This is a genomic window from Nocardia sp. NPDC051052, from assembly GCF_044456045.1.
Lineage (GTDB): Bacteria > Actinomycetota > Actinomycetes > Mycobacteriales > Mycobacteriaceae > Nocardia.
In genome coordinates, this window is record NZ_JBITFL010000012.1 from 1 (window position 1) to 113,101 (window position 113,101).

Consider the following 113,101-nt stretch of genomic DNA (forward strand, 5'->3'; position numbering starts at 1 on the left):
GGGCCCGGCGGGCGCCCCGGGGGGCCCGCGGCCGGCGCCCCCGGGCCCCGCGCCCCCCCCCCCCCCCCCCCCCACACCCGGGGGCCACGAACACGCCGCGCCCGCGCGGCCAATAGATAGGAGTACACACGTGCGCGACATGGTCGAGATCGGCATGGGCCGGACCGCCCGGCGTACCTATGAGCTGGACGATATCGACATCGTCCCCTCGCGCCGGACCCGCTCGTCGAAGCAGGTGTCGCTGTCTTGGCAGCTCGACGCCTATCGCTTCGAGATCCCGTTCCTCACGCACCCGACCGACGCGCTGGTATCGCCGGAGTTCGCCATCGAGCTCGGGCGCCTCGGCGGCCTCGGCGTTATCAACGGCGAGGGTTTGTGGGCCAGGCACGCGGATGTCGCGGCGAAGATCGACCAGCTGCTCGAGCTCGTCGGCAAGGGCGGCTACGAGCGAGCCGTCTCGCTGCTGCAGGAGCTGCATGCCGCGCCGATGCAGCCCGAGCTGCTCGCCGCCGCGGTGGCGCAGGTCAAGGCGGCAGGCGTGACCGTCGCGGTGCGGGTGAGCCCGCAGAACGCCCGCGCGCTGACCCCCGCGCTGGTGCAGGCCGGCGTCGACCTGCTCGTCGTGCACGGCACCATCATCTCCGCCGAGCACGTCGGCGACGGTGAGCCGTTGAACCTCAAGACCTTCATCGCCGAGCTCGACGTGCCCGTGGTGGCCGGTGGCGTGAGCGATCACCGGACCGCGCTGCATCTGATGCGCACCGGCGCGGCGGGCGTCATCGTCGGCTATGGCTCGTTCCAGGGCGCGACCACCACCCGCGAGGTGCTCGGCATCGGCGTGCCGATGGCCACCGCGATCGCCGATGCCGCCGCCGCGCGCCGCGACTACCTCGACGAGACCGGCGGGCGCTACGTGCACGTCATCGCCGATGGCGACGTGGAGACCTCCGGCCAGCTCGCCAAGACGATCGCCTGCGGCGCGGATGCCGCGATGCTCGGCGTGCCGCTCGCGGTGGCCGCCGAGGCGCCCGGTCGCGGCTGGTACTGGCCGTCGGCCGCCGCGCACCCCTCGGTGCCGCGCGGCTCGCTGCTCGGGGTCGAGTGGGAGCTGGACGACGGCACCGGCGACGCCGTGCGCCCCAGCCTCGAGCAGGTGCTGTACGGCCCCTCCGACGACCCGTTCGGCTCGCTGAATCTGGTTGGCGGCCTCCGTCGTTCGATGGCGAAGGCCGGCTACTCCGACCTCAAGGAGTTCCAGAAGGTCGGGCTCAGCGTTCGCGGGTGAGCCTCAGCGCGCGTGCGAGGGGGTGATCCGTTCGCGCAGGAACTGGCGCATGGCGATGTTCACCGGTTCCGGGTGGGTCATGGTGACCGCGAGCCGGGCGCCCGCGATCTCCACGTAGCTGGCGGCGGCGAGTCCCTGGGTCAGCTGCCTGGCCCGGTCGGGCGGAATGCCGCTATCGGTGGCGTGAATTACCAAGGCGGGACAGGTGATTTCGGACAACCGCTCCAGCACCGAGTCCCGGCTGAGCAGGCAACCCGCCGCGACCTCGATGCCGCGGCACTCGCGCAGCAACCAGCGGGTGGTCCAGATCGTGCGGTACCAGTTGTCGTCGCCGATCAGCCAGGAGGCCAGCTGATTGACCGCCTGCTCGCGCGAGCCGTCGTCGTACCACTGCTCCAGGAACTGCCGGGTGGCGTCGGACTGCTCGGCGGTGGGGCCGTTGGCCTCGGTGCTGATCAGGATCAGCGCCGACACCCGTTCCGGCGCGATGAGCGCGGTGCGCAGCGCGGTGAAGCCGCCCTGCGCGGTGCCGCCGACCACCGCGCGTTCGGCGCCGAGGTGGTCGAGCACGGTCAGCGCGTCGCGCGCCGCGGTCCAATAGGTGAACGGCAAACCCTCGTCCCTGGTGCGGCCGTGACCGCGCGCGTCCCACGAGACGATCCGGAATTCCGGTGCCAGCGCGGCCATCTGAGCCGCGAACATCGTCCGGTCCATGAAGAATTCATGTGCTAGCAGCACCACCGGGCCGCTCCCGCCGCTGTCCTCGTAGTGGATGTCGGCGTCGATCGCGCGGGCGAATGGCACGAGCACGAGGATAGCCAGCGGCGCGGGGCGGGTGGTGCGATTTGCTGGCTCGGCTTTTTGCTTGCTGGACCTGGGCTCGGCGACGCTGCTGCGGGCGATGGTTCGACCGAGTTGGCGCGTCACTAAACTGTGCTGGTGGCAGATACACAGAGACCGGTCCTCGTCGTCGACTTCGGCGCGCAATACGCACAGCTGATCGCCCGGCGGGTCCGTGAGTCGAGTGTGTTCTCGGAGGTAATTCCGCACACCACCACGGTGGAGGAGATCGCCGAGCGGCAGCCGCTCGCGGTGATCCTGTCCGGCGGCCCGTCCAGCGTGTATGCCGACGGCGCACCGCAATTGGACGCGCGGCTGTTCGATCTCGACATCCCCGTCTTCGGCATCTGCTACGGCTTCCAGGCGATGGCGCAGGCGCTCGGCGGCACCGTCTCGCACACCGGCACCCGCGAATACGGCCGCACCGAGCTGAGCGTCGACGGTGGCGTGCTGCACGGCGGTCTGCCCACCATGCAGCCGGTCTGGATGAGCCACGGCGACGCGGTCACCGACGCACCGGCCGGCTTCGAGGTCACCGGCACCTCGGCGGGCGCACCGGTTGCCGCGTTCGAGAACCGGGCCCGGCGCCTGGCCGGCGTGCAGTATCACCCGGAGGTCCTGCATTCGCCGCATGGGCAGCAGGTGCTCAGCCGGTTCCTGCACGAGATCGCCGGTATCCGCGCCACCTGGACCCCGGCCAATATCGCCGAATCGCTGATCACCTCGGTGCGCGAGCAGATCGGGGACGGGCACGCGATCTGCGGGCTGTCCGGCGGTGTCGACTCCGCGGTCGCCGCCGCGCTGGTGCAGCGCGCCATCGGTGACCGGCTGACCTGTGTGTTCGTCGACCACGGCCTGTTGCGGGCCGGGGAGCGCGAGCAGGTGCAGCAGGATTTCGTCGCCGCGACCGGTGCCAAGCTGGTGACCGTCGACGCGGTGGACAAGTTCCTCGGTGAGCTGAAGGGCGTCACCGATCCGGAGGAGAAGCGCAAGATCATCGGGCGGGAGTTCATCCGGTCCTTCGAGGACGCGGTCTCCGAGGTGGTCATCGAGCAGGGAAATGAAGCTACGGCTGTTTCCGATGGTCGCTCCGCAGGCTCCGCTCCGAAAGTCGAGTTCCTGGTGCAGGGCACCCTCTACCCCGACGTAGTCGAGTCCGGCGGCGGCAGCGGCACCGCGAACATCAAGAGCCACCACAATGTCGGCGGCCTGCCGGACGACCTGGAATTCGACCTGGTCGAGCCGCTGCGCCTGCTGTTCAAGGACGAGGTGCGTGCCGTCGGCCGCGAGCTCGGCCTGCCCGAGGAGATCGTCGGCCGCCAGCCGTTCCCAGGCCCTGGCCTTGCCATCCGCATCGTCGGCGAGGTCACGCAGGATCGACTGGTCACGCTGCGGCAGGCCGACGCCATCGCGCGCGAGGAGCTCACCGCGGCCGGGCTGGACAAGCAGATCTGGCAGTGCCCCGTGGTGCTGCTCGCGGACGTGCGTAGCGTCGGCGTGCAGGGCGACGGCCGCACCTACGGCCACCCGATCGTGCTGCGCCCGGTCTCCAGCGAGGACGCGATGACCGCCGACTGGACCCGGCTGCCCTACGAGGTGCTGGAGCGGATCTCCACCCGGATCACCAACGAGGTGGCCGAGGTCAACCGGGTCGTCCTCGATGTGACCAGCAAGCCGCCGGGCACCATCGAGTGGGAGTGAATCCCTACTGACACAACAAGAATGGCCCGTCCTTCAAGGACGGGCCATTCTTGTTGTGTCGATCAACGGTGGCGGCGCGGGGACACCACCAGCACGACGCCGATGATGATGGCGGCGAGCACCACGATCCAGCCGATCGGGACCACGCTGGACGCGGGCCACGACTCGGGGCCGACGAAGGCCCACGCGCTCACGCCGAGGGCGAGTATGCCGATGATGAGCAGCGAGGCGGAAGGGCCGCGGCGGGACTCGGTTTCGGTGGACTTGTCAGCCACGGTGTACCTCCGCGTTTCCGGCTCGGACGTTGACATTCAGATCCAGCACGGGGTCGCCCGGTTTGTTCGGTCCGGTGATGCCGTTGTCGCACTTGGCGTTACCCATGGCCGCGGTGCACTTGGCACGCACCGTCATGCCCGCGGGCACCCACATCTGGAAGTCGCCCATCTGCACGTCGACGTCGACGGCGCGGTTCTCGGTCAGGTTCAGCTGCCGCAGATCCAGCGTGCCGGAGCCCATCGTCACCCGGTAGTTCGAGTTGAGCTGACTGACCGAGGTCGGGTGGCCGAAGTCGTGCTGGCCCATCGCGCCGCGGTTGAAGTCGATCGGGCCGATCGCCGAGGCGAGCAGGACGAACCCGGCCAGCGGAGCGGTCAGCACCAGCAGGCCGTAACCGCGCCGCAGGAACGCGCCGAGCACCAGGCCGAGGCCGATCACCGCCAGCGCCACCGCCGCGATCCGGCCCGGCGTCATCCACTGCACGCCCGAGGCGGTCAGTGCGCCCGCACCGGCGGCGGCGAGGATGGCGAGACCGATGACCACCGGGGTCAGCCGGGAGCGCGGACGCTTCGGCGGTGGCGCGACGATGGTGCGGACCGGGGTCGGCTCGGGCAGGTCCCAGGCGAGCGGAGCGACACCGAGCGGGTCCCAGGAGGGCGGGGTGGTGCGGCCGATGGTGGCCGGGGTCGGTGGCTTCAGCGCGGAGGTGCCGCGTGGTGCGGAGTCTTTGCTGAGCGTTGAGGTGCGGCCGTCGGCCGGCGTGCCGGACGTTGTCGAGCCCGACGTGTCGAGCGTGGCGTTGTCGCCTTTGTCGAGCAGAACGGTGGATTCACCTGGCGCGTCGCCCTTTTCGAGTAGCGGCGCGGAATCGGCGCGCTGGTCGCCCTCGGGCAGCAGGGCGGTGTCCGCGTCGGCGCGTCGCGCCTGGTCGGTGCCGCTCGGTCCGGAATCCTGCTGGGACAGCACGGTTTCGGTGTCGCTCGGCGCTTCCGGCGTGTAGGCGTCCGGCAATTTCGTGTACGGCGTGTACACGCTGGTCGGCGGCATATACATATCGCCTGCGGTGCGCTGCGCGCCCTGCGGGAAGACCGCGCCGGGGTAGCCGGTCGCCATGATTCCGCTGTCCGCGACGAGTCCGCTGAACTCGCTGGTGGTCCCTGGTGGCGGCTCGGGATTACGCAGGTGCAGCATCCACCAGCCCGCCAGCATCAAGGCCATGCTGATCAGTCCGGAGCCACCGAGGCCGACGCCGACCGGACCCATCGTGCTCACCGCGATGGCGAGCGCGACGATCAACACGATCGTTTTGGTCTGCGACTGCGAGCTCTGGCCCTTGCCGACCAGCGACTCCGCCGCCGACGACTCGTCACCGGCGGCGCTGAACAGCAGCCAGGCCAGCAGATAGAGCACGACCCCGGATCCACCGAATATCGCGGACACCACGAACGCCACCCGCACCAGCACCGGATCGACGTTGTAGCGCTGCGCGAACCCGGCCGCCACGCCAGCGATCGGCCCCTGCCGAGGCAATCGCACCGGCCGTGTCCGCCAGATCTGCTGGAGCTGATCCCCGAAGCTCGTTTTCGTCATGGTTCCCATCCTGTGCCTGACCAGCACATCCGCACATCGGGGAGAACCCTGAAGATTCTCCTGATCCTTTTGGAGCCGCCCGGTCAAAGCAATCATCCGCCTGATCTCGAAGATCAGGGAGATTCCTGATGGCTAGTCGTCGGCGGGACGTGCCACTATCGAGAGCATGTACCCGTCTGCGCCCTCGTTCGACACCCGAGGGTTCGATGCCGCGCGGGGGTTCGACGCCGGGCGCGGTTTCGGACCCGCGCCGGTGTTGGATCCGGCCCGGCCGCCGCATGCCCGGATGGTGCGGCGCTCGGGCGGGCGGATCGTCGGCGGCGTGGCGGGCGGTATCGCCGATCACCTCGGGATCGACGTATTCAAGGTGCGGATGGCCTTCGTGCTGCTGTCCGCGTTCGGCGCGGGCATCGTCTCCTACGGGTTGCTGTGGATCTTCACACCGGGCGGCTCGGATGTGACGAAGGCGTCCGGCTCCGAACGGCGCCAGGCGATCGGACTGGCAATGCTCGGCATCGGCCTTGCCATCGGGGTGTCGTGGCTGTTCAGCGGGACCGCGGCGAGTGTGATCGCGCCCATCATCGTCGTCGCCATCGGCGCGGCGCTGGTGTGGCGGGAGTACGACGCGGACGGCCCTCGGTCACTGCTCGGCCTGCCCGCCCGGCCCTCGGTGGTGACGTGGGCGCGCATCGTCGCGGGCGGCACGCTGATCGTGGCCGGACTCGGCGTGGTGGTGCTGGCCAGGATCGATCTGAGCTCGCTCGGGTCCGCGTTGATCGCGGTGGCCGTCACGCTGGTCGGGGCCGGGCTGCTGACGGTGCCGCTGTGGTTGCGCATGATGCGGGCGTTGAACGCGGAACGTTCCGCCCGGATCCGCAATGAGGAACGCGAGGAGATCGCCTCGCACCTGCACGATTCGGTGCTGCAGACGCTGGCCCTGATCCAGCGCCAGGCCGAGGACCCGCAGGAGGTGGTGCGGTTGGCCCGCAGCCAGGAGCGGGAACTGCGCAAGTGGTTGTTCGAGGATTCCGGTCCGGCGCAGTCGAGCCTGGCCGCCGCGCTGCGCACCATCGCGGGCGAGGTGGAGGATCAGCACGGTGTGCAGGTCACCCCGGTGACCGTCGGCGATGTGTCGATGGACATCGGCGAGACCGGCGCGGGTTTGCCGAAGGAGCACTTCACCGCGCTGCTCGGCGCCAGCAGGGAGGCGCTGGTCAACGCGGCCAAGCACGCGGGAGTCCCGGAGATCGACCTGTTCGCCGAGACCGAACCACATCAGGTGAGCATCTTCGTGCGCGACCGCGGCACCGGTTTCGACACCACCGCGGTACCGCAGGATCGGCAAGGTCTGGCCAAGTCCATCCGCGGCCGGATCGAGCGCCGCGGCGGCCAAGTGGAGATCTTGTCCACGCCCGGTCGCGGCACCGAGGTACGAATCACCATGCCGCGCACGGATTCCGGCGGTGAGGAGGACCAGGACTCGGACGAGCCCGCGGCGACCATCGACGCCGAACAGGTGCCGGAGTCGGCGCATCCCGGACAGTAGCCGCTTTCTGGTCCGACATGTGGTACCGATGTGGGTGTGGGCGGCCCGTGGGCGGCCTGCGCGCCAGGGTGGGCCGATCCACCGACAGTTTGAGGAGAAGCAGGTGGCCGTGCGGGTCTTTCTGGTTGATGATCACGCAGTGTTCCGGTCGGGTGTGCGGGCGGAGTTGAGTAGGGAAACCGACATGGAAGTCGTCGGCGAAGCCGGTGGCGTGGCGGAGGCGATCGCGGGGATCAAGGCGACGAATCCCGACGTGGTGTTGCTCGATGTGCACATGCCTGACGGTGGCGGCGTCGCGGTGCTCGCCGGTATCGAAGCGGGTCCGGTGTGCCTGGCGCTCAGCGTGTCCGATGCCGCCGAGGACGTCATCGCGGTGATCCGGGCGGGCGCCAGAGGCTATGTGACCAAGACGATTTCGGGTGCCGAACTGGCCGACGGTATTCGCCGGGTGTCCGGCGGTGACGCGGTGTTCAGCCCGCGGCTGGCCGGTTTCGTGCTCGACTCGTTCACCGGGAAATCGCAGGTGCCCGAGCCGCCGCTCGATCCGGAACTGGATTCACTGACCCCGCGCGAACTCGAGGTGTTGCGCCTGCTCGCCCGCGGCTACACCTACCGTGAAATCGCCGAAAACCTGTTCATCTCGGTGAAAACCGTGGAGACTCACGCGTCCAACGTGCTCCGCAAAACCCAGCAGTCCAACCGCAACGCGCTCACCCGCTGGGCGCATCACCGCCGCATCGACTGAACCGTCAGCCGCGTTGGCGGGCAGGGGTTTACATCACCGCGATGATGATCGCGATGATGATGATCAGGCCGATCAGCAGGCCGACGGCGATCGCCAGTGGCGCGTTGCTCGCCTGCGGCGGCTTGGTCCGCTGTGGCGCGGGAACCGCTGCGGCGCCCACCGGGGCGCGGTGCGGCCGGGGCAGCGGGGTCGAGTGCGGACTGCGCAGACCGGACGCCGAATTCCGCGCCGCCCACGCCGGAATCGTGCCATCCTCGGTGCGCACCGGCGCGCCGAGAATGTACGGCCCGGTGCCTGGACCGAAGGCCGCGGTGAGGATTTCGTCCCTGGCCTCGGCCATCGTCGGCCGTCGCTGCGGCGCCGGCTCCAACATGTGCAGCAGCGCCTCGGTGAGCATCCCGCTGCGGGTCGGCGGAATGATCTGCGCCATGGCCGCGCGGTGCACCAGGACATCGCTGTCCTCGTCGAGGCCGAACGGTGGCTGCCCCTCGATCGCGGTGTACAGCGTTGCGCCGAGGGAGAATACGTCGCTGGCCTTGGTCGGCTGTGCGCCGCGCGCCACCTCCGGCGGCAGGTAGGCGGGGGTGCCGGTGATCACGCCGTCGGGTTCGTCGGAGTGCTCGCCCGCGCCGCGCGAGATGCCGAAGTCGCTGAGCTTGGCCATGCCGACGATCGGACCGCGGTCGGCGACAAGGATATTGCCCGGCTTGATGTCGCGGTGCGTGATGCCCGCCGCGTGCGCGGCGGCCAGCGCGTCGGCGACCTGCGCGCCGATCTGCGCCACCTCGATCGGCGGCAGCGTGTCCACCAGCGCGAGCGCCTTGGCCACGTTGCGCGAGGGTAAGTGCTCCATCACCAGCCAGGGCTCGCCGGCCTCCAGCACCACGTCGTACACGGCGATCGCGTGCTCGTGCGAGAGCTTGGCCGCGACCCGGCCCTCGTGCATGATCTGCGCGCGGATCTCGTTGGCCTCTGCTTCGTCGAGCCCGGCCGTCGAGATGACCTGCTTGATGGCGACGTCCCGGTCGAGCAGCCGGTCGTGCGCGAGCCAGACCGCGCCCATGCCACCGCCACCCAGCTTCGACTGCAGCCGGTAGCGGCCTGCGACGAGATAGTCGGGGCCGACAATGGGACGAGCGCGTTCGGTCACGGTGCGAGGGTAGCGGAAAACAGGGTGGGCTACGGGGTTTGCTGACACGAACGGCCGCCGTTTCTATGCCTCGCGTGGTAGTCGATCGGTGGGCGAGGTCGGCGGCGTTCGTCACTGTGACACCCGCTGGACGGCGGGTTGTCCTGCGCGCCGCCGCGGATAACGGCTGAGCAACTGACCGACCAGCGGTTACAACGGCATCGTTGCGAAATCGCGGTGGCGGGGGTGGAGCCTTGACGGAACCCGGGGGTCGGTTTCTACTGAGCAGGTATCGAACGTATATTCGATACGGATCGATAGCTGAATCGGTGCTGACCTCTCGTTCGTGGGGTCGTTCCGTACGCGTCGCCTCGGGTCCATCGTGGGAAGTAGGTGGTAGGGATGGGTTCGGATGCGAAACCGCAGGAGGGGGCACGGCCGCGCGGTGGAGCGCGGGAGAGCCCGCCGACGCTGGCTGAACTGCGCAGCAGAATGGCCGCGATACCCGGTCGCGGCGAGGCGGCGGCCGAGCGCATTCCGCTCGACGCCGAGCTGCGCCGGGAGTCGCTCGCGGTGCCGCCCGCGCTCGCTGAGCTGTTGCCCGGCGGTGGCCTGGCCAAGGGTTCCGTCGTGTCCTACACGGGTGCACGTTCGCTGCTCGCCGGGCTGGTCGCCGCGGTGACCGAGGACGGCGGGCATGCCGCGGTGGTCGGGGTGCCCCGGCTCGGCCTGCTCGCCGCGGTGGAGATGGGCGCTCAGCTGGAGCGGCTGGCCGTGATCCCCGACCCGGGCCCGGACCCGGTGGAGGTGGCCGCCGTGTTGCTCGACGGCCTCGACCTGGTCGTGCTCGGCCTCGGGGGCGGTGCCGTCGCCCCCGCCCGCACCCGGGTGATCGCCGCCCGCGCCCGCAACAAGGGCGCCACCCTCGTGGTCACCGACGGCCGCTGGCCCGGCGCCGCCCTGCACCTCGACGCCCGCATCGCGGGTTACGCGGGCCTCGGTCACGGCCGCGGCCGCCTGCGTTCCCTCGGCCTCGAGGTCGAAGTGCGGGGCAAGGCGGGCCCACCCCGCCGCGGTCGCCTCGATCTCCGCTCGAACTCCGGTCGAGTCGAATGGGCACTGCACGAACCGGTTACGCGTGCGGCCGCGCCGGTCGAGGCCAGAGAGACCGCGTCGTGACGGGTCGCGCGGCATCGTGATGCTGTCCAGCCGGGAGAAGGGCGCGGCCCGGGTATTGGCGCTGTGGTGTCCGGATTGGCCCGCGGTGGCCGCTGCCGCGGTGGCACGGTTGCCCGCGACCCGGCCGGTGGCGGTGCTCTTCGCCAATCGGGTGATCGCGTGTTCGGCGATCGCGCGGGCCGACGGGGTGCGGCGCGGGGCGAAGCGGCGGGAGGCGCAGGCGCGGTGCCCGGATCTGTTTCTCGCACAGGCGGATCCGGATCGGGACGCGCGGTTGTTCGAACCGGTGGTCGCGGCCGTCGACGCGACGGTGCCCGGGGTCGAGGTGCTGCGGCCGGGGCTGCTGGTGCTCGGGGCACGCGGCGCCGCACGGTTTTTCGGTTCCGAGGAGGCGGCGGCCGAGCGGCTCGTCGACGCGGCGGCGGCCACCGGGGTGGAGGCGCAGATCGGCATCGCCGACGAACTGTCCACGGCGGTGATCGCCGCCCGGCGCGGCGCGATCGTGCCCGCCGGGGCCGGCGCGAAATTTCTCGCGCCGATGCCGGTGCGTGAGCTCGCGGTCGAGCCGAGCCTGGCCGCGCCGGAGCGCGCCGACCTGGTGGATCTGTTGCACCGCTTGGGTTTACGCAGGATCGGCGATTTCGCCGCACTGACCCCCGGCGAGGTCGCCTCGCGGTTCGGCGCCGACGCCGTGCTCGCGCATCGCTGCGCGCGGGCACAACCCGAGCGCCCACCTTCCGCGCAGCCGCCACCCAAAGACCTGACGGTGGAGCACCGCTGTGACCCGCCGATCGAGCGGGTCGATGCCGCCGCCTTCGCGGGCCGCATGCTCGCCACCAAGCTGCACGCCGAGCTGTCGAACGCCGGGCTGGCCTGCACCCGATTATCGATCTTCGCGGAAACCGATGCGGGGGAGGAACTTTCCCGCATCTGGCGGTGCGCGGAACCGCTGACCCCGGACGACACCGCGGACCGGGTGCGCTGGCAGTTGGACGGCTGGCTCACCCGGCGCGACCGGCCCACCGCACCGGTCACCCTGCTGCGCCTGGAACCGGTCGAGGTGGTGGCGGCGGGCGCGCTACAACTCGGTCTGTGGGGCGGCGTCGGTGCGCAGGACGAACGGGCCAGGCGCGCGTTGATCCGGGTGCAGGGTCTGCTCGGCGGCGAGGCGGTGCGGGTCGGAGTGCTCAGCGGCGGTCGCGGCCCCGCCGAGCGGATCACCCTGGTCGCGCTCGGCGACGAGCCCGTCCCCGCCGCCGACCCGGCCTTGCCGTGGCCGGGCAGGCTGCCCGAGCCCGCCCCCGCCCTGCTGCTGCTCAACCTCCCGCTGGTCCGCCTGGAAGCCGCGGACGGCGCCCCGATCCAGGTCACCGAACGCGCCATGTTCAACGCCGACCCATCCCGCCTGAGCTGGGGCAGCAGACAGTGGCGGCTGACCGGCTGGGCGGGCCCGTGGCCGGTGGACGAACGCTGGTGGGTGCCGGAAACGGCCGAGAACGACGACACCCCAACCACTTTCACCGCCCGAGCGCAGGTCCAGCTCGACGGCGAACCGTCCGACGTCCGGGTGCTACTGCTCGTCTATCACGACGAGATCTGGCGTGCGGAAGGACTTTACGACTGAGGCCGGGTCCACACCGTCGCCATCGTGAACGGTTGTCCGCGCAGCTCTTGCCATTTCGGCTTGGCCGTGAGCCAGGTGTCGTCGATCAGCGTCTCGGTGAGTTCGGTGAGCACCCAGCCCGCGTCCAGCGCCGCCGTCACGTGCTCGCTGAGCAGGTGCAGGTTGGTGCTGATCGCCACCGGCTCGCCGCCCCGGGGCGTGTAGTGCGTCGGCATCCCGGTCGTCATCATGAATTGCGGGTGGAAGCTGACCAGGACACACCGCGCGCCGGGTGCGGCCAGCCGCCACGCCTCGGCGTAGAACGGTGCCAACTCGGGCAGGTGCTCGTCGATCAACGACGCGATCACCAGGTCGTAGGCGCCGCCCGCCAGCCCGGTGTCCCGCACATCCGCCTGGGTGAGCGTGGTGTGTGCCCCACGCTCCTTCGCCCGCGCCAGCATCCCCGCACTCACATCGACCCCGTCGATATGGGAAATGCCCTGCGTACGCAGCCAAGCCCCGGTCCGTCCGGTCCCGCACCCCAGATCGGCGGCTTTGCGCACCCGCGGCCACTCCGGTCGCCGCAGCCGGTCCAGCAGCGCGAGATCCATCTCGTCCATGACGGTCTGCTCGTACGTCGGCGCCCATCCGTCGTATCCGGTGGCGACATCGACGGTGGGATAGTTTCGGCGGTCGTAGTCCGCGAATGACGGCATGCGCGGAGTATTTCGCGGCGCAAGGGGATTGGCCAGATGTTTTCTTCGGGGCACCCGCGCCGAGACCGGCCGACCAGGAAGTTCGCGCAGGCGGCGAAGCACCGTCCGATGTGGCGCCCGGCTCACGTGATCCGTGCAACAGGTCCCGGGCCGGTAGCTGACAAGCCCAGTACGATCGAAGATCGTGGATCTCACGGTGACCAGACTCGACTTCGGTGACGTGCGGATCGCCTACCGGGATTCGGCGGCGATCGCGGGTTCCGACGTGCCCGTGGTCCTGGTGCACGGCATGGGCGGGGACGGACACACCTGGGACCGATTCGCCCGCGAACTGGTCCAGGCCGGTCGCCGGGTCATCATTCCCGATCTGCGCGGCCACGGCCGTAGCTCGCACACCGATTCCTACCGCTTCGATGAATTCGGCGCCGACGTGCGGAAACTGTGCGACCGGCTGGAACTGTCCACGGTCGATATGGTCGGCCATTCGCTGGGCGGCTACGCGGTCTCCCGCGTCGCGCAGGAGCGGCCGGAGCTGGTGCGCAGGCTCGTCATCGAGGAGTGCCCGCTGCCGTTGCAGTCCGGCGCCGAGGAACTGCGGCTGACCCGCCGCTTCCCGAGCGTGCCGGAACTCTGGCACGCGACGAGCAGCCTGGCCCGGCATCCGCGCGCGGTACTCGCCTTCGACCGGTCCATGACCAGGACCGCGCTGGAACAGTTCCGCAAGCCGAACCCGGAATGGTGGGACCGGCTGCCCGACATCGCCGCGCGGACGCTGGTGCTGCGCGGCGGCCCCGGCGGCATGGTCGACCCGGCCAAGCTGGCGCTCGTGCGCGCCGCCATCCCCGACTGCACGGTCACCGCCTTCTCCGCCGGCCACAGCATCCACCGCGACCGCTACCGCGAGTTCGCGGCCGTCGTGCATCCGTTCCTCGCGACGTGAGGAACACCGGCTTCGAGGGGATGCTCTGTTCGGCCGCCGCGACAGGGACGCCGCTGCCGGGCACCGCTACCCAGGTGACCGGCTGGTTGTGTGTCGAACAACCCGGCGCCTGGGGTCGCGATGTGATCGGCGACGAGGTACTCGGCCCGGAACTCACCCCCGAACTGGCGGCCCGCACCGCCGCCGCGCACGTGCGCCCGACCTTGATCCGCCGCCCCGGCCGCAACGAATTCACCGGTACCCGAACGGTTTTGCTCGCCAGCTCGCGTCCGGAGGGTTCCTGGTGTGAACGCTTCGAGATCACCGACCTGAAGCAACTGCTCGATATCGACCTGCATCTGTTGACCGGCCCGGCACCGGGAATCGGTGTGCCCGTATGTGATCCGCTGGTGCTGGTGTGCGCGCACGGAAAGCGGGACCAGTGCTGTGCGTTGCTCGGCCGCCCCATCGCCGCCGAGCTCGCCACGAAATACCCTGGGCAAGTGTGGGAGTGCTCGCACACCGGCGGCCACCGCTTCGCGCCCGCGTTGGTGTTGTTGCCCTCCGGACTCACCTACGGCCGGCTCGACGCCGCGTCCGCCGAGGAGATGGTCGAGGCCGCCCGCCGCGGCCAGGTCTCGCTGACCGGCCTGCGCGGTCGCAGCTGCTATCCGCCGCTGGAGCAACTCGCGGAAGTCGCCGTGCGCGAACAGGTTTCCGCCACCACCAGCGATCTCACGGTCGCGCCCGACCCCGCCTCGGCCGACGCCGCACTCGTCACCCACCGCGACGGCCGCCGCTGGCGAGTCACCGCCCGCACCATCGGTTTTCCGCCACGGCAGGCCAGCTGCAATGCCGCCGCCAAACCCGTAACCGGGCTGGCGGTCGACGCGGTCCAGCAGCTCGTCGACTGACCGTTACCAGTGGGTGCCGGGAACCCAGCGCGCCGCGCGGCGGATGGCGGTGCTGGTGGCTCGACGGGCCGCCGAGCGCGGCCGCGGTTCGCGCTCGGGCACAACGGGTTCCGCGTTGTCTTCGGTTTCTTCCACCTGTTCGCCCTTGGCGGCGGGGGAGTCCGGCAGCGCGCGGTAGTAGCGATGCAGGATGCGGTCGCGGAACTTGGGGGTGAGCAGGGCGCCGTATTCGGCGAAGGTGCCGATCGGCACGTCGATGCGCTTGGGGCGTTCGGTCAGCGCGCGCACGATCGTCGCGGCCGCCCACTCGGGGGATTCGGCAGGCTGACCCTGATCGCCGCTCGGGGTGATCATCGGGGTACGCACCAGCGGCATGTGGATGGTGGTGAAGGTGACGCCGTCGGCCATGGTCTCCACCGAGGCCACCTCGGCGAACTTGTCCAGCGCCGCCTTGCTGGCCAGGTAGGCGGCGAAGCGTGGCGTCGCCACCTGCACGCCCGCGCTGCTGATATTGACGATGTGGCCGAACTTGCGCTCGCGCATCTGCGGCAGCAGGGCCAGCGTCATGCGCAGCGCGCCGAAGTAGTTGACCGCCATGGTGCGTTCGAAGTCGTGCAGCCGGTCGGTGGAGCGGTGGATGGCGCGGCGGATGGACCGGCCCGCGTTGTTCACCAGCATGTCGACGTGGCCGTGCTCGTCGAGGATGGTCTTCACGGCGTGGTCCACCGAGTCGGAATCGGTGACGTCACACTGGTATCCGTAGGCGCTGCCGCCCTCGGCCCTGATCTCGTCGACCACCGCCGCGAGCTCGTCGGCGCGGCGCGCGAGCAGGAACACGGTGGCGCCCTTGCCCGCAACGGCGATCGCCGCCGCCTTGCCGATGCCGGAGGAAGCGCCGGTGATCAGGACATGCCGCCCGGAGATGTCACGGCTGCGACGGCCGCGCCGGGTCTCGGGCGGGCTGGCATCAGCGGATGCGTCACTCATCGCTGCTCCTTTGCAAGGTTGGTGGCCTGAACTTACTCCGAAGTAAGTTTACTCGCCAAGTGGAACTCGTCACTTTTCGGGGCCGGGGTCGAGGTGGTGAACACGGGTGGAACAACCTCTCGAAATCGATCGAACATATGTGCGATACTCACCGCATGGCGGACGATCGGATGGCGGAAATCTTTGCCGCGGTGCGGCTCGGTGGTGGGGACCAAGCGGCGGCGCGACAGGCGCTGGAAAAGTTGTGGGACGAGATCGGTGAGGGCGGTGATCCCTTGCACCGCTGCGTGATCGCGCATCACCTCGCCGATCTACAGGACACGCCTGCCGACGCGCTGCTCTGGGATCGGCGGGCGCTGGCCGCGGTATTCGGCCCCGGCATCCCCCTGGACGAAGGGCTCCGCAGCTTCCTCCCCTCGCTGTACCTCAACCTGGCCGACAGCCACCGCCGCGTCGGCGACTTCGAAGCCGCCCGGATGCAGCTGGCCATCGCCCGCGGCCACCTCGACGTCCTCGCCAACGACGCCTACGGCGCGCTGATCCGGGCCGGCCTCGACCACGTCGACGCCGCGCTCGCCGAGGGCTCGACGGCACCGCTACCGACCAACTGATCCGTCCGAGGAGGTATCGCGGTGGGCTGGAGCAACGGGCCGCCTACCTGGGCGGAACTGGAGCGGGTGCTGTCGGGACGACCCGGCCGGACCAACCCGGACGCGATGTACCCCGGCGACGGCGGCGACAGCCCGGCCTGGTCCCGCAAGCGCGGCGAGTACCTGGCCGAGCCGGTGCGGCCCGCCGACGGGCCGACGGTGCCGTACGCGGAGCTGCACACGCACTCGGCCTACAGCTTCCTGGACGGCGCGAGCCAGCCGGAGGAACTGGTGGAGGAGGCCGTGCGACTCGGCCTCGAGGCGATCGCGCTCACCGACCACGACGGCTTCTACGGGACCGTGCGCTTCGCGGAGGCGGCCAGGGAATGGGGGATGCCGACGGTCTTCGGCGCCGAGCTGTCGCTGGGCACCCAGCCCGCCGAGGGTGTGCCGGGTGCCAGGCGTGCACGCCGGAGAGCCGAGCAGAACAGTTCGGCAAGAATGGAACCGCTCGCGCTGACAGAGCTTAGTGAGACTCTGAAATCCGCTGAGCAGCTTGGTGATTCGACCGCAAGACGCGGACACGTCGACGCGCCGGATTCCACCCCGCGCACCGGATCGCCGGACCCCGCCGGCCCGCACCTGCTGGTACTCGCCCGCGGTCAAGAGGGCTACCGCCGACTATCCAGGGAGATCGCGGCCGCCCACATGGCGGCGGGGGAGAAGGGCATCCTCCGCTACGACCTCGACGCGCTCGCCGCGGCCGCCGAGGGGCAATGGCAGATCCTCACCGGCTGCCGGAAAGGGCACCTGCGCCAAGCGCTCGCGGCCGATTTACAGTCGGGCAGTACACGTCTCGTACGCTCCGAGGCCGCGCTGCGCGACCTGACGGAACGGTTCGGCGCCGACCGGGTGAGCGTGGAACTCACCCACCACGGCATTCCGGAGGACGACGAACGCAACGCCCACCTCATCGCCCTGGCCGACCGCCTCGGCCTCCCCGTACTCGCCACCACCGGAGCGCATTTCGCCGCGCCGGGCCAGCGCCGCCGCGCCATGGCACTCGCGGCGATCAGGGCCAGGCAGAGCCTGGACGAGATCGCAGGCTGGCTGGCCCCGGCGGGCGGCGCGCACCTGCGTTCCGGCGCGGAAATGGCGCGGCTGTTCGCCGACTGCCCGCAGGCGGTGCGCAACGCGGTCACGCTGGCCCGCGAATGCGCCTTCGACCTGAAGCTGATCGCGCCGAAGCTGCCGCCGTTCGAGGTGCCCGCCGGACATGACGAGAAGTCCTGGCTGCGTGCGCTCACCCTCGCGGGCGCCGCGGCCCGCTACGGCCCGCCGGAGCGAAACCCGCAGGCGTACCGGCAGCTCGAGCACGAGCTCGCGGTGATCGACAAGCTGGAGTTTCCCGGCTACTTCCTGGTGGTGCACGACATCGTCACCTTCTGCAAGAACAACGACATCCTCTGCCAGGGCCGGGGTTCGGCGGCCAACTCGGCCGTCTGCTACGCGATCGGCATCACCAACGTCGACCCGGTCACCAACAACCTGCTGTTCGAGCGCTTCCTCGCGCCGGAGCGCGACGGACCGCCCGATATCGACGTCGACATCGAATCCGACCGCCGCGAGGAGGCCATCCAGCACGTCTACACCAAGTACGGCCGCGCGTACGCCGCTCAGGTGGCCAACGTGATCACCTATCGAGGCAAGTCCGCTGTCCGCGATGCCGCACGCGCACTTGGCTTTTCGCCGGGACAGCAGGACGCGTGGAGTAAACAGGTGAGCCGATGGGCTGGTGTCGGCACTGAGACCGACACCGACATCCCTACCGAGGTGCTTCAGCTGGCATCCGAAATAGAAGGCTTGCCAAGGCATCTCGGCATCCACTCCGGTGGCATGGTGATCTGCGACCGCCCTATCGCCGACGTCTGTCCGGTGGAATGGGCACGGATGCCCGGTCGCAGTGTGTTGCAGTGGGACAAAGACGATTGTGCCGCCATCGATTTGGTGAAGTTCGACCTGCTCGGACTCGGCATGCTCTCCGCGCTGCACTACATGATCGACCTGGTGCGCGAGCACACCGGCGTGATCGTCGAGCTGCACAAGCTCGATCTGCAGGAAGCCGCCGTCTACGAGATGCTCTCGCGCGCCGACTCGGTGGGCGTCTTCCAGGTGGAGTCGCGGGCGCAGATGGCCACGCTGCCCCGGCTGAAGCCGCGAAAGTTCTACGACCTGGTGGTGGAGGTGGCGCTGATCCGGCCCGGCCCGATCCAGGGCGGCTCGGTGCACCCCTACATCCGGCGGCGCAACGGCGCCGAGGAGGTGACCTACGACCATCCGGCACTGGAGAATTCGCTGTCCCGCACGCTCGGCGTCCCGCTGTTCCAGGAGCAGCTCATGCAAATGGCCGTCGACGTCGCGGGTTTCACCGCAGCCGAGGCCGACCAGCTGCGCCGCGCGATGGGCTCCAAACGTTCACCGGAACGCATGGAGGGGCTCAAAGAACGCCTCTACCAGGGCATGCGCGACCTGCACGGCATTACCGGCGAGATCGCCGACCGCATCTACGAGAAGCTCTACGCCTTCGCGAATTTCGGTTTCCCGGAAAGCCATTCGCAGAGCTTCGCCTCGATCGTGTTCTATTCGTCGTGGTTCAAACTGCACCACCCCGCGGCCTTCTGCGCCGGCCTGCTGCGCGCGCAACCGATGGGCTTCTATTCCCCGCAATCCCTGGTCGCCGACGCGCGCAGGCACGGGGTGCTGGTGCACGGCCCCGACATCAACGCCAGCCGCGCCGAACCCACCCTCGAGCACGACGGCACCCAGATTCGCCTCGGCCTGGCCTCGGTCCGGCACATCGGTTCCGACCTCGCCGAAAAGATCGTCGCCGCAAGGGATCACGGGCCGTACACCTCCTTCCTCGACCTGACCGGACGGGTGGAACTCAGCGTCGTCCAAGCGGAATCGCTCGCCACCGCGGGTGCCCTCGGCGGTCTCGGCGGCACCCGCCGCGCCGCGCTGTGGGCCGCGGGCGCCGCCGCCGGGGAACGCTCGGATCGCTTGCCCGGCACCGGCGCCGCCACCACCGCCCCCGTGCTGCCCGGCATGAGCGACCTGGAACTGGCCGCCGCGGACGTCTGGGCCACCGGCGTCTCCCCGGGCAGCTACCCCACCGAATTCCTGCGTCCACAGCTCGATGCTCTCGGCGTGATTCCCGCCGCGGGCCTGCTCGCCATCCGCGACGGGTCGCGCGTGCTGGTGGGCGGCGCGGTGACGCACCGGCAACGCCCTGCCACCGCCGCGGGTGTCACCTTCCTCAATCTGGAAGACGAGACCGGCATGGTGAACGTCGTCTGCTCGGTCGGCTTGTGGGCCCGCTTCCGCCGCCTGGCGCAGAGCGCTCCCGCCCTGCTCATCCGCGGCCGCGTGCAGAACGCCGAGGGCGCGGTCAGCGTCGTCGCCGAACACCTGCAGCGGATGGACCTCCGGGTCGACTCGAAGTCGCGCGACTTCCGCTGAACGGGTCGCATCCGCCGCTGGCCGCACGGATTCGGGAGACACCGCGAAGCTCGGCGAATGACCTGGCCACCCACACTTTTAAGAAAGTGTTAGAAGGGCTCTAGAGAACGGTTATGTCGGGCTGTTCACGCAATCACAGCGGCTACTGTGCGAATTATGCGAAAGCTTGCTGTGCTGTGCATCGGTCTGCTCGGTCTGACGTTGCTCGTCGGCTGCGGCGCTGACAACAACAACGCGAAGAAGGTCCCGCCGCCACCAGGCCGGCCCGACTCCTACGCCACCGTGGAGCCCGCCCCCGCGTCGGCCCCACCGGCGCTGCGGGACCAGGGGCCCGCGCGTAAAGACAACAACGCCGGCGGTGAAACGGTCACGGCGCGTAAGGAAGTGGTCACCGGCAACGTCGAGATGACCGCGGGCAAACCGGTCGAGGCGGCAAGCACGATCGCCGACCGGGTGCGCGAGGTCGGCGGCCGGATCGATAGCAGGACCGAGCAGCCCGGCACCGACGACACCGATCCCAGCGCCACGCTCACCGTCCGGATACCCGCCGACAAGACCGACGCGTTCATCGACGGGCTCGGTGGCATCGGCCGCGTCACCCGGGTGCACACCAACCGCGACGACGTGACGATGCAGTGGGAAGACCTGGACGCCAGGATCAAGGCCTTGCAGGCCTCCGTCGACCGGCTGCGCGGGCTCATCGCGGGCGCCACCAACACCGCCGACCTGATCAACGCCGAGCAGGCGCTGTCCAGCCGTCAGGGCGAACTCGACAGCCTGACCGCGCAGAAGCGGCACCTCGACGACGAGGTCGCGCTGTCCACGCTCACCATCGACCTCACCACCGCGACCACCAAAGCCCAGGAGGACCGCGCCGACAACTTCTGGGAGGGCATCGTCACGGGCTGGCACTCGCTGGTGGATTGGCTGAAGGACGCGGTCGTGTTCACCGGTAAGGCGTTGCCGTGGCTCGGCTTCCTGGTAGTGCTCGCCGCCGTGATCTGGGGCGTTGTACGGACGGTGTTGCGGCGCAAGAAGAGTGGGCCGACACCGAGTGCGGCGGTCGCGAGTGGCTCGGGGGCCGCTGCGGGTGCCGAGAATTCAGCGAGCGCTGGAACTCCGGCCGGAAGTTCCTCGGGCTCAGGGAGTTCGGCAGAATCGGAGTCCTGACACCTGATACTCGGCGTGCCCGGCGATCGAGGGCGGGCACGCCGAGTTTTCGCAGGGGAGTACCGAAGAACGCCGTATCGTGCCGCGCACCCGTTGTCGTGCCGCGCACGATTCCGTTGGCGATTCGGTGCGCCGACCGCGAATTCGTGCGCGGCGATCACACGCCGCCGTCGAAGCCGAGCTGGCGCCAGGCTTCGTACACCGTGACCGCTGCGGCGTTGGACAGGTTCATCGAACGGCGGCCCGGTAGCATGGGGATGCGCAGCTGGCTGGTCACGTGCGGATCATCGAGCACCGCCGCAGGCAACCCCGTCGGTTCGGTGCCGAAGAGCAACACATCACCTTCCCGATAATCCACCTCGGTGTAATGCGTCTTCGCCTGCGTCGTGAACGCGAAAACCCGCTCCGGCCGCACCGCCTCCCACGCCGCTGCCAGATCCTTGTGCACCGTCACCGAAGCCAGATCGTGGTAATCCAACCCGGCCCGCCGCAACTTCGCCTCCGAAAGATCGAACCCCAACGGCTCGACCAAATGCAGCTCACACCCCGTCCCCGCCACCAGCCGAATCGCATTGCCGGTATTCCCAGGGATCGCGGGCTCATGAAACATCAGTCGGAACACAACGCACCAGTCAACCAGGTGGCCTCGGCCGCCCATCGGACGAGTCGGTCAGTCGGGTAGCAGCCGGAGCGGTGCTGGGTGACGCGTTCGCACAGCGCTGAAGTGCCGAAGATCCAGGGTCGCGACCTCATGGACGTCGAGGCGCTCGGCGACCGCAAGGACGGCGGCATCGACGGCTCCCAACGGGAAGGCCGCGTATTTGCGAACCAGTTCGGCCATCCGCAACAGGTCGGCTCGGGTGAGGTCGACGAGTTTGATTTCCTCGTTGGCGATCGACTCGAGGAACGTAGCCTCGACGGAAGGCCCAACGCGAGTCTCCAAGAAATAGCAGACTTCGGCGAGCACGGGGCTCGGCACGAGCAGCGGCCCAGGATGAGTTTCTAGGAGATCCAGGCAGCGCCGATGATCCGCGTCGTTCTTGTTCAGTACGGCAACAAGCGGGCCTGTGTCGCAGACGATCACTCGGCTTGTTTACCACGTTCTTCGCGGAGCAGATCTTCCGACCTCGCGGCGAGATCAGGTTCGGCGTCCATCACGCCGGCGAACGAAAGATGCCGTCGCCGCTCGCCCGGGGGGTCGGTGGAGGGGCTTTGCTGCGGGCCGTCAGTGACAACCAACTGCAATGCGACGGCCCGCAGCGCATGCGCTTGGTTCGGCGTGAGCCTATCGACAAGACGATGCAGGTCTTCGTAGTCGTGAGCTGCGGTCATGTCGATGATTGTAGTGAAGACGAGGCGATCGTAGTGAATACGAAACCGGAAGTCACGACAGAAGCACGCCGGTTGTCTTGAACATCGAAAATAGGCGGCTGGCGTTGCGCGGAAGTCGACGGGACTCAGTTCGCCGGACGCTCCGGCAGTGCGCACATGCCGCCCTCGGCCATGCCGGTCGGGCGTACGCCGAGGCCCTGGTTGAGGCGGGCGCGCTGGTTTTCCCAGGCGATGGTGGCGGCTAGTTCGGCGAGTTGGGATTTCGAGAGGTGGGTCAGCAAGGTGGAGCGCAGGTCGTCTAGGTCGACGGCGGGGGTGGCGGTCATGGCTTCGGCGAAGGCGATGACGAGCTTTTCCAGGTCGGTGTAGGCGTCGCTGGTTCGGTAGCGCGGCAGGTCGGCGAGTTGTTGCTCGGTGAGGCCTGCGGACTGGGCCAGCGCGGAGCCGATGTCCAGGCAGAACTCGCAGTTCACCAGGCCCGCGGTTTTCAGCTCGGCCAGCTCTTTGAGCTTCGGGTCCAGCCGGTTGGTGAACAGCAGCGCGGACTCGAACACCATGGTGCTGAACAAGAGTTGTGGTCGTCGCAGCAGCCAACCGGTCAGATCGGACCGGTTCCGCTTCGCTTGCCGCACTGCCTTCAGGTAGTGCCGGATCCGTGTCAAGGCTCTCATCAACCCACCCTCCTAGATCGGATGATTCGACTCTACATTCAAACTACGTTCCGTAGTAGACGTTTGTGGCCGCCGACTGAGCCCGTCGACGGCGCGCGCGGTGTGCGGAGTCTGTAAGAATCGGGGGGTGACCGACGCCGACACGTCCACCGCGGGCCAGCGCGCAGGCAGCAACCTGGGCTCCCAGTTCCTGCGCAGCCACCTGCCGATGGTCGTCGTGACACTGGTCATCGCGGTGGCGATCGTGTTCGTGGCCCAGGATCGGTGGCGCCGCGGCGCACTGTTCTTCGGCGGGGCAACCCTACTCGCGGCGGCGTTCCGCCTGTGCCTGCCGACCGCGCGGGTTGGCTTGCTCGCCGTGCGCAGCAAGCCCTTCGACGTCGGCGCGCTGACCCTGCTCGGGTCCGCCATCGTCTTCATCGCCGCCACCATCAACACCCTCGGCGTCGGCTAGTTCCCGGCAGGCGCGGGCAGTGTTGGTGCGCAAAGGGATACGGGGTACTGCTCGGTGAAGACCGCCTGTTCGCGAGGGCGCCGACCGGGGTGCGGCGGGGTGGCGTCGCTGTAACCGACGGCGACCAGGACCGCGATGGCCAGATCGTCGCGATCGCCGATACCGATGGCCTGCTTGACCAGGTCGGGGTCCCAGCCGTTCATCGGAGCCGAGGACAGGCCGAGGCTGGTGGCGGCGAGCATGACGTAGGTGGCCGCGATCATCGCGTTCTTGACCGCGTTCTCCCGGAGTAGCCCGCGTTCCCGCAACGACTGGAACTCGTTGCGCGAGTGGAACATCGCGGCGAACTCCGCGTTCCACGCCCCGTTGCGCCCGGCCAGTTCGGCGATGTCGGCATTGCTGTCCTGCCAGGCCGTCGGATCGGCGACGAAGACTAAAACGACCGGCGCCTCCAGCGGCTGCGGCTGGCCGAACGCGGCCTTCGACAGCGCCTGCCGCCCGGATTCGCTGGTGACCACGACGATCGAGCGATCCTGCATGTTCCATGCGCTCGGCGCCTGCACCGCCAGGTCCAGCAGTTCATCGATCAGCTCCGACGCTAGGGGCTCGGGCCGGAAGTGGCGAGTGGTGCGGCGGGCGCGGATCGCGGCGGGAACCGAAAGTGTCTGTGTTTCCATGATTCTTACTATCGGAGAGTGGCGCTCTAATAGGAAGAAGGCACTAAAAAGTGCGTTACACTCTCGAAGGTGCGCACGCTTATCGAGGGTTCCGGACTGCCCGCCGACATCTACTCGGCCAAATGTCCCACCCGTCAGGTGCTCGACCGGATCGCGGGCAAGTGGACGGTACTGATCGTCGACGCCCTGGCCGACGGCACCATGCGCTACACCGATCTGCACAAGCGCATCGAAGGCATCTCGCAGAAGATGCTGACGCAGACCCTGCGCGAGCTGGAGACCGACGGATTCCTCACGCGCACCGTGCATCCCACCGTTCCGCCGCGCGTCGAGTACACCCTCACCGATCTCGGCCACAGCCTGCGCACACCCATTGCGGCACTGCGCGATTGGATCGAATCCAACATCAACCTGATCGAGCAGGCGCGCCGCGCGGAGTGAGCCGCCACGGCGGATTCCGCTGCGGCGGAAACCAATTCGGTGAACCGCCCGCCGCACCCCTCGATGCGCCGGGCGAACCCGAAACTCAGGCCGGCTCGGCGACCAGCGCGGCGCGCCCGGATCGACTGCCGTACAACGCGCGTGCCTCCGTCGGGCTGATCGTCTCCAGCCGGGTCGGCGGCTGCGCGTTGATGTGCTCCTTCAGGATCTGCCCCGCCATCGGCGCGACGAACGGCGCCGCGACCAGCAGTCCGAACGAGTTGAACCGGGTGAACCCCCAGACGAGCGCCTTGGCGGGCAGCCGAACCGCGAGATCGACGATGCCCCACCGATCGAAACGCCCGAGCTTGCGCATCCACTTCGGCAGCGTGGCCACCGAGGCGAGCGAAAGCAGCCTGCTCCCAATGGCATACGAGATGCCCGCGCCATTGCGCGGTGAGGTCCACAGCAGATGGTGCATGCCCTCCTCCGCCTGTTCGGAAGTGCACAGCCGGGGGCGGACCCGCGCGTAGTACTCGCGTACCTCGGCGCGCGAGCGCGGCACGTCCTCGGGCTTGCAGGTCTGCAGTTCGGCCGCGATCGCGCATTCCTGCCAGAAGCGCGTCTCCTCTTCCGGCGTCAGTCCCGGCCCGAACATTTCGTACGCCTTGAGCACCGAGTGCCAGCCGGTGATGTGGATCCACAGCTGGGTGTCCGGGCTGTTCGCGCTGTAGCGGTTCCCGCTGATCGGTTCGATGCCGGTCATCGGCGCGTGGATCTGCATGAGGTGCTCGGCCGCCTGGATGGCGGTGCGCCCGTCGGCGATCGCGGCGATCAGGAAGTAGGAGAAGGTGCGATCGAGGCGCTTGCGCGGGTCGCTGTAGATGCCGCGCGAGTCGGCGACGGCCGCGGTGAGGAACGGATCGAAGTGCTCGAGCACGACGGCCCGCTGGAAGCCGATGACCGCGGTCGGCGCGGTCCAGACCTTCCAGCTGGGCGAATCGGGGCCGAAGAACCCGTAGTCGTCCCGGCGCAGGGTGGTCGGATCGAAGTGCATCACGTGCTCCTTTGCGATGATCGCCCCGGCACCGGGGGTGAATACAACGCAACCGTAGCAATTGCTGGCAATGAATACAACGGTTGCGTAGCATTTGTGTCGGACGGGATGCGGGATCGAGACCGGAATACTGTCAGGATGAACCGCATGGAGGTGCAGCGGCAGTGACGACATCGCGTACTGCGGCGGACAAGCCGCGCAGGCGCTACGCGCCACGGCTGCCGCCGGAGCAGCGACGAGCCCAGCTGCTCGACGCCGCCTTCACGGTGCTGAGCCGGGCGGAACTGCACGAACTGAGCATGGAGGCGGTCGCCCAGGAGGCAGGCGTCGGCAAGCCGGTGCTCTACACCGTCTTCAAAACTCGCGCCGAACTCGTTGCGGCACTGCTGGAACGGGAGCGCGAGCGCGGCCTCGAGCAGGTCGCCGAGACCATGCCGACCGACCTGATGGGCGCCGACCCGGTCGTCGCGGCCTCGGCCACCGTCGAGGCGTTCGTCGGTGTGGCACTGGAGAATCCGACCCGCTGGCGCCTGATCCTCGCCGGACCTGGCAACGCCCCCGACGAATATCGCGAGGCATTGCGCAAGTCCCGCGCGGGCATCTTCGACCAGGCCGAAGCGCTGGTGCGGATCGGCACCGCGCTCGAACCCCGTTGGGCCGGAGTGGATTCCGGTCTGCTCACCAACTCGCTGCTACAGGTCGCCGAGATGCTCGGCAGGCTGGCGGTCAGCGAGCCCGACGAATACCCGCGCGAACGCCTCCAGGGATTCGTCCACGCCATCGTCGGCCTGCTGGTCGGCGCCCCCGCCGCCGATTGATCGCGCGCGCGGCGGAAACCGCTGCGCTCGAAGTGGATTCAGTTGGCAGGCTGACGGCTCTGCTGCGCCAACCGCATCGTCTCGGTCAGCAACTTGGACACCGCCGCGGCCTCGGTGAGGAACCCGTCGTGTCCGTCGCGCGAGTGCACGACCTCGAGTCCGTCGCAGCCCGGCAATCCCTCGGCGAGTTCCTGCTGCGTGCGCAGCGGATACAGCCGATCGGAGTCGACGCCACCGACCACGCACGGCACCGGCGTCGCGGCCAGCGCCGCTCGGACGCCGCCGCGTCCGCGCCCGACGTCGTGCCGGTTCATCGCCTCGGTCAGCAGCACGTAGGTGCCGGGATCGAAACGCCCGCAGAGTTTGTCGGCCTGGTGGTCGAGGTAGCTCTGCACCGCGTACCGGCCGCCGCGCCACGGATCCTCGGCGCCCTGCGCGCTGTTCTCGAACCGGTGATCCAGCTCGTCCTCGGTGCGATAGGTCAGGTGCGCGATCCGCCGGGCGATGCCCATGCCGGCCATCGGGGCGCGATCGGTGTCGTGATAATCGCCGCCCTGCCAGTCCGGATCGGCCTTGATCGCCGCGATCTGGGTGGTCTGCGTGCCGATCTGGTCGGCGGTGGCGCGGGCGCCGACGGCCAGCACCAGCGCGGAGCCGACCCGGTCCGGCGCGCCGACCATCCACTCCAGCACCCGCATGCCGCCCATCGACCCGCCGACCACCGCGGCAAGCCGCTCGATGCCGAGCCGGTCCATCAGCGCCGCCTCGGCGGACACCTGGTCGCGGATGGAGATATCCGGAAACCGTGCGCCCCAAGGCTTTCCGTCGGGCGCCAGCGTCGAAGGGCCGGTGCTGCCCTGGCAGCCGCCGAGCACGTTCGTCGCGATCACACACCACTTGTCGGTGTCGAGCGGACAGCCCGGCCCGACCATCCCGTCCCACCAGCCGGGCAGCTGATGAATGTCGTCCGGGTGGCCGACCACGTGCGAGTCGCCGGTCAGCGCGTGCTCGACCAGCACCACGTTGTCCAGCGCGGGGGAGAGCTCGCCCCACCGCTGCACCGCGAGGTGCACCTGCGGGATGACCGCGCCGCTTTCCAGCTTCACGTCTCCGATGGCGATGATGCCGAGCCGCCCGTCCGGGGGTGGCAGGGCCACCCCGGACGAACGGGCGAAACTCGGTTCGGTACTCACCGTCACGTCGCCGCCGCCGCGAAACCGGCACGCAGGTCGCTCAGAATGTCCTCGATGCCCTCGATCCCCACCGCCAAACGGACCAGACCCGGCGTGACACCGGCGAGCAGTTGCTCGTCGGGCGTCAGCTGCGAATGTGTGGTCGACGCGGGATGAATCACGAGGGAGCGCACATCTCCGATGTTAGCCACATGGCTGTGCAGGACTAATCCGTCGACGAACTTCTTGCCCGCATCGACACCGCCGCGCAGTTCGAAGGCGACGATCGCGCCGGGACCCTTCGGTGCCAGCTGCTTGGCCCGCTCGTACCAGGGCGAAGTCGGCAGACCCGCGTAGATCACCTTCGTGACGTCGGGCTGGTTGGTCAGGAATTCGGCGACCGCCTTGGCGTTGGCGACATGCCGCTCGACCCGCAGGCTCAGCGTCTCGATGCCCTGGCTGATCAGGAACGCGTTGAACGGCGAGATCGCCGAGCCGAGGTCGCGCAGCAACTGCACGCGCGCCTTGAGCGCGAAGGCGGGCGCGCCGAGGTCGGCGAACACCGCGCCGTGATAGCTCGGGTCCGGGGTGGTGAAGCCGGGGAAGCGCGGCTGTCCCTGCGCGTCGGTCACCGTCCAGTCGAAGGTGCCGCCGTCGACGAGCACACCCGCCACCGCCGAACCGTGCCCGCCGAGGTACTTGGTCGCCGAGTGCACGACGATGTCGGCGCCGTGCGCCAGCGGCTGGATCAGGTACGGCGTGGCAACGGTGTTGTCCACGATCAGCGGCAGCCCGGCCTCGTGCGCGACGGCGGAGATACCGGGGATGTCGAAGACAGCGCTGCTGGGGTTGGCGATGGTCTCGCCGTAGAACGCCTTGGTGTTCGGCCGGATCGCGGCCCGCCACTGGTCCAGGTCGTCGGGGTCGTCGACGAAGGACACCTCGATGCCGAGCTTGGGCAGCGAGTAGTGGAAGAGGTTGTAGGTGCCGCCGTAGAGGTGCGGGCTGGACACGATGTGATCGCCCGAGGCCGCCAGGTTCAAGATCGCGAACGTCTCCGCGGCCTGTCCGGAGGCCAGCAGCAGTGCGGCGACACCACCTTCGAGCGCGGCGACGCGCTGCTCGACCACGTCCTGGGTGGGGTTCATGATCCGGGTGTAGATGTTGCCCGGCTCGGCGAGGCCGAACAGCGCCGCGGCGTGATCGGTATCGCGGAAGGCGTACGAGGTGGTCTGGTAGATGGGCAGGGCCCGGGCGCCGGTGGTGGCTTCCGGTGCCTGGCCCGCGTGCACCTGCTTGGTCTCGAAGGACCACTGCGCGGTGGGATCGATATCGGCCGCGGGCAGGGTGGAATTACTCATGAGCGTTGCTCCAAGGAAAAGGTTGTTCGCCAGAACTACAGGGGGTTATCGGGATTTAGGCGAAGGACAACAACACATTTCGGGAACCTCCTGAAAGCGCGCTTGCTCTCGACCTTCGAGAGCCCGGTCATCACCCGGAGCACCCCACCGCTGCTGGAGGGTTGCCGTCCAGCAAGCCGGGGCTTCGCGCTGGCACTCATGACCTGAGGGCATCATAACCGGCCGTCGAGCGGCGGCCGAATTCTGTCGTCGAACTCAGCCGGACGCGCTGGTCCGCGCGCCGCCGCAGACGCGGAAGAACTCTTTGAACGCCGCGGTGAAGGAGTTCCGGCCTGCCGCGGCGGCCTCGTGCAGATCGTCGTAGTCGAACATGCTCTCGCCGCATTCCATGGCCAGGTGACCGATGAGCTGCCAGGTGCCGAGAATCAGCCGCACCGGGAGCGCGCAGGGCGTGCTGTCGAGCCGCTCGGCGACCACCTCGGCGATGGCGATGTTCTTGTTATCGGCGTGTTCGATGCTGCGCGCGCTGACCGAGGGACTGCTGCGCACGATCCGCTGCATCTGCTGGAATTGCCGGAAGGAGACCGGCCCGCCGCCGGGTTCGCTGACGGCTCGGTCGACCACCTGCAGAAACGCCGTGCGCAGCGATTCCAGTTCGTTGTCGGTGACCGGGAGCTGGCGCAGCGCCGCCGCCACGGCCTGGCCGAAGTCCTGGATCGGACCGAGGACGATGTCCTCTTTGCTGTCGAAGTACCGGTTGATCGTGCGCGGCGATACGTCGGCCGCATTGGCGATCTGCTCGACCGTGGTCGCGTCGAAACCCTGTGCTTCGCACAAGTTCAGGCCGATCTCGATGATCCGCAACCTGGTCTGCTGCTTCTTGCGTTCGCGCAGGCCGGGGTTGGCGTTCGTCGCGGCGCTCGCAGTGGTCTGCGCTGCGGCACTCGCGCCCGTCGGCGTCGGTGACTCGAGCATGCTCCCACCTTATCGAAACCCAGTGTTTTCGTGTCATTAACCGCCAAATGTCGCATCACGACATTTTTCGCTTGACGCCAATTGGCGCCTGCTGACAGGATAGCCACCGAGTTCGAACGATGAGGAGATGACCGTGACCGACACTGCGCAAGCGGTAGAAATATCTGAAAAACGAGGCGGTTCGGCGCGCTGGTTCGCCCTCGGCGTTATCGCATTGGCCCAGCTCATGGTGGTGCTGGACGCCACCATCGTGACCATCTCGCTGCCGTTCGCCCAGCAGGATCTCGGCATCAGCGACGGCAACAAGCAGTGGATGCTGACCGCTTACACGCTGATCTTCGGCGGCCTGCTGCTGCTCGGCGGTCGGCTGGCCGACTACCTGGGCCGACGCCGGATGTTCATCATCGGCCTGGTCGGTTTCGCCGCCGCGTCGGCACTTGCCGGTCTCGCGCAGAACGGCGCGGAGATGTTCGCCGGGCGCGCACTGCAGGGCGCGTTCGCGGCGTTGCTCGCACCGGCGGCGTTGTCGCTGTTGTCGGTGACCTTCACCGAGGCGCGCGAGCGGGCCACCGCATTCGGCGTGTTCGCGGGTATCTCGGCCGGTGGTGCCGCGCTCGGACTGATCGCCGGTGGCGCGCTCACCGAGTACGCCTCGTGGCGCTGGTGCCTGCTGGTGAACACCCCGATCGCGTTGCTCGCCCTGCTCGGCGCGCTGGCGTGGGTGGTCAAGGACGTGCCGACGCCGCGTACCGGCGGCTACGACGTGCCAGGCGCGGTCACCGTGACGCTCGGCCTGATCTCGATCGTCTACGGGTTCAGCCGCGCCGCCGAGGACGGCTGGCTGTCCGGCAGCACCCTCGGCCTGCTCATCGCCGGTGCCGCGCTGCTGATCGCGTTCGTCGTCATCGAACGGCGCTCGGCCAATCCGCTACTGCCGCTGCACATTCCGGGCGAGATCAACCGTGGCGGCGCGTTCCTCGCCGCGCTGCTTGTGCCGATCGCCATGTTCGCGATGTTCCTGTTCCTCAGCTACTACTTCCAGATCACGCTGGGCTACTCGTCGCTGAAGGCCGGTTTCGCGTTCCTGCCCTTCCCGGCCGGCATCGCGATCTCCGCGGGTGTCACCAGTGCGCTGCTGCCGAAGCTCGGCCCGCGTCCGCTGATGGTGGCCGGTGCGGTGCTCGGGGTGCTCGGCCTGCTGTGGCTGGCGCAGCTCGGTTTCGGTGACAGCTACGCGTCCAGCGTGTTGCCCGCGCAGGTGCTGATCGCGCTCGGCATGGGTCCGCTGTTCGTCGGCATGCAGACCGTCGCGCTGCATCAGGTCGAGGAGGCGGATTCCGGCGTGGCCAGTGCGCTGCTGAACGCGGCGCAGCAGGTCGGTGGCGCGGTCGGCACGGCGCTGCTGACCACCATCTCGGTGCAGACCGCCAAGTCCTACGCGGAGAGTCACGCCACGATCGACAACCTGATCGCCCGCGCCTCGATCCACAGCTACGACGTGGCGTTCTACGTCGGCGCCGGGTTCTTCCTCGCCGCCGTTCCGGTGATCGCGTTCATGATCAGGGACCGGCCGGCGAACCTGATCGAGGGTGCCGAGGACGGGGCGCGCCCGGTCCACGTCGGCGTCTGAACTTCCCCGCAACACCCCTCGGTCCGCGTATCGCCAGCTCGGCGATGCGCGGACCGCGGTCGTTGGACGGGGTGACCTGCGAATTGCGGAATGACCTACCAGCCAGTAAGTTCGTGGGGTTTCTCACTCGGGGGGCTGCCCGCACACCACGATCATCGGCAGCAGTACGCTTGTCTTGTTTGCACCACACGTCTCGCGGACAACGCGGGGCATATACGTTGTCTGTTGGAACAGCTGGGGTCCGCTCACAAGCGTGTTCACCTGGCCGTGCAATGAGGGCACCATCCTAGGAGGACACGAAGATCCATGTCCAAAATCAAGGTTGAAGGTACCGTCGTCGAACTCGACGGCGACGAGATGACCCGGATCATCTGGCAGTTCATCAAGGACAAGCTGATCCACCCGTATCTCGATGTGAATCTCGAGTACTACGACCTGGGCATCGAATACCGGGATAAGACGGACGACCAGGTCACCATCGACGCGGCCGAGGCGATCAAGCGCCACGGCGTCGGCGTCAAGTGCGCCACCATCACCCCTGATGAGGCGCGCGTCGAGGAATTCGGCCTGAAGAAGATGTGGCGGTCGCCCAACGGCACCATCCGCAACATCCTCGGTGGCACCATTTTCCGTGCGCCGATCATCATCTCCAACGTTCCGCGCCTGGTGCCCGGCTGGACCAAGCCGATCATCATCGGCCGTCACGCCTTCGGCGACCAGTACCGCGCCACCGACTTCAAGGTGTATCAGGCCGGCTCGGTCACCATCACCTTCACGCCGGAGGACGGCAGCGAGCCGATCCAGCACGAGGTCGTGCAGATGCCGGAAGACGGCGGCGTCGTCATGGGCATGTACAACTTCAAGGCTTCGATCATCGATTTCGCGCGGGCCTCGTTCAACTACGGCCTGCAGCAGAACTACCCGGTGTATCTCTCGACGAAGAACACCATCCTCAAGGCCTACGACGGCATGTTCAAGGACACCTTCCAGGAGGTGTTCGATGCCGAATTCAAGACCCAGTTCGACGCGGCGGGCCTGACCTACGAGCACCGCCTGATCGACGACATGGTCGCCTCCTCCATGAAGTGGGAGGGCGGTTACGTCTGGGCCTGTAAGAACTACGACGGTGACGTGCAGTCCGACACCGTGGCCCAGGGCTTCGGTTCGCTCGGCCTGATGACGTCGGTGCTGCTGACCCCGGACGGCAAGACCTGTGAGGCGGAGGCCGCGCACGGCACCGTCACCCGGCACTACCGCCAGCATCAGCAGGGCAAGCCGACCTCCACCAACCCGATCGCGTCGATTTTCGCCTGGACGCGCGGGCTCGAGCACCGCGGCAAGCTCGACAACACCCCCGAGGTGATCGGCTTCGCGCAGACCCTCGAGGATGTCGTCATCAAGACCGTCGAAGGCGGTCAGATGACCAAGGACCTCGCGTCGCTGGTCGGTGGCGACCAGGGTTACCTGAGCACCGAGGAATTCCTCGGCGCGCTCGACGCAAACCTGGCCCGCGCACTGCGCTGAACAGGGAATAACCCGGCGCTGGAAGCGAATCCGGCGCCGGGAGGATGACCTTACGGGCACCCGCACCACACGGTGGTACGGGTGCCCGGACTGTTTTTCCGGCGCGGCCGAGCGCCGTCGAGCAGTCGAATAGCTCGACGCCAGAAGCGAATCCGAGGCAGGGATGACGCTGGCCACATCCGGTCGTCCGGTCGTCCGGGTCGCTTCGGGTACGCGGTTGTTTCCGAATGGAATTTGCCAGGTGGCGGGCCGCGACGTGTCCCTATTGCGCGTTTTTACATTCTGACCTGCACGTTTTCTTGATTGTTAGCGTGTCTCAACTCACGTTTACCGGGGAAGCGAAACCGCCTGTTGAGGCGTTTCATGGATACGTGACCACACCACTCGCCGCCCAGGCCCCCGCACGCCCCGAGCCTGCGCGGACGACTTGGCATATGCCTGCCATGCTCGCGCTGGCGCTCGGTGGATTCGGTATCGGCACAACAGAATTCGTCACCATGGGTTTGCTGCCGGATATCGCGCGCGCCATGGGTGTTTCCGAGCCGACCGCGGGGCACGCGGTCTCGGCGTACGCGCTCGGCGTGGTGATCGGCGCGCCGGTGATCGCCGCCCTGTGCGCGCGGGTCTCCCGCAAGAAGCTGCTCATCGCGCTGATGGCGGCGTTCACGCTGGGCAACGTCGCGACCGTGCTCGCGCCGACCTTCCAAACCCTGGTGCTCGCCCGGTTCGTCTCCGGCCTGCCGCACGGCGCGTATTTCGGCGTCGCCTCGCTGGCCGCCGCCACGCTTGCCCCGGTGGGTCAGCGAGCGAAGGCGGTTGCCGCGGTTATGCTCGGGTTGAGCGCCGCCAATGTTGTCGGCGTTCCCGCAGCCACCTGGCTCGGCCAGCATCTCGGCTGGCGCGACGCCTACGTGGTGGTCGCGGTGATCGGGCTGGCGACGGTAGCCGCACTGATCCGCTTCGTGCCGGAGCTCACCGGCATCACCATGACCAACCCGATGACCGAACTCGGCGCACTGCGCCGTCCCCAGGTGTTGCTCACCCTGCTGGTCGGCGCGATCGGCTTCGGCGGCATGTTCGCCGTCTACACCTACATCACCACCACACTCACCAGCGTCGCCGGTATGTCGGCCGGGCTGGTGCCGATCGTGCTGATGCTGTTCGGCGTCGGCATGGTGGTCGGCAATATTGTCGGTGGCGTGCTCGCCGACCGAGGCGTCGATCGGGCGATCTACGCCTCGATGATCGGCATGGCCGTCATCCTCGCGATATTCGTTGCGGCGGCCCACAATCCGTACACCGCCGCGATCGGCGCGTTCCTGGTCGGCGCGACCGGCGCGTCGCTGGCACCCGGACTACAGACCCGGCTGATGGACGTGGCGCACGAGGCGCAGACCCTGGCCGCCGCGCTGAACCACGCCGCGCTGAACATCGCCAACGCCGCGGGTGCGTGGCTCGGCGGTGCCGTGATCGCGGCCGGGCTCGGTTACACCGCGCCCGCCATGGTCGGCGCCGGGCTCGCCGTGGTCGGCGTGGCGCTGTTCGCGATCACCGTCTTCGCCGCCCGCCGCGACGCTCGCCTGGTCGCGGCCGCGGCGCTGGTCGCCTGACGTCGTGCCGCATCTGAACATACAGAGCTGTATGTAAGTGTAGAATCGCCGGATGGCCAGGATCGAAGTCGCGAAACCGCAGCGCCGCACCCAGGAGCAACGCAGCACCGAGATGCGCACCCGGCTGCTCGACGCGACCATCGACTGTCTGGTCGAGTTCGGCTACGCGGGCACCACGACGCCGCGGGTCGCCGAACGCGCAGGCGTCACCCGCGGCGCCCAGGTGCATCACTTCGGTTCCAAGACCGACCTGGTCGTCGCCGCCATCAGCCACTTGGCTCAACTGCGCGCCGAGACCGCGATGCGGGAGATGGCCAAGGTCGAGCGCGGCGACGATCCCGTCGCCGCCGCGCTGGAATTCCTGTGGGAGCTGCACCAGGGCCCGCTGTTCATCGCGACCGTCGAGCTGTGGGTCGCCGGCCGCACCGATCCGGTGCTGGCCGCCGCGATGGAAAAGGTCGAGCCGTTCGTCAACAACGCCGTCCTGATGGCCGTCGCCCGCTTCGTCCCCGACGAAATCCGCCGCAAAGAGGCCCGCGACTTCGTCTACACCGCCATGGACGCGCTACGCGGCATCCTCATCTCCAACTTCGTCGACCCGGACAACGAACGCGCCCAACGCCGTTGGCGCCGCGCCACCGCCCACCTCCGCAACATCGCCGAAGCCGCACTCGCCGACGTACGCGCGGCCGACTGACCGCTCGGGGTCAACGCTGTTGCGGGAGGAGGTGGTGGCCCGCCTTGTCGGTGGAGAGGGCGAGGGAGCTGATGTACTGGATCTCGCCTTCGGGGCCGGGGATCGCCGAGGCGATCATGTCGGGGCGTTCGAATTCCAGGCCGGTGATGTGGCAGGTCAGGGTTTCGCCGGACGGGTTGCCGTGCTCATCGAACATCGGCAGGTCGATGCCGTCGTCGGTGCGGCGCAGGTAGTACTTGCCCTTGGTGGCGACCGCGGTGAGCGGGGTGGCGACGAACGCGACCACCAGCGCGACGATGGGGGAGTACGGCTTCAGCAGCTCACCGAAGACGCCGAAGAACGTCATGATCGACAGCACCGCGGAGAGACCGAACCCGACCAGGCCGACGGGGTTGAAGTCGTAGAGCATGCCGCGACGGAACTCCGGCTGCTTCGGCGAGATCTTCAGCAGGTACTTGTTGACCGCGATATCCGTTGCGACGGTGACGATCCAGGCGATGCCGCAGTTGGCGTAGAAGCCGAGGATGTTGTTGAGGAAGTCGAACATGTTGGCTTCCATCAGGATCAGCGCGATCACCAGGTTCACGGCGAGGAAGATCAGCCGGCCCGGGTAGGACTTGGTGACCCGGGTGTAGGAGTTGGTCCAGGCCAGCGACCCCGAGTAGGCGTTCGTGACATTGATTTTGATCTGACTGATCACCACGAGCACCACGGCCAGCGTCATCGCCAGCCAGCCCGGCACCATGTCGCGGTAGATCTCCAGGAACTGGTGCACCGGCTGATTCGCGATGCCCTGCGCGGCAGGCAGATTCGCGATCAGATACACCGCGAGGAACAGGCCGACCACCTGCTTGAGCGCACCGAAGACCACCCAGCCCGGTCCGGCCAGCAGCATCCAGCCCCACCACTTGCGCGCGTTCTCCGGCGTGCGCGGCGGCATGAAGCGAAGGTAGTCGATCTGCTCGGCGATCTGCGCGATCAACGAAAGGCACACGCCCGCGGCCAGCAGCGTGCCGGAAACGCTTACCCCAGAACCGTTCTCGCCGCCGTAGGCGAAGAACGACGACACCGAATCCGGATGCCGCACCAGCAGGAACCCGAACGGCAGCACCATCAGCAACAGCCACAGCGGCGTCGTCCAGACCTGCAGTTTGGCCAGCGTGTTCATGCCGTAGATGACCAACGGGAAGATCAGTAGCGTCGAGGCCAGATACCCGAGCCACAGCGGTACGCCCAGGCCGAGTTCCAGCCCCTGGGCCATGATCGAGCCCTCCAGCGCGAAAAAGATGAAGGTGAACGAGGCGAACACGACATTGGTCAGCACCGAGCCGTAATAGCCGAATCCGCTACCGCGGGTGATCAAGTCGAGATCGAGGTTGTAGCGCGCCGCGTAATAGGCGAGCGGAAACCCGGTCACCATGATGACGATCGCGAAGAAGCCGATACCTAGCAGCGCGTTTCCGGTGCCGTGCGCGATGCCGATATTCGCGCCGATGGCGAAGTCGGCCAGGTAGGCGATGCCGCCGAGGGCAGAGATCCCGACCACGGCCGGGCTCCATTTTCGATAACTCCGTGGTGCGAACCGGAGGGTGTAGTCCTCGAGTGTTTCCTTCGCTGCGGCGATCCCGTCAGAATTCGACGACCGGGTCTCGAGCTCGACCACGTTTACTCCTCATGCCCACACTGTTGAATGCAACCATCCGACGGTCGTACACGGTTGTGGTCGGGGAATTTCCGAACGATTACGCGGCTGTTACGGCATTCGCGGTGGTGAGGCAGATCACAACAAGGATTTCGCGCTGTGGTCGGGCCCGAGGAATCGCTGTGTACCAGCACGGACTGGCAATACATACACCTCCACCGGTATGTCGAAGGTCAAGTGCTACCACCTGGCTATTTGAAACCCGCAACCTGCGGTAACGATGACAACCTTGCGTACTTACATACATCTCTGTATGTTTGTTTCCAGCTGGATCCGGACGGATCGGCCCAACGCTGCCCGCCTGCGGGCAGTACCCGGCGGAGCGCGCCGGGACAGGCACAACCTGAGGAGTTCGATGGCGAACATGGCCCACCCGTCACCCGACCGCCGCCCATCGACTCGCTTCGCGAGCAGGGTCTATGTGGTCGGCGTCGGCATGACGAAGTTCGAGAAGCCGGGCCGCCGCAAGAACGAAGACGGCACCGATTGGGACTACCCCGATATGGCTCGCGAGTCCGGAACCAAGGCGCTCGCCGACGCGGGCATCGCCTACGACCTGGTCGAGCAGGCCTACGTCGGTTATGTCTACGGCGAATCCACCTCCGGCCAGCGCGCGGTCTACGAGCTCGGCATGACCGGCATCCCGGTGGTCAACGTCAACAACAACTGTTCCACCGGCTCGACCGCGCTTTACCTTGCGGCACAGTCGATTCGGGGCGGGCTTGTGGACTGCGCGCTGGCGCTCGGCTTCGAGAAGATGCAGCCCGGCTCGCTCGGCTCCACCTGGGACGACCGCGAGCAGCCGATGGCCAGGCACATCATGGCGCTCGCCGAGATCTCCGAGGTGCTGTTTCCGGTGGCGCCGTGGATGTTCGGCGCGGCCGGCCGCGAGCACATGAAGCAGTACGGCACCACCGCCGAACACTTCGCCAAGATCGGTTACAAGAACCACAAGCACTCGGTGAACAACCCGTATTCGCAGTTCCAGGACGAGTATTCGATGGATGACATCCTCGGCTCGCGGATGATCTACGACCCGCTCACCAAGCTGCAGTGCTCGCCGACCTCCGACGGTTCCGGCGCGGTGATCCTGGCCAGCGAGGCGTTCGTGGACAAGCACAACCTGGCCGCGCAGGCGGTGGAGATCGTCGGACAGGCGATGACCACCGACTTCACCTCGACCTTCGACGAGACCGCCAAGAACCTGGTCGGCTACGACATGACCGTGCAAGCCGCGCGCCAGGTGTACCGGCAGTCCGGCCTCGGCCCGGAGGACTTCCAGGCCATCGAGCTGCACGACTGCTTCTCGGCGAACGAACTGCTGACCTATGAGGCGCTCGGCCTGTGTGGCGAGGGCGAAGCCGGAAAGCTGATCGACGACAACCTGACCACCTACGGCGGCAAGTGGGTGGTGAACCCATCCGGCGGCCTGATCTCCAAAGGGCACCCGCTCGGCGCAACCGGTTTGGCGCAGTGCTCCGAGCTCACCTGGCAGCTGCGCGGCACCGCCGACAAGCGCCAGGTCGACAACGTCACCGCCTGCCTGCAGCACAACATCGGCCTCGGCGGTGCCGCGGTCGTGACCGCCTACCAGCGCGCAGAACGCTGAGCTCGCGAAGCGTCATCCACTTCAGCGCTGATTCGCTGCACTCGCACAACGAAATTCGACGAGGAGTTATCGCAATGGGACACATCGAAGCAACCAAGGACGTCAACGCCACCCCGGTGGCGCTCTGGACGGTCGTCTCCGACCCGAACACCTGGGAGAAGTGGTTCACCATCCACGAGCGCTTCATGGAGGAGCCGCCCGCCGTGCTGACCGAGGGCGCCAAGCTGGTCGCCAAGATCGTCATGCTCGGCATGGCGAACAAGCTGGAGTGGACCGTGGTCTCGGTCCAGCAGCCGACCAAGCTCACCCTCGGCGGCACCGGCATGGCCGGCGTGAAGACCGAATTCACCTTCGACATCCAGCCCAAGGGTGACGGCGGCAGTACCATCGTGGTCTCCGGTGACTTCGAGGGCGCGCTGATCAAGGGTGCGCTCGGCAAGGCGGTCGAGAAGGACGGCCTCAAGCAGCTGGACAAGTCTCTCGAGCAGCTCGACGCCCTGGCATCGGCATGACCTCGGAAACCACTACGGCCCGGCTCGTCGAATTCGACGACGCCGGTCTCGAAACCTGGTGTGAAGACGAACGTTTCGAGGTAATCGGCGAGCGCATCGGTGAATATGCCGCAGCCACCAACGATCCGATCGAGGCACATCTCGCGGGCAAGGTCGCCTCGCCGGTCTTCGCGATCGTCCCCGTCTTCGAGGCGATGATGATGCCGGTGATCGAGGTCGCGCCGTTGGACATCTTCGGCCGGGTCGTGCACGGCGAGCAGGACTTCCACTTCCACCGCGCCATCCAGCCGGGCGACCAGCTGGTCTCGCGCGCCAAGGCGACTGGTTACACCAGCCGGTCCAACGGCACGGCCATCACCATCCTCGTCGAATGTCGCACCGAGGCAGGGGAATTGGTCAACGAGCAGTACCTGACCGCCTTCTTCCGCAATATCGACGCGGGTAAGACGGTTGGTGCCACGGCGCCTGCGCACAAGTTCGACGAGAACCTGCGGGCGCAGCCGCCGGTGGCCGTTGTCCCGCAACATGTGGACGACGACCAAACCTTCCGGTACTCACCGGCTTCCGGCGATCCCGTGCCGCTACACCTGGACGAGCAGGTGGCCAAGGACGCCGGGCTGCCCGGCATCATCGCGCACGGGCTGTGCACCATGGCGTTCGCGTCGTGGGCGGTGCTGACCGAGGTCGGTGCGTCGGATGTCAACCGGCTCAAGCGTTTCGCGGTGCGCTTCGCCAAGATGGTTTTCCCTGGCGACGATCTGGAGACCCGTATCTGGAAGGTCGGTTCCGCCGACGGCATCACCACCTATGCCTTCGAGACCGTGCGCGGTGACGATGTCGTCCTGAGCGACGGACTCGCCGAGATCGCGGAGTGACCGCTCGCCGGGACGGTTCCGCCGTCCCGGCGAAGGTCGTTGTCCAGTCGCAACTTTCAGCACAGACTTCAGGAAGAGGAGACATCGATGGGTGCACTCGAAGGTCGAGTAGCCATCATCACCGGCGCCGGTCGCGGCATCGGTCGCGAGCACGCGCTGCTGTTCGCCCGTGAGGGCGCGGCCGTGGTCGTCAACGACCTCGGCGGTAGCAATGCGGGCGAGGGCACCGACACCACGCCCGCGCAAGAGGTCGCGAACGAGATCATCGCCGCCGGTGGCACCGCGGTCGCCAACACCGCGAACATCGCCACCTGGGACGGCGCGAAAAACGTGGTCGACCAGGCGATTTCCGAGCTCGGCGGCCTCGACATCGTGGTGAACAACGCAGGTATCCTGCGCGACGCGTTCATCGCGGGCCTGGACGAGGCGCAGTGGGACGCGGTGATCGCCGTGCACCTCAAGGGTCACGCCGCCGTACTGCACCACGCCGCCGCCTTCTGGAAAGACCAGAGCAAGGCGGGCAACCAGCCGAACGCCGCGGTGATCAACACCGCGTCCGCCTCCGGCACCACGGTGCCGAACGCGGGCCAGGCCAATTACGGCGCGGCCAAGGCGGGGATTGCCGCGCTCACCCTGGTCGCGGCCGACGAATTGGCCCGCTACGGCGTGCGCGTCAACGCCATCGCGCCGATCGCGCGCACCCGGCTCACCCTGGCCACACCAGGCATGGGCGCCATGATGGCGGCCGAGGCAGACGAGGTCGAAGACGGCGAATTCGACGCCTTCAGTCCCGCCAACATCTCGCCGCTGGTCGCCTACCTCGCCTCGGACAAGTGCCCGATCACCGGCAAGGTGTTCGCGGTGCAGGGCGGTGCCATCTCCGAGCTGGCCGGTTGGCACGATGTGAAGACGATCGAGACCGAGGGACCGTGGCTGATCGACGACATCTCCGCTCGGCTGCCCTGAGCTCGCCGGAACGATAAGGAGAACAACGATGTTCGAATGGTCCGAGACCGATGTGATGATCCGCGATGCCGTGCGGACGTTCATCGACAAGGAGATCCGGCCCAATCTGGATGCGCTGGACAGCGGCGAATTATCGCCGTACCCGATCATCCGGAAGCTGTTCAGCGAGTTCGGGATCGACGCCATGGGTGGCGAGGCGGTGGACAAGCTGCTCGGCAAGCAGCGCGCCAAAGAGGCGGCCATCGCCGCGGGCGAGCCACTGCCGGAGAAGAAGAAGGAAAAGTCCTCCGGCGGTAGCCCGTTCGCCGGGCAGGAATCGCTGATGGCGGTGCTAATCGGCGAACTGTCCGGTGTCTGTATGGGTTTGGTCACCGCGATGGGCGTCAGCATCGGCCTCGGCGCGACCACCATCATGTCGCGTGGCACGCTGGCGCAGAAGGAACGCTGGCTTGCCGACATCGTGACCATGAAAAAGGTTGCGGCATGGGCGATCACCGAGCCCGACTCGGGATCCGACGCGTTCGGCGGCATGAAGACCTACGTCCGACGCGACGGTGACGACTACCTGCTCAACGGTCAGAAGACCTTCATCACCAACGGCCCGTTCGCCGACGTGATGATCGTCTACGCCAAGCTCGACGAGGGCGACGGCGGCGACAAGCGCGAGCGCAAGGTGCTCACCTTCGTCCTCGACAAGGGCATGGAGGGGCTCACCCAGGGCAAGCCGTTCAAGAAGATGGGCCTGCACGCCTCGCCCACCGGCGAGCTCTTCTTCGACAATGTCCGCCTCGGCAAGGACCGTCTGCTCGGCGAAACCGAGGAGCACAAGGGCGGCGACGGCCGGGAGAGCGCCAGGTCCAGCTTCACCGCGGAACGCATCGGTGTCGGCTTCATGGCGCTCGGCATCATCAACGAATGTCACCGGCTCTGCCTGGATTACGCGAAGAATCGCAAGCTCTGGGGCCAGGAGATCGGTCGTTTCCAGCTCGTCCAGCTCAAGCTGGCCAAGATGGAAATCGCCCGGATCAACGTGCAGAACATGGTGTTCAACACGCTGGAGCGCGGTCGCGCCGGCAAGCCGCCGACGCTCGCCGAGGCCTCGGCGATGAAGCTCTACGCATCCGAGGCGGCCACCGAGGTCGCCATGGAGGCAGTGCAGCTGTTCGGCGGCAACGGATACATGACCGAGTATCGCGTGGAACAACTCGCGCGCGACGCCAAGTCGCTGATGATCTACGCGGGCAGTAACGAGATCCAGGTGACGCACATCGCCAAGGGTCTACTGGCATAACGCTTTGCGGGGACCCGGGTGCGCTACGACGGCGTGCGCGCTCGGGATGCCCTGTCCGCCATCGAAACGCCGCTGGTCCTACGCACCGTGCTGGTGCGAGCTCGCAAAGGGGCAACCGGCCGATGATCACCGAAACCACGGCGCACTACCACGGCGTCACGACCCGAATCCTGTCCGTTCCCGGCACCGGCACCCCCATCCTGCTGCTGCACGGTTACGCCGACAGCGCGGACACCTGGCGCGGCGTCCTCGCCGCGCTGGCGGCCGAGGGCCGTGCGGCGTTCGCCGTCGACCTCCCCGGCTTCGGCCTCGCGGATCCGCGCGAGCCGGGCCCGCTGACTCCACAGTTCGACAGCTTCGTCGACGCGATCATCGCCGAGCACGGCCCGCTGACCCTCGTCGGCAACTCGCTCGGCGCCGCCACCGCCCTGCACGCCGCCGCCCGGCATCCGGACGAGGTCACCGCCGTGGTCGCCCTCGACGAGCCACTCTTGGCCCGGCACTGGCTGGCCCGGGTCGGCCGGTTACGTGAATACCGACTGTTCTTCCGCCTCGTGGCCCTGCTGCCCATCCCGACCGCGCTGGTGCGCTGGGGTGTCCGGCGTGCGGTGGCGCTGTTCGTCTATGGCCCCGGCGTCATCGCCGACCCCGAATTCCTCACCACCGCCGTGCGTTCGGTGCCCGATATGGCCGCCGTCGCCGCGCGCGGCCGGGACGCCACCCGCTATGCCCGCGAACATCCCTCGGGCCACGTCGATCTCGTCATCGCCTGCCCGGTCCTGGTCGTGCACGGCACCAAGGATCGCATCATCCCGATCTCCGCCGCCCGCGCCTTGCATGCGATGTTGCCCGGCAGCGAGTTCGTCGCCCTTCCCGGCGTGGGCCATTGCCCGCAACTGGACGTCCCCGACGAGGTCTGCCGACTGCTACTTGGCTTCCCGCGATCCGACAGCAAGCAGGCCGACGTCGCGTCCTAGAGTGGTGATTACAGTCCGGGCGGTGATAACCGGGTGGGGTTGTCGCCGTTGATGATCTGGTTCATCCGGTGTGCTACGTGTCCTTTCCATTCCGGGTGCGTCAGTACATAGAAGCGTTCTTCGTGAATTGCCCGTACCACGTGTTCTCCGATAACTCGCGGACTTGTGCCGAGCGCGAATGCTTTCCGGGCGGCTTCGGCATTCCAGCCGTCCGGGCGCGGGCCGACGTCGGAAAACCGATTCGGCCGATTACGTTCGGAATCAAAGATATTCGTGTCGACCACCCCGGGAAGCAGCACCGATATCCGAGGCTTGAAACCGCCGTCGACGAGCTCGAGGTGGACGGTCTCCGACAACGCCAGCACCGCCGACTTCGTCGCACCGTACAGCGACGACCCGCCGACCACCGCGGCAAGTGACGCGGTATTGACGATGTGCGCCGCCTCGCCCTGCTCGATCATGATCGGCAGAAAGATGCTGTGGCCGTGCACCACACCCATCAGATTGACCCCGAGAATCCACTGCCAATCATCCAGCGTGCTGTTCCAACTGGGCCTGCTACCCGCATAGACCCCTGCGTTATTGCAGAGAACATGCACGGCCCCATACTTTTCCAGCGTCGCCTCGGCCAGCGTCGTAACATCCTCCGGCGCCGAAACATCCGCCACGACGGCATGCACATCCGCTCCCGCAGTACGCAATTCGGCCGCAGTCGAATGCAGCGTAGCGACCTCCACATCACTCAGCACCACCCGCATCCCCGCGTCGGCGAATGCTTCGGCCATACCCCGGCCGATCCCACTGGCCGCCCCGGTAACAACAGCGACTTTGCCCCGCAGATCGTCCATTTACCCTCCACCCTGTGCTGGACCAAGACCGGTCAACAGCGTAGAAGCGCAACGCTCCGCAATACATCGCCCCGCAGACCGATGTATTGCGGGTGTCACCCAGGCTAAAATGAAGTGGGAACAGGAAATGTCCCACGCTCCGAACGCCGACTACCCCTCGCCCTCGAGCGACGCGGGCTGCTGCTTCCTCAGCAGATCGACCACCACATCTAAGGTCTGCGAGTTCTGCCGCACCAGCACCGCCAACTCGCCCACCTGCCCTTCGAGCCTGTTCACCCGCGCAGGCAATTCCACAAGCTGATCCATCTGCTCCGTCAGGAAATCCACCCGGCCCGTCAGATGGTCCACGCGTCCGGTCAGGTGATTCATGTGTCCGGTCAGGTTGTCTACGTGCCCGGTGAGGTCGTTCAAGTGTCCGGTCAGCTCATGCACGTGTCCGTTGAGATCGTTCAGGTGTCCCGCCAGGTCATTCACGTGCCCGGTGAGGATGTCTACGCGTCCGGTCAACCCGTCCACTCGCCCTGCGAGTCCGTCTACCTGTTCCGCGAGTCCGTCTACGTGTTCCGTGAGTCCGTCGACGCGTCCTGAGAGTCCGTCTACGTGTTCCGCAAGTCCGTCGACGCGTCCCGTGAGTCCGTCTACGTGTTCCGCAAGTCCGTCGACGCGTCCTGAGAGTCCGTCTACGTGTTCCGCAAGTCCGTCGACGCGTCCTGAGAGTCCGTCTACGTGTTCCGCAAGTCCATCGACACGTCCTGTGAGTCCGTCGACGCGTCCCGTGAGCCCATCCACTTGCTCCGGCAGCGGTGCAAGTCGGTCTACTTGCTCGGTCAGGTAGTTCACCTGGCCCGCAAGCTCATCCACTCGCGCTGGTAGCGGCGTCAGGTGGCTGACTTGCGCCGCCAACTCGCCCACTTGTGGTGCCAGGCGGCCCATTTGTTCTGCGAGCTCGTCGACTCGTGCTGGTAGTGGTGCCAGACAGCTCATTTGCTCTGCGAGCTCGTCTACTCGGGTCGGCAGCTCCGCCAGGTGATTCACCTGCGTAACCACTTCTCCGAGTAGCGATTCCACTCGATTCAGGCGCTTCCCGTGTTGACGGTCGGCGGCGAGGAGCACGCCGAACTGGCGCCCGGACGTCCGTGCCAGCCGTCGGAGCCTTAGGTCGGTGTCGCGAACCACGCTGTCCGTTTCCTTGGCCTCGCGGCTCATCCTGTTGTTCAGGTCGTACAGGCCATCGACGTCGCCGCGGAGTTGATGCATTGCGCGGTCGGTTTGTGTGCTCCCCATGCCTCGAAACAGTAGGCGTGGGCACGAGCGAGATCGAGACCTTTCCTCGATCTGTGGATAACTTCCTGACCTGTGGATATCCCGTGCCTCACACCGCGCGGAGGCGGTTGCGACTCGCGTACACGTGCTCGGCGATGAGGGTCGCGATCCGGTCCGGCGCCTCGAGCATCGGGACGTGCCCGACGCCGTGCACCACGATGCGGTCCGCGGACTCGGGGAGCTCCTTCAAGTAGCGGCGGGCGTAGACGCGATTGGGGATGACGCGGTCGTATTCGGCGAGCAGCAGGCGCACCGGTGTCTCCAACGTGGACAGGTCTGCCTGCTCGGGCCCGCGGATGCTGCTGACGATGAACGGAAGCATGGACGGGCAGTGCAGGGCGGCCATGATGGCGGCGGCGGCGTCGCGGCGGGGGACCGCGGCCGCGTTCTTGCTCAGCCACAGCAGCGCGAACCGCTGGGCAATCGGGTTGTTGACCGCGAAACCGCCTAGCCGCTTGCCGATTTCGACGATCGGGACAAGCGACAGGAACTTCAGATTGGTCCGCAGCTGGGTCAGCGACGGCACGTGCCAGCCACCAGCCGGGGCGACCAGCGTGAGCGTGCGGGCCCGGCCCCGGCGGGCCAGTTCGACACCGACCCAGCCGCCGAGTGAGTTGCCCGCGATGTGGCAAGTGCGCCAGCCGAGTTCGTCGAGTTGATCTTCGATGCGGTCGGCCAGCATGTGCACGTCGACCGACCAACCATCCGCGCGCTCGCCACCCCAGTGCCCGGCGAAAGCGGGTGCGTACACCTCGCACTGACTCGACAGCCGGGTCGCGGTCTGCTCCCAGCAGTGCGGCGACATCATGAAGCCGTGCAACAGGAGCAGCGGATCACCGGAGCCCATGTGCAATGCCTTGACAGCCTTGGGCAGTTCCGGCTTCTTGGTCTTGACCGGCGGACGCGCGGCGCTGGTGGCGCGTTGTGCGGCGGCGGCGGACTTGGCGGTGTCAGACGGCATCGTCATCACCCTTTCCTGGACGGCGGTGTCCGAAGGAATTCATCTGACCAGCATTGTACGGTCGTCCGGTGGCCTACATCATTTCGAGTGTGAACGTAAACGGCGTCCGCGCGGCAGCGGGCAAAGGCATGCTGGCCTGGCTCGCCGCGACGGAGGCCGACATCGTCTGCGTCCAAGAGACCAGGGCCACCGACGAGCAGACGAGAGCGGCGCTGGCGCCCGCGCTGGCCGACGGCTGGTGGCTGGCGCAGGCCGAGCCGGAGTCCAAGGGCAGGGCCGGCGTCGCGATCCTGTCCAGGCGCGAACCCGACGCGGTTCGAATCGGCTTCGGCAGCAGCGAGTTCGGCGCGTCCGGCCGCTATATCGAGGCCGACTTCGACGAGGTCACGGTCGCCAGCGTGTATGTGCATTCCGGTGAGGCGGGTACCCCGCGTCAGGACGAAAAGTACCGGTACATGGCCGAACTCGGCGCCTACCTCACCGCCCGCGGCGGCGAGTTCGTGGTCAGCGGCGACTGGAACATCGCGCACACCGAGCTCGACCTGAAGAACTGGAAGGGCAACCGGAAGTCGGCCGGATTCCTGCCCGAGGAGCGGGCCTGGATCGACGAGCTGCTCGCCGCGGGCTACGTCGACGTGGTGCGCCAGCTGCATCCGGCGGTCGAGGGCCCGTACAGCTGGTGGTCCTACCGCGGCCGCGCCTTCGACAACGACACCGGCTGGCGCATCGATTACCAGCTCGCCCGCGGCGATCTCGCCGCGCGCGCCAAGCAAGCCGTGGTGGAACGTGCCGCCGCCTACGACCAGCGCTGGTCCGATCACGCGCCGGTCACGGTGCAGTACCGATGAACCTGTCGCCGAAGGCCATTCGCATGCTTGCCGTGCTGGGTGCGGTGGCGCTGGCGGTGGTCGTTGTCGCGGTCCTCGGGCTGCGTGGTGGCGGCAACGATACTGTCGCCGGCACCACGACGGCCCGCACCACCAGCGGCGCAACGGCTCCCAGCGTGCCGAAACCCTCGGCGGCGGGCCCGTCGGCCAGCCGCGCACCGGGCGTGCCGGGCCACGCCTACGACACCCTGGCCGAAATCGACGCGGGCCGCTGGCCCGATTCGGCGAACGCCCCCGGTACCAAGGGCGGCGATCGCTGGATGAATCGCGGGGGCACGCTGGCCGCCAAAGACGCGGCAGGCAAACCGATCACCTACCAGGAGTGGGACGTGAACCCCAAGCAGCGCGGCCGATCCAGGGACGCCGAACGCATCGTCACCGGCAGTGACGGATCGGCCTGGTACACCGGGGACCACTACGAGACCTTCACGAGGATGCGCTGATGACCAAGGCAATGCCGTTGTCGCAGTTCCTTGCTCGCCCTGTCGATGCCGATTCGCGCGCCCGACAGATCGACGCGCCCGTGCTCGGCGCGACTGCCGTCGATGCCGCGGAGCTGAGCAGCGTGCGCTTCCGCGCGCCATCCGGCTACCTGGTGCGCGAACTACGCGGCACGAAGATGCGGACGATCGCGCGAGTGTTCGACGAAGTCGCCGCGGCCCTGCAGTTTCCGTACTACTTCGGGCAGAACAAGGATGCCTTCGACGAATGCCTGCGTGATCTGGACGATTTCGTCGGCGACGGCACGGGATACGTTGTCGTGATCCGTGATTCGGCGGACCTGTTGGCCGAGGAGCCTGCCCAGCGGGCGTGGTTCGCCGAGGCGATGCGTGACTGCGCCGAGTATTGGTCCGGCAAGGGCGTCCCGTTCCGCGTGGTCCTGCAAGGCGAATCGACCGGGTTGCACGACGTTTCGCTGGAGCTCTGACACCAGAGGCGTCACGTCAATCGGCGCGCCAAATCCTCACCGAGCAGGACGAATACGTCGGTGGTGTGCTCGATGAGCTCGTCGCGGGTGAGTGGCAGTTCGCCCTGTAACCAGGCGGTGAGCGTCTGCACCAGGCCGCCGACCAGATAGTTGGCGCGGAAGTCGATCGCGGGATCGGAAGCCGGGTCATCGATCCCGTAGAAGTCGATCCCCTCGGCCGCGACCATCCGTGCGAACACCCGCACCGTTTCCGTGGTTCGGGCCCGCAGCTCCGGCGTCGCCATGCCTGCGACCAGCGTGACCTTGGCCTTGCGCGGGTCATCGGTGAGCAGGTGGATGCCCGCCGCGATCGCGGCCCGCGCCGTGGCCCGCGAATCCTTCGGCGCGGTGCCGACGGCCGCGACGATCGCGGTCGCGAGCTCCTCGGCGATCGTGTCGACGAGTGCGGTCAGCACGGCATCGCGGCTGTCGAAGCTCTCGTAGTAGTAGCGCTCGTTGAGCCCGGCCTGGGCGCACAGCCCCGAGACGGTCAGTTTGGCCAGTCCCTGCTCGCCGATGATCTCCAACGCGGCCGCCAGCAACGCCGCGCGCCGCTGCGCCCGGCGCTCATCCGCGGAGATCCCGCCATACGTCCGCTGCGCGTTCACCACTTGATTCTGGCACGGCATCATTCTGGCAGAGAGTATTGCCAGAATGGTGAAACTGGCGGATGCTGTTGCCAGATGCTCTCGATGAGGAGGCGGCAATGTCGGAGCCCGGTTATTTCAGCGACCACTCCATGGCCAGGCGGGTCATGAGCAAGCGCGCGGTCGGCCTGACCTACGGCCAGCGCGCCCTGGTCATCGGCGCGGTCCACCCGCTGCTCTACGTCGGCACCGCGGAGAACACCGAGCACCGGATGACGCCGTACACCCGGCTCTCGCTCACCGGTCATCTTTTCGAGGCCGTGTTCCTCGGCAGCAAGGCCGAGGCTGATCGCGCTCTCGAATTCACCACGAAGAAGCACGCCAAGGTACGCGGCGTTCTGCCGGAGGACGCCGGGGCGCGGCACCCGGCGGGCACCGGCTATTCCGCGCTCGACCCGCACCTGATGTACATGACGATGGCGTTCACCTTCGACTCCGCCGAGGTGATGTACGACCTGCTGGTCCGCACCATGACCGACGGCGAGCGCGAGGGCCTGTATCAGGACTACGTGCGCTGGGCGGAGTTGTTCGGCATGCCCGTCGACGCGGCACCGAGCAGCTATCCGGAATTCCGTGCGTCCTTCGACGCCTACCTCGCCTCCGACGAGCTGTTCCTTACCGGCGAGGCGCGGCTGGTCGGCTCCTATCTGGCCGGGCAGCGCGTGCCTTATCCGCAGCGGATACCGCTGCAGCAGGTCACCTCCGCGTTCTTCCTGCTGGTGCAGGGCAGCCTGCCGCCGCGAATTCGGCAGCTGTACGGCATGCGCTGGGGCAGGGCCGACCAGGTCGCCTACCGTGCGGTCGCGCAGGCCGTGCGCACCGCGCATCTGGCGCCGCCACTGCTGCCGCCGGTGCTGCGCGGCTCCCTGCTCGGGCCGAGCGCGCCGATCTACAAGCTCGTTTCGCAGCGCGAGCGCCGACTGGTCACCAAGGGGCGGTCGAGCATGCCAGGCGTGGACCCGCGTAACTGGGCGGAGCGAAATTCCGTCGAGGAGCCGCGCGCGGCGACTAGTTGAGGGTGTGGGCGGGCGACGAGCAGGCGCCGCATGGAAAGATCGGGGCATGTCTGTTCCTGCAGAAATTCCGGCCGCTGAACGCAAGCAGCGGGTCCTTTCCGGGATCCAGCCCACCGGTACCTCGTTTCACCTCGGCAACTACCTCGGGGCGCTGCAGTACTGGGTGACCATGCAGGACGACTACGACGCGCTGTACTTCATCCCGAACCTGCACGCGATCACCGTGCCGCAGGATCCGAAGGCGCTGAAGGCCCAGACGAAGGCCGCCGCCGCGCAGTTGCTCGCCCTCGGCATCGACCCGAAGAAGTCGACGCTGTTCGTGCAGAGCCAGGTGCCCGAGCACGCCGAGCTGGCCTGGGTGCTCAGCTGCATCACCGGCTTCGGTGAGGCGAGCCGGATGACCCAGTTCAAGGACAAGTCGGTCAAGCAGGGCTCGGACAACGCCTCGGTCGGCCTGTTCACCTATCCGGTGCTGATGGCGTCGGACATCCTGCTCTACCGCCCGCACCAGGTGCCGGTCGGCGAGGACCAGCGCCAGCACCTCGAGCTGACCCGAAACCTGGCGCAGCGCTTCAACACCCGCTTCAAGAAGACCTTCGTCGTGCCCGAGGCGCACATCGAAAAGGGCACCGCCAAGATCTACGACCTGCAGGACCCGACCTCGAAGATGAGCAAGTCGGCCTCGTCCGACGCGGGCCTGATCAACCTGCTCGACGACCCGAAGGTCACCGCCAAGCGGGTCCGGTCCGCGGTGACCGACACCGAGCGCGAGATCCGCTACGACGTCGAGCAGAAGCCGGGTGTCAGCAACCTGCTGGTGATCCTGAGCTCGTTGTCCGGCACGCCGATCGTCACGCTCGAAAAGGACTACGCGGGCAAGGGCTACGGCGACCTGAAATCCGATGTCGCCGACGCGCTGGTCGAATTTGTCACGCCATTGCAGGCGAAGGTGCAAGAGTATTTGTCGGATCAGGGCGAACTCGACCGCATCCTCGCCGCCGGTGCCGAGCGTGCGCGAGAGATCGCCGGCAACACCCTCGCACAGGTATACGACCGAGTGGGCCTGCTGGCCCGCTAGGGCCGTCACCTGCGAGATCACTCCTGAAGGGGCGAACTGGTGCAGGTGATCGACAACGTCAAGGCCGGGATCGAACGACGGATCCAGGCGCTGCCATGGCTGGACCATCTGGTGCGCGCGGGCGGGCGGTATCAGCGACAGCGCGGCGACTACTACGCCGCGGGCATCACGTATTTCACGGTGCTGTCGCTGTTTCCGCTGCTGATGGTCGCCTTCGCGATCGCGGGTTTCGTGCTGTCGAGCAATCCGGATCTGCTCAGCGAGGTGCAGACCAAGATCGTCGACAACGTCCCGGGCTCGCTCGGCGAGCAGTTGAACGAGCTGATCGACAAGGCGGTCGATTCCCGCGGCACCGTCGGCATCATCGGCCTGCTGGCGGGGATCTGGTCCGGGCTCGGCTGGATGGCCAACCTACGGGCGGCGCTGACCGAGCAGTGGGAGCAGAAGAGCGAGGATCAGAACTGGTTCATGGCCAAGCTGTCCGATCTCGGCGCGCTACTCGGCTTGGGCCTGGCCTTCGTTGTCTCCCTCGGCCTTTCCGCGCTCGCCTCCAGCACCCTCGGTGCCCGGCTGCTGATCAGTCTCGGCCTTTCGCACCTGCCCGGCGCCCGCCTGCTGCTGGCGTTGGTGTCGATCCTGCTGGGCTTCCTCGCCTCCTGGGCGGTGTTCGCCTGGATCATCGCCCGCCTGCCCCGCGAACCGGTCACCCTGGCCAGCGCCGCCAAGGCCGCTGCGCTGGCCGCGCTGGTCTTCGAAATCTTCAAGTTCGTCGCGTCGATCTATCTGCAAAAGGTGCTGAGCAGCCCCGCGGGCGCCGCCTTCGGTTCGATCATCGGCCTGATGGTCTTCAGCTACGTCACCTACCGCATCATCCTGTTCGCCACCGCCTGGGCCGCCACCGCCTCCGACAACGAACCCGAGGCGGAGATCCCCGCACCTCCCGCCGCGGTCATCGCCCCACGCATCTCAGCCCGCGAACTCTCCGTCGGCGCGGGAGCCACCTTCTTCGGCGCTGGAGCCCTTGCCGCTCTTGCTCTTTCGAGTCTGCACCGACCACGCGGCCGGTGATTCCCGACCTTCCTCGGTCACCGGCGGCTGCCGAAGATCGAGCGCTCGCTCTTGCCGCCAGCGAGGCACCGGCGTCCCTTCCGCGATAGGAACCCGCGCGCAGTTCACGTCGTACCGCCGTGCCGCACATCTCGCCACCGCACCGCAGGCAGGAAATAGTCCTCGATCCGGTCCGGACCAGCGCCGTTGCCGAAGATGGCGAGCGGAAGGTACACGTCGAACAACCACACCGCCAACAGGCGGCCGAATGAGGGGTACGCACCGTCCTCCGGGCGGATGACGACCAAGGCGAAAAGCGCCTTGCCGATAGTCGTGTGGAATATCGACTGGATGATGATCCGGTCGATTGCGGAGGCGGCGAGGAAGAAGCCCACCGCGACAACAGGATTCACCCCGATGTGCTGCCAGTCGCGCCGCGCGATCGCGTCGGGAGCGAACCCAGGGCTGACGGCAATGGCGGCGCCTACCCCGCATCCCAGATGGATTAGCCAGTCCAGGACGAAGGCGAGGACCCGCCGCAGCATGCGTGGCGACGGGTATCTGACATCGCCTTTTCTGCCATAGGGTTTCGGCTCTTCCGGCGGTCCGCCGACCGGCTGCATCTTCGGGTGTGTGCCGTCCCGCGTCAGCTCATACTCCGGTCTCGACGAGGCATCCGAGCTGCGTCGGTTGCTCGAATCGTCTGTGCGGAAGGTGAATTCGGGAGGGGTCTTCGGAGTGGAGCGGTAGGCATATCGAAGATCGCCGCCGCCAGGCCGGGAGACCACGCCATACTTCTGTGGATCACCGGCGAACCAGATCTGGCGAGTTCGGAAATCGACCAGCTTTCCCCGCTCGCTCGGCCAGGTGCTGAGTTGGAGCGTGGAAACGGGGACGCCGTCCTGTCCCATCAGTGCTACCCACTCGTCGCCGCCGACGCGGATGTACCGGATCGGCCAATCCGTCCACGGATAGCGGCGCAACGCCTTCCTTTTCCGGTGTCCGATCCAGCCGAATACGCAACCGACAACGGTCCCGATGACGAACACGGTGCCGATGATCCCGGCAACTTGTGCGCCAATTCTGCTGATGATGTGCACATTCGAGTGCCCGAGCCCTCGGCCGAGAGCGAAAGCCAATGGTCCGCAAGCGATTACGGCCAGGAATAGGGGCCACCGAACGGTAGCGGTCTTGTGTAGCGCCGCTCGTGTCTCCGGGCAGGTATTGGCTGGGGCAGATGACGAGGTTTGGATAACGACATCCTCACAGGTCGAGCGACGACGGCCGGGCGGTCGGATGATCGCTGGGGCGAAATGCGACCGACCGCGCCATGTCCACGATCATTTTCCGGAATTCGGGTCCGTGGTCGAGGTAGGCGGTGGACATCTCGACAGCTGCGATCGCAGATCCGTCCGAGGACGGTACGACCGCTTCGAGTTGGTACGTTGCCGTGGTATCGCTCGTATACGGCTGCGCTGGCATCTCGGGCGTGGGCAGCTCGGTTATCCGCTCCGAGAACAGCATCGGCCGGCCATCGATGTCGGTCAGCTCGATCTCGCCTAGGTCATCTCCGGACTCGAGCCTGGACTCGACCAGATGCGTCAGCGCCAATCGTGGGTTTGTCTTCTCGCCATCGTTTTCGTAGACGCACACGGTCAGACACGAGGTGACCAGGCCACCGGCCGATGACAAGTGCCGTCCTATGCCGCAGTACCGCGCGTCCCGCTGTGCCAGTTCGGTGAGCAGGGCGGCTGCGGCAGGCAGCAGCGCGTGAGCCATCGACACTATGGGCGCGGGCGGCATTTCATCGACGAGGTCCTGGACAACGCCGATGCGTTCCTCGATGCCGGAGAGCGGCATTTCCATGTATCCGTCGGGGATCCAGATATCCAGGGCCGTCTCACTCATGGTTCCCGAACACGCTTCCTATTTTCTCCAAGCCCAACCCGGCCTTGGCGGATCGTGAAAACAGCTCGATACCGGCCAGCGCGGTGCCCGGCGCCAATTTGCTCGCCGCGCTGAAGTCCTGCAGCAACAAGGTCGCCTCTGCGGGCCGGGGAATCCAGTTGAGCGCCTTGGACACCGCCCCGGGCGACTGTGCACCCTCCGCGAAAGCTCGGACGGCCGGCGCGAACTCGCCGAGCTCGCTCAACGCCTTCGCGCCCTTGTATGCCCCGCCGACGCCGGGGATGACGCCGAGCGCATCGATACCTACCGTGGTGCCGATCTTCTTCAATGCATCGCTGTTGAAGTCGCCGTGCAGCACATCACTGAACGCGCTACGCACCTCCGGGTCCAAGGCGTCCATCGCCAGCACGCCCGCGCCGGCCACGAGTGCGATGCCGGCGAAGATCGCGTCGGCAGGCGGCGGGGTCACCAACGCGAGCAGCCCCGTGACGGCGGATATTCCGGACAAGACGTCGTGGATCTGCTGCCGGTGTTCACTGATCCACTCACCGACACCTTTTACCGCGTCCGCGATGCGGTCCCAGATGCTCTTGTCCGGTGGGCTCGGGGCGAAATCCTTTGCGGCGGCGTCTAGTTCGGTGGCGGCGCGGCGGGCGGTGCCGTCGTGCTGGGTTTCCAGGTCGCGGGCGCGTTGGAGGATGGAGTCGATTTTTCCTTGCCAGTTGTCGACGGCGGTGCTTGCGGAGCGGACCTGGGCGGTGGCCGCGTCGAGGCGGGATTGCGCGGCTTGTAGCTCACCTTGGTCGGTGAACATCACGTTCGCGAGGGCGAGGTCCGGATTGGCCTTGGCGGATTGCAGGGCCGAGACGGCCTGGGTGTGTTGGCTTTTGGCGTCGGCGGCCTCGGCGTCCAGTCCCTTGGCGGTGTCCTGGTAGCCGACCAGGTCGGTGTGCCACTGGTCGAGCACGCTGACGGCGCGTTCGAGGGACTTCTGCGCGTAGCCGAGGTCTTGGGCGAGGGTGGCGTCGAAGTTGGCGCGGAAGGCGTCGCCCGCGTCGCCCTTCCAGACGTTGTCGTTGCTGTTGCGCAGGCGTGTCAGCAGGTCGTTGGTTTCCCGGACCGCGTCCGCCGACGTGTCGATCTGCCCGCGCAGTCCGGCGACGTCGGTGGGCGCGCCGGGGACCGGGTTGAAACCGAGGTTGGGATACGGGTTGTTACTCATGTCTGCGCCTGTGTCTTTCCGTCGATGACACCGGCGACCTGGTCGAGCGCTTTGGCAATGGCGGTGTCGACGTCCAGGTAGGCGTCGTGGCACTTGCTGACGCCCTCCGCGGTGACCTTGGCGGATTCGCCGATCCGCTCGATCCCGAAGTGCCACCGCCGCTGGAAACTTTCGGCGGCATCGTTGAGCACCTTGGTGCCGATGTCGCCGTGGCCCGCTCTGGTCATTGCCTTCATCGCGTCGTTCAGCACCTGCTCGGCGCCGCGCAGCGACTGGACTGTTTTGCCAAGCACCTCGATGTCCACGCCAAGAATTCCAGCCACGTCGATACATCCCTTCTCGCACGGCGACCGCATCCGAAAGACGGAAGTCACTTACACAAGCCATAGACGCAGCGCAGCGGCGATCGGTTCCCTCGCCGCGAACATTGTGTAGCGAATCTGCGATCCGAACCTGCCGCCTGCCACTCGAGCAAGGCGCGAGGTTCAGTGCTACCGGCGCCGGTTCATTCGCCGCGCACCCAGCAGCAGGGCAAGGACGAGGATGACGCCGCCGACGATCCAGACGGTCCGGTGGTTGCCGTGCTCTTCATCGGCCAGGGGGCGGGACTCCTGGTCTTTGGGCGGCGGGGAGGCAAGGGCGGCACCGCTTTTCGGCTGCTTGCGGTCCGGGTCGGGCAGCCTGCCGACGGATGTCCCACGGGGGAGTGCGAAGCCGTAGTCGAGCAGGCGAGCCGCCTGGTCCGCGGGCCGCAGCGGCCGGACGTCCGCTTTGAGCAGGGTGATCGCGAGGCGGCGGCCGTCGCGTTCCGCCGCGGCGACGAAGGTCTGCCTGGCGTCGTCGGTGAAGCCGGTCTTACCGCCGATGGCGCCGTCGTAGTCGTAGAGCAGATGGTTGTCGTTCCCGATGGGGAAGCCGGGGTGGTCCTTGTCACCCTCGATCTTCGGGTTCGCGGGATAGCCGGGGAAGTCCACCTGCTGGGTGTGGATGAGCTCGGCGAACAGCGGGATGGTCATGGCCTCGCGGAACAGCACCGACAGGTCGTAGGCGGAGGTGCTCATGCCGGGTCCGTCCAGGCCGGACGGGCTGGCCGTGCGGGTGTCCAAGGCGCCCAACGACTTCGCGAGCTCGTTCATCTTCGCGACGGTGGCCGCTTGGCCGCCGAGCTGGGTGGCGATGGCGTGCGCCGCGTCATTGCCGGAGGCCATGATCAGGCCATGCATGAGCTGGCGGTTGGTGTAGTGACCGCCGGGGCCGATGCCGACCCGGGTGCCGTCGGCGTTCGCGTCGTCCTCGGTGCCGACGACCACCTTGTTGAGATCCAGGGTGCGCAGCGCGATGGTGGCGAGCAGCACCTTGATGGTGCTGGCCGGTCGATAGCGGCCGTGCGGGTCCTTGGCCGCGAGCACCTCGCCGGTGTCCAGGTCCGACAGCTGCCAGGCGGTGGCTGAAATGTCCTGTGGCACCGGGGGTCCGCCCTTGGGTAACACCGCGCCGCACTGACCGAGCTGGCTGCCGCCGACCGGGGGCGTCGGAATGGGCAGCGCCGTCGGCGTCGGTTCACCCGGCGCCGGCACCTCGGACTCGTCGATCGGCGCGGGCGGGCGCGTTTTCTGCGGGCAGCCGTCGGTATCGGGGGTGGTGAACGGTGTCGTCGGCGTGCTCGGTGGCGGCGCGGCGAACGCCGGAACGGCGGCCGAACCCGCGATCACCGCCAAGGCGGCCAGCGCGGAACCGAGGCGGAGTGTGGCGCGGCGGCGCGAGTCCCGGATCTTCATCGTTCGCGAGCCTAGCGATTATGCGGCGAGTCGGCCGAATGCACGCCGGAGCGGGGTATTGACAGGACCTACTAAATGTTAGTTACTATCAAAAAGTAGTTTCTATCATTTTCGGAGGGGTAATGAAGACAGACGCAACACGCCGCTGGCTTGCGCTCGGTGCGCTCGCGGTGGCCATGCTGACCATCGGGCTCGACACCACGGTGCTGACCGTGGCGCTGCCGACACTCGCCGTTGACCTGCACGCGAACACCGCTGCGCTGCAATGGTTCACCGGCGCATACACGCTGGCGCTCGCCGCGCTGATGCTGCCCGCGGGTGCGCTCGGCGACCGCTATGGCCGCAAGAAGTTCCTGCTCGGCGCACTGCTCATCTTCGGCGCCGCATCGCTGGCCTGCGCGTTTGCCACATCGTCCGGCCAGCTCATCGCCGCACGGGTGGTGCTCGGCGTCGGGGCGGCGGCGATGATGCCGCTGTCCATGTCGGTGCTGCCATCGCTGTTCCCTGAGCCCGCGCAACGTCAGCGCGCGCTCACCATCTGGGTGACTTCGACGGCCCTCGGTCTGCCGCTGGGGCCGATCCTCGGCGGCTGGCTGCTGCGAAACTTCTGGTGGGGTTCGGTATTCCTGATCAATGTCCCGATGGTGATCATCGGCGCGCTCGCGGTCTTCGCGCTCGTGCCCGAATCGCGCAGCGCGAACCAACTCCGTGTCGACGTCCCCGGCGTGCTGCTCTCCGCCGCGGGCATGCTCGGTCTCACCTACGGCTTCATCCGGATCGGCGAGCTCGGCTGGGGCAATGTGTCGGCCTGGGCCACCGTGGTCGCCGGTGTGCTGTTGCTCGGCGCCTTCGTGCTCTGGCAGCGAAGGTCGGCGCATCCGCTGATCGATCTCGGCCTGTTCGAGAACGCCGGATTCCGCTGGGGCACAGGGCTTTCCATCGTCGTCAACTTCGCCATGTTCGGCATGTTCTTCACCGTGCCGCAGTATTTCCAGGCGGTTCTAGGAGTGGACGCACTCGGCAGTGGTCTGCGGCTGCTGCCGCTGATCGGCGGGCTGATCGTCGGCAGCAGGCTCGGCGACAAGATCCTGCCGAAGCTGGGCACCCGAGGACTGCTCGCCCTAGGTTTCGCCCTGCTGGCCGGTGCGCTCGGGCTGGGCGCGATGACCAGCGTGGACAGTGGCTACGGCTTCACCGCGCTGTGGACGACTGTGCTCGGCGCGGGTATGGGCCTGGCGATGCCGACGGCCATGGGCCTGGCGATGGGCGAGCTCACCGCCGAACGTGCCGGGTCCGGATCCGCGTTGATTCAGGCCCTGCGCCAGGCAGGCGGCACCATCGGCGTCGCGATTCTCGGTACGGTGCTGTCCACCCAGTACCGCTCGGAGCTCGGCTCGTTGAACCACGATCCGATCTCCGATGGCGTCAACGCCGGAGTCGCGGCGGCGCACCAGCTCGGCGATTCGGCGGTGCTGCACCAGGTGCAGAGCGCGTTCGTCGGCGGCATGGCCGCGATGCTGTGGGTCTGCGCGATCCTGTGTGCGGCGTCGGCGGTGCTCGCCGCCGTCTTCATCCGAGCGAAGCAACCGGCTGAGCCGGCGCCCGCGGAGCGGCTGGATATTGTCGGTGGCACTGTCCGGGCCGCCGATCAGTCAGAATCGACTCATGTCGGTTGAATTGTCCGGAGAAGAGCCTGCTGTGCGCGGCCTGCGTGAGCGGAAGAAGGAGCGGACCCGCCGGACGATTCGCGAAGAAGCGTTCCGGCTGTTCCGCACGCAGGGCTACACCGAGACGACCATCGAGCAGATCGCCGCGGCCGCCGAGGTGTCGCCGAGCACCTTTTTCCGCTACTTCCCGAGCAAGGAGCAGCTGGTGCTCGCCGACGACCTCGATCCGTTATTGATCGAGGCCATCCGGGCGCAGCCGCCCGACATCGCGCCGCTGACCGCTTTCCGCAACGCGATCGAGGTGGTCTTCAACCAGCTGCCCGCGGCGGCGATGGCGTTCGAGCAGGAACGACAGGCGCTGGTCTATCACGTGCCCGAGCTGCGTTCGGCCATCGGCCTGGAGATGGAACGCAACATCGAGATGGTCGCCGCCGTGATGGCCGAACGGGTCGGCGGAACCGCCGACGATTTCGAGATACGGGTATTCGCGGGCGCGTTGACGGGCGCGGGTCTGGCCATCGCGCGCATCACGCCGATGAATCTCGACAACATCAGCAGGATGTTGGATCTGATGGAAGCCGGGTTGCCGTTCGGCCAGGACAAACCCCGCGAGCAGGGCTGAACCCTGCTCGCAACGGGTGCGGCTCGGGAAAGCTATTGCGCCCCAGCCGCACTCGACTGCCGCAGCCGATCCGGGGTCTCGTCATCCATCGTCGCGAAGAACCCGCCGATCACGTCCTCGATCTCGGCGACCGACTCGGCGCAGTACAGAATCGGCTGGTAGTGGGTGATGTCGTAGACCGCGGTGCCCATCACCGCGACATCGAGCGGCCGCAGGTCGGCCCCCCGGAACTCCTCGATCTCACCGTAGGAGGACAGCAATCCCGCACCGTAACAACGGACTTCGCTGTGCTCCCGGACCACGCCGAACTCCATCGAGAACCAGAAGACGTTCGCGAGGAACTTCAGCGCGGGCTCGGTCTCCAAGCGGCCCACCGCCGCGCCGACCGCCTCGTAGATGGCGGCGAAGCGCGGGCTCGCGATCTGATTGGCATGGCCGATGATCTCGTGGATGGCGTCGGGCTCCGGGGTGTACAGCGGCGCCGAATGATGCCGAATGTACTGGGTGGAGTGGAAGGTTCGATCCGCGAACGAGCCGAAGAACTGGCGCAGCGGCACCAGCCCGGCGGCCGGGGCGTAGCGGAATCCGCTGAGCGGCACCAGTGCCGCCGAGACCTCGTTCAGCTGCGGGATGTGGTCCTCGGGCAGCGCGAGCCGCGCCGCGGCCTCCAGCACCTCCGCGCAGGCATAGGTCTGGTGCTTGCGGGCGAGCTCGGCCGAGGCGATCCGCCAGACCTGCTGCTCCTCGTCGGTGTAGTCGATCTGCGGAACGGGTTTGCCCGGTGCGTAATCGAGCGCAAGCGCGGCGATGGCGTTGCGACGAGCCCGGTAGTCCGCGTCGTGCACGCCGGGGTGCTCGTCGCTGAGGTGGACGGTCACATCGCCGTCGCCGGACCGGGTCACCGGTGAGTACAGCTGCGCTTCGGTGAACATACGTCGATGCAAGCACCGCGCGGGCCTCCCGACAACAAAAGCCAATGCAGCTTGGCAAACTGCCTAGCTGACTGTCCTTTACTGTGCAATTACCGGCATCGGACGACGGATTCCGTCGACGAGCTGACCAGCGGCCGCCGCTCGCTGCCGGGTATTCGCCGACGCTGTCCCGATTTGCCGGACATGAGCGAGCAACATGGCGCAAAATGGCGAATGTACGAAGGAGGACGCATGAAATCCGTGCGGATCGATCTCGACCAGAAGTTGCTCGCCGCCGCGGCCGCCGTGATGGGCACCTCGACGAGCAACGCCACAATCAACGAGGCACTGCGCCGGATCGTCGTGCACGAGCGTCAACTGCGACATCTCGAAAAGCTTGCCGCCAACGCCTTGTTCGCGCTGCCGGGACCCGAGGTCGTGGTCGTCGACGGGTAGCTCAGCGGCTCACGTTTTCGAGCACCGCAGGCCATCGGCCGGTGCTGTCAGATCGATCAGATACTTCACTACGGGCTGGTCGACGCAGGCGATGCCCTCGAACGCGGCTCCGTGCTGGGTGCCCTCGTAGGTGATCAACGTGGCGCCAAGGGTTTTCGCGAGGGTGACGGCGCCGGGATAGGGCGTCGCCGGATCGCCGGTCGCCGCGACAACCACGACCTTCGGTAGGCCGACCACCTTCGGCACGTGCGGCTGGGCGGTCGGTGGGACCGGCCAGAACGCGCAGGCGTCCAGCGGCGCCGAGGCGTTGGCGTTTCCCGTGGCGTCGTCGAAAGCCGGAGCGGCGGCGCGGGATCGGCGGACGATGTCGGCCGCGACGGCACGGTCGGTCACCCGGACCTCCTCCAGGCAGAGCACCGCGCGGTGCACGTCATCGGACGAGGCGTCCTCATATGCGGTCGCCTCGCCGAGCAAGGCGTCGCCGCGGCCTTTGGCGAGGTCGGTCAACCCTTTGGTCAGGTCCGGCCAGGACGAGGGATGGTAGAGCGCGGCGATCGTCGCGGTGATGACGGCGCCGTAGTCGAGCCCGCGGATCGGGTGCTGGATCAGCGGGCTGACCAGCGCGCGGTAATTCAAGTTCGCCTTCTTCGGATCGGTGCCGAGCGGGCAGTCCGGTGCCTTGGCGCAGTCGGCGGCGTAGGCGTCGAACGCCTGCTGGAAACCGGCGGCGGTGATCACCTCGTCGCCGATGTTCGTAGTGGGGTCGACGGGGGCGTCGAGGACCATCGCGCGCACCCGATCCGGAAACAGCTCGGCGTAGGTCGAGCCGAGGCGAGTGCCGTAGGACCCGCCGAAGTAGGTCAGCTTCTGTTCACCGAGCGCGGACCGGACGACGTCCATGTCGCGGGCGACGTCGACGGTGCCGACATGCGCGAGCAGTGTCCGCCCGGTGCGCCGCGCACACGAGTTGGCGTAGTCCTCGTTCTCCTCCTCGACCTGGTCGATCTCCGCGAGCGGGTCGGTCCGGCCGAGCACGCGCTGACCCGTCTCGAACTCGGCGACCGAGCGGCAGCTTACGTGCGGGGCGGAGGCGCCGAGCCCGCGCACGTCCATTCCGATCACGTCGAGACGTTCGGCCACCGGCGACTTCGCCAGTGCCAGTGGCAAAGCCAACCCCGGTGCGCCGGGCCCACCCGGGTTGGTCAGCAACGACGCGACCCGGGTTCCGGTGGCGCGCAGCCGGGAGATGGCGATCCGCGCGGTGTCGCCGCCCGGTTTGCCGTAGTCGATCGGCACCAGCACCCGCGCGCACTCGATCCCGGCCGCGCCGAGTTCCTCGCCGCCCTGGTAGCCGTCGCACGAACCCCATGACAGCGTTTGCCGGTAGTAGGGATCGAGGGTCGGAACCGGCGGTCCGACGGGGTCCTTGTCGCTGGTGCACGACGTCACCAGCAGCGCGATCGCGGCGAGCGCTGCGGGCAGCAGCATGACGTGCCCCGGTGCCGCGGTTGCCTTGCGCGGTTTGAACATTCATCTGCCCCCGTACTCGGTCGACGCTCTCAGTGTGCCCGACTCGCGCCGATCCGCAATCGGCAGGGATCGGACATCTCGGGCGGCGCCGCGGCCGCGGGCAACATGTCGGTAGGGCCTGGCACACTCCATGACACTGTCGCCGTGACCAAGGGGTGCAACGATGCCGGTCTCTCTTATCGATGTACCCGTCGAGCAACGGCCGCGCGAGCGACTGCTCGCGCTCGGTCCGCAGGCGCTCAGCGATGTCGAATTGCTGGCCTTGCTGTTACGGCACGGTAGGCCCGGCGCCAGCGCGCTGGATCTCGCGGTGGAACTTCTCGTCGAACACGGCGGGCTGGCCGGGTTGGCCGCGGCCCGTCCCGAAGAGTTGTCGCGCCGGGCCGGCGTCGGGGTGGCGAAGGCGGCGGCCCTGGTCGCCGCGTTCCACCTCGGCTCCCGGGCTCGCGGCGACACCGGCACGGCGATCCGCCTCGGCGGCGCGTCCGATGTCGCCGCCGCGGCCCGCCCGCTGTTCACCGGCGCCCGGGTCGAGCGGCTGCTCGTCCTGGTGTGCGACGCCCAGAACCAGTTGCGGAGGCGGGTATTCGTCGCCGAGGGCGCGGTCGATCAGGTCGCGGTCCCGGTCCGCGAAATCCTGAATACCGTGCTGCGCCACGACGGCCGCGCCTTCGCCGTCGTGCACAACCACCCGTCCGGCGACCCGACCCCGAGCCTGGACGATCGCCGCGCCAGCACCCTGCTCGCCGAGGCCGCGCGCACCGTCGGCCTTCGCTTCCTCGACCACGTGGTGATCGCGGGCGAAGCCTGGTCCAGCGCACCGGCCAGCGTCGTGCGCCACTGACTTCGCTCGATCCTCGGCGGCCGCGCCGTCATCGTCGGGTGGCGGCGGCCTTGGTGCCGTGGGCTTGGTCGGTGGAACGCTCATCTGCGGGTCAGCGACCGCGGTGTTGTTCGGGCGCTACGATCAACTCTCCGTATGGGGCTCGCTTGACGCGCTGCCGGTGTTCGCGTGGAAGGTCAGCCTCGCGGTCTATCTGATCGTCAAAGGGTTCCGGCAGTCCCTCGACGTCTTGCCGGTGGAGCCGGCGTTGTCGATCGCGTGAGGCGTTAGGACGTTGGCCAACTTCGATTTTCGGGGAGATCCGTCAGCCGCGGGCCGTTATCCGAACCGGCCACTGCTCGCCGCAGCGGCCCACCAGCACCGCGGCCGAACCGGCACCCCCGAATCTCAGCAACCGCCGCCGAGAGAGATCCATACGTCAGGGTATATCGCCGGGTGGCCCGCCGATCCGGATCCAGGCCGTCGACCGGGGATCGCCCGCACTATTCGTTGCGGACACATGGTGAGCGTTTGCGACATGATCGTGAGTAAACAGGCGATTGGAACGCTCGGCGCAGGCACGTAGCGTTACGTAACAGCAGCCGACAGCGAGTGATTGGAAGACCATGACCATGGAGATAGGCGTTTTCCTGCCCACCTCGACCCCCGACCCCGAGCACCCGATCATTGGCGACGTCCGGGCCAGCGCCCGCTTCGCCGAAGAGCTCGGACTCGATTCGATCTGGTCTACCGATCACCTGGTGGCGAGCGCCCCGATGTTGGACAGCACCGTCACCCTGGCCGCGGCCGCGGCGGTGACCGACCGAATCGGTATCGGCTACAACGTCATGCTGCTGGCGCTGCGTCCGGTCGCCTGGGCGGCCAAACAGATCAGCACCCTGCAACACGTGTCCGGCGACCGGCTCGTCGTCGGTGTCGGCACCGGCAATCCGGCCCACGGCGACATCGGGTGGCGCGCGGCCGGCGTCTCCTTCGAGGACCGTGGCCGGCGCACCGACGAGGCGTTGGCGGTGCTCCCCGGCCTCGTTACCGGACAGCCGACCACCCTCGCCGACGGGCTCGAGGTGACCCTCGCGCCAGGTTCGGCGATGCCGCCAATCCTGGTGGGCGGCAACAGCGCCCGTGCGCGCCGCCGCGCCGCCACCTATGGCGACGGCTGGATCACCATCCAATCGGACCCGGAACAGCTGACCAAGGACATCGCGGAACTCCAGGAACTCGCCGCACAGCGGGACCGTGCGCCACTCTCGGTCACGGTGCTGGCGGTCGGGTTGTCGTCGGACGTCGCACCGGCCGCCGAGCAGCTGTCCGCCTATGCGGCACAAGGTGTCTCGAGGGTGATTGCCCTGCCGACGGGTGCGGATTGGCAACGTGACTACGAGTTCGCCGCGAAGGTTCGTGCGGCGCTATAGATTCGGAGTTCGCCTGGAATGGGAAGGTCGCCTGCATCTTTCGATGAGGCGGCCTTCGCTTTGTGCCGATGGAAGCCGGCGGGCCCGCGGCTGAATTCCCCGGGGGCCTAGGCGATCTCGGATCAGTGAGTCGAAATCGCGGGTCCGATCAGTGCGTCGACGGACCCAGTTTCAATGGACGGTACCCCGCGTCGGTCGATTCGGTGTCGGTGCCCGCGCTCTTGCCCGTGCGGGTGGTTTCGTCGCCCGCGACCGGAGACGCGGCGCTCAGCGATGCCATTCCCGCACTGCCGGTGGCTATTCCGGCGGCGACACCCGCGCCCAAGGCGACGCCGAAGGGGACCGCGGCGACGCTGCCGCTGCCGAGCATGGCGCTGCCGGTGCCCGCCATTGCGGCGAAGGGTGCGGCGGCCGCACCCGCGCCGGCCAGGCTCGCGCTGCCGGTGCCCGCGGCCGCGCTCCCCGCGCCGAGCAGGGCCAAGGGGGTGCCGAGGCCGCCGGTGGCGACGCTGCCCGAGGCCCCCGCGGCGGCGCTACCGGTGCCGAGGAACGCGGCACCCGCGCCGAGAACAACTCCGAGCGGTGCGAGTGCGGCGCTGCCGGTCCCGGCTGCGGCACTGCCGGTGCCGAGGAACGCCGCCCACGGTGCGGCGGCGACGCTGCCGGTGCCCAACAACGCGCTGCCGGTGCCGATCAGCCCCGCCAGGCCGAGGCCGAACGCCGCGCCGCCCATGCCGAGCGGGCCCGCGGTATCGACGAGTCCCGGGTAGAGCAGGGTGTTGAGCACCGTGCGGTGCGGACCGGCCGGGCCACGGGCATTGGTGGTGACGACGGCCGAGGTCACCTGCGCCGCGACGCAATGGTGGTGTGGCACGGCGCTGGTCGGTGCGGAGGCCGTCGCGGCCGCGGCGACCAGTGCGGGGCAGGCCAGCACGGTCGCGGCGATGGCCGTTCGGAACACGTACATGGGGTTAGCGCCTTCCTCTCGAGCCATGCGCGACGGATTATCGCGGCGCGGCCGACGATGTGTGCGGCAACCTGGAGAGCACGTCCAAGATCAACTTACCGGCAACACTCCGGTATTGATGGCAATTGGCTATCGCGAAAAACGACAAGCGATTTTTCCGACACGCCCATTACTGTCCAGCGCATGGGAATCACGCTCAGCCAAGCCACCGTCGCGTTGCTCGATGCCAAGAATTACGCGGTGCTCGCCACCATCAATGCCGACGGCAGCCCGCAGACCTCCGCGATGTGGGTCCTCAGGGACGGTGACGACCTGCTGTTCTCCACGCTGGAAGGGCGGCTCAAGTACCGCAACATGGTGCGCGACCCGCGCGTCAGCGTGACCGTGATCGACTCGACCGACGGCGAGAGCTACGTCGAGTTGCGCGGTAAGGCGACGATCGTCCACGACGTCGATCTCCGTGTCGGCCACCGGCTGTCGTGGAAGTACGACGGTAAGGACCACGCCCTCCCCGCCGAAGGCCAAGTTCGGGTCGCGGTTCGGGTCGAGGTCGAGAAGGCGACCGGATACGGGGCCTGACCGCGGCGTCGCACCTGGGCGTAGCCGGGCCGCCACTAGGGTGGCTCGGCATGGACACCGCTTCGATCGCGCCGTCGACGGCCGTGCCCACCCCCGGGCCGGAGGCAGTCGCAGCGCGCATCCGGCGTCGTCTCGGGCGAGTGTCACCCGTTGTCGTCGCGGCAGTGTGCTTGATCGTGCTGCAACTGGCGTTGCGCGGCTGGGTGGCGGGCAGCGGGTACTTCTACTGGGACGATCTGATCCTGGTCGGCCGGGCCGGCCGGTATCCGCTGTTTTCCGCGGAACTGCTGTTGCACGATCACGACGGGCATTTCATGCCGCTCGCCTTCGCCGCCGCCTGGGTGTCGACGAAAATGGCGCCGTTGGTATGGGCGGTGCCCGCGCTCTCGGTGCTGATCGGGCAGCTCGCGGTGTCGTTCTCGGTGCTACGGATGTTGCGCGTGCTGCTCGGCGACCGGTGGGCGTTGCTCATTCCGTTGGTTTTCGTGCTGTTCTCGCCGGTGACGCTTCCGGCGTTCGCCTGGTGGTCGGCCGCATTGAACGCGCTGCCTTTGCAATTCGCGCTCGCCTGGGTCATCGGGGATGCGCTGCTGCTGGTTCGCACCGGACGGCAGCGGCATGTGCTGTCCGGGATGGTCGTGCTCGCGATGGCGCTGTTGTTCTTCGAGAAATCGGTGATCATCCCCTTCGTCGCGTTCGCCGTCGCGGTGCTTGCCCACTATGTCGACGGGCGAGAAGGCGCTGTGCGCGTGGTGGCGCGGCGCGGTATGCGGTTGTGGGTGGGCTCGGGCCTGGTGCTGCTTTGCTGGTTGGCGGCGTATCTGGCGGTGGCCGGTTTTTCCGGGGTGCACAACAACCTGCAGGGCATGCGCGACTGGCTGCCCAACGCGACCTCGCTCGGGGTGGTGCCCGCGCTGGTCGGCGGGCCGTGGCGATGGGAGCGCTGGTTGCCTGCCGCGCCATGGGCCGACCCGCCCGGCGCGGCGGTGGTGGTCGCCTGGATCCTGCTGGTTTCGGTTGTGGCACTGTCGATTTACGCCAGGCACCGAGTGTGGCCGGTGTGGGTACTCGCCGTGGCCTATGTGCTGCTGATGCAACTGCCGGTGGCGCTGGTGCGCGGCGGTCCGAACACCGCGGCCGAACTCATGCAGTCACTGCGTTATTTCGCCGACCTCGGCGTGACGTTGTCCGTCGTGGGTGCGTTGATCCTTCGAGCGAGCCCACGAAAGTTACCGAGCCCGTTGGTCTTTCGCCGCGCCGCGATACCGATGCTTGCGCTGTTCGTGGTGAGCAGCCTGTTTTCCACGTACACCTTCGTCCGTTCTTGGAGCCCGAGCCCGACCAGAACCTATCTCGCGAAAGTGAAACCGGCCCTCGACCATTGGGACGGTGCGCCACTATTGGAGCAAGAAGTCCCGTGGGACGTCCTGAACCCCCTGGCCTACCCACAAAACCTGACCACCCAGGTCCTCGCTCCCCTCGCCGCACCGGGCACCTTCGCCGACTCGACCCCGCACCTGCGCATGATCACCGACACCGGCACGATCGTCGAAGCCCAGGTCTGGTGGAACCGCCGCATCCTTCCTGGCCCAGACCCCAACTGCGGCTACCGAATTCAGGACGGCCCCGCAACTATCGTTCCCCTCGACGGCCCCATGCTCGACCACGAATGGACCGCCCAACTCAACTACCTGGCCAGCCGAGACGGCCAACTCGACGTAGCCCTCGAACACGGCAAAACCGTGACAGCCCCCGTCCGTCAAGGCCTCAACACAGTCTTCGTCCGCCTGGTCGGCAACGGCTCCGCCCTCCGAATCGCCTCCCGCACAGCAGAACTCACCGTCTGCCTGGGCTCCGGCCCCGTCGGCGTAGCCTCCTACGACAACTAGCCCGGCTAGCCCATGAACAACGAAGGCCGCCTGCATCTTTCGATGGAGGCGGCCTTCGGGGTGCCGGAGGTCAGCGGGCGAAGAGCAGGGCGCGCTTGACTTCTTGGATGGCCTTGGTGACTTCGATGCCGCGGGGGCAGGCGTCGGTGCAGTTGAAGGTGGTGCGGCAGCGCCAGACACCTTCGACGTCGTTGAGGATGTCGAGGCGTTCGCGGGCGCCTTCGTCGCGGCTGTCGAAGATGAAGCGGTGCGCGTTCACGATCGCGGCCGGCCCGAAGTAGCTGCCGTCGCTCCAGTACACGGGGCAGGAGGTGGTGCAGCAGGCGCACAGGATGCACTTGGTGGTGTCATCGAAGCGGGCGCGGTCGGCCTGGCTCTGGATGCGTTCGCGGGTCGGCTCGTTCCCCGAGGTCATCAGGTAGGGCTTCACCGCGCGGAACGCGTCGAAGAACGGCTCCATGTTCACCACGAGGTCCTTCTCCACGGGCAGGCCGCGGATCGGCTCGACGGTGATCGTGAGGGACTTGTCGCCCTTGGGCAGCATGTCCTTCATCAGCACCTTGCAGGCCAGCCGGTTCACCCCGTTGATCCGCATGGCGTCGGAGCCACACACACCGTGCGCACAGGAGCGCCGGAAGGTGAGCGTGCCGTCCAGGTAGGACTTGATGTAGATGAGCACGTTGAGGAAACGGTCCGTGGTCAGGACCGGCACCTGGAACGACTCCCAGTGCGCGCCCTTGTCGTCTTCCGGGTTGAAGCGGGCGACCTTGACGGTGACCATCACCGAGCCGTCCGGGACCGGCGCGGGCTTGGCCGGGGGTGTCTCGAGTACGCCGGGGGACGGTGAGGCGGCGGAGCCGCCGGGGTGGGTATGCACAGTCATCAGTACTTACGCTCCATCGGCTCGTAACGGGTCTGCACCACCGGCTTGAAGTCGAGGCGGATATCCGAGATGAGATCCGGGCTCTCCTTGTAGGCCATCGTGTGCCGCATGAAGTTCACGTCGTCGCGGTCCGGGTAGTCCTCGCGGGCGTGGCCGCCGCGTGATTCCTTGCGGTTGAGCGCACCGACGACGGTGACCTCGGCCAGCTCGAGCAGGAAGCCGAGCTCGACGGCCTCGAGCAGGTCGCTGTTGTAGCGCTTGCCCTTGTCCTGCACCGTGATCCGGCTGTAGCGCTCCTTGAGCACGTGGATATCGGTGAGGGCTTGCTTGAGGGTGTCCTCGGTGCGGAACACGGCGGCGTTCATGTCCATCGTGTACTGCAGTTCGGTACGGATGTCGGCGACGCGCTCGTTGCCGTGGTCGGACAGGATCAGCGCCAGCCAGTCCTGCACCATCCGCGCCGGGGTCTCCGGCATCTCCACGAACTCGGTGCGCAGCGCGTACTCCGCGGCGGCGATGCCCGCGCGACGGCCGAACACGTTGATGTCGAGCAGCGAGTTGGTGCCGAGACGGTTGGAGCCGTGCACCGAGACGCACGCGCATTCGCCTGCCGCGTAAAGACCGGGCACCACATCGGTGTTGTTGCGCAGCACTTCGCCGCGGATCTTGGTGGGGATGCCGCCCATCACGTAGTGACAGGTCGGCATGACCGGAACCAGCTCGGTCACCGGGTCGACACCGAGGTAGGTGCGGGCGAATTCGGTGATGTCGGGCAGCTTCTCCTCGAGCACGTCCGCGCCGAGGTGGGTCACGTCGATGTAGACGTAGTCCTTGTTCGGCCCGGCGCCGCGGCCCTCGAGCACCTCGAGCACCATCGAGCGGGCGACGATGTCGCGCGGCGCGAGGTCCTTGATGGTGGGGGCGTAGCGCTCCATGAACCGCTCGCCGCTGGCGTTGCGCAGGATGCCGCCCTCGCCGCGGACGGCCTCGGAGATGAGGATGCCGAGACCCGCGAGGCCTGTCGGATGGAACTGGTGGAACTCCATGTCCTCCAGCGGCAGACCCTTGCGGAACACGATCGCCATGCCGTCACCGGTCAGCGTGTGCGCGTTCGAGGTGGTCTTGTACATCCGGCCCGAGCCGCCGGTGGCGAAGATGATCGACTTCGCGTGGAAGACGTGGATCTCGCCGGTGGCCAGCTCGTAGGCGACGACGCCGGTCGCGACCTGGCCCCGGTCGGTCTCGCTCATCACCAGGTCGAGCACGTAGAACTCGTTGTAGAACTCCACGTCGTGCTTGACGCAGTTCTGGTACAGCGTCTGCAGGATCATGTGACCGGTGCGGTCGGCGGCGTAACAGGCGCGGCGCACCGGCGCCTTGCCGTGATCGCGGGTGTGTCCACCGAAGCGGCGCTGGTCGATCTTGCCCTCGGGCGTCCGGTTGAACGGCAGGCCCATCTTCTCCAGGTCCATCACCGCGTCGATGGCCTCCTTGGCCATGATCTCCGCGGCGTCCTGGTCGACCAGGTAGTCGCCACCCTTGACGGTGTCGAAGGTGTGCCATTCCCAGTTGTCTTCTTCGACGTTCGCCAGCGCGGCGCACATGCCACCCTGCGCCGCGCCGGTGTGGCTGCGGGTCGGGTAGAGCTTGGTCAGCACGGCAGTACGCGCCCGGGGCCCCGCCTCGATTGCCGCGCGCATGCCGGCGCCACCGGCGCCGACGATCACGACATCGTAGCGATGCTCCTCAATCCGCGAGTCAGTCATCGAGTTGACCTGTTCCTAACTGATGTTGGGGTCGAAGGTGAAAATGACGTAGGTGCCGACGGCCAGGATCAGGATCATCGAGATGGCCAGCAGTGTGTTCAGCCAGAACCGGGTCGAGTCCTTGCGGGAGTAGTCCGCGATCACCGTGCGCAGGCCGTTGCCGCCGTGCAGCTGGGCGAGCCAGAGCATCGACAGGTCCCACAGCTGCCAGAACGGGCTGGCCCAGCGGCCGGCCACGAAGCCGAAGTTCAGCCGCTTCACGCCGCCGTCGAGCAGCAGCATGATCGACATGTGGCCGAGGACCAGCACGATCAACAGCAGGCCGGAGAAGCGCATGAACAGCCACGCGTACTTCTCGAAGTTGCTGTTCGCGCGCATGCGCGGCGAGCGCGGGTTGTCCAGGCTCGCGGGCCGGTCGTACGACTTACCGAGGACAGGTGCAGGCCCACCCGCCGCCCGACCGCCGCCCCCCACGGAATTGCTCTGCAATGCTGTCATTTTCAGTGCTCCGTGAACAGGTAGAAGAACTGACGGCCGATAGCGGGCACCGCCAGCAGGAACCAGACCGCGAGAATGATCCACAGCATCAGGCGCTGGTACTTCGGGCCCTTGGCCCAGAAGTCGACCAGGATCACCCGGACGCCATTGAGCGCGTGGAAAAGCACGCAGACGACAAGGCCCATTTCCATCAGCGCGACGATGGGGCTCTTGTAGGTCTCGATCGCCCGGTTGTAGGTGTCCGGGCTGACCCGGACCAGCGCGGTATCCAAGACGTGCACGAAGAGGAAGAAGAAGATCGTGACACCGGTGATCCGGTGCAGCGCCCAGGACCACATCCCGGGGTCGCCTCGGTACAGCGTCTTCCGCTTCGGCTGGGCCGGAGCTTCTATCGTGGTCATAGAGTGCGGTGCCTCCAACGTCGTTGATGGACCCGGTTCATTGCTTCGAGGCCGACTGCGTTTGGGCGCAAATGCCCAGGTGGCTGCGCTGCGGCCCGCTGCCGGGAACCTGAACCGATCTGTTCTGGACTCTAATCCTCTAGGTTTGCCGGAACTAATTCGGCGTGCCGTGCGTTGCGCTACAGTCTGGCGGGTTAGGTTTGCCTTTCTTGATACGTGAAGGGTTCCTTCGAGGGCCTCGCGCGGCCAAGTTCGGCTCGTTCCAGAAGAGGTTCCCGATGTCGCAAATCGACTGGAAATCCCTGCACGACAACGCGATTCAAGTCATGCGCAATGCCTATGCGCCGTACTCGCGGTTTCCGGTCGGCGCGGCGGCTCTCAGCACCGACGGCCGAATTGTGAGCGGCTGCAATGTGGAAAATGTCTCATATGGTTTGGGCCTGTGTGCCGAATGTGTACTCATCGGTAACTTGCATTCGGGCGGCGGCGGGCGCCTGCTGGCTATCTCGGTCACCGATTCCCGCGGCGAAATCCTGATGCCCTGCGGGCGCTGCCGCCAACTCCTCTACGAACACGGGGGAGCTGACCTGTTGGTCGATCACAAGGATGGACCCGTTCGGCTGAGTGTCTTGCTGCCGGATGCCTTCGGCCCGGATGACTTAGGCGCCGGACAGATCTGAGCGAGCGCTCACAGCTCCGTTTCGCGTACCGCGTCGATCCCCTAGCCCCTCGAGCGATTGATGCGGTGAGGCTATCGAACCCCGCCGACAAGAAACCAGACTCGATGTCGATCTCGTGCCAGACTGGCGAATGTGACGGCACTGGACGCGGTTTCGATCATTACCACCAAGCGGGACGGCGGCGAGCTGTCGGACGCGCAGATCGACTGGGTGGTCGATGGGTTCACCCAGGGAGCGGTGGGTGACGAGCAGATGTCGGCGCTGGCGATGGCGATCGTGTGGCGCGGGATGACGCGCCGGGAGACGGCGCGCTGGACCAACGCGATGATCACATCGGGTAGCCGGCTGGACTTCACCGATCTGCCGCGGCCGACCGTGGACAAGCATTCGACCGGTGGCGTGGGGGACAAGATCACGCTGCCGTTGGCGCCGCTGGTCGCCGCGTGCGGTGCCGCGGTGCCGCAGTTGTCCGGGCGTGGGCTCGGGCACACCGGCGGCACCCTGGACAAGCTCGAGGCCATCCCGGGATGGCAGGCCGACGTGTCGGTGCCGCGGATGCGCGAGATCCTCGCCGATCCCGCGATCGGTGCGGTGGTGTGCGCGGCGGGGGCCGATCTCGCGCCCGCCGACAAGCGGCTCTACGCGCTGCGCGATGTGACCGGCACGGTCGAATCCATTCCGCTGATCGCCAGCTCGATCATGAGCAAGAAGATCGCCGAGGGTACCGCGGCGCTGGTGCTCGATGTGAAGGTCGGCGCGGGCGCGTTCCTGAAGACCCTCGACGGCGCCCGCGAATTGGCAACGGCCATGGTCGAATTGGGCACCGACGCCGGGGTGCGCACGGTGGCGCTGCTGACCGCGATGGACACTCCGCTCGGCCGCACCGCGGGCAACGCGCTCGAAGTCGCCGAGTCGGTCGAGGTGCTGGCCGGCGGTGGCGCCGCCGACATCGTGGAGCTCACCGTCACCCTGGCCCGTGAGATGGTCGCGCTGGCCGGCCTCGACATCGACCCCGCCGACGTACTCGCCGATGGCCGGGCGATGGACCAGTGGCGCGCGATGGTCCGCGCCCAAGGCGGCGATCCGGACGCGGCGCTGCCGACGGCGAAGCACACCGAGGTCGTGCGGGCCGAGCGTGACGGCGTACTGACCCGCCTCGATGCCATGGGCGTCGGCATCGCCGCCTGGCGTCTCGGCGCGGGCCGGGCCCGCCAGGGCGACCCGGTCCAGGCCGGTGCGGGCATCGAAATGCACGCCAAGCCAGGCGATTCCGTGACCGCGGGCCAGCCGCTGCTCACCTTGCACACCGACACCCCGGGCGCGTTCCCCGGCGCTCACGCCGCGTTGCTCGATGCTTTCGCCATCGGCGATTCCGTCGAAAAGCCCACCACCCCAATCGTGCTCGGCCGCATCGAAGCCTGATCCCACTGCCCGGAAAACGCATTGGATCGCCGTTGCCGCGTGTGAATTGGTTTGCGGCGCACAGCATCGGTCGATGGAGTTGTGCGCCTGGATCCCGGCGTGCCAGGTGTGTGTCGCGTTCGACTTCCGACGCGAGACGGCGTAGGCGGGTGCCGAATTGTCGCGGTGTGCGGCATCGCACAGATGTGTAGTTGTCGCTGGTCAGTGCGGGATTCGGTGAGGCGGGCCGGTATCCGGATGTGGGACGGCGCGGGATGGGCGGGCAACGAGATGGTTGCCACTTCGGCAGTCGGGTGCCGTTCGGGCGCGGTGCGGCTACCGTCGTTACATGACTGGACCGACCGCATTGACCCTTGCCTCGATCCGACAGGCGCCAAAAGCGCTGCTGCACGACCACCTCGACGGTGGTCTACGGCCCGCGACGGTGCTGGAGCTGGCCGCCGAGTGCGGATACGAGGACCTACCCGCCACCGACGAGGCGGCGCTGGCCACCTGGTTCCGCGACGCGGCCGACAGCGGATCGCTGGAACTGTATCTGGAAACCTTCGCGCACACCGTCGCCGTCATGCAGACGCCGGAGGGCCTGCGCCGGGTCGCCCGCGAATGCGCGGAGGACCTGTCCACCGACGGCGTGGTGTACGCCGAGGTGCGCTTCGCCCCCGAACAGCACCTGGAACGCGGACTGACCCTCGATGAGGTCGTCGAGCACACCCTGGCCGGTTTCCGCGAGGGCGAGGCGGCGGCCGCGGCGGCGGGACGTCCGATCGTGGTCACCTGCCTGCTCACCGCCATGCGGCATGCGGCCCGCTCTCGGGAGATCGCCGAGCTCACCGTGCGCTTCCGCGATCGCGGCGTCGGCGGCTTCGACATCGCGGGCGCGGAGGCCGGGTACCCGCCGAGCAGGCACCTGGACGCGTTCGAATACATGCGAGCCAACAGCGCGCACTTCACGATTCACGCGGGTGAGGCGTTCGGCCTGCCGTCGATCCACGAGGCACTGGCCTTCTGCGGCTGCGACCGGCTCGGCCACGGCGTGCGGATCACCGACGACATCAGCGTGCCTGGTGCGATCGAGGACGCGCGCCTCGGGCTCGTCGCGAATTACGTGCGCGACATGCGCATTCCGCTCGAGCTCTGTCCGTCCTCGAACGTGCAGACCGGCGCGGTGCCGTCGCTGGACAAGCACCCGTTCGATCTGCTGGCCCGGTTGCGCTTCCGTGTCACGGTCAACACCGACAACCGGCTGATGAGCGACACCAGCATGAGTCAGGAAATGCTCAAGCTCGCGGACACCTTCGGTTACGGCTGGAGCGATCTGGAGCGTTTCACCATCAACGCGATGAAGTCGGCGTTCATCCCGTTCCCGGAGCGGCTGCGCATCATCGACAACATCATCAAGCCCGGCTACGCGGTGCTGCTCGGATAGCAGCTGAGTTGGTCGAGGGGGAACTGGTGGTGGACGCCCAAGTCGGGCGATACCGGCATCAGTTCCCCGTGAGCCACGTCTCGTCCGTCGGACGGGGCGAAAAGGGCGGGGTGCTGGTTCGCTAGCGTGCTGAGTATGGCGACATTGCGGATTTCCAGTCGGTTCAACGGGCCGCCCGATTCCGGTAACGGCGGATACGTGGGCGGGCTGCTGGCCGAGCGGCATGGGGACGCCGCGGTCACGGTGATCCTGCGCAGCCCGACGCCGCTGGACACACCGCTCGAGGTGCGGGACGGCAGCCTATACGACGGTGACACCTTGGTCGCCGAAACCCGCGCGGGCGAATTCGACCGGGACGCACCGCAATCCGTGCCGTTCGCGACCGCGGCCGCCGCGGCGAGCTCCTACCAGAGCAACGAGATGTTCGCGTCCTGCTTCGTCTGCGGCAGCGCCCGCACCGACGGGCTGCGCATCGAGGCCGGTGCCGTCGGCGACGGCCGGGTTGCCGCACCATGGACGCCCGACGCCACGCTCCCGCTCGGCCCCGCCGTCCTATGGGCCGCAATGGACTGCCCCGGCGGCTGGTCCCTCCCCGACATGTTCAACCGCCCCGCCCTCCTCGGCTCCATGACCGCCGCCGTGCACGCCCTCCCCGAGGTCGGCGAACACTGCGTAGTCATCGGCGAAAACCACGGCGAACAAGGCCGCAAATCCTTCTCCTCCACGGCGGTCTACGGCTCCGACGACCGCCTCCTCGGCCGCGCCGAGCAGATCTGGATCCGCCTGAAGTAGCCGCAACTACTAGAGGTGACTGCGGCACTCAGGACGACCGCAACTACCTGAAGTCACCGCGACAGCGCGCGGCGACCGCAGTCGCCTGAACGAATCTGCGATGGACTTGATGCGACCGCGGCTGCCAGCGGACAGAGACTTGAATGACTCCGGCGGGCGATGACTACGCACACTCAGACGGTCCCAGCTACGTGAAGCGACCCATGGCTACCGACCACTCCGCAAACAGCGGATACCCAGCGCGCCAACTGATCTCGCGAGCACATGGGTAACTCACCGGGTACCAGCCAACCCAACCACCACCTCGACCGCCAGCCGCCAACGCCACTACCGCGCTACTCAGTCTGGCCTGAATACCCGGAGAGGCGGGGGAGCTACTGCTGGTTGAGGCGGGCCTCGAAGTTGCGCTCCAGGTCTCGCCAGGATTGCGCCTCCGCGGTGAACGGCGGGTTGGGGGCCATGCGGCTCGGGTCCGGGTTCAGCAGGTACGAGACGTACCAGCCGAGTGGATTGGATTGGGCCAGTGCCTGTTCCACGGTGTCGTCGCCGGCGTAGTCGGAGGCGTCGGTGAACAGTTCCACCGCGAGGTCGAGCTGTTCGATGTCGACGGCTTCCGGTCCTTCGGAGAGGTCGTCGGCCAGGCCTGGGAGCACGTAGACGTTCTCGTCGGTGACCTCGACCTCGAGCGAACCGTCCACCGCGGCGGTCTGCACGTCGGCGAAGGTGCTCACCCGGGACAGGTCGTGCTCGTGGTCGTCGGCCAGGTACCTGGCGAGTGCGCGCTCCGAGGTGAACACCGTGATGGTGTTGTCGGAGCCGAGGAAGATCGGCTCGTCGTCGAGGTAGCAGCGCAGCGTGAAGTAGGTGCCGTCCGAGGCGATGATCTTGACCGGGTCGATGCCGACCTCGTGCCAGAACGACTCGTCTTCTTCCTCTTCCTCTTCGTCCTCGTCGTCCGCGTCGAGGTCGACGGGTTCGAACTCGTCCTCCTCGTTGTCCGCGGCGTCGTCGGCGTCGACCACGTTCTCCTCGGCGGCCAGCAGCTCGGCCTCCGCGACGGCGACGGCTTCCGCGTCGACGTCGGGGGTGTGCACGACGGAGTCGATGGCGTCGAGGACGCTGTCCCAGCCCTTGGCGATGGCGGCGCCGATCTGGTCCCAGAGTTCCTCGCCGTCGCGCCCGATGAACGCGTTGACACCGCCGGGCAGTGCGCCGAGCACCGGATGCGACCCGAAGAACTTGGTCACCGTCTCCAGCTCGCACACCTCGCCGATGTTGCGAACCATGCCGAGGGTGTCCTCGAGCTCGGCGATGGTGTCCACGTCGGGCTCACCGGCGGCCAGCTCGGGCACCGCGACCAGATCGAAGGAGAAGTTCTCCTCCGGCTCCAGTTCCACCGCCGACAGCGCGGCGACGACCTTCCATGCCGGATGCTCGACGAGGTCGTTGTCGGAGTTGGTCCGGATGAACGCGGCCAGCTCCGCAACGGTTTCGAAACCATAGAGGGAGTCCTCGTGTCCGAGGAACGCCTCCCACTCGTCGTCACCGTCTCGCCAGCGCGGTGCCCACAGGGTGACGAGATCGCCGTCGGTCAGGCCGAGCTCGATCGGGACGATGTCTCCAGAAGCCATGAGCGGAAGCCTATCGACCTTCCGCGTCAGGCACTATCCGGCCCGCCCCCAATGGTTCCTTTGGCGTCGTTCGGGCCGGGAACGAATGACTCGTTCAGTGTCCCAACGACCTTCGAGCGCTGGTTGCCCGCGTCCTCGGCGGCCTGCCTGCACGCCCAGACGATCAGCTGTCCGACCTCGGCCGGTGCCAGCGAGGTGACCGTTTCCGCGAGGCTCAGCGCGACGAGCGCACCGTCGCTGTCGACCTCGACGGTGACCGTGCCGTCCTCGGTGGTGTGGCGGCCGCGGACCTGCTTGAGGCCATACAGCGCGGCCTCGAGTGCCTCCAGCTTCTGCGTCGCGTTCGCGACGAGAGCATCCATCTCAGCACTCATGCCTGCGCCTCGCTGACGCTCGGCTCCGGCATGAGCGCTGGGGCAGCTGTGCTCATTGTTCGCTCGCTCATACGGGCCTCATCCAGGTCGTAGGTCCGGTGTCCGCGTCGTCGATCCGGTCCAGCTCGTCCACCGCCGCCTGGCGGGTTGGCAGGCCGAGCCGGTCCAGGATGTCGGCGGGCATGCCCGCCTCGGCGAGCAGCTCGCGCCGTCGCGCCTTGGCGGCGACGGTGGAACGCTTGGTGAGCCGCAGGATCTCGTTCGCGAGAGTCTGTGCGCCGTAACGGTATTCGCTGCGCTCGAACTTGATCTCCACCGGCATGCCCTGATCGGTGGCGCGCACCGAGATGGTGCCCGATCGGTTCGTACTGCCCGCGACCGTGACGTTGGGAACCGTCGGTTGCTGCGGCGTACTCATGACGTCGGCCTGTAGAAGCCGTGGAAGCCCATCCCTGAGTTCTCCGTTCGAATAGAGCTGATCTGGACCGGGTCGCCGGCCTCGACGAATTCTCCGTTGCCTATCACCATCGCGACATGGCCGTCCCACACCGCCAAATCGCCGGGCATGAGGTCGCCGGGGGAGACCGAGGTGCCGATGGCCTGATCGGCGGCCAGGCGCGGCAGATCCATGCCTGCCTCGCCGTACGCGTATTTGGTCAGGCCGCTGCAGTCGAGTCCGGCGCCGGGCGTGTTACCGCCCCACACGTACGGGGTGCCGACCGCGCTGATCGCCGAGCGGACCGCCGTCGCCGCCTTCTCGTTCGGCGCCTCTACCGTGCTGCCGTCGGGCAGCGTGATCTTCACGCCCTTGCCGTCGCTCGGCATGCCCGCCGAACCGGTGTTCGGCTTGGGTGTGCCCGAGGTGCTCGGGGTGCCGGAGGTGGATTTCGGCGAGGCCGTCGAAGCCGGGATCGTGGACATCGCGGTACTCATCAGGCTGCTGGCCATCGAACCGGCACCGCTGAGCGCGCTGGACGCGGTCGACGTCAGCTGCTGCACGCCGGCGGTGCTGACGGCGGCGGGCGTCCCGGCGAGCGACGGTGTGGACGGCGGCGGGGTGAGGTCGGTCATCGAGGCGGTGTGCGTGGTGAGCTCGTTTTGTACCCGGCCGACCACGTTGAGCGCCTGGCCGAGGTGGTCGATCGCGGAGCCGACGATCATCGTCAGCCCCGCTGGCGTGGCCAGTGCCGGGCCCGCGCTCGCCGCGGTGTTGACGAACGACTGGGCGATGCCGGTGAGGTCCTTCTGGCCCGATTCGATCTCGGCGGCGGCCTGGTTCACCACGGTTGCCATGTCGTTGCCACGGTCGGAGATAGTGGCGGCCGAGGTCTGTACCTTCAGGGCCTTCGCGGTGGCGGCGTCGGCGGCCTGGCCGTCCCACGCGGTGTTCATGCCGTTGATGCTGTCGCGACCCATCTGGTGGATCTGGTCGACGGCGGTGGACGTGCTGCGTAGCGCGTCGGAGGGCCCGCCGGTCGGCAGCACGCCCGAGCCGAAGCTCTCGAGCAGGTCGAAGATCGGTTTGGCCAGTGCGCTGATATCGATCACAGGCTCACCCGTCCAGTTCGGTGGCCACGCTCCGCAGCGACCCCGCGTGGTTCAGGTCGGTCTCGGTGAGCACCGTGGCCGCATCGGTGGCCGCGCCACCCATGCTGGTCAGCACCGCCGACAGCTGCCCGATCGAGGCGACGTGCCCCGCGTGCGCGGCGGTGTACGCGGCCATGAAATCGCCGCCGATCAGCCCCATGATCGGGCCGAGCAGCGCTGGTTCCGCCGCGACCGCGCTCGCCCCGGCCGTGGCCATCTCCCCGGCCATCACATGGGCGGTCGCGCCATAGGCTGCGATGCCCTCGGTGTCCGCCGACATCTTCCGCATCAGAGCTTCCCCCATCTGTTGTTCCCAGGCAGAGTACGTCATTCACTTGCTTCGACGCGCTCTCTTCCCGTTCGGTTCCCACCGATGCGAAAAAACTTTCGGGTGGAGCTTCGGCGGCGGGCCCACCGGTCACTTTATCGTTCCCTCATGCGTACTCACACCGTGGACCATCCGCTCGCCGCCGCCCTGTTGACCACGATGCGAGACGAGCGAACCGAGAATTCCGTCTTCCGCGCGGCGCTGCGCGACCTCACCAGGATCCTCATCTACGAGGCCTTGCGCGCGGCGCCGGTCCAGCGCTTCGAGATCACCACGCCGGTCGCGGTCACCGAGGGCGCGCGCCTGGCGCGACCGCCGCTGCTGGTGCCGGTGCTGCGGGCGGGCCTCGGCATGGTCGACGTGGCCGCCGAGTTGATCCCCGACGCCAGGATCGGCTTCGTCGGCATCGCCCGCGACGAGGAAAGCCACCAGCCGGTCCCGTACATGGAATCGCTGCCCGCCGACCTGGCTGGACTCCCGGTCTATGTGCTCGACCCGATGCTGGCCACCGGTGGCTCGATGCGCCACACCCTCGAACTCCTGGTCGCCCGCGGCGCCACCGACATCACTGCGGTCTGTGTCGTTGCGGCACCGGAAGGTGTTGCGGCATTGGCTGATTCGGGCCATCCAGTGAACCTCGTTACCGCCGCCGTCGACGCGGGCCTGAACGAGCACGCCTACATCGTCCCCGGCCTCGGCGACGCGGGCGACCGCCAGTTCGGTCCGCGCTAGCGGGACCGGCGCTCGTTGGAGCTGTTCATCCGTCCTTCGACCGGGTGAACAGCTCCAGGTGCGAGCAGTCCTCGCATCGATAGGCGTCGACCAGCCAGTGGCTGCGTCCGGTGCGTTTCGCGCCCCAGAAGCCGATTTCCAACGGGCCCTCGACCCAGCGGGCATGGCCGCGTGAACTGTCGCCGGAATCCTCGATGTAGCCGGGCAACAAGCCCTCGCTGCCGCAGTGAGTACAGTGCATCGCCGTCATCATCTGATGATGCCTGGCTGTTCAGAGCCCCTGGCAGTATTCGCGCAATGCGGAAAGGTGTTGTCCCGCAGTTGTCCTGGCGGCGGCGAGATCGGCGTGGGCCGGGACCGGCGTGCACACCTCGAGATAGCACTTGAGTTTCGGCTCGGTGCCGGACGGGCGGACCACGATGCGCGACTGAGCGCCTTCGAAAACGAGTGCGTCGGTACGCATCCGACCGCGCACCTGGAGCAGGTCGGAGTATTTGACCGGCTCGCCCGCGATTTCGTCCGGCGGGTTCGCGCGCAGCCGGGCCACCACGGCCGCGGCGGCCGCCGCCGAATCCAGCCGCAGCGACACCTGATCGGTGCTGTGCAGGCCGAATTCGACCGCGTAATCGTCGAGTTGGTCGGTCAGGGTGCGGCCCGCCGACTTCAGGCGGGCGACCAGATCGGCGGTCAGCACGGCGGCCGAGATGCCGTCCTTGTCCCGGACCGTGGCCGGATCGACGCAGTGGCCGATCGCCTCCTCATAGGCATAGACCAGGCCCTCGCCCGCGCGGGCCAGCCATTTGAAGCCGGTGAGGGTTTCCGCGTAGCGGGCGCCGCGGGCCGGTGCCAGCTTGGACAGCAGTCGCGACGACACGATGGTGGTGGCCACCAGCGCGTCCTGCGGCGCGGTGCGCAGCACGCAGTCGCCGAGCAGCACGCCGGTCTCGTCGCCGCGCAGCATTCGCCAGGTGTTGTCCGGCAACGGGATTCCCACCGCGCAGCGATCGGCGTCGGGGTCGACCGCGATCGCCACGTCCGCGCCGATCCCGGCGGCGAGGGCGAGCAGCAGATCGGTCGCGCCGGGCTCTTCCGGGTTCGGGAACGCGACGGTGGGGAAGTCGGGATCGGGCGCGAACTGCTCCTCGACCACGTGCACGTCGGTGAATCCCGCCGCGGCGAGCGCCTGCACGACCAGGTCGCCGCCGACGCCGTGCAGCGGCGTCATCGCGATCCGGATCGCGGCCCGCGCGCCCTCGCCGCCGATCAGCGAGGGCAGCGACGACACCCGATTCAGATACCGCCGCACGATGTCGTCGTCCACCGGTTCGACCGGAGTACGGGCGACAGGTTCGGTGACCGCGTCGATGCACCGCTCGATCTCGGTGTCGGCCGGGGCCAGCAGCTGCGAGCCGCCGTCGAGGTAGACCTTGTAGCCGTTGTCGGCGGCCGGATTGTGCGAGGCGGTGATCTGCACGCCCGCGACCGCGCCGAGCTCGCGGACCGCGTAGGCGACGATCGGGGTGGGCAGTGGCCTCGGCAGCAACGTCACCGGAAAGCCCGCCGCGGCAAAGATTTCCGCCGTCGCGGTGGCGAATTCGGCGGACCCGTGCCGCGCGTCGCGGCCGACGATCACCGCGCCGCCACCGAGACAGCGCCCCCGCAGCCACTCGACGATGCCTGCGGTGGCCCTGGTCACCGTCGTCACGTTCATGCCGTCTGGACCGTCTCGCAGCGGTCCACGTAGACCAGCGGTGCCGAAGCGCAGCATCTACACCCGTTCCAGCACGCCGCGCAGCAGCTTGCCCAAGCGCGGCGCGGCGGCGTGGCCTTCGGCCAGCACCTCGGTGTGCGAGAGATGCCCGCCAGTGACGCCCGCGGCGAGGTTGGTGACCAGTGAGATGCCGAGCACCCGTGCGCCGAGCGCGCGGCAGGCGATGGCCTCCAGCACCGTCGACATGCCGACCAGGTCGGCGCCCATGGTGCGCAGCATCCGGATCTCGGCGGGGGTCTCGTACTGCGGCCCGGTCAGGCCCGCGTACACGCCCTCGGTCAGGCTGGGGTCGATTTCCTGTGCCATGGCACGCAATTCGGGGTCCCAGGCATCGACGAGGTCGACGAAGGTGGCGCCGGTCAGCGGGGTGCGGCCGGTGAGGTTGAGGTGATCGTTGATCAGCACCGGCTCGCCGACGCGCAGCCCTTCGCGGATGCCGCCAGCGGCGTTGGTGAGCAGCACGATCTCGACGCCGGCCGCGATGGCCGCGCTGACCGGGTGCACCACATCGCCGGGTTGGTAGCCCTCGTACAGGTGCTGGCGGCCCATCAGCAGCAGCGTCGGCGTGTCGCCGACGGTGACCGAGTGGACCATGCCGCCGTGCCCCTGCGCGCTCGGCCTGCCGAACCCGGGCAGCTCCGGCATCGGCACCGACGCGACCGGCGTGCCGATCTCCGCGGCCGCCTCCTGCCAGCCAGAGCCGAGCACCACCGCAACCCGGTGACGCGGCACTCCAGTACGTTCGGCGATCGCCTCGGCGGCCTGTTCGGCAAGCATATGGATCACTGTATTGGATTGCCGCGCTTGCGGCGCCGGGTGTGGGCGGCCGCCGTCCTCGCGTGGCGCAGCGGTGGAGATTCGCGGATCTGGCCATCGAGTGCGACGCAGACGGCGCTCGAGTGACGCGCGTAGGGGTTGCGAGAAGGACGCGTGGCGGTCGCATGCCAGGTAGGCGCCACGGCCCAAGAATGCTACCCACGAGTAGGGGAGTCGCCGCGCGCCGGATATTCTGCACCCATGCCGTATCTGGAACGTGATGGGGATGTGTTCGTCGTCTACCTCGGGAACGAGGGACAGACGGACAGCGAGAACCGCTTCCACCCCGACTGGATCGACGAGTTCCACGGTGTGCTCGACAAGGTCGAGGACTCCGAGGGCTCGGCCGCGCTGGTCACCGTGGCCAGCGGCAAGTTCTACAGCAACGGCCTCGACACCGACTGGCTGTTCGGCAACCTGAACAAGTCACACGGTTACCTGGACCGCGTGCACTCGCTCTACACCCGGTTGCTGCAGTTCCCGATGCCGACGGTGGCCGCGATCAACGGCCACGCCTTCGGCGCGGGCGCCATGCTGGCCACCTCGCACGACTTCCGGGTGATGCGGGCCGATCGCGGCTTCTACTGCCTGCCCGAGGTGCACCTCGGCATGCCGTTCACCGTCGGGATGAACGCCCTGCTCACCGAGCGGTTGTCCAACCAGGTCTGCGTGCAGGCGATGACCACCGGCCACCGCTACCCGGCCGACGAGGCGATCGCCGCGGGCATCGTCGACGGCAAGGCCGACGCGGAGTCGTTGCTGGCGACCGCGGTGGCCAAGGCCGCGGCATTGGCGAGCAACCGCAAGCCGAATCTGCCGGTGATCAAGCGCGCGCTGCACGCCAACGCGCTGGCGGGGCTGGCCGTGCCGACGACCCCGGAGAACCTCGCTTTCGCCACGGCCTAGTCGGACGGCCGTTCGGTCGGATCGACGCTCCTGATTGCGTGTTCGACGTCCTGAACTGCGCGAATGTCGCAAGAACGCCGCGCGGCGCGGTCCGCTGGGCGGATATGCGATGCGCTCGGTTTGCCGACGAGTGCAACACTGTGTTCCATGCCACCACCGCGCAGCGGGCACCAGGAATCGCGCAGCGACTATGCCGTCGCGCGTGCCGATGCCGTGCAGCAGTCGGACGCGGCGATCAAGGCCGCGGTCGATGAGCTGATAGATCTTTCGCACTCGATCCACGCCGAGCCGGAGCTCGCGTTCGAGGAGACCAGGAGCGTCGCCAAGATCATCGGCCCGCTCGCCGAGCGCGGCTTCGAGGTCACCACCGGCGTTGCCGAATTGCCGACCGCGTTTCGAGCCAGCTTCGGCAGCGGCCCGCTCACCGTCGGCATCTGCGCGGAGTACGACGCGCTGCCCGGGATGGGACACGCCTGCGGGCACAACATCATTGCCGCCTCGGCCGTCGGCACCGCGCTCGGCCTCGCCGAGGTCGCCGACGCGCTCGGGCTCACCGTGCTCGTGCTCGGCACGCCCGCCGAGGAAAGCGGCGGGGGCAAGGTGCTGATGCTGGAGCACGGCGTGTTCGACGACGTGGCGATGGCGATGATGGTGCACCCCGGCCCGTCGGACATCGCCGGCGCGCACTCGCTGGCGATGGCCGATCTCGCCATCGTGTTCCACGGCCGCGAGGCACACGCCAGCGCCGCGCCGGAACTGGGGCGAAACGCGGGAGACGCGGTCACCGTCGCCCAGGTAGCTCTTGGGTTGCTGAGGCAGCATATCCAGCCCGGCCAGCAACTTCACGGTATAGTCGGCGATGGTGGCGTAGCCCCGAACATCGTCCCCGGACGTGCGGAACTGCTGTATTACCTACGCGCAGTCGACTCCGCATCTCTCGACAATCTGATGCGACGAGCGTCGGCGTGTTTCGAGGCGGGGGCCCTTGCGACCGGCTGCACCCACGAAATCCGGACTGTCGCGCCGACATATACCGAGCTGACACCCGATCCGGCGTTACTGTTTGCCTACCGCGAGCAGATAACCGGTTTGGGACGAGTGCCGATCGCACCCGAGCTCGAGGCACAGCGGCCGCTCGGAAGCACGGACATGGGCAACGTCACCAACGTCATTCCGGGCATCCACCCGGTCATCGGCATTGATGCCGGTGGCGCGGTGACGCACCAGCCCGGCTTCGCCGCGGCGAGCGTCAACGCCTCGGCGGATCGTGCGGTTGTCGATGGTGCGCTCGCACTCGCGCGTACCGCGATCGCCGCTGCCAGCGATGAAGTACACAGGGACAGGTTGTTGCAACGGCTCGTTCAACGACAGGAGGAAATTCGGTGAGCACTACCGGCCGTTCGGCTGAGCGGGCGACGGGGACCGACACGGGGGCATGCGCCCTGGCAGAAGACCCGGCGGACATCGTATTGCCGAACACCGTAGGAACAGGTTTGGGATCAGTAGAGGGCTGGCTGGCCGAGCACGCGTTGGACCTCGTGCAGTGGCGCAGGCACATCCACGCCAACCCGGAACTTTCCCGCACCGAGTTCGCCACCACCGAATTCATCTCCTCCTGGCTGATCAAGGCGGGTCTCACGCCGCAGCCGCTGCCCGGTGGCACCGGCTTGATCTGCGACATCGGGCCCGAGGGTCCGCGCATCGGCCTGCGTGCCGACATGGACGCGCTCCCGCTGCAGGAGTTCACCGGTCTGAGCTTCGCCTCCACCGTGCCCGGCGTCTCGCACGCCTGCGGGCACGACGCACACACCACGATTTTGCTCGGCACCGCGCTCGCGCTGGCCGAAGTGCCCGAGCTGCCGGTCGGCGTGCGGCTGGTGTTCCAGCCCGCCGAAGAGGTCATGCCGGGCGGCGCGATCGACGTGGTCGCCACCGGTGCGATGGAGGGTGTGCAGCGGATCTTCGCGCTGCACTGCGATCCGCGACTGGAGGTGGGCCGGGTCGGCATCCGGGTCGGCGCGATCACCTCGGCCGCCGACACCGTCGAACTGGTGCTGGATTCGCCGGGCGGGCACACCTCGCGTCCGCATCTCACCAGCGATCTGGTCTACGCCATCGGCACCGTGATCACCGGCCTGCCCGGCCTGCTCAGCCGTCGCATCGACCCGCGGACCAGCACGGTGATGGTGTGGGGTGCGGTCAGTGCGGGCAAGGCGCCCAACGCGATTCCGCAGACCGGCATGCTCACCGGCACCGTCCGCACCGGCGATCACGCGACCTGGTCGCTGCTGGAGCCTATGGTGCGCGAGATCGTCGACGGCCTGCTCGCCCCCACCGGCGTGCGCTACCAGCTGAATTACCGTCGCGGCGTGCCGCCGGTGGTCAACGACGAACAGTCCACCAGGATGTACGAGGACGCGATCCGCAGGATCGGTCCGGACGCGCTGGCCGACACCATGCAATCCGGTGGCGGCGAAGACTTCTCGTGGTATTTGGAAGAGGTGCCCGGCGCGATGGCGCGTCTCGGCGTCTGGTCCGGGCACGGCGAGCAGCTCGATCTGCATCAGCCGACCTTCGACCTCGACGAGCGGGCGCTCGCGGTGGGTGTGCGGGTGCTGACCAATATCGTGCTGAACGCTTAGCGCGCGAATGCGCTAGGCCGCGTAGTGATTTCGAGCTGAACGGCGACGTGGTCGACCCCTCGGGCCGGCCACGTCGTTTCGTTTGTCAGCCGAAGTTTCCGGGGCCGACGTTGCGGCTGTTGCGAGTTCGCAGGGAATGCACGTAATCCTCAGGAGCACCGGCCTTTTCGGCCGCGTCCGCGATCACCCCGATGTAACGGGCCGAGGGCAGGCCACCCTCGTACGCGTCCAGCACGTAGAGCCAGGACAGCGTCGGATCGGCACCGCTCTCACTGCGCGTCACGCGCAGCCGGATCTTCTTGTGGATGCCGAAGTCCGAACCCTCCCAGCGGTCCAGCCGCTGTTCGTCTTCCGGCGACACGTCGTAGAGCACGACGAAAACGCGGGAGCCCGGCTCCTCGACCACCGTCGCCAGCGGCCCTTCCCAGCCGATGTCGTCACCGGCGAAGGTGAGCCGCCAGCCCTCCAACCAGCCCGTTCCGGACATGGGCGAGTGCGGACAGCGCTCGAGCATCTGGGTTGAGTCCATGTTGGACCCATAGGCGGCGTAGATCGGCACCACAGAAGGGTAGCCAATAACATCCGGGGATCGACTCTATCCCGGCCAGATGCGGCATTCCTGTGGCGCGTTCCGGGCGCGGCGACGCGTGTAGACCCGCATCGTGTAGCGATTCCGTGGGGGGTGGTGGCCGGGCGACGGGTGGGCCTGCCTCGCCCGATAACGTTGACAGGTACCGGAGATCCCGGTGCGCAACCAGAAGCGGAGGTATCAATGACCCGCATAGCGATCATCGGTGGCGGACCGGCCGGCTACGAGGCGGCGCTGGTGGCAGCCCAGCACGGTGCGTCGGTGACGCTGATCGATAGCGACGGCATCGGCGGGGCTTGTGTCCTCTGGGACTGTGTTCCCTCCAAAACATTCATCGCCTCCACCGGCGTGCGCACCGACCTGCGCCGCGCCCGCGATCTCGGCATCACCCTCGATCCGAACCAGGCGACCGTGCAACTGTCCGAGGTGAACGGCCGCGTCAAGGCGTTGGCGCTGGCCCAGTCCTCCGATATCAGGTCCAAGCTGCAGACCGTCGGCGTGCAGGTGCTCGCCGGTCGCGCGGAGCTGATCGACCCGGCTACCGGGCTCGCCGCGCATAAGATCCTGGCCAAGCTGGCGGACGGCACCGAGGAGGTCATCGAGGCCGAGGTTGTGTTGATCGCCACTGGGGCGAGCCCGCGCGTGTTGCCGGGTGCCGAGCCCGACGGTGAGCGCATCCTGAACTGGCGTCAGCTCTACGACTTGGCAGAATTGCCGGAGACCCTGGTGGTCGTCGGTTCCGGTGTCACGGGTGCGGAATTCGTCTCCGCCTACACCGAAATGGGTGTGCGGGTGCGGCTGGTCTCCAGTCGCGATCGGGTGCTGCCCGGCGAGGACGCGGACGCGGCCCTGGTGCTGGAGGACGCGCTCGCCGAACGCGGTGTCGAGCTGGTTAAGCACGCGCGCGCCGACGCGGTGGAGCGCACCGCCGAGGGTGTGGTCGTCAAGCTGTCCGACGGCCGGACCGTCGCCGGGTCGCACGCGCTGATGACCGTCGGCTCCACGCCCAACACCGATGGGCTCGGACTGGAGCGGGTCGGCATCGAACTCGACCGCGGCGGTTACCTGCGCGTCGACCGGGTTTCGCGCACCTCGGTGCCCGGCATCTACGCGGCGGGCGACTGCACCGGCCTGCTGCCGCTGGCCTCGGTGGCCGCCATGCAGGGACGCATCGCGATGTACCACGCGCTCGGCGAGGGCGTCAGCCCGATCCGGTTGAAGACGGTGGCGTCCGCGGTGTTCACCCGCCCGGAGATCGCGACGGTCGGCGTGAGCCAGACCTCGATCGATAACGGCGAGACGCCGGCCCGCACGGTGATGCTGCCGCTGAACACCAACCCGCGAGCCAAGATGCTCGGCCTGCGCAGGGGTTTCGTGAAGATTTTCTGTCGTCCCGCCACCGGCGTTGTCATCGGCGGTGTGGTGGTGGCGCCGATCGCGTCGGAGCTGATCCTGCCGATCGCCCTTGCGGTGCAGAACAACCTGACCGTCAACGATCTGGCGCAGACCTTCTCGGTCTACCCGTCGCTGACCGGGTCGGTGACCGAAGCGGCACGCCAGTTGATGCGGCACGACGACCTGGATTGATGCGTCCGCCGAGGTGATCCGGTGCCCCGGATTCACGCGTCCGTCGCGGCGGCGGGGCGACCCGGGTTGAATGGTCTTGCGGTTCAGCGGCGTTCGTGCAGCCTGAAGTTTTGATTCACATTGCTCATCAGGCCTACATATGGTTCACTTCCCGCAGAGATGCGATCGGCGGGCGGTCGCGTGGTTCGGTGTTCGGGGGGATGGATCTTTTTCCCAGTCGAAACGTCGAATGACCTTCGCGTCGTTCGACGACCGGGCGTCTCGTCAGAGACAACTGAGTGTGACTGATCTCCAGGTCACACCCGGGAAAGGGAAACGAAAAGTGAAACATCGTAAGCCGAGTCGGGCGCAGCGAGCGATGGCGAGCACCTCGTTGCCACTGGCCGCCGCGGCTGCCGTGGCCACTCTCTTGGCAGCGCCGGCGGGGGCCGCTCCTACCGATCCGAGCATTCCACCCACCACCGCGCCGCCGAGCCCAGCTCCGGTGCAGCCGGCGCCTAACGAGGCAGCGCCGAGTCCGGAAACCGCCAAGCCGGATCCGACCAAGCCGGCGGATCCGCAGACGCCGACCCAGCCGGGTGTCACCACGCCGGGTCAGCCCGGCGTCAACACACCGGACCCGGTCATGCCGAATCCGAACAAGGATCCGAAGCTGGCTCAGCCGACGCAGCCGGGTGTCACCACCCCGCGCGTCGCGCCGCTGCCGGTGCCGGGTCAGTCGGATCAGCCGCAGCCTGCGGTCGTGCCGAATACGCCGCCGGGGGACCAGAAGCCGGCCCAGCCGGGCACCACCACCCCGCAGCAGCCGGGTACACCTGGCACGCAGACCACGCCGAAGACCCCGGGTGACGAGAACGCTCAGGCGCAGCAGCCGGAGACGCTGGTCCAGCCGCAGCAACAGCCGCGCTGGCAGTCCCCGCAGCTGCAGGCGGCGCCGCCCGCCCCGGTCGTCGAGATGACCGGTCCGCACCAGGAGATCGGTGCGAACGTCGATGGCGGCTCGCTGCTGCCGGGTTACGTGGCCAACACGCACCACTTCAACAACGAGTCGGGTTACGTCGGCACCGTCGGGTACCGCACCCCGGCCGGTGCCGGTGAGGCCGGTGTGTCGGTCGAGTACGTCGACACCAACACCGTCAAGGTCACCACCTACACCGGTGGTGTCGGCCTTGCCGACAACAAGACGATCTCCGTCTTCGACACCACTCAGGCCAACCTGGCCAAGGCGGCCGTCGAGGACTGGATCAAGGAGCAGCCGGGCGGTGCCGCGGCGCTCGAAGCGGCCGCACAGGTTAAACTTCCGCTGCAGCCGGGCGATCTCGCTCCGCAAACGGCCGATGTGGGTGGTGTCACCACCCAATGGGGTGGTTCACTCCAGTACTGAGACTGACTGGGGCTGATTCGACGGGTGGGGCGGTCGTTCGCGACCGCCCCACACGCGTGTCTTGGGGAAAGGATTGGGTGTGACCTCCGAGGGTGATCCGAGGGAGAAGGAATCCGACGACCAGTCCGCGTCGGATTTCGGCCCCCCGGTGGGTGAATTCGGCCCGCCTGTCTCAGAATTCGGACCTCCCGTCTCGGAGTTCGGTCCGCCGGTTTCGGAGTTCGGCCCGCCGACGGGGGATACCGGTCCGCACTGGCAGGTGACGGAGCAGACGGGCGACCATCCCGAGCTGGTCTGGCGTCCCGCTGCCGAACTGGGGACGACACCGCCGCCGCCCCCGCAGTACCGCGCACCCGACTCGACGTCCTTCCCCGAGCCGCGGCCGGTACCGCCCGTTCCGCCTCGGGTGCCGCCCGCCGATCGGGAGCAGGCGGCCGACCCGGACCAGGATTCGTGGTGGAACCGCCCGACGGATACCGGCAGCGTGCCGAAGCCGCCGCCGCTGACCTCGCCGGGACTGTCCTGGGCCGACGATCCGATCGCGAAGATGTTGGCGCCGACCACGCCGGTCGCCCCGCCGCCCCCGCCCAAGCGGGCCGGCTCGCACACCGGGCGCAACGCGCTGGCGGGCATCCTGGCGGTCGTCATCCTGGTCGGGCTGACGGTGACCGTCATCATGGTGTCCAAGGGCAATGGCAGCGATAACCCGACCCCGCCCGCCGCGAGCACCGGTGCTGGAGTGAATTGCCCCACCAGCATCAGCAAGGACGGCAAGGTGACCAACGGTAATGGCAACGGCGACACCAACAGTGGGCCCGGTGCCATCCTTGCTTTCCAATACGCCTTCTACGTGCAGCGCAGTGGTGCGAACGCCCGGAAATTCGTCGCCGACGACACGGTGAATGTGTCTCCTGCCGACGTCATCCAGAAGGGCATCGATGAGCAAGTCCCCAAAGGCACCACGCACTGTTTGAAGATTTCGGAGGTGACCGCCGGGACGTACGCGGTCGACCTGCGGGAACTCCGGCCGAACGGGACCGAACAGCTCTACCCGCAGACCATCACCACGGTGGTGCGGGACGGCAAGAACCTGCTGTACTCGATCGACAAGCGGGGCGAATAATCTCAAATGGTGAGAAACTAGTTTCATATCTTGGTCACGATATGGGACAGTGAGGTCTCGCGTACCTTGGCGTCCGTTCGGAGGTTCTCATGTCGCCGACCATCCCACCGCTCGCGGCCAAGCTCGGCGGCCTGCAGAGCTCGGCGATTCGTGACCTGCTGAAGCTCACCACACGCGCCGAGATCATCGGCCTGGCCGGCGGCTTGCCCGACGCGGAACTGATGCCGCGCGAGCGGATCGCCGCCGCGGCGGACGCGGCCCTGAGTAGCGCGGGTTGCTTGCAGTACACCGAGTCGCCCGGCTGGCGGCCGCTGCGCGCGGTGCTCACCGAACGCGAATCGGCCCGGCTCGGCCGAGCGGTGGACATCGACGAGGTCTTCGTGACGCACGGCTCGCAGCAGGCGCTTTCGCTGCTTGCCGAGGTGTTGCTCGACCCAGGCGCGCTGGTCATCGTCGAGGATCCCGCGTATGTCGGTGCGCTGCAGGTCTTTCGGGCCGCCGGTGCGCGGATCGTCGCGGTGCCGCTTGATGCCGAGGGCATGCGCACCGACGTGCTCGCGGAACTGCTGGCGCGCGGCGAACGCCCGGCCGTGGTCCACACGGTGAGCAACTTCCACAACCCCGGCGGCGTGACGATGAGCCCGCAACGCCGCGCCCAACTCGCCGAACTCGCTGACGCACACGGCTTCTGGGTGATCGAGGACGATCCGTACGGCGAGCTGTGGTTCGACAATCCGGCCCCCGCGTCGGTGGCAATCTACTCCCGCAACGTGATTCGACTGTCGAGCGCCTCGAAGATCCTGGCGCCCTCGCTGCGCGTCGGCTGGATGGTCGCACCGGACGCGGTGTGCCGCGCGGTGGAACTGCTGAAACAGGGTGCGGACCTTTGTGGTTCGGCATTGACCCACCAGATCGCCGCCGACCTGCTCGCCGACGAGGCCTGGCTGACCGCGCACGTCGACAACGTCCGCACGGCCTACGGCACCCGCGCCAAGTCCCTGGTGCACGCGGTGCGCACCCGTTTCGGCGATCGCGTGCGGTGTACCGACGCGACCGGCGGCATGTTCGTCTGGGCCGACTTCACCGACGGCACCGACACGCAGGCGCTGCTACCGCGTGCCCTGGACGCGGGCGTCGCCTACGTGCCCGGCGCGGCCTTCGCCGTCGACGGCGGCTACCGCAACTCGATGCGCATGTGCTTCACGACTTCTGACGCCGCGACCCTGACCGAGGCCGTGGATCGCTTGGCCCGCGCGGCCGGATAGCAAGTGCTGACACGTTTGACGAGGGCCTCGCCTTGCCCGGCCACCGTTGTGTGTCAGTCGGCCCAGTTGTAGGTGCGCTCGACGGCCTTGTTCCACGCCGTCAGATGTTCGTCGCGGTCCTCGGCGGACATCGTTGGCTCCCAGGTCTTGTCGGCGGCCCAGTTCTCCCGGATGTCGTCGGTGCCGGACCAGTAGTCGACCGCGAGGCCCGCGGCGTATGCGGCGCCCAGTGCGGTCGTTTCGTTGACGACCGGGCGCACCACGGGGACATCGAGGATGTCGGATTGGAACTGCATGAGCAGGTCGTTGCTGACCATGCCGCCGTCCACCTTCAGGGTGGTCAGCTCCAGGTCGAGGTGCTCGGATTCGGCGTCGGCGCGCATCGCGTCGACCACCTCGCGGGTCTGAAAAGCGGTGGACTCCAGCACCGCTCGCGCCAGATGAGCCTTGTTCACGTACCGGGTGAGCCCGGCGATCACGCCGCGCGCGTCCGGCCGCCAGCGCGGCGCGAACAGGCCGGAGAAGGCGGGCACGATGTAGGCACCGCCGTTGTCCTCGACACTGCGGGCCAGCGGCTCGATCTCATCCGCCGAGGAGATGATGCCCAGATTGTCCCGGAACCATTGCACCAGTGAGCCGGTCACCGCGATGGAGCCCTCCAGCGCGTACACGGCTGGCTCGTCGCCGAGCTGATAGCAGACGGTGGTGAGCAGCCCGTGCTTGCTGACCACGGGCGTGGTGCCCGTGTTGAGCAGCATGAAATTGCCGGTGCCGTAGGTATTTTTGGCCTCGCCGGGAGACAAGCAGGCCTGGCCGAAGGTGGCCGCCTGCTGGTCGCCGAGGATGCCCGCGACCGGAATCCCCTGCAGCGGACCGGAGGTGATCTCCGCGTACACCTCGGAGGAGCTACGGATTTCGGGCAGCAGCGACTCCGGCACGCCGAACTCCGCGCAGATCTCCGAATCCCACTGCCGGGTATTCAGATCCATCAGCATGGTGCGCGACGCGTTGGTCACGTCGGTGATGTGCTCGCCGGTCAAGTTCCACAGCACCCAGCTGTCCATGGTGCCGAAACACAGCTCGCCCGCCTCGGCGCGTTTGCGCGCACCGTCGACGTTGTCCAGGATCCAGCGCAGCTTCGGCCCGGCGAAGTAGGTGGACAGCGGCAGCCCGGTGCGCTCCTGGTAGCGGGTCGGCCCGATGTCGCCGCCGAGTTCAGTGGTCAGCCGGTCGGTGCGGGTGTCCTGCCAGACGATGGCGTGGTGAATCGGCTTGCCGCTGGCCCGATCCCACACCACCGTCGTCTCGCGCTGGTTGGTGACGCCGACCGCCGCGATGTCGTCGCTGCTGAGCTTGTTCTGCTTCAGCACCTCGCCCAGCACGAAATCGGTGTTTTTCCAGATGGTTTCGGCGTCGTGCTCGACCCAGCCCCGTCGTGGAAAGATTTGTTCGTGTTCCCGCTGGGCCACGCCGACGACGCGCCCCTGCCGATCGAAGATGATGCAGCGACTCGAAGTCGTGCCCTGGTCGATGGCGGCCACATAGCGACGCATTCGTGCAGGTTACTAAACACAGCGCCCGCTGTGTCCGATTGCGCCCCTCGCGGGTCCCTCCGTGGTTACGCAAGCTGCCTCCTCCGGGCCCGTCGCTCAGGCCGCGTGTCCGATTGCGCCCCTCGCGGGTCATGGTGGCGATCACGTCGCCGTCCGCGTGCCGCTGGATTAGTGTCGGTAGCAGTTACCGACGAGTAGCGCGGGAACGACACGAGCGATGTCGTGGTCGAAGAGATCCGAGGCCACTGGCATAGCCTGTACCAAGAGCAGCTCGAACGAATGCCCGAGAAAGACCACTACGTCGTCGACACGCGGCTGGAGGAGTCGAGCATGACCAAGAAACCGGAATCCCAGTTCCTCGGTCCGGAGCAGCGCAGGGCGGCTTGGGAGCGGTTCGGCAAGGACCACTTCGATGTGGTCGTCATCGGCGGCGGTGTCGTCGGCTCGGGCATCGCCCTGGACGCGGCCACCCGAGGGCTGAAGGTCGCGCTGGTCGAGGCGCGTGACCTCGCCTCCGGCACGTCGAGCCGGTCGTCGAAGATGTTCCACGGCGGCCTGCGCTATCTGGAGCAGTTGGAGTTCGGCCTGGTTCGCGAGGCGCTGAAGGAGCGTGAGCTCGCGATGTCCGCGCTGGCGCCGCATCTGGTGAAGCCGCTGCGCTTCCTCTACCCGCTCACCCATCGCGCGTGGGAGCGCCCGTATGTCGCGGCGGGACTGATGCTCTACGACACCATGGGTGGCGCCAAATCTGTTCCCGGCCAACGGCATTTGTCTCGGATGGGCGCGCTGCGGCTGGCCCCCGGCCTGAAGCGCAGCGCGCTGATCGGCGGCATCAGCTATTACGACACGGTGGTCGACGACGCCCGCCACACCATGACCGTCGCCCGCACCGCCGCGCACTACGGCGCGGTGATCCGCACCTCCACCCAGGTGGTCGGCTTCCTGCGCGAGGCGGACCGGGTGGTCGGCGTGCAGGTGCGCGACAGCGAGGACGGCCGCACCGCCGACATCCGCGCGCACGTGGTGATCAACTCGACCGGCGTGTGGACCGACGAGGTGCAGGCGCTGGCCCATCAGCGCGGCCGCTTCCACGTGCGCGCCTCGAAGGGCGTGCACATCGTGGTGCCGCGCGATCGCATCGTCAGCGACGCCGCGATCATCCTGCGCACCCCGACCTCGGTGCTGTTCGTCATCCCGTGGGGCACCCACTGGATCATCGGCACCACCGACACCGACTGGAACCTCGACCTCGCCCACCCCGCGGCGACCAAGGCCGACATCGACTACCTGCTGGACCGGGTCAACGACGTGCTGGTCACCCCACTCACCCACGACGACATCGACGGCGTCTACGCGGGCCTGCGGCCGCTGCTGGCGGGGGAGAGCGACGAGACGTCCAAGCTGTCCCGCGAACATGCCGTTGCCCGGGTCGCCCCCGGCCTGGTCAGCATCGCGGGCGGCAAGTACACCACCTATCGAGTGATGGCCTATGACGCCGTCGACGAAGCGGCACAGGATATTCCGGCCAGGGTGTCGCCGTCGATCACCGAGAAGGTGCCGCTGCTCGGCGCCGACGGCTACTTCGCGCTGGTCAACCAGACCGTGCAGCTGGCCGAGGCGTACAGCGTGCACCCGTACCGGATCAAGCACCTGCTGGACCGATACGGCGCGCTGATCGACGAGGTGATGGCCATGGCGGACGGCAAACCCGAACTGCTGCAACCCATTACCGAGGCGCCGTCGTATCTGCAGGTGGAGGCCGTGTACGCGGCCGCGGCCGAGGGTGCGCTGCACCTGGACGACATCCTGGCCCGCCGCACCCGCATCTCCATCGAGTACCCAGACCGCGGCGCCGACTGCGCCGAGCAGGTTGCTCAGCTCGTCGCGCCGATCCTCGGCTGGGACGCCGCCGAAATCGAGCGTGAGGTAACGACTTACCGTGCGCGGGTGGCGGCGGAGATCCGTTCACAGACCCAACCCGACGACGACTCCGCCGACGCCCTGCGCATCGCGGCCCCCGAGCCTCGCCCCGAGATTCTGGAGCCGGTTCCGGCCGACGGCGTGGTGAACAAGGAAGTGCGGCAGGCGAACCGGTAGCCCCGGACTCAGGAAAGCCCGAGCGTGGGCGGCGGTAGCGCGATAGTGGCGATGGTGCCGCCGCCCGGTGCGGGCTCCATCGTCGCGGTGCCGCCGTGTAATTCGGCGATCCACGCCACCAAGGCCAGCCCGATGCCGCTGCCGCGCCCGCCGGTGATGCCGCGCTGGAACGGATTGCTCGACAGCTGTGGGTGCAACCCCGCGCCGTGATCGCGCACGCTGACGCGCCCGTCCGCGACGTGGACCTCTACCGGCGCGCCCGGGTTGATCGCGCCGTGCGTGATCGCGTTCTCGATCAGATTGCGCACCGCGAGTCCGAGCAGGTTCGGATCGCCGACGACCACCGTAGGACTGCTCTGCACAACGACATTCGCTTTGAATTCCTCGACTACCGACTCGGTGAGCTGATCGAGCAGCAACTGCACCTGCTCCATCGTCGTCACGCCCGACTGCATCCTGGCCCGTGCGAGCAGACCCGCGACGATCCGCTCCATCCGGGTGCCAAGCGCGCCCGCCTCGGCCAGCGCGCGCTCCACCTCGTGCGGATCGCGCCGACGCGGCGCGGTGACCAGCCCCAAAGTGGTGAGCGGCGTGCGCAATTCGTGCGCGGCGTCGCCGAGGAAGCGTTCCTGCTCCTCGACGAGCACCAGCGCATGGCGCATGCTCCGGCCCGAAAGGGCATGTGCCGCAAGGGCGGAGAGCGCGACCAGGGTAAGCCCGCCGACCACGAGCACCCACAGCAGCAGCGCCCGATCGCGATCCAGCAGTCCCGGATTCGTGCCCGCGACGACGACCGCCTGGGTATTCGTGTCCTCCCAGAAGATCGGCGTTGCCGCCAGCCGCACCGGACGGCCCGCGCTGTCGTACCCGTCCTGAAAGACGGTGCCCTCCGCGCGCACCGCATCGTCGGCCAGTGCCTCCGCGCCGGTGTTGGGCGGCAGCCAGGAACGTAAGTGCCCGTAGATCTCTCGCCAGTGCCCGTTGTCGTCGTTGGTGAGGATCACGACCGCGGTCTCGCCGTTGGCCAGGTCGTCCCGCTCGAGCAGGCCGAGATCGATAGCCTGGTCGTCCGGGTTGAAGTCGATACTGCGCCACAGTCCGGTCACCACGCGGTCCAGGGTGTTGTCGACAGCATTGTGCCGCGAGCGCGCGTCGATGGTCGCCGCGAGGATGCCGAGGATGATCAGGCAGGTCGCGGTGATCACGGTGATGAGCGCGGTCAACAGCCAGCGGGTGCGGCGCAGCCTGGCCACGGCGGGACGGGCGCTCGACGTGGAAATCAGCGTGCGGATGGGGCACTTCCGATCATGAAGCCGGTGCCGCGCACGGTCTCGATCACCTGCGGCGGCCCGAGCTTGCGGCGCAGCTGGGCGATCACCGCGTCGACCACATTCGAGGCGGGCTCGGCCATCTCGTCCCAGCAGCACTCGATGAGTTCGCTGCGCGACACCACGCTGCCCGCGCGGGTGGCGAGCAGTTCGAGCACGGCGAATTCCTTCGGGGTCAGCGAGCGCAGGATGCCCGCGCGCTGGACGCGACGGCGCGGCAGGTCGATGTCGATATCGCCGAGCACGAGGCGGGCGGGCGCGGGATGTTCGCGACGGCGGCTCAGCGCGCGCACCCTGGCGGCGAGTTCGGGCAGCGCGAACGGTTTGACGAGGTAGTCGTCGGCGCCGTGCTCGAAACCGGCGATGCGGTCGGCCAGGCCGTCGCGCGCGGTGAGCATCAGCACCGGCACCCGCTGGCCCGCGGCGCGGTGCGCGGCGACCAGGTGCAGGCCGTCGCCGTCGGGCAGGCCGCGGTCGACGACGAGGACGTCGTAGGTGTTGACGGCGATCTTCAGGTCCGCGTCGGCGAGGTGGCGGGCGAGGTCGACGGCAAAGCCTGCCGAGCGCAGCCCGGCGGCGACTTCGTTGCCCAGATATTCGTCGTCCTCGACCACCAGCACACGCACGAAATCAGAGAATAGGTCATTTCGGACCGGAACCCGATCCGTCACCCCCGACCGAAGCCGGAGATGACGGATGGGGCCGACCGGATGGCGGTCCGGCTCGGCCGGGATGGCGGTCCGGGATCAGTTGCTGGAGTAGTACAGGTCCCAGTCGCCGGTCGGGGTCTGCTGGCACTCCCACCACGTCCAGTCCGGATGCGCGGGAGCGTTCGAGCCGTCCGCTCGGCAGGCTGCTTCGGTGCCATAGGTGCCGACATAGATTGTCTCCGCGTTGGCCACCGCCGACCCTCCGGCGACGAGGCCTGCCGAGAGCGCGACGGCCGCGAGCAGGGTGCTGATCTTCATGTGTTTTCCTCTCTCCCCGGCGCGAGATCCGCGCCTGGAGAACAGAAAACCAAGCTGTCCGTGAGATTTTCGTGATGCTGGGCGACGCGGCAGGTCAGCGCGGCGCTTCCAGGCGCATGGCCCAGCCGACCAGCGAGCGGATATAGCGCAGCACCAGCTCGTCCGGGTGTCGCGCCGGATCGGTGAGGTGCAGCCTGGCCAGTTCTTCCAACGCGGCGAGCAGGATTCGCTCGGTCGGACCGTCCGGGTCGACGGTGACGCCCGCATAGCGGGAGAGGTGTCGTGCGCCGATCGCCCGCGCGTAGGCCCGGCCGTATTCGAGCCGGTCACGCAGGCCCGGCGGGCCGCCGTCCGGCGGGCTGAGGATGATCTGCCAACTGGTCGGCGCGGCATGCAGGTAGGCGAGGATGCCGCGACCGACCTGATCCACGTCGACGGTGTCGGACCAGTCGACGCTGCCCACCCCGGCCAGCGCGATCGCCGACTCGCGGTCGAGCAGCGCGGTCATCAGGCCGGACAGGTCGGTGAACTGTTGATACACCAGGGCGCGAGCGACCTGGGATTCGCGCGCCACCCGGTCGATGCTGACCGCGCCGAAGCCGTCGGCGGCCACGATGTCGCGCGCGACGTCCAGCAGTTGAGCCCGCCGGTCCACCGCCGACATCCGGCGCTTGGGCGTCGGCTGGTCGGTCGCGGGTTCGGTGGTCAGTGGCTTGTCCGTCAGGGGTTGGGCGACGTACTCGGACGTGGCGCGATCCGTGCTCACCGCACCGACGGTAGCGCAAGCAGCAGATCGACCGCCCTGGCCGCGCTCTGTACTGCGCTTTCCATGGTCGCCGACCAGTCGGTGGCGGTCCAGTCGCCCGCGAGTACCAGCGTCGGCACGGAGGTGCGCTGCGCGGGTCGCAGCGCGTGCGTGCCGACCACCTGCGAGAACGTCGCCTTCGGCATCCGAACCACGTGCCCCTGAATCACCTTGGCGGCCTTGGCGGCGGGGTAGTAGCGGTGCAGCAGCGCCAGCTGTTCGGCGACGATCTCCTCGTTGGTCTTGTGGATCTGTGCGTAGGCGCCGCTGGTGGTCAGGCAGTACAGCCAGGCCCGGTCGGTCTTGCGGCCGGTCATCCGCTGGCGGTCGAAGACCTCGTCGATCACGCCGGTGCCGCCGATCAGCGCCTCGAATTCGGTCGTGGTACCCAGCGGGCGGTCCAGATAGAGGTTGGTGCTGACGATCGGGGTGTAACCCAATTTGTCTGCGGCCGCATAGATTTCGGCATGCTCGGGCAGGTCGTCGAGCAGGCCGTTGACGTTGGAGTTCGGCACCGCGCACACCACCGCGTCCGCGGGGACGGTGGTGCCGTCGGCCAGCGCCACCCCGGTGACCCGGCCGTCGAAGATGTTGATCCGGCGGGCCACCGCACGATGCTGAACCTTGACCCCGTGTCGCGCAAAGACTTTCAGCGCGCCGGTGACGTAAAGGGTATCCAGGTCGGTGGTGGGATAGCCGATGGTGGCTGGACGACGGTGTTTGATGCCGAGGCGGATGCCGGTGGCCATGACATCGGCGAGGACCTTCGCCGACTCTTGCTGCACCGGCTCGGCGGCGACCCCTAGAGCCAGCCAATCCCATAGTGCCTCACGGGCTTTCGCGGGCATGCCGACGCGGTTGAACCATTGCTCGGTGGTCAGGTCGGGCAGATCGGTGGGCTGGTGCAGGCACTGCCAGCCGAGCCGGAGGGTGGCGACGGCGGCGCGGACCCGTTCGAGCGGATTGGCGTCGGGATGCGCGCCGGTCAGGGTGCGCAGCGCGCCGAGGCCCTTCGTGCTCATGGTGACGCTGCGGCCGTCGGGCCAGCGCAGCGTGGCATGGTGCGGGAAGGCGACGTACTGCCGGGTGCCGACGCTGGTGAGATACCGGAACAGGTGCTCGTAGCCGCTGGCGATCACGTGCTGGCCGTTGTCCGGGAGGTCGTCGACCACGTCGACTTTCATGGCGTGCGTGCGGCCGCCGAGTCGGCCACGGCGCTCCAGCAGGGTGACCTTCTTGCCCGCCTCGGCCAGCCAGACCGCGGCCGCGAGCCCGGCCAGTCCGCCGCCGATGACCACGTATTGCCGTGGATCGTTCATGCCGCACTCCTCATCAACTTACATGTTGTAAGTTAAGTGGGAGGGGTCACTTCGTCAAGGGCGCGGCGATACCGAGGAGATCGGCGGGTGCGGTGCCCCCGGCGTCTCGGCGTTCGAATTCGGATGGAGCAGTAGGTAACTGAAGAGCACGGTGGCCATGGTGGCCAGCGCGGCGAAGAAGAGGCGGCTGGCGATCGCGAGGAGCGGTCGTCTGCCCGATCTCGGTACCGTCGTCATGGCCTGCTCCTGTGCTGTGTCGTGACTGCCACGGATGTAGTCGTGCCGAGCGCGCCGATCATTAGCAACTGAGTGGCAAATTACAGTGGTGGGCGGGTAATAGCCGGTGGGCACGCCGAGCGGTTGGTTCGGTTGCACAATTGATTCGGTGCGGCGAACCAATGGGCTTGGTCCACTGCCGGACTTTCTGCGATCAGACTTGTGCGGTGAGTAACCGCGCGCGGTGCACCGCCGGGAAGCGTTCTGATATGTCGGGAACAGGCGAAATGCCGTGTCCGCGCGGACCGATACCCTGCCCGGCCCGAGCTCGCGCCGGCGTGGTCTGGGGCTCGCTCAGGTTGCCGGGGGAGTGGCGAGCAGCGGGCAGAATGCGGTGCCGCGCGCACGCCTTGTGTGGCCGCGTACGAAATAGCCGGCTTCTACGTACGCACCGTTACATCGGCTGCGCGGTGACGGCGCTGCGCCGGTGCGTGGCGTGATTGCGGGCTCAGGTGCCGGGGATCGGCTGGCAGTGTGGGCAGAAGTAGATACCGCGTTCGCGGTAGGCGATCCGGTCCGAAGCGGGGGCGGACTCGCCGAGTAGCTGCGACGCGATGGGTGTACCGCAGCGCTGGCAGGAGCGGCGGGTGCGGCCGTATATCAGTTCGCGCCGTGGTGGTTTGCGCACGGCCTCGGTCATGATTCGCTGCGCCTCGTTCACCAGTGCCAGCAGATCGGGCACCTGACCGACCGGGGTGGCCGGGTGGACGCGGCGCAGGAAGCAGATCTCGCTCCGGTAGACATTGCCGATACCGGCGAGATTTCGCTGGTCGAGCAGCGCGACGCCGATCGGCTGCTCCGGATATCGTTCCAGTCGGCGAACCGCCTCGGTCACATCCCAATCCGGCCCGAGTAGGTCAGGTCCGAGATGATCGATGACCGTGTGCTCGTCGGCGACGCGCAGCACTTCCACCTTGCCGAGTGAGAATCCCACGGCTTCGATCGCGTCCGTGCGCAGCACCAGCCGGGCGGTGACCCGCGGCTTGGTCCAGCGTTGGCCGCAGTGGAAGACCCGCCAGCTGCCCTCCATCTTGAGGTGCGTGTGGATGCTGACCGTTGGCGTCCGAATGAACAGGTGCTTACCGTAGCTGCCGACGCTTTCCACGACTTGATCCCGCAGATCGACGGTCGCGTACCGCGGCACCCGGAAGTCGCTGCCGGTCAACGTCTTACCCGCTAGCGCCGCGCGCAGTCGCGCCGCCGTCAGGTAGACGGTGTCACCCTCGGGCATGCCGCATCCCGAGGTTCGCTGAACGAGGCCCTTCACTCACCGGTTGTCCCGGTGATACCCGCTTCGCGGCGGCGGGCAGGATGCGTCGGCTCACGGACGGCTCCGGAGGCGCAGGCCGCGCGGTGTCGCGGAGAACCCCGCTTCGGTCAGGAAGCCCGCGAAGGTATTGCCGTGCACGGTTTCTCCGTCGACCCGATCGATGACCAGGGAGTCGACGCGGCGATGGCGGACCAGGTCGGCCAAGGCTTGGGCGGCGGACTGGCGGGCGTCGGGATCCTCGGTGAAGGTGAGCAGGGTCTTGCCGCCGCGTTCGAGGTAGAGCACCAGGTCGCCGTCGACGAGGACGACCAGCGCACCGGACTTGCGCCCGGGGCGATGGCCGCCGTCGCCGTCACCTTTCGGCCAGGTCAACGCCGCGCCATAGGGATTGGCCGGATCGCACGCGGCCAACGCGAGCGCCTTGCCCGTCTGCGGCCGGGTCTCGCCGGGACGGCTGCGCTCGAGGTCGAACGACCGCAGCCGATCCACCACGTCGGTGGTGGAGAATTGCGCGCCACCGAGTGAGTCGATGAAATACCCACGGCGGCAACGGCCCCGGTCCTCGAACTCGGTGAGCACTCGATACATCAGCGCGAAACCGCCGGGCACGCCCTCGTTCTGCACCGACCCCCTGGTCAGCACCCCATACCGTTCCAAAAGCATGTCCGCGGTCGCGTGTGCTCGAACGGTGTTGTCCGACACCCGCTCCGGCAGCAGCGACCACCGCCCCGCCACCGCGGGCGGCCCGGACCGCGTCGGCATGCTCGGGCGCGGCAGATAAGCCCGCCCGCGCGGTGCCCGGCGCGGCGTCCGATGGGCGGTCGTGGTCCGCGCGGTACCGGACAGCATGGCCCGCACCGGCGCGAACGTATCGCCCGAAACCATTCCGGCCCAGACCAATTCCCACAGTGCCGCCGCCACCTGGGTGTCGTCGAGCAATCCGGTCGCGTCGGACAGCTGCCGGAAGAAGTACGCGCCGCCGCCGTGCGGCATCGGCGTCGGGTTGGGGGCCTCGGCGGCGGCCGAGGGGGGCGCGAGGGACGCGCCGAGTGCGGTGAGCAGGCGCAGCTGCACCTCGGACAGTTCGATGTCGTCGGGTGGTGCCAGGGTGAAGGGGGCCTGGTCGGTCAGGTGCAGGGCGACCCAGCCGTCCTTGGCGGTGATCGATCCGTGGCCGGACCAGAGGACCTCGCCGGTGGCCATCAGCTCGTCGAGCATGGCGGGGGAGTAGTCGCGGACCCGCACGGGCAGGATGAGCGACTCCCAGGCCGAGGCCGGGATCGGCACGCCCGCAAGCTGTTCCACCACGGCGGCGACACCGTCGACACTGCGGAGTTCGCTGGTCCCGATGTGTTGCCAGGCCGGCAGGAAGCGGCCGAGGGTGGCCGTCGATACCGGCTCGACCTCATGCCGGGCCGCGGCCAGCGAGCGTCGGCGCAGGCGGCGAAGCACCTGTGCGTCGCACCATTCCGAGCCCGCCGCACCCGGCGTGAATTCGCCCTCTACGATGCGCTTTTCGGTGATGAGCCGATGCAGTGCGGTGGCGACGACGGCCGTGCCGAGGCCGAAGCGCGCGGCCACCGCCTCGGTGCTGAACGGACCGTGCGTACGGGCGAATCGGCCGACCAGATCGCCGAGTGGGTCGGCGACGGGTTCGATAAAGGCCGCGGGCGTGCCGATCGGCAGCGGTACGCCGAGCGCGTCACGCAGCCGGGAAGCGTCCTCCACGGCCACCCACCAGCTGCGGCCCGCGAACGTAACCTCCAGGGCACGGCGCGATTTCACCAACTCGGCACACCATTCGGCAGGATCGTCGACGCAGCGTTCGGCGGCCTCGGCGGCGGTGAGCGGTCCGAGCAGGCGCAGCAGGTCGGCCAGTCCTTCGGCGTCGCGGGCGTGGCGCTCCGGGGTGAGCCGCTGCAGTTCCCGCTCGGTCAGCTCGATGACCGAGGCGTCGAGCAGTTCGCGCAGTTCCACCCGACCGAGCAGTTCGGCGAGCAGGCCCGAGTCGAGCGACAGTGCGGCCGCGCGGCGTTCGGCCAGCGGGCTGTCCCCGTCGTACATGAACTGCCCGATGTAGTCGAACAGCAGGGCATTGGCGAACGGCGACGGCGTCGCCGTCTCCACCTCGACCAGGCGCAGTTGGCGGCGCGCCACCCGGCTGAGCAGGTCGCGCAGCGACGGCAGATCGTAGACGTCGCGCAGACATTCGCGCACCGTCTCCAGCAGGATCGGGAAGTCGGGGAACTTGCGCGCCACATCGAGCAGCTGCGCCGAGCGTTGCCGCTGCTGCCACAGCGGGGCACGCTTGCCGGGATCGCGCCGCGGCAGCAAGAGTGCCCGCGCGGCGCATTCACGGAAGCGGGACGCGAAAAGCGAGGAGCCGCCGACCTGTTCGGTGACGATGTCGTCGATCTCGTCCGGTTCGAAGACGAACAACTCGGCGCCCGGCGGATCGTCGGTGGTGTCGGGCAGCCGCACCACGATGCCGTCGTCGGAGGCATTCGGCGCGGCGTCGACGCCGAACCGTTCGCGCAGCCTGGCCCCGATCGCCAGCGCCCACGGCGCGTGCACCGGCAGCCCGTAGGGCGAGTGCAGCACCAGTCGCCAGTCGCCGAGCTCATCCCGGAACCGCTCCACCACCAGCGTTTTATCGGTGGGCAGCTGGCCGGTCGCGGTCCGCTGTTCGTCCAGGAGGGTGCCGAGGTTCGCGGTCGCGAACGCGTCCAAACCAGCTGCGCCGGTGAGTTTTTCCAGGTTTTCCGGGTGCTGGCCGACCTTCCGCACGAATTCGCCGAGCGCCCCACCGAGTTCGGCGGGGCGGCCCAATCCGTCGCCGTGCCAGAAGGGCAGTCGGCCCGGTTGGCCGAACGCGGGCGTCACCAGCACCCGGTCGAAGGTGATCTCCTCGATGCGCCAGCTCGTCGCGCCCAGCGCGAACACGTCGCCGACTCGCGACTCGTAGACCATCTCCTCATCGAGTTCGCCGACCCGCGAGGCCTTTTCGCCGACCATGTAGACCGCGAAGAGGCCACGGTCCGGGATTGCGCCGCCCGAGGTCACCGCGAGCCGCTGCGCGCCGGGGCGCCCGGTGAGTGTGCCCGCGTCCCGATCCCACACCAGCCGCGGTCGCAGCTCGGCGAACTCGTCCGACGGGTACCGTCCGGCCAACAGGTCGAGCACCGACTCGTAGGCCGAACGCGGCAGCGCCGCGTAACTTCCGGTGCCGCGGACGATGTCGAACCAGGCGTCGACATCGATCGATTCCAGCGCGCACGCGGCCACCGTCTGCTGCGCGAGAATATCGAGCGGATGCGCCGGGATCTGGATCGCCTCGATCTGTCCGGCGGTCATTCGCTGCGAGGCCACCGCGCAGTGGATGACATCGGTGCGGTGCTTCGGGAACAGCACCCCTCGCGAGATCTCGCCGACCTGATGCCCGGCCCGCCCGATCCGCTGCAACCCGCTCGCCACCGACGGCGGCGCCTCGACCTGCACAACCAGATCGACCGCGCCCATGTCGATGCCGAGCTCGAGGCTGCTGGTCGCGACGACACAGCGCAGCCGCCCGCTCTTCAGATCGTCCTCGATGAGCGCGCGCTGCTCCTTGCTCACCGATCCGTGGTGCGCTCGCGCGAGCAGCGGGCCCGCACCGTGCACCACCTCGGTCGACGCACCGAGCTGCGCGGGCGGCTTGTGCTCGGTTTCCACCGGTTCGCCCAGCCGGGCCGCGTAGGTCTCGTTGAGCCGCGCGGTCAGCCGCTCGGCCAGCCTGCGCGAATTCGCGAACACGATCGAGGATCGGTGTTCCAGCACCAGATCCACGATGGCCTCGTCCACGTGCGGCCAGATCGAGCCGGGTTGATCGGACTCTCCGGGTTCGGTCATGTCCGCGACCGGAACCCGGACGGACAGGTCGAAGGTCTTCGGCGCGGGCGGCGAGACGATGGTGATCGGCGCGTTGCCGACCAGGAATCGGCCGACCTCGTCCGGCGGCCGCACGGTGGCGGACAGGCCGATCCGTTGCGCGGGTCGTCCCGGCCCGCCCGTCGCCCGGCCGCCGCTCCCCATCGAGTCGCTGCGCGACGCCGATGTCAATTGATCGAGTCTGGCCAACGACAGCGCGAGATGCGCGCCCCGCTTGGAACCGGCGATCGCGTGGACCTCGTCCACGATCACCGTGCCCACGTTGCGCAGCGTCTCCTTGGCCGCGGAAGTGAGCATCAGGAACAGTGATTCAGGCGTGGTGATCAGAATGTCCGGCGGCGTGCGTTGCATCGATCGCCGATCGGACGCGCTGGTATCGCCGGACCGAACCCCGACCGTGATAGCGGGCGGATCGAGCCCGAGCCGCTTGGCGGTCTGCGTCACACCCACCAGCGGCGCCCGCAGGTTGCGCTCCACGTCTACCGCGAGCGCCTTGAGCGGCGACACATACAGCACCGAGGTCCCGGCCTGCTCCGGCGCTTTCTCGCGAGTGGCCAGCTGATCGATCGCCCACAGGAACGCCGACAACGTCTTACCCGACCCGGTCGGGGCGATCACCAGCGTGTGCTCGCCCGCCGCGATCGCCTCCCACGCACCCAGCTGGGCGGCGGTCGGCGCCGGGAAGGCACCGTCGAACCACTCCTGGGTAGCGGGGGAGAACTGAGCCATGGCATCAGTGTGCACCGAGGCACCGACAACATGGTCGGCGCAGCCGAGGGCCGCTGATCTCGGGTGTAGACGGGTAACTCATTGGGTACGGGGCTGACCCCTTTCGCTCCTCACCGACGGCCGCCAGCGCTACTGTCGTGGCACCTGAGCCTGGCCTGAATACTCGGAGAGGCGGAACAGTGCAAAAGGTGCTCAGACTCGACCTGGTCAGCCATGGCATGACCGAGGCGATGCGGAAGGCACGTTTTCCAGTCGACGAATCGCTGACCGAAGCAGGCCGCCGGGCCATTTCCGGATGCACGCCGCTGGCCGCACCCAGGGTGCTCACCGGCCCCGAGCGCCGGACCGTCGAGACGGCGGCGCTGCTAGGCCTGCCCGGTGACGAGGACACCCGGCTTCGCGACCTGGACGCGGGCGCGTGGCGTGGCGGGGCGCTGATGTCGGTGCCCCAAGACGAGCTCTACGCCTGGCTCACCGACCCGATGTTCCGCGGCCACGGCGGCGAATCCGTGGTGGATGTGATCGAGCGAACCAGGTATTGGATGGCCGAGATCGCGTCGGAGGGGAAGTCGACCATCGCGGTCACCCATCCCGCCGTCATCCGCGCGGCCCTGCTGGTGACCCTGGACGCGCCGCCGAAATCGTTCTGGCGGATCGACATTCCACCGGGCAGCGTCACCCGGTTGCACTACCGCGGCGAATGGACCCTGCACTTCACGGCGTGACGGCGCTTTTCGCGGCGAGCGGTCCGGCACCGAGGGTGACGAGCAGCCGGACGGCGTCGGTGATCAGCCGGGCCGGGATCGACGGGTCGATGGCGCGCTGCATGCCGAGGCCGATGCCCATGCTGAGGATTCCCGTCGCGGCGTCCTCGGCGGGCACCGGCAGCTCGATCCCCATCGTGTCGGCCAGCGTTTGCACCTGCGCGGCGACCGCGCCGCGCACCACACTCAGGCTCGACACGAGCGCCGCCTGCAAGGTCGGATCGTCGCGGGAGACGGTCGCGAACTCGAATTCGAGCATGGTCCAGCCGACGTCGCCGACGGTCCGTTCGGCCCACTCCTGAAACCGCTCCAGCTGTTCCTCGAAGCTGTCGCCCGCCGCGAGCAGGTCGGTCACCTCGTCGAACTTGGTCGCGTGGATCAGCTCGATCACCTCGAGGCCGAGCTCCTTTTTGGTGCGGAAATTCGAGTAGACGGCGCCCTTGGAGTAGCCGGCCTCCTCGGCGACCCGCTCCAGGCTGGTGCTCGCGTAGCCGTCGGCCAGGAAGAGGTCGCGTGCCGTGGCGATCAGGTCAGCGCGGGTGCGGGCCTGGCTCTCGGACCGGGTCAGACGTGCCATGCCGTGATTCTACGTACCGTGAGATTTGGGATACCACTGGTATTTGAATTCTGTTAGTGTTTGGAACCATGGGTAACAACAACGGGCCGCAGCGACGCGGTCTGGCCATCGGTTGTGGTGGCACGCTCGGCGCCGCGTGGACCGTCGCGGCGCTGGCCGCCGTCCGGGACGCGCTCGCCTGGGATCCCCGCGAGGCCGACGTGCTGCTCGGGACTTCCGCAGGCGCTGAGTACGTGACCATGCTCGGCAACGGCGTCTCGGTGGACGAGTTGGTCGATATGCAGGACGGCACGTCCACGAACCCGATTCTGTTGGCGCACATGCGGTCAGGCCCCGGGCGTTTCCCGCCGGTCCCGCGTCCGCGACTCGGCTCGCTCCGACTTCCGCTGCGCCGCAACGAGTCCGGGCAAGCGCTACTCACCGCGGGCAGTGGGCTGTTGCCGGTAGGCGGCGGTGACGCGGGTTGGCTGGAACAGCTGGCCGAGCGGCTGAACCCCGGCCGTTCCTGGGTTGCGCACCCGGCTACCTGGCTGGTCAGCATGGATTACGCGACGGGAGAACGGGTTCCGTTCGGATCGCCCGACGCGCCGACCGCGCCGCTCGGGGCCGCCTTGCGTGCGTCGTGGGCGGTGCCGGGCTGGTTTCCGCCGGTACCCATTGCCGGGCGTCGCTTCATCGATGGTGGCGCCGGTTCGACAGCCTCGGTCGATCTGCTGATCCCGGAAAAGTTGGACGAGCTCGTCGTGCTCGCCCCGATGGCCTCGACCGGGAAGATCCCCGCGATCGGCGCCGGTCACTTCCTCGAACGGCAGCTGCGAAACCGTATGAGCGCCAAGCTCGATGCCGAGATCGCCCAGCTGCGCGCGACCGGAACCAAAGTCCTTCGCGTCGACGCCACCGCCGACGACCTCGCGGTGATGGGCCCCAACTTCATGGACGGCCGCCGCCGCCTCGACACCTTCCAGCACAGTCTGCGCAGCACCCGCCGTGCGCTCGAACAAGGAGTCTTCGCATGAGAATTCTCGGTCACGGATACCCCGGATTCGACCTGAAGGGCGCGCGCGTCCTGATCACCGGGGCCGGCCGCGGCATCGGCCAGTCCACCGCGGAACTGTTCGCGGCCAAGGGATCCGAGGTGGTGATCGCCGACGTCGACACCGTCGCCGCCGAAACCGCCGCTGCCGCAATAGGAGCCAAGTCCTACGAGCTCGACGTGCGCTCGCGCGGCCAGTGGGACAAGGTGATCGCCGACCTCGGCCACGTCGACGTCCTCGTCAACAATGCCGGTGTCATGCCCGCGGGCTCGTTCCTGGACGAGCCGGACGTGGTCGGCCAGGCCACCATGGACATCAATGTCTGGGGCCTCATCCACGGCATGCGCGCCGTCGCGCCCGGCATGATCGAGCGCGGCCACGGCCACATCATCAACGTCGCCTCGCTGGCGGGCAAGATCCCGATCGCCGGTCTCGCCGTCTACAACGCGAGCAAGTTCGCCGCCGTAGGCCTTTCCGCCGCAACCCGTTTGGAGTTCGCCCCGCAGGGCGTCAGCGTCAGCTGCGTGCTGCCATCGGCCGTGCGCACCCGCCTCTCCTCCGGCCTCACCCTCGGCCACGGCATGCCCACCGTCGACCCCGAAGACGTGGCCGCCGCCATCCTGCGCACCGTCGCCACCCGCAAAGGCGAGGTAGCCGTCCCCAGCTATCTCGGCCCCATCGACGTAGCCCTGGCCGCCACCCCGGAACGCGCCATGCGCCTGGTCCGCCGCCTCATCGACGGCGACCGCGCCCTGCACCCCGCCGACGAAAAGACCCGCGCCGAGTACGAGGAGCAGGTCCGCTCCATCAGTTGACCATCTGTGTCGCAGACGAAAAGTGGCCCCGGAGTCGGACTCCGGGGCCACTTGTCATTCGGGGGTCAGCAGGTGGTGGGGGCCGGGTCGCCGCGGAAGCGGGCCTCTACGTAGTTCCAGGCTTGGACGAAGCCTGCGGCGGCCGTGGTCAAGTGTTCCGCTATTTCGTAGGGGTGGAACTCGACTCGGGCGCCTGCCTTGCAGTAGCGGTCGACGACTTCGGCTACCGGCGGGAAGAAGGTCATCTCGTCGAAGCGGCCCTGCCAGATGTAGGTGGGGACGGTGGGCACGCCGTCGAAGTAGCGCAGGCTGTTCTCGCGCAGCACCTCGTGGGCGACCGGGCTGTCCATCAGGCTCTTCGAGGCGGCCATCTGCTCGGCGTTGCGGAAAGCGCCGTGAAACAGCAGGAACCGGCGGCAGGCGTCATGGGTGAATTCGCGGAACCACAAACCGTTTTCGTTGAGCTGGTCCGACACCGGAAGCCGGTCGGGGTATTCGCGTTCGAGGCCCATCGCGGCGGCGAACGCCAGTCCGAAGCCGGGGTGCGGGGCGAAGCCGAGCGCCATCGCCATCTGCTCGAGATCGGCGGGGATGCCGCCGGCGATGGACGCGGTGATCTTCAGGTCGGGTGCGTAGGTGGGCTGTAGCGCGGCCGCCCACGCGGTGGCCATGCCGCCGCCGGAGTAACCGGCAAGCGCGACAGGCGAAGTGGACAGGCCGAGTTCGGCAACCTGCTGCACGGCCTTGACGCTGTCCAGCGTCATCATGCCGCTGAGCCGCGCCGCGCCATAGGCGGAGGTGGGGCCGAGGTAGTCGGGCAGTGAAACAGCCCAGCCGCGCCCGATCGGCAGCATCGCGCCGACCGCGTCCTGCAACTCACCGTTGAACAGCGAGCGCGACGGGTTGCACTGGGTGCCAAGGGAATTGATCAGCGCCTGGTAGGAGACCAGTGGCGGATTCTTGACGCCGATCGGCAGCAGGACGGTGGTAACCCCCATCACCGGCTTGCTCTGCGAGTTGGTGGACCGGAACGCGACCTGCCAGCCCGTAGTGCCGACATAAGGGCCGGTGTCGATCTTGCGGGCGCGCACGACGTCGCCCGGCTTCAGCGCCGCCAGGTCGGCGGGCGCCGTGTAGAACACATCCGGATCCGGTGTGGGATAGAGCGGTTGGGCGTTCGCGGGCAGGCCGAGCAGGCCGGCCGAGACGACGCTCAACACCAGGATCGCGATCCTGAACGGAACTCTGTGCACGGTTTTCCTTCGAATATCGGCCGTTATCGACTTACCGACCCCGACAACGCCTCGGCAACTCGAACGGACCACCACTGCATGGGAAATCGCGGCGAACGTCATCGTTCGCCACGTGGACGGAGAGACATGACCTCACAGTCGAACCGAAGGTCGGACCGGCACACCACCTTTCGGCTCAACGACTGTGGGTGGCCGCGAAAGCGGCACCATCCGCAGCGAACGTAGCGTCGCGCCTTCGGTCCCGCGCAACCGGGTCCGGCATATTGGACAATTCACAACGCATTTCCTGTGCGTTTGACCAAGATCACTGCGCCGGACATCTCGCTTATGACTCGTCATAGCGAATGGCTCTCGAAATTCAGGCTGGGCGCGTGTCGAGCGGGGCCATTGCGGAGCTGTCACTCGACGTTTGCCTCAGCCATGCCCCGTCTGCTGGGTGAGTCCGCGGACGACGCCGATCCGGGCGTGGTGGTGGGGATCACACCAAACCTCACATCGTGCATAGTGTGTGCCCATTCACAGGGAGTAAAATTGCGCAAGATGCTCAATTTCTAAAGCCAAGGTTGTTCATTCCGCCCTTCGAAGGCAGGGTAAAGGGCATCAAGTGCTCAACTAAGGCGGCGCCCGATCGGCGCCGACCGGACGGGTGGATGTATGACCGAGCTCGCCGATCACGATCTGATTCCGGCGCCTTATGACCTTGCCGACCGCTACCGCGTTGGTGCGGGCACCGTTGTCCTCACCGGGGTCCAGGCGATCGCGCGTCAACTGGTGGAACAGCACGTGCGTGACCTGCGCGCCGGACGCCGGGTCGGCACGTTCGTGTCGGGTTATCAGGGCAGTCCGCTCGGAGGCGTGGACAAGATGCTGGGCGGGATGCCCAACGTACTTGCCGAGCACGATATTTCGTTTGTCCCGGGTTTGAACGAGGAGCTGGCCGCCACCTCGGTGTGGGGGAGTCAGGCCGACCTGCCCAAAGGTACCGCTACCCACGACGGCGTCGTCGGTGTTTGGTACGGCAAGGGACCCGGTCTGGACCGGGCGACCGATGCGTTGCGGCACGCCAACATGTACGGCGCCAACGCCAACGGCGGTGTGCTGCTGCTGGTCGGCGACGATCCGGCCTCGAAGTCCTCGACGGTGCCCGCGGTGAGCGAGCGCTCGCTGGCCGCGATGAACATTCCGGTGCTGTTCCCGCGCAACGCTCGCGAGATCATCACCATGGGCCTGCACGGTGTCGCGCTGTCGCGTGCCTCGGGGTGCCTTGTCGCGCTGAAGATCGTGGCCGATGTCGCCGACGGCGCCTGGTCGGTCGACGGCGACGCGGGCGACATCGACGTCATCGTCCCCGAGATCACCTGGGAGGGCAGGCCGTTCACCTACCTGCAGCGGCCGATGGCGGCGCCGACGGACAGCGTGATCGCCGAGGCGGACCTGTACGGCCCGCGGTGGGAGCTGGTCAAGGCGTACAGCACGCTCAACGACCTCGACGCCATCGAGCTGGACCCGCCGCACGCCACCCTCGGAATCGCCGCCACCGGAACCACGTTCGACGCCGTCCGGCAGGCGCTGATCGATCTGGGCGTGGATGACGACGCGCTCATGCGCGCCGGTGTCCGGCTGCTGCGCATCGGCATGCCGTTTCCCATTGCGCCCGAACGCGTTCGGCAGTTCGCGAAGGGCCTGACCCGGCTCGTGGTGGTCGAAGACAAGACCGCCTTCATCGAGACCCAGATTCGGGAAATCCTGTACGGCACGGCCGACGCGCCGGAGATCATCGGCAAGCGGGACGCCGCCGGTCGCCCCTTGTTCAGTCAGGACGGCGAACTCACCACCGGCCGCATCACCAAGCCGCTCAGCCGCGCCCTGCACGGCTACTTGGACACGAAACGTCCGCTGCCGCAGCCACTGTCGCTGTCCGTGCTACCCGCCAAGCGGGCCGCCTACTTCTGCAGCGGCTGCCCGCACAACCGCTCCACCGCGGTGCCGGAGGGTTCGCTGGCCGGCGGCGGCATCGGCTGCCACACCATGGTGACCATGTCGGGCCGGGAGGACAGCCAGGTCACCGGTCTGACCCAGATGGGCGGCGAGGGCGCGCAGTGGATCGGCCAGGCGCCGTTCACCGATGTGCCGCACCTGTTCCAGAACATCGGCGACGGAACGTTTTTCCACTCTGGCCAGCTTG

General features: G+C 67.9%; 107 protein-coding genes and 1 riboswitch (1 of these 108 cut by a window edge). Of the genes, 55 read left to right on the forward strand and 52 right to left on the reverse strand.

Annotated elements, in window-relative coordinates; all coding sequences use genetic code 11:
• Positions 1-130: 130 nt before the first annotated feature.
• Entirely contained in the window at positions 131-1,285 is a 1,155-nt protein-coding gene (locus ACIBCN_RS33685) for a GuaB3 family IMP dehydrogenase-related protein (protein ID WP_396995744.1), read from the forward strand.
• A 3-nt stretch (positions 1,286-1,288) separates the two neighbouring features.
• Here ACIBCN_RS33685 and ACIBCN_RS33690 read toward each other — a convergent pair whose 3' ends face one another.
• The gene (locus ACIBCN_RS33690; RefSeq protein WP_396995745.1) at positions 1,289-2,089 is read right to left on the reverse strand and encodes an alpha/beta fold hydrolase; all 801 of its coding nucleotides are present in this window, start codon (positions 2,087-2,089) and stop codon (positions 1,289-1,291) included.
• Between the two features lie 135 nt (positions 2,090-2,224).
• Here ACIBCN_RS33690 and guaA point away from each other — a divergent pair, with 135 nt between their 5' ends.
• Complete coding sequence (gene guaA, locus ACIBCN_RS33695; protein ID WP_396995746.1) at positions 2,225-3,826, forward strand: glutamine-hydrolyzing GMP synthase; 1,602 nt, start codon at positions 2,225-2,227, stop codon at positions 3,824-3,826.
• A 62-nt stretch (positions 3,827-3,888) separates the two neighbouring features.
• On the opposite strand, the gene ACIBCN_RS33700 is transcribed toward guaA, so the two are convergent.
• Positions 3,889-4,101 carry a hypothetical protein gene (locus ACIBCN_RS33700; RefSeq protein WP_396995747.1) on the reverse strand — a complete coding sequence of 71 codons (213 nt, stop codon included), beginning with the start codon at positions 4,099-4,101 and terminating at the stop codon, positions 3,889-3,891.
• A complete protein-coding gene (locus ACIBCN_RS33705) occupies positions 4,094-5,701 on the reverse strand; it encodes a PspC domain-containing protein (protein WP_396995748.1) in 1,608 nt (535 codons plus the stop codon). Before ACIBCN_RS33705 ends, ACIBCN_RS33700 begins: the two co-directional genes overlap by 8 nt.
• A 277-nt stretch (positions 5,702-5,978) precedes the next feature.
• Here ACIBCN_RS33705 and ACIBCN_RS33710 point away from each other — a divergent pair, with 277 nt between their 5' ends.
• A complete protein-coding gene (locus tag ACIBCN_RS33710) occupies positions 5,979-7,238 on the forward strand; it encodes a PspC domain-containing protein (RefSeq protein ID WP_396995974.1) in 1,260 nt (419 codons plus the stop codon).
• 109 nt (positions 7,239-7,347) lie between these two features.
• A complete protein-coding gene (locus ACIBCN_RS33715) occupies positions 7,348-7,983 on the forward strand; it encodes a response regulator transcription factor (RefSeq protein WP_357386842.1) in 636 nt (211 codons plus the stop codon).
• 28 nt (positions 7,984-8,011) lie between these two features.
• Here the strand turns inward: ACIBCN_RS33715 and ACIBCN_RS33720 are convergent, their stop codons facing one another.
• A complete protein-coding gene (locus tag ACIBCN_RS33720) occupies positions 8,012-9,133 on the reverse strand; it encodes a serine/threonine-protein kinase (RefSeq protein WP_396995749.1) in 1,122 nt (373 codons plus the stop codon).
• Between the two features lie 381 nt (positions 9,134-9,514).
• On the opposite strand from ACIBCN_RS33720, the gene ACIBCN_RS33725 reads away from it, so the two are divergent.
• Both ACIBCN_RS33725 and ACIBCN_RS33730 read left to right on the forward strand, forming a co-directional pair.
• The gene (locus ACIBCN_RS33725) at positions 9,515-10,291 is read left to right on the forward strand and encodes a hypothetical protein (protein WP_396995750.1); all 777 of its coding nucleotides are present in this window, start codon (positions 9,515-9,517) and stop codon (positions 10,289-10,291) included.
• A gap of 19 nt (positions 10,292-10,310) precedes the next feature.
• Positions 10,311-11,915 carry a DNA polymerase Y family protein gene (locus tag ACIBCN_RS33730; RefSeq protein WP_396995975.1) on the forward strand — a complete coding sequence of 535 codons (1,605 nt, stop codon included), beginning with the start codon at positions 10,311-10,313 and terminating at the stop codon, positions 11,913-11,915.
• Here ACIBCN_RS33730 and ACIBCN_RS33735 read toward each other — a convergent pair.
• Positions 11,906-12,610, reverse strand: a complete 705-nt coding sequence (locus ACIBCN_RS33735) for a class I SAM-dependent DNA methyltransferase (RefSeq protein ID WP_396995751.1) — start codon at positions 12,608-12,610, stop codon at positions 11,906-11,908. The genes ACIBCN_RS33730 and ACIBCN_RS33735 overlap by 10 nt on opposite strands.
• Before the next feature lie 184 nt (positions 12,611-12,794).
• Here ACIBCN_RS33735 and ACIBCN_RS33740 point away from each other — a divergent pair, with 184 nt between their 5' ends.
• Positions 12,795-13,550, forward strand: coding sequence for an alpha/beta fold hydrolase (locus tag ACIBCN_RS33740; protein ID WP_396995752.1), 756 nt, complete (start codon positions 12,795-12,797; stop codon positions 13,548-13,550).
• A 20-nt stretch (positions 13,551-13,570) separates the two neighbouring features.
• Positions 13,571-14,443, forward strand: a complete 873-nt coding sequence (locus ACIBCN_RS33745; protein ID WP_396995977.1) for a sucrase ferredoxin — start codon at positions 13,571-13,573, stop codon at positions 14,441-14,443.
• Positions 14,444-14,446: 3 nt separating this feature from the next.
• Here the strand turns inward: ACIBCN_RS33745 and ACIBCN_RS33750 are convergent, their stop codons facing one another.
• Positions 14,447-15,430 carry an SDR family NAD(P)-dependent oxidoreductase gene (locus ACIBCN_RS33750; protein WP_396995753.1) on the reverse strand — a complete coding sequence of 328 codons (984 nt, stop codon included), beginning with the start codon at positions 15,428-15,430 and terminating at the stop codon, positions 14,447-14,449.
• 155 nt (positions 15,431-15,585) lie between these two features.
• On the opposite strand from ACIBCN_RS33750, the gene ACIBCN_RS33755 reads away from it, so the two are divergent.
• From ACIBCN_RS33755 to ACIBCN_RS33765, 3 genes are all read left to right on the forward strand, one after another.
• Positions 15,586-16,041, forward strand: a complete 456-nt coding sequence (locus tag ACIBCN_RS33755) for a hypothetical protein (RefSeq protein ID WP_396995754.1) — start codon at positions 15,586-15,588, stop codon at positions 16,039-16,041.
• Between the two features lie 21 nt (positions 16,042-16,062).
• The gene (locus tag ACIBCN_RS33760) at positions 16,063-19,539 is read left to right on the forward strand and encodes an error-prone DNA polymerase (RefSeq protein ID WP_396995755.1); all 3,477 of its coding nucleotides are present in this window, start codon (positions 16,063-16,065) and stop codon (positions 19,537-19,539) included.
• A gap of 156 nt (positions 19,540-19,695) precedes the next feature.
• Positions 19,696-20,709 carry a DUF4349 domain-containing protein gene (locus ACIBCN_RS33765; RefSeq protein ID WP_396995756.1) on the forward strand — a complete coding sequence of 338 codons (1,014 nt, stop codon included), beginning with the start codon at positions 19,696-19,698 and terminating at the stop codon, positions 20,707-20,709.
• 157 nt (positions 20,710-20,866) lie between these two features.
• Here the strand turns inward: ACIBCN_RS33765 and ACIBCN_RS33770 are convergent, their stop codons facing one another.
• From ACIBCN_RS33770 to ACIBCN_RS33785, 4 genes are all read right to left on the reverse strand, one after another.
• Positions 20,867-21,331 (reverse strand): tRNA (cytidine(34)-2'-O)-methyltransferase, encoded by a 465-nt coding sequence (locus ACIBCN_RS33770; RefSeq protein ID WP_396995757.1) that lies wholly within the window; start codon positions 21,329-21,331, stop codon positions 20,867-20,869.
• 48 nt (positions 21,332-21,379) lie between these two features.
• A complete protein-coding gene (locus ACIBCN_RS33775) occupies positions 21,380-21,793 on the reverse strand; it encodes a type II toxin-antitoxin system VapC family toxin (protein WP_396995758.1) in 414 nt (137 codons plus the stop codon).
• Positions 21,790-22,041: a hypothetical protein gene (locus ACIBCN_RS33780; protein WP_396995759.1), complete on the reverse strand. Its 252-nt coding sequence runs from the start codon at positions 22,039-22,041 to the stop codon at positions 21,790-21,792. Before ACIBCN_RS33780 ends, ACIBCN_RS33775 begins: the two co-directional genes overlap by 4 nt.
• 125 nt (positions 22,042-22,166) lie before the next feature.
• Positions 22,167-22,712, reverse strand: a complete 546-nt coding sequence (locus ACIBCN_RS33785; protein ID WP_396995760.1) for a carboxymuconolactone decarboxylase family protein — start codon at positions 22,710-22,712, stop codon at positions 22,167-22,169.
• Positions 22,713-22,920: 208 nt separating this feature from the next.
• On the opposite strand from ACIBCN_RS33785, the gene ACIBCN_RS33790 reads away from it, so the two are divergent.
• On the forward strand, positions 22,921-23,166 hold the full coding sequence (locus ACIBCN_RS33790; RefSeq protein WP_223885296.1) for a DUF3017 domain-containing protein: 246 nt from the start codon (positions 22,921-22,923) through the stop codon (positions 23,164-23,166).
• Here ACIBCN_RS33790 and ACIBCN_RS33795 read toward each other — a convergent pair.
• A complete protein-coding gene (locus ACIBCN_RS33795; protein ID WP_396995761.1) occupies positions 23,163-23,843 on the reverse strand; it encodes a nitroreductase family protein in 681 nt (226 codons plus the stop codon). The two genes, ACIBCN_RS33790 and ACIBCN_RS33795, sit on opposite strands and share 4 nt — an antisense overlap.
• A gap of 69 nt (positions 23,844-23,912) precedes the next feature.
• Here ACIBCN_RS33795 and ACIBCN_RS33800 point away from each other — a divergent pair, with 69 nt between their 5' ends.
• Positions 23,913-24,284: a winged helix-turn-helix transcriptional regulator gene (locus tag ACIBCN_RS33800; protein ID WP_396995762.1), complete on the forward strand. Its 372-nt coding sequence runs from the start codon at positions 23,913-23,915 to the stop codon at positions 24,282-24,284.
• Between the two features lie 85 nt (positions 24,285-24,369).
• Here the strand turns inward: ACIBCN_RS33800 and ACIBCN_RS33805 are convergent, their stop codons facing one another.
• Positions 24,370-25,320, reverse strand: a complete 951-nt coding sequence (locus tag ACIBCN_RS33805) for an oxygenase MpaB family protein (RefSeq protein ID WP_396995763.1) — start codon at positions 25,318-25,320, stop codon at positions 24,370-24,372.
• Between the two features lie 164 nt (positions 25,321-25,484).
• Here ACIBCN_RS33805 and ACIBCN_RS33810 point away from each other — a divergent pair, with 164 nt between their 5' ends.
• A complete protein-coding gene (locus ACIBCN_RS33810) occupies positions 25,485-26,138 on the forward strand; it encodes a TetR/AcrR family transcriptional regulator (RefSeq protein WP_396995764.1) in 654 nt (217 codons plus the stop codon).
• 38 nt (positions 26,139-26,176) lie between these two features.
• Here ACIBCN_RS33810 and ACIBCN_RS33815 read toward each other — a convergent pair whose 3' ends face one another.
• The 3 genes from ACIBCN_RS33815 to ACIBCN_RS33825 form a co-directional block, all read right to left on the reverse strand.
• Complete coding sequence (locus ACIBCN_RS33815) at positions 26,177-27,337, reverse strand: homoserine O-acetyltransferase (RefSeq protein WP_396995765.1); 1,161 nt, start codon at positions 27,335-27,337, stop codon at positions 26,177-26,179.
• Positions 27,334-28,671 (reverse strand): bifunctional o-acetylhomoserine/o-acetylserine sulfhydrylase, encoded by a 1,338-nt coding sequence (locus ACIBCN_RS33820; RefSeq protein ID WP_396995766.1) that lies wholly within the window; start codon positions 28,669-28,671, stop codon positions 27,334-27,336. The genes ACIBCN_RS33815 and ACIBCN_RS33820 overlap by 4 nt, the downstream gene beginning before the upstream one ends.
• A gap of 93 nt (positions 28,672-28,764) precedes the next feature.
• A riboswitch (SAM riboswitch) is annotated at positions 28,765-28,875 on the reverse strand.
• Between the two features lie 51 nt (positions 28,876-28,926).
• Complete coding sequence (locus tag ACIBCN_RS33825; RefSeq protein WP_396995767.1) at positions 28,927-29,646, reverse strand: TetR/AcrR family transcriptional regulator; 720 nt, start codon at positions 29,644-29,646, stop codon at positions 28,927-28,929.
• A 127-nt stretch (positions 29,647-29,773) separates the two neighbouring features.
• Between ACIBCN_RS33825 and ACIBCN_RS33830 the strand changes: the two genes are divergently transcribed.
• From ACIBCN_RS33830 to ACIBCN_RS33845, 4 genes are all read left to right on the forward strand, one after another.
• Positions 29,774-31,276: an MFS transporter gene (locus ACIBCN_RS33830; protein ID WP_396995768.1), complete on the forward strand. Its 1,503-nt coding sequence runs from the start codon at positions 29,774-29,776 to the stop codon at positions 31,274-31,276.
• A 306-nt stretch (positions 31,277-31,582) separates the two neighbouring features.
• Positions 31,583-32,800, forward strand: coding sequence for an NADP-dependent isocitrate dehydrogenase (locus tag ACIBCN_RS33835; protein ID WP_396995769.1), 1,218 nt, complete (start codon positions 31,583-31,585; stop codon positions 32,798-32,800).
• A 443-nt stretch (positions 32,801-33,243) separates the two neighbouring features.
• A complete protein-coding gene (locus ACIBCN_RS33840) occupies positions 33,244-34,410 on the forward strand; it encodes an MFS transporter (RefSeq protein WP_396995978.1) in 1,167 nt (388 codons plus the stop codon).
• A 52-nt stretch (positions 34,411-34,462) separates the two neighbouring features.
• The gene (locus ACIBCN_RS33845) at positions 34,463-35,107 is read left to right on the forward strand and encodes a TetR/AcrR family transcriptional regulator (RefSeq protein ID WP_396995770.1); all 645 of its coding nucleotides are present in this window, start codon (positions 34,463-34,465) and stop codon (positions 35,105-35,107) included.
• A 10-nt stretch (positions 35,108-35,117) separates the two neighbouring features.
• Here ACIBCN_RS33845 and ACIBCN_RS33850 read toward each other — a convergent pair whose 3' ends face one another.
• Complete coding sequence (locus ACIBCN_RS33850) at positions 35,118-36,770, reverse strand: purine-cytosine permease family protein (RefSeq protein ID WP_396995771.1); 1,653 nt, start codon at positions 36,768-36,770, stop codon at positions 35,118-35,120.
• A gap of 403 nt (positions 36,771-37,173) precedes the next feature.
• On the opposite strand from ACIBCN_RS33850, the gene ACIBCN_RS33855 reads away from it, so the two are divergent.
• The 6 genes from ACIBCN_RS33855 to ACIBCN_RS33880 all read left to right on the forward strand — a co-directional run bounded on the left by ACIBCN_RS33855 (position 37,174) and on the right by ACIBCN_RS33880 (position 43,039).
• Positions 37,174-38,418: a lipid-transfer protein gene (locus ACIBCN_RS33855; RefSeq protein WP_396995979.1), complete on the forward strand. Its 1,245-nt coding sequence runs from the start codon at positions 37,174-37,176 to the stop codon at positions 38,416-38,418.
• Between the two features lie 74 nt (positions 38,419-38,492).
• On the forward strand, positions 38,493-38,930 hold the full coding sequence (locus tag ACIBCN_RS33860) for an SRPBCC family protein (RefSeq protein ID WP_396995772.1): 438 nt from the start codon (positions 38,493-38,495) through the stop codon (positions 38,928-38,930).
• Complete coding sequence (locus tag ACIBCN_RS33865) at positions 38,927-39,805, forward strand: MaoC/PaaZ C-terminal domain-containing protein (RefSeq protein ID WP_396995773.1); 879 nt, start codon at positions 38,927-38,929, stop codon at positions 39,803-39,805. Before ACIBCN_RS33860 ends, ACIBCN_RS33865 begins: the two co-directional genes overlap by 4 nt.
• An 87-nt stretch (positions 39,806-39,892) precedes the next feature.
• Positions 39,893-40,771: an SDR family oxidoreductase gene (locus tag ACIBCN_RS33870; RefSeq protein WP_375902922.1), complete on the forward strand. Its 879-nt coding sequence runs from the start codon at positions 39,893-39,895 to the stop codon at positions 40,769-40,771.
• A 28-nt stretch (positions 40,772-40,799) separates the two neighbouring features.
• A complete protein-coding gene (locus ACIBCN_RS33875) occupies positions 40,800-42,062 on the forward strand; it encodes an acyl-CoA dehydrogenase family protein (protein WP_396995774.1) in 1,263 nt (420 codons plus the stop codon).
• A gap of 122 nt (positions 42,063-42,184) precedes the next feature.
• Positions 42,185-43,039: an alpha/beta fold hydrolase gene (locus ACIBCN_RS33880; RefSeq protein ID WP_396995775.1), complete on the forward strand. Its 855-nt coding sequence runs from the start codon at positions 42,185-42,187 to the stop codon at positions 43,037-43,039.
• Between the two features lie 8 nt (positions 43,040-43,047).
• Here ACIBCN_RS33880 and ACIBCN_RS33885 read toward each other — a convergent pair whose 3' ends face one another.
• The 3 genes from ACIBCN_RS33885 to ACIBCN_RS33895 all read right to left on the reverse strand — a co-directional run bounded on the left by ACIBCN_RS33885 (position 43,048) and on the right by ACIBCN_RS33895 (position 46,177).
• Positions 43,048-43,887 carry an SDR family NAD(P)-dependent oxidoreductase gene (locus ACIBCN_RS33885; protein ID WP_396995776.1) on the reverse strand — a complete coding sequence of 280 codons (840 nt, stop codon included), beginning with the start codon at positions 43,885-43,887 and terminating at the stop codon, positions 43,048-43,050.
• Positions 43,888-44,037: 150 nt separating this feature from the next.
• Positions 44,038-45,171, reverse strand: a complete 1,134-nt coding sequence (locus tag ACIBCN_RS33890) for a hypothetical protein (RefSeq protein WP_396995777.1) — start codon at positions 45,169-45,171, stop codon at positions 44,038-44,040.
• An 88-nt stretch (positions 45,172-45,259) separates the two neighbouring features.
• On the reverse strand, positions 45,260-46,177 hold the full coding sequence (locus tag ACIBCN_RS33895; protein WP_396995778.1) for an alpha/beta fold hydrolase: 918 nt from the start codon (positions 46,175-46,177) through the stop codon (positions 45,260-45,262).
• 62 nt (positions 46,178-46,239) lie between these two features.
• Between ACIBCN_RS33895 and ACIBCN_RS33900 the strand changes: the two genes are divergently transcribed.
• The 3 genes from ACIBCN_RS33900 to ACIBCN_RS33910 are packed head-to-tail and all read left to right on the forward strand — an operon-like array spanning position 46,240 to position 47,986.
• The gene (locus tag ACIBCN_RS33900; protein ID WP_396995779.1) at positions 46,240-47,019 is read left to right on the forward strand and encodes an exodeoxyribonuclease III; all 780 of its coding nucleotides are present in this window, start codon (positions 46,240-46,242) and stop codon (positions 47,017-47,019) included.
• Entirely contained in the window at positions 47,016-47,501 is a 486-nt protein-coding gene (locus ACIBCN_RS33905; protein ID WP_396995780.1) for a ribonuclease domain-containing protein, read from the forward strand. The genes ACIBCN_RS33900 and ACIBCN_RS33905 overlap by 4 nt, the downstream gene beginning before the upstream one ends.
• On the forward strand, positions 47,501-47,986 hold the full coding sequence (locus ACIBCN_RS33910; RefSeq protein ID WP_396995781.1) for a barstar family protein: 486 nt from the start codon (positions 47,501-47,503) through the stop codon (positions 47,984-47,986). Before ACIBCN_RS33905 ends, ACIBCN_RS33910 begins: the two co-directional genes overlap by 1 nt.
• 11 nt (positions 47,987-47,997) lie before the next feature.
• On the opposite strand, the gene ACIBCN_RS33915 is transcribed toward ACIBCN_RS33910, so the two are convergent.
• Positions 47,998-48,633, reverse strand: coding sequence for a TetR/AcrR family transcriptional regulator (locus ACIBCN_RS33915; protein ID WP_396995782.1), 636 nt, complete (start codon positions 48,631-48,633; stop codon positions 47,998-48,000).
• A 98-nt stretch (positions 48,634-48,731) separates the two neighbouring features.
• Between ACIBCN_RS33915 and ACIBCN_RS33920 the strand changes: the two genes are divergently transcribed.
• Genes ACIBCN_RS33920 through yhjD form a run of 3 tightly spaced genes read left to right on the forward strand, consistent with a single transcriptional unit; the run spans position 48,732 to position 51,834 of the window.
• Complete coding sequence (locus ACIBCN_RS33920; protein WP_396995783.1) at positions 48,732-49,688, forward strand: oxygenase MpaB family protein; 957 nt, start codon at positions 48,732-48,734, stop codon at positions 49,686-49,688.
• Between the two features lie 46 nt (positions 49,689-49,734).
• Entirely contained in the window at positions 49,735-50,766 is a 1,032-nt protein-coding gene (gene trpS / locus ACIBCN_RS33925) for a tryptophan--tRNA ligase (RefSeq protein ID WP_396995784.1), read from the forward strand.
• 39 nt (positions 50,767-50,805) lie between these two features.
• The gene (gene yhjD, locus ACIBCN_RS33930) at positions 50,806-51,834 is read left to right on the forward strand and encodes an inner membrane protein YhjD (RefSeq protein ID WP_396995785.1); all 1,029 of its coding nucleotides are present in this window, start codon (positions 50,806-50,808) and stop codon (positions 51,832-51,834) included.
• 104 nt (positions 51,835-51,938) lie between these two features.
• Here the strand turns inward: yhjD and ACIBCN_RS33935 are convergent, their stop codons facing one another.
• From ACIBCN_RS33935 to ACIBCN_RS33955, 5 genes are all read right to left on the reverse strand, one after another.
• Positions 51,939-52,862 (reverse strand): RDD family protein, encoded by a 924-nt coding sequence (locus ACIBCN_RS33935; RefSeq protein ID WP_396995786.1) that lies wholly within the window; start codon positions 52,860-52,862, stop codon positions 51,939-51,941.
• Positions 52,863-53,076: 214 nt separating this feature from the next.
• Complete coding sequence (locus tag ACIBCN_RS33940; protein WP_396995787.1) at positions 53,077-53,721, reverse strand: hypothetical protein; 645 nt, start codon at positions 53,719-53,721, stop codon at positions 53,077-53,079.
• Positions 53,714-54,943: a hypothetical protein gene (locus tag ACIBCN_RS33945; RefSeq protein ID WP_396995788.1), complete on the reverse strand. Its 1,230-nt coding sequence runs from the start codon at positions 54,941-54,943 to the stop codon at positions 53,714-53,716. Before ACIBCN_RS33945 ends, ACIBCN_RS33940 begins: the two co-directional genes overlap by 8 nt.
• On the reverse strand, positions 54,940-55,266 hold the full coding sequence (locus ACIBCN_RS33950; RefSeq protein ID WP_396995789.1) for a hypothetical protein: 327 nt from the start codon (positions 55,264-55,266) through the stop codon (positions 54,940-54,942). The genes ACIBCN_RS33945 and ACIBCN_RS33950 overlap by 4 nt, the downstream gene beginning before the upstream one ends.
• Positions 55,267-55,434: 168 nt before the next feature.
• Complete coding sequence (locus ACIBCN_RS33955; RefSeq protein ID WP_396995790.1) at positions 55,435-56,721, reverse strand: D-alanyl-D-alanine carboxypeptidase family protein; 1,287 nt, start codon at positions 56,719-56,721, stop codon at positions 55,435-55,437.
• 122 nt (positions 56,722-56,843) lie between these two features.
• Between ACIBCN_RS33955 and ACIBCN_RS33960 the strand changes: the two genes are divergently transcribed.
• Together ACIBCN_RS33960 and ACIBCN_RS33965 are read left to right on the forward strand one after the other, a co-directional pair.
• Positions 56,844-58,397: a DHA2 family efflux MFS transporter permease subunit gene (locus ACIBCN_RS33960; protein ID WP_396995791.1), complete on the forward strand. Its 1,554-nt coding sequence runs from the start codon at positions 56,844-56,846 to the stop codon at positions 58,395-58,397.
• Positions 58,387-59,010: a TetR family transcriptional regulator gene (locus ACIBCN_RS33965; RefSeq protein WP_396995792.1), complete on the forward strand. Its 624-nt coding sequence runs from the start codon at positions 58,387-58,389 to the stop codon at positions 59,008-59,010. The genes ACIBCN_RS33960 and ACIBCN_RS33965 overlap by 11 nt, the downstream gene beginning before the upstream one ends.
• Before the next feature lie 32 nt (positions 59,011-59,042).
• On the opposite strand, the gene ACIBCN_RS33970 is transcribed toward ACIBCN_RS33965, so the two are convergent.
• Positions 59,043-59,942 carry a phenylalanine 4-monooxygenase gene (locus tag ACIBCN_RS33970; RefSeq protein WP_396995793.1) on the reverse strand — a complete coding sequence of 300 codons (900 nt, stop codon included), beginning with the start codon at positions 59,940-59,942 and terminating at the stop codon, positions 59,043-59,045.
• A gap of 231 nt (positions 59,943-60,173) precedes the next feature.
• On the opposite strand from ACIBCN_RS33970, the gene ACIBCN_RS33975 reads away from it, so the two are divergent.
• A complete protein-coding gene (locus tag ACIBCN_RS33975; protein ID WP_396995794.1) occupies positions 60,174-60,377 on the forward strand; it encodes a type II toxin-antitoxin system VapB family antitoxin in 204 nt (67 codons plus the stop codon).
• Positions 60,378-60,386: 9 nt separating this feature from the next.
• On the opposite strand, the gene ACIBCN_RS33980 is transcribed toward ACIBCN_RS33975, so the two are convergent.
• Positions 60,387-61,907, reverse strand: a complete 1,521-nt coding sequence (locus ACIBCN_RS33980; protein ID WP_396995795.1) for an alpha/beta hydrolase — start codon at positions 61,905-61,907, stop codon at positions 60,387-60,389.
• Between the two features lie 163 nt (positions 61,908-62,070).
• Here ACIBCN_RS33980 and ACIBCN_RS33985 point away from each other — a divergent pair, with 163 nt between their 5' ends.
• The 3 genes from ACIBCN_RS33985 (at position 62,071) to ACIBCN_RS33995 (ending at position 64,163) form a co-directional block, all read left to right on the forward strand.
• Entirely contained in the window at positions 62,071-62,751 is a 681-nt protein-coding gene (locus ACIBCN_RS33985) for a RadC family protein (protein WP_396995796.1), read from the forward strand.
• 58 nt (positions 62,752-62,809) lie between these two features.
• On the forward strand, positions 62,810-63,013 hold the full coding sequence (locus tag ACIBCN_RS33990; protein WP_396995797.1) for a hypothetical protein: 204 nt from the start codon (positions 62,810-62,812) through the stop codon (positions 63,011-63,013).
• Between the two features lie 343 nt (positions 63,014-63,356).
• Positions 63,357-64,163 carry an LLM class flavin-dependent oxidoreductase gene (locus ACIBCN_RS33995; protein ID WP_396995798.1) on the forward strand — a complete coding sequence of 269 codons (807 nt, stop codon included), beginning with the start codon at positions 63,357-63,359 and terminating at the stop codon, positions 64,161-64,163.
• A 148-nt stretch (positions 64,164-64,311) separates the two neighbouring features.
• Here ACIBCN_RS33995 and ACIBCN_RS34000 read toward each other — a convergent pair whose 3' ends face one another.
• The gene (locus tag ACIBCN_RS34000) at positions 64,312-65,130 is read right to left on the reverse strand and encodes a hypothetical protein (RefSeq protein ID WP_396995799.1); all 819 of its coding nucleotides are present in this window, start codon (positions 65,128-65,130) and stop codon (positions 64,312-64,314) included.
• A gap of 183 nt (positions 65,131-65,313) precedes the next feature.
• Here ACIBCN_RS34000 and ACIBCN_RS34005 point away from each other — a divergent pair, with 183 nt between their 5' ends.
• Positions 65,314-65,709: a PPOX class F420-dependent oxidoreductase gene (locus ACIBCN_RS34005; protein WP_396995800.1), complete on the forward strand. Its 396-nt coding sequence runs from the start codon at positions 65,314-65,316 to the stop codon at positions 65,707-65,709.
• Between the two features lie 50 nt (positions 65,710-65,759).
• Positions 65,760-67,598 carry a hypothetical protein gene (locus ACIBCN_RS34010; protein WP_396995801.1) on the forward strand — a complete coding sequence of 613 codons (1,839 nt, stop codon included), beginning with the start codon at positions 65,760-65,762 and terminating at the stop codon, positions 67,596-67,598.
• Between the two features lie 70 nt (positions 67,599-67,668).
• Here ACIBCN_RS34010 and ACIBCN_RS34015 read toward each other — a convergent pair whose 3' ends face one another.
• The 4 genes from ACIBCN_RS34015 to sdhC all read right to left on the reverse strand — a co-directional run bounded on the left by ACIBCN_RS34015 (position 67,669) and on the right by sdhC (position 71,146).
• Positions 67,669-68,379, reverse strand: a complete 711-nt coding sequence (locus ACIBCN_RS34015; RefSeq protein WP_223885298.1) for a succinate dehydrogenase iron-sulfur subunit — start codon at positions 68,377-68,379, stop codon at positions 67,669-67,671.
• Between the two features lie 101 nt (positions 68,380-68,480).
• On the reverse strand, positions 68,481-70,232 hold the full coding sequence (gene sdhA, locus ACIBCN_RS34020) for a succinate dehydrogenase flavoprotein subunit (RefSeq protein WP_396995980.1): 1,752 nt from the start codon (positions 70,230-70,232) through the stop codon (positions 68,481-68,483).
• 30 nt (positions 70,233-70,262) lie between these two features.
• Positions 70,263-70,745 carry a succinate dehydrogenase hydrophobic membrane anchor subunit gene (locus ACIBCN_RS34025; protein ID WP_396995802.1) on the reverse strand — a complete coding sequence of 161 codons (483 nt, stop codon included), beginning with the start codon at positions 70,743-70,745 and terminating at the stop codon, positions 70,263-70,265.
• Positions 70,746-70,747: 2 nt separating this feature from the next.
• Positions 70,748-71,146 (reverse strand): succinate dehydrogenase, cytochrome b556 subunit, encoded by a 399-nt coding sequence (gene sdhC, locus ACIBCN_RS34030; protein ID WP_357386540.1) that lies wholly within the window; start codon positions 71,144-71,146, stop codon positions 70,748-70,750.
• Positions 71,147-71,424: 278 nt separating this feature from the next.
• On the opposite strand from sdhC, the gene ACIBCN_RS34035 reads away from it, so the two are divergent.
• The 4 genes from ACIBCN_RS34035 (at position 71,425) to ACIBCN_RS34050 (ending at position 75,466) form a co-directional block, all read left to right on the forward strand.
• A complete protein-coding gene (locus ACIBCN_RS34035; RefSeq protein ID WP_396995803.1) occupies positions 71,425-71,826 on the forward strand; it encodes a cytidine deaminase in 402 nt (133 codons plus the stop codon).
• 132 nt (positions 71,827-71,958) lie between these two features.
• Positions 71,959-73,248, forward strand: coding sequence for a thymidine phosphorylase (locus ACIBCN_RS34040; RefSeq protein ID WP_396995804.1), 1,290 nt, complete (start codon positions 71,959-71,961; stop codon positions 73,246-73,248).
• A 328-nt stretch (positions 73,249-73,576) separates the two neighbouring features.
• Positions 73,577-74,674, forward strand: a complete 1,098-nt coding sequence (locus ACIBCN_RS34045; RefSeq protein ID WP_396995805.1) for an adenosine deaminase — start codon at positions 73,577-73,579, stop codon at positions 74,672-74,674.
• 135 nt (positions 74,675-74,809) lie between these two features.
• Positions 74,810-75,466 (forward strand): hypothetical protein, encoded by a 657-nt coding sequence (locus ACIBCN_RS34050; RefSeq protein ID WP_396995806.1) that lies wholly within the window; start codon positions 74,810-74,812, stop codon positions 75,464-75,466.
• A 374-nt stretch (positions 75,467-75,840) separates the two neighbouring features.
• Here the strand turns inward: ACIBCN_RS34050 and ACIBCN_RS34055 are convergent, their stop codons facing one another.
• The 5 genes from ACIBCN_RS34055 to ACIBCN_RS34075 all read right to left on the reverse strand — a co-directional run bounded on the left by ACIBCN_RS34055 (position 75,841) and on the right by ACIBCN_RS34075 (position 79,347).
• A complete protein-coding gene (locus tag ACIBCN_RS34055; RefSeq protein ID WP_396995807.1) occupies positions 75,841-77,097 on the reverse strand; it encodes a primosomal protein in 1,257 nt (418 codons plus the stop codon).
• A gap of 26 nt (positions 77,098-77,123) precedes the next feature.
• Complete coding sequence (locus ACIBCN_RS34060; protein WP_396995808.1) at positions 77,124-77,471, reverse strand: YbaB/EbfC family nucleoid-associated protein; 348 nt, start codon at positions 77,469-77,471, stop codon at positions 77,124-77,126.
• A 67-nt stretch (positions 77,472-77,538) separates the two neighbouring features.
• Positions 77,539-77,889, reverse strand: coding sequence for a hypothetical protein (locus ACIBCN_RS34065; protein ID WP_396995809.1), 351 nt, complete (start codon positions 77,887-77,889; stop codon positions 77,539-77,541).
• The gene (locus tag ACIBCN_RS34070) at positions 77,886-79,019 is read right to left on the reverse strand and encodes a C40 family peptidase (RefSeq protein WP_396995810.1); all 1,134 of its coding nucleotides are present in this window, start codon (positions 79,017-79,019) and stop codon (positions 77,886-77,888) included. Before ACIBCN_RS34070 ends, ACIBCN_RS34065 begins: the two co-directional genes overlap by 4 nt.
• Positions 79,020-79,023: 4 nt before the next feature.
• A complete protein-coding gene (locus tag ACIBCN_RS34075) occupies positions 79,024-79,347 on the reverse strand; it encodes a DUF2563 family protein (RefSeq protein ID WP_396995811.1) in 324 nt (107 codons plus the stop codon).
• A gap of 147 nt (positions 79,348-79,494) precedes the next feature.
• Between ACIBCN_RS34075 and upp the strand changes: the two genes are divergently transcribed.
• Complete coding sequence (upp, locus tag ACIBCN_RS34080; RefSeq protein ID WP_396995812.1) at positions 79,495-80,118, forward strand: uracil phosphoribosyltransferase; 624 nt, start codon at positions 79,495-79,497, stop codon at positions 80,116-80,118.
• Between the two features lie 25 nt (positions 80,119-80,143).
• Here the strand turns inward: upp and ACIBCN_RS34085 are convergent, their stop codons facing one another.
• The 3 genes from ACIBCN_RS34085 to ACIBCN_RS34095 are packed head-to-tail and all read right to left on the reverse strand — an operon-like array spanning position 80,144 to position 82,666.
• On the reverse strand, positions 80,144-80,359 hold the full coding sequence (locus ACIBCN_RS34085; protein ID WP_396995813.1) for a hypothetical protein: 216 nt from the start codon (positions 80,357-80,359) through the stop codon (positions 80,144-80,146).
• Between the two features lie 30 nt (positions 80,360-80,389).
• The gene (locus ACIBCN_RS34090; RefSeq protein ID WP_396995814.1) at positions 80,390-81,886 is read right to left on the reverse strand and encodes a phospho-sugar mutase; all 1,497 of its coding nucleotides are present in this window, start codon (positions 81,884-81,886) and stop codon (positions 80,390-80,392) included.
• Positions 81,887-82,666, reverse strand: coding sequence for a purine-nucleoside phosphorylase (locus ACIBCN_RS34095; RefSeq protein ID WP_396995815.1), 780 nt, complete (start codon positions 82,664-82,666; stop codon positions 81,887-81,889).
• Positions 82,667-82,906: 240 nt separating this feature from the next.
• Between ACIBCN_RS34095 and ACIBCN_RS34100 the strand changes: the two genes are divergently transcribed.
• The 3 genes from ACIBCN_RS34100 (at position 82,907) to ACIBCN_RS34110 (ending at position 86,253) form a co-directional block, all read left to right on the forward strand.
• Positions 82,907-83,611 (forward strand): enoyl-CoA hydratase-related protein, encoded by a 705-nt coding sequence (locus tag ACIBCN_RS34100; RefSeq protein ID WP_396995816.1) that lies wholly within the window; start codon positions 82,907-82,909, stop codon positions 83,609-83,611.
• Positions 83,612-83,758: 147 nt separating this feature from the next.
• Positions 83,759-84,997: a M20 family metallopeptidase gene (locus tag ACIBCN_RS34105; protein ID WP_396995817.1), complete on the forward strand. Its 1,239-nt coding sequence runs from the start codon at positions 83,759-83,761 to the stop codon at positions 84,995-84,997.
• Between the two features lie 107 nt (positions 84,998-85,104).
• Complete coding sequence (locus ACIBCN_RS34110; protein WP_396995818.1) at positions 85,105-86,253, forward strand: M20 family metallopeptidase; 1,149 nt, start codon at positions 85,105-85,107, stop codon at positions 86,251-86,253.
• 85 nt (positions 86,254-86,338) lie between these two features.
• Here ACIBCN_RS34110 and ACIBCN_RS34115 read toward each other — a convergent pair whose 3' ends face one another.
• Complete coding sequence (locus ACIBCN_RS34115) at positions 86,339-86,812, reverse strand: gamma-glutamylcyclotransferase (protein ID WP_150404309.1); 474 nt, start codon at positions 86,810-86,812, stop codon at positions 86,339-86,341.
• A gap of 213 nt (positions 86,813-87,025) precedes the next feature.
• Between ACIBCN_RS34115 and ACIBCN_RS34120 the strand changes: the two genes are divergently transcribed.
• From ACIBCN_RS34120 to ACIBCN_RS34135, 4 genes are all read left to right on the forward strand, one after another.
• Positions 87,026-88,429 (forward strand): NAD(P)H-quinone dehydrogenase, encoded by a 1,404-nt coding sequence (locus ACIBCN_RS34120; RefSeq protein WP_396995819.1) that lies wholly within the window; start codon positions 87,026-87,028, stop codon positions 88,427-88,429.
• Positions 88,430-88,751: 322 nt separating this feature from the next.
• Positions 88,752-89,813 (forward strand): hypothetical protein, encoded by a 1,062-nt coding sequence (locus tag ACIBCN_RS34125; protein ID WP_396995820.1) that lies wholly within the window; start codon positions 88,752-88,754, stop codon positions 89,811-89,813.
• A gap of 79 nt (positions 89,814-89,892) precedes the next feature.
• Positions 89,893-90,936 carry a hypothetical protein gene (locus ACIBCN_RS34130; RefSeq protein ID WP_396995821.1) on the forward strand — a complete coding sequence of 348 codons (1,044 nt, stop codon included), beginning with the start codon at positions 89,893-89,895 and terminating at the stop codon, positions 90,934-90,936.
• An 89-nt stretch (positions 90,937-91,025) separates the two neighbouring features.
• The gene (locus ACIBCN_RS34135; RefSeq protein WP_396995822.1) at positions 91,026-92,201 is read left to right on the forward strand and encodes a PLP-dependent aminotransferase family protein; all 1,176 of its coding nucleotides are present in this window, start codon (positions 91,026-91,028) and stop codon (positions 92,199-92,201) included.
• A 53-nt stretch (positions 92,202-92,254) separates the two neighbouring features.
• Here the strand turns inward: ACIBCN_RS34135 and glpK are convergent, their stop codons facing one another.
• Positions 92,255-93,754, reverse strand: coding sequence for a glycerol kinase GlpK (gene glpK, locus ACIBCN_RS34140; protein ID WP_396995823.1), 1,500 nt, complete (start codon positions 93,752-93,754; stop codon positions 92,255-92,257).
• A gap of 330 nt (positions 93,755-94,084) precedes the next feature.
• Between glpK and glpD the strand changes: the two genes are divergently transcribed.
• Positions 94,085-95,851, forward strand: a complete 1,767-nt coding sequence (gene glpD / locus ACIBCN_RS34145; protein WP_396995981.1) for a glycerol-3-phosphate dehydrogenase — start codon at positions 94,085-94,087, stop codon at positions 95,849-95,851.
• Positions 95,852-95,859: 8 nt separating this feature from the next.
• On the opposite strand, the gene ACIBCN_RS34150 is transcribed toward glpD, so the two are convergent.
• From ACIBCN_RS34150 to ACIBCN_RS34185, 8 genes are all read right to left on the reverse strand, one after another.
• Complete coding sequence (locus tag ACIBCN_RS34150; RefSeq protein ID WP_396995824.1) at positions 95,860-97,104, reverse strand: sensor histidine kinase; 1,245 nt, start codon at positions 97,102-97,104, stop codon at positions 95,860-95,862.
• Positions 97,105-97,130: 26 nt separating this feature from the next.
• Positions 97,131-97,805, reverse strand: coding sequence for a winged helix-turn-helix domain-containing protein (locus tag ACIBCN_RS34155; RefSeq protein WP_396995825.1), 675 nt, complete (start codon positions 97,803-97,805; stop codon positions 97,131-97,133).
• A 120-nt stretch (positions 97,806-97,925) separates the two neighbouring features.
• Positions 97,926-98,147: a hypothetical protein gene (locus ACIBCN_RS34160; protein WP_396995826.1), complete on the reverse strand. Its 222-nt coding sequence runs from the start codon at positions 98,145-98,147 to the stop codon at positions 97,926-97,928.
• A gap of 94 nt (positions 98,148-98,241) precedes the next feature.
• Positions 98,242-98,811 carry a TetR/AcrR family transcriptional regulator gene (locus ACIBCN_RS34165; protein WP_396995982.1) on the reverse strand — a complete coding sequence of 190 codons (570 nt, stop codon included), beginning with the start codon at positions 98,809-98,811 and terminating at the stop codon, positions 98,242-98,244.
• A gap of 98 nt (positions 98,812-98,909) precedes the next feature.
• Positions 98,910-100,271 (reverse strand): hydroxysqualene dehydroxylase HpnE, encoded by a 1,362-nt coding sequence (hpnE, locus tag ACIBCN_RS34170; protein ID WP_396995827.1) that lies wholly within the window; start codon positions 100,269-100,271, stop codon positions 98,910-98,912.
• 54 nt (positions 100,272-100,325) lie between these two features.
• Positions 100,326-100,508 (reverse strand): hypothetical protein, encoded by a 183-nt coding sequence (locus ACIBCN_RS34175; RefSeq protein ID WP_396995828.1) that lies wholly within the window; start codon positions 100,506-100,508, stop codon positions 100,326-100,328.
• Between the two features lie 487 nt (positions 100,509-100,995).
• Positions 100,996-101,778, reverse strand: a complete 783-nt coding sequence (locus ACIBCN_RS34180) for a DNA-formamidopyrimidine glycosylase family protein (RefSeq protein WP_396995829.1) — start codon at positions 101,776-101,778, stop codon at positions 100,996-100,998.
• Positions 101,779-101,868: 90 nt separating this feature from the next.
• Positions 101,869-106,473 carry an ATP-dependent helicase gene (locus ACIBCN_RS34185; protein WP_396995830.1) on the reverse strand — a complete coding sequence of 1,535 codons (4,605 nt, stop codon included), beginning with the start codon at positions 106,471-106,473 and terminating at the stop codon, positions 101,869-101,871.
• 179 nt (positions 106,474-106,652) lie between these two features.
• Between ACIBCN_RS34185 and ACIBCN_RS34190 the strand changes: the two genes are divergently transcribed.
• Positions 106,653-107,198: a histidine phosphatase family protein gene (locus ACIBCN_RS34190; RefSeq protein WP_150404323.1), complete on the forward strand. Its 546-nt coding sequence runs from the start codon at positions 106,653-106,655 to the stop codon at positions 107,196-107,198.
• Here ACIBCN_RS34190 and ACIBCN_RS34195 read toward each other — a convergent pair.
• On the reverse strand, positions 107,188-107,814 hold the full coding sequence (locus tag ACIBCN_RS34195; RefSeq protein ID WP_396995831.1) for a TetR/AcrR family transcriptional regulator: 627 nt from the start codon (positions 107,812-107,814) through the stop codon (positions 107,188-107,190). The genes ACIBCN_RS34190 and ACIBCN_RS34195 overlap by 11 nt on opposite strands.
• 68 nt (positions 107,815-107,882) lie before the next feature.
• On the opposite strand from ACIBCN_RS34195, the gene ACIBCN_RS34200 reads away from it, so the two are divergent.
• Positions 107,883-108,830, forward strand: coding sequence for a patatin-like phospholipase family protein (locus ACIBCN_RS34200; RefSeq protein WP_396995832.1), 948 nt, complete (start codon positions 107,883-107,885; stop codon positions 108,828-108,830).
• The gene (locus ACIBCN_RS34205; RefSeq protein ID WP_396995833.1) at positions 108,827-109,663 is read left to right on the forward strand and encodes an SDR family oxidoreductase; all 837 of its coding nucleotides are present in this window, start codon (positions 108,827-108,829) and stop codon (positions 109,661-109,663) included. The genes ACIBCN_RS34200 and ACIBCN_RS34205 overlap by 4 nt, the downstream gene beginning before the upstream one ends.
• 65 nt (positions 109,664-109,728) lie before the next feature.
• On the opposite strand, the gene ACIBCN_RS34210 is transcribed toward ACIBCN_RS34205, so the two are convergent.
• Positions 109,729-110,883, reverse strand: a complete 1,155-nt coding sequence (locus tag ACIBCN_RS34210) for a lipase family protein (protein WP_396995984.1) — start codon at positions 110,881-110,883, stop codon at positions 109,729-109,731.
• Positions 110,884-111,570: 687 nt separating this feature from the next.
• Between ACIBCN_RS34210 and ACIBCN_RS34215 the strand changes: the two genes are divergently transcribed.
• Positions 111,571-113,101: the 5' portion of an indolepyruvate ferredoxin oxidoreductase family protein gene (locus ACIBCN_RS34215; protein WP_396995834.1), read on the forward strand. It continues 1,967 nt past the right edge of the window; 1,531 of the gene's 3,498 nt are visible here — the first part of the coding sequence; it begins with the start codon at positions 111,571-111,573; its stop codon lies beyond the right edge, outside the window.

Coding starts and splice junctions, on each gene's coding strand:
- ACIBCN_RS33790 (WP_223885296.1), top strand. CDS start 22,921: ATGGTCGTCGTGACACTGGTCATCGCGGTGGCGATCGTGTTCGTGGCC.
- ACIBCN_RS34060 (WP_396995808.1), bottom strand. CDS start 77,471: ATGAGTGCTGAGATGGATGCTCTCGTCGCGAACGCGACGCAGAAGCTG.
- ACIBCN_RS34165 (WP_396995982.1), bottom strand. CDS start 98,811: ATGTCGGCGGTGGACCGGCGGGCTCAACTGCTGGACGTCGCGCGCGAC.
- ACIBCN_RS33880 (WP_396995775.1), top strand. CDS start 42,185: ATGATCACCGAAACCACGGCGCACTACCACGGCGTCACGACCCGAATC.
- ACIBCN_RS34200 (WP_396995832.1), top strand. CDS start 107,883: ATGGGTAACAACAACGGGCCGCAGCGACGCGGTCTGGCCATCGGTTGT.
- ACIBCN_RS34010 (WP_396995801.1), top strand. CDS start 65,760: ATGGACACCGCTTCGATCGCGCCGTCGACGGCCGTGCCCACCCCCGGG.
- ACIBCN_RS33920 (WP_396995783.1), top strand. CDS start 48,732: ATGTCGGAGCCCGGTTATTTCAGCGACCACTCCATGGCCAGGCGGGTC.
- ACIBCN_RS34075 (WP_396995811.1), bottom strand. CDS start 79,347: ATGCGGAAGATGTCGGCGGACACCGAGGGCATCGCAGCCTATGGCGCG.
- ACIBCN_RS34160 (WP_396995826.1), bottom strand. CDS start 98,147: ATGAAGATCAGCACCCTGCTCGCGGCCGTCGCGCTCTCGGCAGGCCTC.
- ACIBCN_RS34035 (WP_396995803.1), top strand. CDS start 71,425: ATGTCGCAAATCGACTGGAAATCCCTGCACGACAACGCGATTCAAGTC.
- ACIBCN_RS33960 (WP_396995791.1), top strand. CDS start 56,844: ATGAAGACAGACGCAACACGCCGCTGGCTTGCGCTCGGTGCGCTCGCG.
- ACIBCN_RS33895 (WP_396995778.1), bottom strand. CDS start 46,177: ATGACGATGCCGTCTGACACCGCCAAGTCCGCCGCCGCCGCACAACGC.
- ACIBCN_RS33970 (WP_396995793.1), bottom strand. CDS start 59,942: ATGTTCACCGAAGCGCAGCTGTACTCACCGGTGACCCGGTCCGGCGAC.
- ACIBCN_RS33765 (WP_396995756.1), top strand. CDS start 19,696: ATGCGAAAGCTTGCTGTGCTGTGCATCGGTCTGCTCGGTCTGACGTTG.
- ACIBCN_RS33860 (WP_396995772.1), top strand. CDS start 38,493: ATGGGACACATCGAAGCAACCAAGGACGTCAACGCCACCCCGGTGGCG.
- ACIBCN_RS34090 (WP_396995814.1), bottom strand. CDS start 81,886: ATGCTGCGCTTCGGCACCGCTGGTCTACGTGGACCGCTGCGAGACGGT.
- ACIBCN_RS33955 (WP_396995790.1), bottom strand. CDS start 56,721: ATGAAGATCCGGGACTCGCGCCGCCGCGCCACACTCCGCCTCGGTTCC.
- ACIBCN_RS33995 (WP_396995798.1), top strand. CDS start 63,357: ATGACCATGGAGATAGGCGTTTTCCTGCCCACCTCGACCCCCGACCCC.
- ACIBCN_RS33820 (WP_396995766.1), bottom strand. CDS start 28,671: ATGAGTAATTCCACCCTGCCCGCGGCCGATATCGATCCCACCGCGCAG.
- ACIBCN_RS34045 (WP_396995805.1), top strand. CDS start 73,577: ATGACTGGACCGACCGCATTGACCCTTGCCTCGATCCGACAGGCGCCA.
- upp (WP_396995812.1), top strand. CDS start 79,495: ATGCGTACTCACACCGTGGACCATCCGCTCGCCGCCGCCCTGTTGACC.
- ACIBCN_RS33905 (WP_396995780.1), top strand. CDS start 47,016: ATGAACCTGTCGCCGAAGGCCATTCGCATGCTTGCCGTGCTGGGTGCG.
- ACIBCN_RS33785 (WP_396995760.1), bottom strand. CDS start 22,712: ATGAGAGCCTTGACACGGATCCGGCACTACCTGAAGGCAGTGCGGCAA.
- ACIBCN_RS34050 (WP_396995806.1), top strand. CDS start 74,810: ATGGCGACATTGCGGATTTCCAGTCGGTTCAACGGGCCGCCCGATTCC.
- ACIBCN_RS34095 (WP_396995815.1), bottom strand. CDS start 82,666: ATGCTTGCCGAACAGGCCGCCGAGGCGATCGCCGAACGTACTGGAGTG.
- ACIBCN_RS34100 (WP_396995816.1), top strand. CDS start 82,907: ATGCCGTATCTGGAACGTGATGGGGATGTGTTCGTCGTCTACCTCGGG.
- glpK (WP_396995823.1), bottom strand. CDS start 93,754: ATGCGTCGCTATGTGGCCGCCATCGACCAGGGCACGACTTCGAGTCGC.
- ACIBCN_RS33865 (WP_396995773.1), top strand. CDS start 38,927: ATGACCTCGGAAACCACTACGGCCCGGCTCGTCGAATTCGACGACGCC.
- ACIBCN_RS34005 (WP_396995800.1), top strand. CDS start 65,314: ATGGGAATCACGCTCAGCCAAGCCACCGTCGCGTTGCTCGATGCCAAG.
- ACIBCN_RS33845 (WP_396995770.1), top strand. CDS start 34,463: ATGGCCAGGATCGAAGTCGCGAAACCGCAGCGCCGCACCCAGGAGCAA.
- ACIBCN_RS33910 (WP_396995781.1), top strand. CDS start 47,501: ATGACCAAGGCAATGCCGTTGTCGCAGTTCCTTGCTCGCCCTGTCGAT.
- ACIBCN_RS33940 (WP_396995787.1), bottom strand. CDS start 53,721: ATGAGTGAGACGGCCCTGGATATCTGGATCCCCGACGGATACATGGAA.
- glpD (WP_396995981.1), top strand. CDS start 94,085: ATGACCAAGAAACCGGAATCCCAGTTCCTCGGTCCGGAGCAGCGCAGG.
- ACIBCN_RS33885 (WP_396995776.1), bottom strand. CDS start 43,887: ATGGACGATCTGCGGGGCAAAGTCGCTGTTGTTACCGGGGCGGCCAGT.
- ACIBCN_RS34055 (WP_396995807.1), bottom strand. CDS start 77,097: ATGGCTTCTGGAGACATCGTCCCGATCGAGCTCGGCCTGACCGACGGC.
- ACIBCN_RS33870 (WP_375902922.1), top strand. CDS start 39,893: ATGGGTGCACTCGAAGGTCGAGTAGCCATCATCACCGGCGCCGGTCGC.
- ACIBCN_RS33730 (WP_396995975.1), top strand. CDS start 10,311: ATGCTGTCCAGCCGGGAGAAGGGCGCGGCCCGGGTATTGGCGCTGTGG.
- sdhC (WP_357386540.1), bottom strand. CDS start 71,146: ATGACCACGATAGAAGCTCCGGCCCAGCCGAAGCGGAAGACGCTGTAC.
- ACIBCN_RS33830 (WP_396995768.1), top strand. CDS start 29,774: ATGACCGTGACCGACACTGCGCAAGCGGTAGAAATATCTGAAAAACGA.
- ACIBCN_RS34120 (WP_396995819.1), top strand. CDS start 87,026: ATGACCCGCATAGCGATCATCGGTGGCGGACCGGCCGGCTACGAGGCG.
- ACIBCN_RS33835 (WP_396995769.1), top strand. CDS start 31,583: ATGTCCAAAATCAAGGTTGAAGGTACCGTCGTCGAACTCGACGGCGAC.
- ACIBCN_RS34185 (WP_396995830.1), bottom strand. CDS start 106,473: ATGGCTCAGTTCTCCCCCGCTACCCAGGAGTGGTTCGACGGTGCCTTC.
- ACIBCN_RS34195 (WP_396995831.1), bottom strand. CDS start 107,814: ATGGCACGTCTGACCCGGTCCGAGAGCCAGGCCCGCACCCGCGCTGAC.
- ACIBCN_RS33945 (WP_396995788.1), bottom strand. CDS start 54,943: ATGAGTAACAACCCGTATCCCAACCTCGGTTTCAACCCGGTCCCCGGC.
- ACIBCN_RS33975 (WP_396995794.1), top strand. CDS start 60,174: ATGAAATCCGTGCGGATCGATCTCGACCAGAAGTTGCTCGCCGCCGCG.
- ACIBCN_RS34205 (WP_396995833.1), top strand. CDS start 108,827: ATGAGAATTCTCGGTCACGGATACCCCGGATTCGACCTGAAGGGCGCG.
- ACIBCN_RS33965 (WP_396995792.1), top strand. CDS start 58,387: ATGTCGGTTGAATTGTCCGGAGAAGAGCCTGCTGTGCGCGGCCTGCGT.
- ACIBCN_RS33750 (WP_396995753.1), bottom strand. CDS start 15,430: ATGAGTGACGCATCCGCTGATGCCAGCCCGCCCGAGACCCGGCGCGGC.
- ACIBCN_RS34175 (WP_396995828.1), bottom strand. CDS start 100,508: ATGACGACGGTACCGAGATCGGGCAGACGACCGCTCCTCGCGATCGCC.
- ACIBCN_RS33705 (WP_396995748.1), bottom strand. CDS start 5,701: ATGGGAACCATGACGAAAACGAGCTTCGGGGATCAGCTCCAGCAGATC.
- ACIBCN_RS33795 (WP_396995761.1), bottom strand. CDS start 23,843: ATGGAAACACAGACACTTTCGGTTCCCGCCGCGATCCGCGCCCGCCGC.
- ACIBCN_RS33855 (WP_396995979.1), top strand. CDS start 37,174: ATGGCCCACCCGTCACCCGACCGCCGCCCATCGACTCGCTTCGCGAGC.
- ACIBCN_RS34025 (WP_396995802.1), bottom strand. CDS start 70,745: ATGACAGCATTGCAGAGCAATTCCGTGGGGGGCGGCGGTCGGGCGGCG.
- hpnE (WP_396995827.1), bottom strand. CDS start 100,271: ATGAACGATCCACGGCAATACGTGGTCATCGGCGGCGGACTGGCCGGG.
- ACIBCN_RS33735 (WP_396995751.1), bottom strand. CDS start 12,610: ATGCCGTCATTCGCGGACTACGACCGCCGAAACTATCCCACCGTCGAT.
- ACIBCN_RS33985 (WP_396995796.1), top strand. CDS start 62,071: ATGCCGGTCTCTCTTATCGATGTACCCGTCGAGCAACGGCCGCGCGAG.
- ACIBCN_RS34180 (WP_396995829.1), bottom strand. CDS start 101,778: ATGCCCGAGGGTGACACCGTCTACCTGACGGCGGCGCGACTGCGCGCG.
- ACIBCN_RS34105 (WP_396995817.1), top strand. CDS start 83,759: ATGCCACCACCGCGCAGCGGGCACCAGGAATCGCGCAGCGACTATGCC.
- ACIBCN_RS33725 (WP_396995750.1), top strand. CDS start 9,515: ATGGGTTCGGATGCGAAACCGCAGGAGGGGGCACGGCCGCGCGGTGGA.
- ACIBCN_RS33745 (WP_396995977.1), top strand. CDS start 13,571: ATGCTCTGTTCGGCCGCCGCGACAGGGACGCCGCTGCCGGGCACCGCT.
- ACIBCN_RS33890 (WP_396995777.1), bottom strand. CDS start 45,171: ATGGGGAGCACACAAACCGACCGCGCAATGCATCAACTCCGCGGCGAC.
- ACIBCN_RS34135 (WP_396995822.1), top strand. CDS start 91,026: ATGTCGCCGACCATCCCACCGCTCGCGGCCAAGCTCGGCGGCCTGCAG.
- ACIBCN_RS33805 (WP_396995763.1), bottom strand. CDS start 25,320: ATGCACTTCGATCCGACCACCCTGCGCCGGGACGACTACGGGTTCTTC.
- ACIBCN_RS34085 (WP_396995813.1), bottom strand. CDS start 80,359: ATGCACTGTACTCACTGCGGCAGCGAGGGCTTGTTGCCCGGCTACATC.
- trpS (WP_396995784.1), top strand. CDS start 49,735: ATGTCTGTTCCTGCAGAAATTCCGGCCGCTGAACGCAAGCAGCGGGTC.
- ACIBCN_RS33875 (WP_396995774.1), top strand. CDS start 40,800: ATGTTCGAATGGTCCGAGACCGATGTGATGATCCGCGATGCCGTGCGG.
- ACIBCN_RS34065 (WP_396995809.1), bottom strand. CDS start 77,889: ATGAGTACGCCGCAGCAACCGACGGTTCCCAACGTCACGGTCGCGGGC.
- ACIBCN_RS33780 (WP_396995759.1), bottom strand. CDS start 22,041: ATGACCGCAGCTCACGACTACGAAGACCTGCATCGTCTTGTCGATAGG.
- ACIBCN_RS33755 (WP_396995754.1), top strand. CDS start 15,586: ATGGCGGACGATCGGATGGCGGAAATCTTTGCCGCGGTGCGGCTCGGT.
- ACIBCN_RS34000 (WP_396995799.1), bottom strand. CDS start 65,130: ATGTACGTGTTCCGAACGGCCATCGCCGCGACCGTGCTGGCCTGCCCC.
- ACIBCN_RS33710 (WP_396995974.1), top strand. CDS start 5,979: ATGGTGCGGCGCTCGGGCGGGCGGATCGTCGGCGGCGTGGCGGGCGGT.
- ACIBCN_RS33825 (WP_396995767.1), bottom strand. CDS start 29,646: ATGCTCGAGTCACCGACGCCGACGGGCGCGAGTGCCGCAGCGCAGACC.
- ACIBCN_RS34015 (WP_223885298.1), bottom strand. CDS start 68,379: ATGGTCACCGTCAAGGTCGCCCGCTTCAACCCGGAAGACGACAAGGGC.
- ACIBCN_RS33980 (WP_396995795.1), bottom strand. CDS start 61,907: ATGTTCAAACCGCGCAAGGCAACCGCGGCACCGGGGCACGTCATGCTG.
- ACIBCN_RS33840 (WP_396995978.1), top strand. CDS start 33,244: ATGCTCGCGCTGGCGCTCGGTGGATTCGGTATCGGCACAACAGAATTC.